A 111957-nucleotide genomic window follows, 5' to 3' on the forward strand; every position below is an offset into this window, starting at 1 on the left:
ACTCAGAGTGTCGCAGTCAACGGGGCGAGCGATTTCGAGTTTGCCGTGCGTATGAAAACGGACGGCGGTTTCGCGTGTCAAGCAACACTGGTGATGCTGCCTTCGAAAGAAACCAAACAACTCTACATTGGCGGTAGTACTCCCTGGGTCAGGAAAGAAGTGACTTTCAAAGCACCTGCGGGCACCACCGAAATGAAAGTTACGTTGCTCGCCAACGATGGAGTAAAAGACACATTCGGGTCCTATTTCGATTATGCATCGCTCGTATCCGTTTCAAGCTGAGTTGCCATGACAGGGGCTGATCAGCCTGACTGGCCAGCCCGAATTATGTACTTGCCAAGGCTGTGTGTATTTGTTGAAGACGGAGATTTCAATGAGCTCGATAACCACCCATCAGACCATGGCTGCGGCCTACCGCAAGGCCCTGAAAACCTGGCGCCCGGTGATCCTGTATTTCGGCAATAAAAACTGTTACGCCTGCGAAATGGCCGAGCCGGTTTTCCGTACGATCGCCGAGCAGTATAAGGATCATGCGCAGGTCTACATGCTGAGTACGAGCGAGTCCCCCAGGCATCCGGAAGTCACCGGCACCCCCACGGTGTTGTTCTACAAGGAGGGGAAATTGCTGAAGAAGCTCAAGGGGATTGGAACCCGGGAAACTCTGGAAGAGAATTTCAAAAAGCACATCGGCAAGCTCAGGCCTAAACAGGTTGCCCGCAAACCTCACCACGACTTGCCGTGGCTGCAGAAAACCCTCAGCACTTTATGCACGGCGCCTCGGGCGCGAGAACTGTTGAATGTGCGTTTGATGAGTACCCTGTAGGAGCGAGGCTTGCCCGCGAAGAACGATGACGCGTAACGCCTGAAAAACCGCGGTGCTTTCTTCGCGGGCAAGCCTCGCTCCTACAGGTTCTGCGAATGCTTGAGCGACGCCATTACCCGCTCGGCATTCGCACTGCACCCCATGCCCTCGGGTCGCGCCTGGATGCTCTCGATCACTTCCAGCAACTGCGCCTTGCTCTGGGCCAAGTGCAGTTGCATCGCTTCGATCTGTTCGACCTTGCGCCCGAGGCTCGCCACCAACTCGTCATGATTGACCTCACCCGTCGTGGCATCCGGTAGCAGCAGCTTCAGTTCTTCAAGGGTGAAACCGGCCTGCTGGGCGCACTGGATGATTTTCAGGGTTTGCAACACTTGCGGCGGATAACGCCGATAGCCATTGGCCTGCCGCTCGACCTGACGGATCAGGCCCTGGGCTTCATAAAAACGAATGCGCGAGGCGTTCAACCCGCTCTGCTGCGCCAATTCACCAATTTTCATCACGGCCTCATTTGCACGCTTGACATTAAAGTTAACTTTAAGCTTAGCCTCTACGCTTCACTGATGAGGAGTCAAGCATGTCGCCCTTCCAAGCGTTGAATTTGCCCAACGGCCAGACCATCGGCAATCGCATCGCCAAAGCCGCGATGGAAGAGAACCTCGCCGATACTGGGCAGGCACCTTCCGGCGAGTTGTTTCGGCTGTATCAAGCCTGGGCCGACGGCGAAGCCGGGTTGTTGCTGACCGGCAACGTGATGATCGACCGCCGCGCCATGACCGGCCCCGGTGGCGTGGTGCTGGAAGACGAGCGAGACCTGGAACGTTTTCGTCAGTGGGCAACCATCGGCCGGGCCGGTGGCGCGCAGTTCTGGGTGCAACTCAATCATCCCGGCCGCCAGACCATGGCCAACCTCGGCCAGCAAGCCTGGGCACCCTCGGCGGTGGCGCTGGATCTGGGCGGGTTTTCGAAGATGTTTGCCGAACCCAAACCCATGAGCGAGAACGACATCACAGAAGTCATTCAACGCTTCGCCACCAGCGCTGCCTTGGCGGAAAAGGCCGGTTTCACCGGGGTGCAGATTCACGCCGCGCACGGGTATCTGATCAGCCAGTTTCTCTCGCCATTGACCAATCGCCGCACCGACCGCTGGGGCGGCTCTCTGGAAAATCGCGCGCGCCTGCTGCTGGAAGTGCTCAGCGCGGTTCGCAAGTCCGTATCGCCGCAGTTTTGCGTGGCGGTGAAGCTCAATTCCGCGGACTTCCAGCGCGGCGGTTTCGACGCCGACGATGCCCGGCAAGTGATCCAGTGGCTCAATGACCAGCAAATCGATTTGCTGGAACTCTCCGGTGGCAGCTACGAAGCCCCGGCCATGCAAGGCGAGGCTCGCGACGGTCGGACCCTGGCACGAGAAGCGTACTTTCTGGAAATGGCCGGTGAACTGGCCAGTGTGGCGAGCATGCCGGTGATGGTGACCGGCGGAATACGGCGGTTGGCGATCGTCGAACACGTGCTCGGCAGTGGCATCGCCATGGCCGGCATCGGCACGGCCATGGCCATCGAACCGAACCTGGTCAAACGCTGGCGTGCAGGCCAGAACAGTCACCCGCAGTTGCCACCGATTCGCTGGAAACGCAAACCCTTGGCAGCGCTGGCGAATATGGCCGTGGTGAAGTTCCAGCTTCATCGATTGAGCCGCGGGCGCAAGCCTAGACCGCAAGTCTCGGCGATATGGGCATTGATCCTCGACCAGTTGTACATCGCTCGGCGTACCCGTCAGTACCGCCAGGCGATGGGTAAATAACCGAAGGTCAAACCTGTGGGAGCGAGCCTGCTCGCGATGAGGGCCTTACATTCAACATCTATGTTGACTGATCTACCGCTATCGCGAGCAGGCTCGCTCCCACAGGAAGCCCGCCAGGCTGTTATCGTCCGGCAAAGCGCAACCGCGACAACATCCGCAAATCGCCCTCGCGGTAATAGTCATCGGTCCAGCTATCATCCGGCGCCAATGGCCGGACCTGTTTGAGTTGTAGTTTTTTTGCGAAGTAGCGGAACCGGTAATGCTCGTAAAAGCGCAGCAGTTCCAGCCCGTAGCGATCGGCCAGGTCGGTGTCGCCACGGATGATCAGGAAGTTCTCATCATTGCCGTTACTGGCCGCCTCACTCAGGTTATGGCTGCCGCTGATGATCGTCGGTGCGTCGGTGGTGAAGTCGACGACGATGGCTTTGGTATGCACCAGCAGTCTGCCCTTCTGGCCTTTCATATTCTCCTTGAGCCAGCCTTCCAGGCCGGTATTGAGCAACGCGGTGGCGGCAAATTGAGCGGTGCGGTCAGCGTGGATACCGGTGATGCTGCTGACGGTGTTTTGCAGGCCGTAACGCAAAATATCGTCGTGGGGCTGGCCGAGCAATGCGTTGAGCACTTCGTCCGGCAAGGCGAACGCGGTGACAAACAGCAGGTCTTTTTTGGCGGCGTTGATGATGTCGACGAACTCACGCAAGTCGCCCTGGCCCGAGCGTGGTGAAAAACCGGCGAACAGCGGCTGGTCCGGTGCCATCGGATTGTGTTCCGTGAGCCATTCCCGTGTGGCGCCGACATCCGTCGGGTCGGCCCAGACCTGCTCGAAGGTTTGCAGATAACTGGCGCCGATCCGAGCGTCGTCCAGCACATGCACGACGTTGGCCTGACGGTAAACACCGTTGGGCGTGAAGTTGGTGCTGCCACAGAGCACCGCTTCGGGCTGATGCTGCCCCGCTGCGTCGAGCCGGCTGAGGACCATGAACTTGTTGTGGAAGATGTTGTGAGTGACTCGCCCGCGCTTGTTCGCCGCCGGGATTTTTTCCAGGCTGGCTTCGTTCATCGCCGTGGTGTCTTCGTCGGGTTGGGCGTGGTACAGGACCCGAACCTTTACACCGCGCTCGAAAGCGGCGTTCACCGCATCGACGATCACCTTCAGCTGATATTCATAGATCGCGATGTCCAGCGCCCACTGACCATCCTCGGCCCGCTCGATGAACCCCAGCAAGCGTGCGAGCAGACCATTTTCCAGCCATTGCCGTGGAGCGTCGGGCCATTCTTCGATGGGCAGTTTCTTGTTGGCGCTGAGCTGCGCATCGAGGTCGGCGAATTTGCGCTGGAAGGCCTGACTCGCGGCCACCGCCCGGTTGAAGATGACATTCTGGCCCGCTGGAAGGCCATTGTCGGTGGTGAGCGTCACTTCCAGAAACTCACCCAGCTGCGGCGCATCGGCGGTACCGTAGGCCAGGTGAATCCGATAATGGATCGTCACACCCGGATTGACCGCGTAATCGGCCCAGCGAAATTTCTGCAACGGCGCGGCATCGCTGGGGGTGGCGTGAAACTGGGGGAACGTATGAGTCTTGCCGGGGAAGGTCAGGCTGTTGAACAGAAACAGCCAGGGTTTGTTGCCTTGCTGTTTTTCGATGGCGAAACCCAGCAGGCCTTTGCGACGGGGTTCGGCCACGTCGATGGCCAGCAACACACCGTTGGTGCCAGCGTAGGCTTTGACGCGAAAATCGTCCTGATCGTTGCGGGCTAGAACGCGCATGGGTCACTCCTGTGATTGTCTTGCTTACAAAGCATAGGGCAGCGATACGGGGTAAACATGATTATCCGACACCCAAGTGATGCCATCGCGAGCAGGCTCGCTCCCACAGGGAAACGCATTCCAATGTGGGAGCGAGCCTGCTCGCGATGGGGTCAATACTGTCAGCACAAAACTCAACCTGAAATCAGCTCATCGATATGCCGATAATCAACCTGCAACTGCGCCGCCAACACCTTGGCCCGGCCAAGATGAATCGGCCCGCGCTCAATGTCGATCAGCAGCCCCGGGCAATTCAGCGCCGGCAACGTTGACCATTCCTTCACCCGCCCATCCGTCACCAACAGCAGCCGTTGCTGCTCTGCCGGAAAACGTTTTTGCCGAGCCGCCAGCCAGTGCCCTGCTTCACCCAGCGCCGCCAGCATCGGCGTACCGCCGCCGGCACCTAGCCCGTCGAGCCAGTCGCGCAAGCCCGCGGAGGCTTTCAACCCTTGCACTTGCCACTTCGGCACATGACCACTGGCGGTCAGCAACGCCAGCCGCGCGCGCTGCCGATAGGCATCGTCGAACAGTTGCGCCAGCAGGCCCTTGGCATCGCTCAACGCCTGATGACGCCGGGTCGAGGCCGAAGCATCGACGATCACCAGCCATAATTCATGAGGACTGCGGGTGCGCAGATGAAACAGCACATCATCGCGTTGACGCGGTCGGCCATTGAGCAACGTGCCGGGCCAATTGATTGACCCACTACGGGCCGCGTGACGCTTGCCCTGCCTGCCGCCACCCAGCCGTCCCGCGCGGGGTCTGGCATTCGCCCCCGCGTCCGATCGAGGGCGAATGCCTAGGGCTTTTTTGGCCAGCTCGGCACTTCACGTCGTGCGCCGACCGGCAGCGCCTGGGCGGGCATTTCGCCCCACTGGCCCTGACCTTCGCTCGGGTTGGGGTTCTGATTGGAGGGCTGTGCTGCGGGGGCTTGGTGCGACATCGGTGGCGAGTGTTCGCGACGACGATGGCGCAAGGCAAACTCGGCGACCGCGTCGATATCGTCCTCGCTGATCGCGTTCGCGCCCCGCCATGCCGCGTGAGCCCGGGCCGCGCGCAACCAGACCAGATCGGCTCGCAGGCCATCGACGCCAGCGGCAAAGCAGCGCTCGGTGATCTGCGCCAGTGCGGTATCGTCCAGAGGAATGCTCGCCAGTGCCGAGCGCGCCTTTTGGCAACGCTCGCGCAGTGCGTGTTGCTGGCTTTCCCATTCGGCGCAGAACCCTTGCGGGTCGCTGTCGAAATCCAGTCGACGACGGATGATCTGACCGCGCTCGGCGGGTGCGGTGTGGCCACTGAGGGCGACGTTCAGGCCAAAGCGGTCGAGCAATTGCGGACGCAGCTCGCCCTCTTCCGGGTTCATGGTGCCGATCAGCACAAACTTCGCCGAATGCCGATGGGAAATCCCGTCGCGCTCGATCAGGTTGGTGCCGCTGGCGGCCACGTCGAGCAGCAAGTCCACGAGGTGATCGGGCAGCAGATTGACTTCATCGACATACAACACACCGCCGTCGGCCTTGGCCAGTACGCCGGGGGAAAACTGTGCGCGCCCCTCGCTCAGGGCCGCGTCGAGATCGAGGGTGCCCACCAGCCGTTCTTCGGTGGCACCCAGGGGCAAGGTGACGAATTGACCGCTGGCCAACAGGTCCGCCAGGCCACGGGCCAGGGTGGATTTGGCCATGCCCCGTGGACCTTCGATCAGCACGCCACCGATTTTCGGATCGATGGCGGTCAGGTACAGCGCGAGCTTCAAATCATCGGCGCCGACCACGGCGGAGAGCGGGAAATGGGGGGTGTCGGTCATTATTAAATCTCGGTCATGGTCGGTGGCAGGCACACCTTGTACCTGTGGGAGCGTGGCTTGCCCGCGAAGGCGTCCGCTCAGTCGAAATCAATGTTGATTGTGAGGGCCTCTTCGCGGGCAAGCCACGCTCCCACAGGTTAGCGGTGCCACAGATTTACCCGTCTTCTTCTATGTCCAGCAACAAATTCTCCAGCGCCTCGCGGTACTCGCCCGGCTCTTTCCACATCCCCCGCTGCTGCGCCTCGAGCATGCGCTCGGTCATATCGCGCAAGGCATGGGGGTTATGTTCGCGGACAAACTCCCGGGTCGCCGGATCGAGCAAATAAGCGTCCGCCAGCAACGCATATTGGTGATCGTCGATCAACTGCGTGGTGGCATCGAAAGCAAACAGGTTATCGACTGTCGCCGCCAGTTCAAACGCGCCTTTGTAGCCATGACGCTTGACCCCGTCGATCCATTTCGGATTGGCCGCACGGGAACGGATCACCCGGTTCAGCTCTTCCTTCAACGTGCGGATTTTCGGCAAGTCCGGCTGACTGTGATCGCCGTGATAACTGGCCGCCGCTTCACCGCTGAGACTTTCGACAGCCGCCAGCATGCCACCCTGGAACTGGTAATAGTCGTTGGAATCGAGCAAGTCGTGCTCACGGTTGTCCTGGTTTTGCAGCACTGCCTGCACCTGACTCAGACGCTGGGCGAATTGTTCGCGGGCGGCGGTGCCTTCATCGGAGCCGCCGTAAGCGTAGCCGCCCCAGTTCAGGTAAACCTCGGCCAGGTCTTCGCGGCTTTGCCACAAGCGACCGTCGATGGCGCCCTGCACGCCTGCTCCGTAAGCACCCGGTTTGGCCCCGAAGATGCGCCAGCCGGCCTGCCGCCGCGCCGCTTCTTCATCCAGCCCGGATTCCAGCAGCGCTTGCCGCTCGGCGCGGACCTTGGCCGCCAACGGGTTGAGATCATCCGGTTCATCCAGCGCGGCGACCGCTTGCACGGCGGCGTCAAATAGCCGGATCAGGTTGGCAAAGGCATCACGGAAGAATCCGGAGACGCGCAAGGTCACATCCACCCGTGGACGGTCCAGCAAACTCAACGGCAGAATCTCGAAGTCGTCGACCCGTTGACTGCCAGTCGCCCACACCGGACGCACGCCCATCAGCGCCATGGCCTGGGCGATGTCATCGCCGCCGGTGCGCATGGTCGCGGTGCCCCAAACCGACAAGCCGAGCTGACGCAGGTGATCGCCGTGGTCTTGCAAGTGCCGCTCAAGAATCAGGTTCGCAGACTGGAAGCCGATGCGCCACGCGGTGGTGGTCGGCAGGTTGCGCACATCCACCGAATAGAAATTGCGCCCGGTGGGCAGCACGTCCAGACGGCCGCGACTCGGTGCGCCACTCGGCCCGGCCGGGACGAATCGACCGTTGAGGGCGTCCAGCAGGCCGCGCATTTCCGCCGGGCCGCAGGCGTCCAGACGTGGGGCAACGACTTCGCGCAGGCTGTCGATGATGGCGCTCACTTCCGACCAATCACCCTCCTGTGAGAGCGGGCCTTTGTGGTGAGGGGGTTCACCCCCGTTGGGTTGCGAAGCGGCCCCAAAAAATGGGACTGCTGCGCAGTCCAACGGGGGCAAGCCCCCTCGCCACAAGGTTTGAGGCGTGCTCAGTGCCTGCGAGATCAGTTGAGCGGCGAACAGCTCAAGACGTTCACGGGTATCGCCCGCCGTGCGCCAGACTTCATCGCTGATCGACAACAAGGCATCCGGTCGAGGACCGTCCCAAGCCTCGGCCAGCGCGCAATCCAGCGGATCAAACCCCAACACAAACGCCTTGGCCAGCGCCCGCAACAAACTCGATTGCGCCCCACGACCGTCGCCGCGCGGAATACGCAGCAAGGCCAATAAGGTGTCGATGCGCAACCGCCCGACCGGCGACTCGCCAAACACGTGCAAGCCATCGCGGATCTGCGACTCCTTCAAGTCGCACAGGTACGTGTCCAGACGCGGCAACCAGATCGCCGCATCGGCATCGCTGTCGAGCTTCTCGTCCAGTTGCAGTTCGCGGTCAATGTGCGTGTCGCGCACCAATTGCAGGATGTCGCGCTGCAGTTCCCGGGCGCGGCGCGGATCGAGCAATTGCGCTTCGTAATATTCGTCGGCCAGCAGCTCGAGATTGCGCAGCGGGCCGTAGGTTTCGGCGCGGGTCAGCGGCGGCATCAGGTGATCGATGATCACGGCTTGCGTACGGCGTTTGGCCTGGGCGCCCTCGCCCGGGTCGTTGACGATGAACGGATAGATGTTCGGCAGCGGCCCGAGCAATGCATCCGGCCAGCAGTTTTCCGACAGCCCGACGCCCTTGCCCGGCAGCCATTCGAGGTTGCCGTGCTTGCCGACATGGATCACGCCGTGAGCGCCGTAGGTGTTGCGCAACCAGAAGTGGAACGCCAGATAACCGTGAGGCGGCACCAGGTCGGGGTCGTGATAGACCGCGCTCGGGTCAACCTGATAACCCCGGGCCGGTTGAATGCCGACGAAGGTCAGGCCGAAGCGCAAACCGGCAATCATCATTCGCCCGCCACGGAACATCGGATCGCTTTCGGGCGAGCCCCAACGTTCCAGAACTGCTTGGCGATTGGCCTCGGGCAGCGCGTTGAACATCAGGTAGTAGTCGTCCAGCGCGAGGCTTTGATGGCAGGGACGCTGGTCGAGGGTGTCGAGGTCATTGCTGACGCCGCCGAGCAATTGCTGGATCAGCGCGGTGCCGCTGTTTGGCAATTCAGCCGGCAACGGATAACCTTCGGCGTGCAGGGCACGAAGGATGTTCAATGCCGCAGCCGGAGTATCGAGGCCAACGCCGTTGCCGATGCGCCCATCGCGCGTCGGGTAGTTAGCGAGGATCAGGGCGATGCGTTTTTCGCCATTGGGCACTCGCGCCAGATCGATCCAGCGCCGCGCCAATTCGGCGACAAAATCCATGCGCTCAGGTTGCGGCCGGTAGCAGACCACGTCGGACTGGCTGCGCTCGCTGCGCCAGGCCAGGTCCTTGAAACTGATCGGCCGACTGATGATTCGCCCGTCCAGCTCCGGCAGTGCGATGTGCATCGCCAGGTCGCGGGGGCCGAGGCCTTGTTCGCTGGCGCGCCAACCGGGTTCATTGTCCTGGGCGCAGATCGCCTGGATCACCGGAATATTGCGGCGAAACGGTCGCAGGTGCGGTGCTTCGGGGCTGGATTGGGCGAAACCGGTGGTGTTGAGAATCACCCCTGCCTCGACTTCATCCAGCAAGTCCTCGACCACCGTCAGGCAGCCGGGCTCTTTCAAACTGGCCAGCGCAATCGGCAATGGGTTCAACCCCGCCGCCTGCAAACGCTGGCAGAAAATATCGATGAAACCGGTGTTCGCCGCCTGCAAATGCGAGCGGTAAAACAGCACCGCCGCCACCGGCTGATCAGCTTGCCAGTCGGCTTGCCAATCGCTCAACTCAGCGGGGCTTTTGTGCGGGTGGTAGATCGCGGTGCGTGGCAGGGTTTGCGGCTCGGACCATGAGTAGTCGCGATCCAGCCAGCGATTGGCGAGGCAGCGAAACAGGTCGAGCGCGTTGGCCATGCCGCCCTGACGCAAGAAGTGCCAGAGCCGGTCGCGGTCTTGCGCGGTTACGGTGCTCAGGTCACTGAGCTCCGGGTCCGGGCGATCATCCCCCGGCACCAGAATCAGCTGCACGCCGCGCTCGGACAATTCCACCAGACGCTCAATGCCATAACGCCAATAGGCGATGCCGCCGTGCAGCGAGATCAGAATCACTTTGGCGTGGCGCAGCACTTCGTCGACGTAGAGATCGACCGAGGCGTGATTCTGCACTTGCATCGGGTTGGCCAGGCGCACGCTCGGGTAATCGTCGGGCAACTGCTGCGCCGCTTCGGCGAGCAACGCCAGGCTGGAATCGCCGCTGCACAGGATCACCAGCTCGGCGGGGGTTTGTCCAAGGTCGGCAATGTTGTCATCCGACACGAAACCGCCGGGCTGGGTCCTGAGCAGGTGCATGGTTTAAACGCTGAGCGCAGCGCGCAATTGCGCTTCGAGCGCAGCGGCGTCCAGATCCTGACCGATCAACACGAGACGCGTGGTGCGCGCTTCTTCAGCGCCCCACTGACGGTCGAAGTGCTTGTCGAAACGCGTGCCCACGCCCTGGATCAGCAGGCGCATCGGTTTGTTCGGCACCGCTGCAAAACCTTTCACCCGAAGGATGCCGTGCTGGACCACCAATTGAGTCAGCGCATCCATCAGCAGGCTTTCGTCGGCTTGTGGCAGCTCGATCGAGATGGAATCGAATGCGTCGTGGTCATGCTCATCGTGGTGGCCGTCTTCACCTTCGTGGTGATGATCGTGATGGCTGTGGCGGCTGTCGATGTGTTCTTCAGAACCGGCGCCGAGGCCGATCAGCACGTCCAGTGGCAGACGACCGCTGCTGGCTTCGATGACTTTCACCGCTGGCGGCAGTTCTTCAGCGACTTCCAGGCGCACACGGGCCAGGTCTTCAGCGCTGATCAGGTCAGCCTTGTTGAGGATCACCAGGTCGGCGCTGGCCAGTTGGTCGGCGAACAGCTCGTGCAGCGGCGATTCGTGGTCCAGGTTCGGGTCGAGTTTGCGCTGGGCATCGACCTGATCCGGGAACGCAGCGAAAGTGCCAGCAGCGACGGCCGGGCTGTCGACCACGGTGATCACCGCGTCAACCGTGCAGGCGCTACGGATTTCTGGCCATTGGAAGGCTTGAACCAACGGTTTTGGCAGGGCCAGGCCCGACGTTTCGATGAGGATGTGGTCGAGGTCGCCGCGACGAGCGACCAGTTCGCGCATCACCGGGAAGAATTCTTCCTGAACCGTGCAGCACAGGCAGCCGTTGGCCAGTTCGTAAACGCGGCCGTTGGCTTCTTCTTCGGTGCAACCGATCGAGCACTGCTTGAGGATCTCGCCGTCGATGCCCAGCTCGCCGAACTCGTTGACGATCACTGCGATGCGACGGCCCTGGGCGTTGTCGAGCATGTGGCGCAGCAAGGTGGTTTTGCCCGAGCCGAGGAAGCCGGTAACGATGGTGACAGGGAGTTTGGCCAGTGTTTTCATCGGATGCCCTTTGGCAAGGTGGCGGGCATACGGGACGACAATCGCTGCGGCAGGTGTGCGCGCGCAAGAGTTCCGCCACCGGATCACCCCGCCCGGTTGTAGTGAGAATCTGTGTCGAGGCAGGTCTCCTGGCTGACGGTGTGCCAATCGTTCGACTGGCGTTTGCTGCGCCTTCCCGCGAACCTGATGGACCAGGGTTTGCAGTGGCGTGGCAGCGAACATCACCGTTCACAGTTGCGGGGGCAGCCGCGGCATCGACCGCGTTCCCTTCTTAGCTTCGGCAGACGCCGAAGAACCTCGAAAGCGCAAGGCTACGCATCGTGTGGGGGCGGGTCAATGTCCGTGCAGAGATCTGTGGTGACTCACAGGACGCCTTCGCGGGCAAGCCTCGCTCCTACAGGAATAGTGTCGATGATGATCGTTCTCACGCTCTGCGTGGGAATGCCTCAACGGACGCTCCGCGTTCGGCTGTGAAAGGGACGCGGAGCGTCCCGGGCTGCATTCCCACGCAGAGCGTGGAACGATCAACTCAAACGAGAACCCATGCCAATTGACGCCCAACCCCCGCCCATGCTCTCCTACACGCCTTGTTACGGGTGCCCTTCACAGGGTGAAACGGGAAACCGGTGAATCATGTGCTTTACTCTAAAGCCATGTCAGTCCGGTGCTGCCCCCGCAACGGTAAGCGAGTGAAGCGTCAGATCCACTGTGCCCGTCATACGGCATGGGAAGGTGATGCTTGCAGGTTTCGGCGCAAGCCCTGCCCCTCGCGAGCCCGGAGACCGGCCCGCAACACAAAGTGACTCTTACGTTCACTGAATAACAAACCCGCGGTGGGCGGGCGCTGTTCGAAATCTCTGCGTGCCCCGGCGTGCGGAGGTTTTCATGCGCTCTATTCACCCGCTGACAGACCAGAGGGAAGCGCCATGTCGATCATCAGCAGCACCGGCAGCAACACCGATAAAAAGAGCACGATCAGCACCACCACAACCCTGAGCCAACGCCTGACCGCCGCTTTTTGTGCGTCGATCCTTGGCGCCAGCCTTGTGTATTTCGCCGGTTTCTCGCACATCGAAGCGGTGCACAACGCCGCGCACGATACTCGTCACAGTTCCGCCTTTCCGTGCCATTGAGACCTGCTGACATGATCAAGCGTATTGCGCAAACCGCAGGTTTCACCGGGCTGCTGGCCGCCCTGCTATTGACCCTGCTGCAAAGCTTCTGGGTTGCACCGCTGATTTTGCAGGCCGAGACCTACGAAAAATCCGAGCCGGCCGCTGTTGAAATCCACGAGCACGCCGCGGGTGCTGTCACCGCTCATACCCACGATGCCGAAGCCTGGGAGCCGGAAGACGGCTGGCAGCGCGTGCTGTCGACCACCGGCGGCAATCTGGTGGTGGCGGTCGGTTTCGCCCTGATGCTCGCGGGCCTCTACACCTTGCGCGCTCCACGCCGTACCTCTCAGGGCCTGCTCTGGGGTCTGGCCGGTTATGCGACGTTCGTGCTGGCGCCAACCCTCGGCCTGCCACCTGAGCTGCCAGGCACTGCCGCTGCGGATCTGGCGCAACGGCAGATCTGGTGGATTGGCACTGCCGCCTCCACCGCTGTCGGCATCGCGTTGATCGTGTTCAGCCGCCACTGGCTGATGAAGATCCTCGGCGTGGCGATTCTGGCCGTCCCGCACGTCATCGGCGCGCCACAACCGGAAGTGCACTCCATGCTGGCTCCAGAAGCCCTGGAAGCGCAGTTCAAAATCGCTTCGCAGCTGACCAACATGGCGTTCTGGCTGGCCCTGGGCCTGATCAGCGCCTGGTTGTTCCGCCGCAAAAGCGATGGCCAATACTGCGCATGACTGACGTCAGCGCAGCGCCGACCCTGGTGGTCGGCCTGGGCTGCCAGCGCGGCTGCCCCGTCAGCACGCTGCGGGCGCTGCTTGATCAGGCATTACAGGCCCATCAAATCGAGCTCCGTGAGATCAAGGCCCTGGCCAGTATCGACCTGAAGCGCGAAGAACCCGCCCTGATCGAACTGGCCGAACAGCTGGCATTGCCGTTGATGTATTTCAGCAGCGAACAATTGGCCGGTTATGAACCGCAACTCAGCCACCACTCGGACATCGCGTTCGAACGCACCGGTTGTTACGGCGTAGCGGAAAGTGCCGCGCTGGCACTGGCCGAACAATTGGCTCAGGCACCGGCAAAGTTGCTGATTCCACGACAAAAATACGCCCAGGCCACCCTCGCATTGGCCAGCGCCGCGTAAAATCCTCGATAATCCCCGCCTTCGATCATGAGCAATCTTCATCTGAAGCGTGCCCATACCCTTTTTCTGACAGGAAACGACGATGACCGTCTACTTCATTGGCGCAGGCCCCGGCGACCCGGAATTGATCACCGTCAAAGGCCAGCGGCTAATTCGTAGCTGCCCGGTCATCATCTATGCAGGCTCCCTGGTCCCCGCCGCCGTGCTGGAAGGCCACCGGGCCGAACAGGTGGTCAACAGCGCCGAACTGCACCTGGAACAGATCATCGAGCTGATGAAAACCGCCCATGCCAACGGCCAGGACGTGGCCCGGGTGCATTCCGGTGATCCGAGCCTGTATGGCGCGATTGGCGAGCAGATTCGTTACCTGCGTGAACTCGACATCCCTTTCGAAATCATTCCCGGCGTCACCGCCACCGCCGCCTGCGCGGCGCTTTTGGGTGCGGAACTGACCTTGCCGGACGTGTCACAGAGCGTGATTCTGACCCGCTACGCCGACAAGACCGCCATGCCAGCCGGTGAAGAGCTCGGTAGTCTGGCGCAGCATGGGGCGACCATGGCGATCCACCTCGGGGTCAATCATCTGGAGAAGATCCTCGCCCAATTGCTGCCGCACTACGGCGCCGACTGTCCGATCGCGGTGATCCACCGGGCGACCTGGCCGGATCAGGATTGGGTGGTGGGGACGCTGGCGGATATTGCCGGGAAGGTTCAAGCCAAGGGATTTCGCCGCACGGCGCTGATTCTGGTGGGTCGGGTGTTGGGTAGCGATCACTTCAGTGAATCGTCGTTGTATCGCGCGGGGCATGCGCATTTGTATCGCCCATAGGACGCCATCGCGGGCAAGCCCGCTCCCACAGGTTTTGAGTCGGCCACAGTATTGCGGTCAACACAAAATCTTGTGGGAGCGGGCTTGCCCGCGAAGGGGCCATTGAATTCGACCCACAAAAAACGGCGCTCACGGGGCGCCGTTTTTCATTTTGCAGCGAACACCTTAGTAGTAGGCGTTTTCTTTCTGCGTGTGGTCGGTCACGTCGCGAACGCCCTTGAGCTCGGGAATACGCTCGAGCAAGGTGCGCTCGATACCTTCGCGCAGGGTGACGTCTGCCTGGCCGCAGCCTTGGCAACCGCCGCCGAATTTCAGCACGGCAATGCCGTCTTCAACCACATCGATCAGGCTGACCTGACCGCCGTGGCTGGCCAGCCCCGGGTTGATCTCGGTTTGCAGGTAGTAGTTGATGCGCTCGTTGACCGGGCTGTCAGCGTTGACCATCGGTACTTTGGCGTTTGGCGCCTTGATGGTCAGTTGACCGCCCATGCGGTCGGTGGCGTAGTCGACTACCGCATCGTCCAGAAATGCTTCGCTGAACGAGTCGATGTAAGCGGTGAAGCTTTTGAGCCCCAGCGCCGTGTCTTCAGGTTTTTCTTCGCCCGGCTTGCAGTAGGCAATGCAGGTTTCGGCGTACTGGGTGCCAGGCTGGGTGATAAAGACGCGGATGCCGATACCCGGGGTGTTCTGCTTGGAAAGCAGATCAGCCAGGTAATCGTGGGCGGCGTCGGTAATGGTAATAGCGGTCATGGAAACTCCTCGCAGGCTTGGACGCAGTTTACGCCAATCATCGCGCCGGACAAAGTCCTAGTATTTTTGTCGGGAAAGTGTGCCTGTCGATGAACATCTGATCACCGTCGCCCCCTGTAGGAGCGAAGCTTGCTCGCGAAAGCGGTCTGACATTCAGCATAGATGTCGACTGTTGGACCGCTTTCGCGAGCAAGCTTCTCGCTCCTACAGGGGTTCAGCCAGGGTTCGGGGGTGCGTGTTCAGGCTCTCAATCAAAGATTCTCGTAGCGGTTCATGTCCAGCACACCCTCTTCCACCGGGTCGGTGTCGTGGATGTAGCGGCTCAGATCATGGAAATACTGCCAGAACTGCGGATGACTGCGACGAATGCCCCAGCGTTCGACGATTTTCTCGAAACTGGCGGCGTCCCTGGCGTTTTCCATCGCGTCGACGAACGCGGGCACTTGCCCGGCCGGGATGTTGAACATGAAGTTCGGGTAGCTGCTGAGTACACCCGGATAAATCGTCAACGTATCGAGCCCCGGCTGATAACGCAGCGATTCACCGAGCAGGAACGCCACGTTGCTGTGGGCCCGGTTGCGCAGCAGGCTATAAACCTCGCGTTTGCCGCTTTGAGTCTCGATGCGCAACATCGTGGCTTCCGGCAACTGTTCGATGACTTTCAAACCGGCGGCCGGGCGCGAAGTCAGGCGGCTCAAGGCTTGTTCGGCGTTCTGCAACGCCAGATCGATGTTCGGCCGCGAGCAATAAGCGCCATCGCAGCGGTTGATCGGGTCAGGCTTGGCATTGAGTTCGCCGTACCGGGCCAGCAACTGCAGGGCGAAATCGCGTTTCGGGTCCTTTTCGTCCAGTATCAGCGCCGTGGGTTTGTCGTTGTCGATGTCCTCGTAATCCAGCCACATCTTGAACTTGCCGCTGTTCTGATACCAATCGTCGAGGAAGCCGTCCCGCGAGTCGGCAGGCATCAAGCGCAGGAAGTTCTGCTCGGCACCATTGCGGATCAGGTCGAAGTACAGCCTGGTCTGGGCTTGATGGGACACGTTGCCAAATACATCGAAGTTGACTGCCAACTGGTAATACGTGCGCTCCAGCAACGGAAAATCGAACAGCCAAATGGTTTGCGGGACGTCACCGATCAGGCCTTTGTTCACCGAGGCGCTGTCGAAATGCCGGAAAATACTCAGCAAAGCGTTGTCATTGCCGGCCCACAGGGTCGACCAGCTCGGTGCCGGCAGGTCGGCGTAGCTGTCCCGGCGTAAGGCTTCGTATTCGTTGCGTTTGTCGCGGTAGTCGTGCCACAGGCTCAGGACACTGCCGACGTCATCGTTCTGCCCCGGCATCGCCAGCAACGGCGTGGCCTGGCCACGATAATTCGGGTCGGTAATGTAGAGGTCATGCTCCGGGGCCTGGAACAGCGCCCAGAAGTTGTCGCGAATCACGTCGGTGGCGACCTGGCCGCGGCAGACCGGGCCGCGAATAAAGGTGCGCACGAAATATTCGGCGTTATCGAGCATGAACTGGTAACGCGCCTGCGCCGGGATGGCCTCAAAGGTCGTGAACGGATTGGCCCGTCGTTCCGGCCCGTAGCCCGGCAGCGCGTTGACCTGCCAGTTGCCGCTGTAAAACAGGCTTTTGATCCGCGCCATCTTCGCCGCGCTCAGCGGATAGGTGATGTGGGTCTTGTGCACGATCACGCCTTGCACCGGCCACAAACGGTAGTAGACCTGAGTGCCCGGATCGTCATTCGGACGGCGGGTGTTGATCAAATCAATCGGCTGCCCCGTCGGCGTGCGCGAGCGTACCCACTGAAAGAAATGCCCCGGCTCGCCGTCCTTGAAATAGAGGTGCGCCAGGAACCAGTGCTCAAACAACCAGCGCCCCACCAGACTCTCCCGGGCACCCGGCGCGTTGAGCAGGTTTTCCCACTGCACCACCTGCAAGGCTTCCTTGGCGCTGGGCACCAGGCCCTGCTCATCGATTGGCGCACCGGAGGCCAGCCAGCGTTGCAACGTCTGGTATTGCTGATCGGTCAGGCCGGTGACCGCCAACGGCATGCCTTCTTTCGGGTGGGCGCTGGCATAGCCGCCGAACTCCGCCGGCATGGCGCACATGTTTTCCCGGTTCAGACCCAGGACGATGTCTTCCGGCAACTTGGCGTTGGGTTGCAACGGCGTTTTGTGGCCCAGTTCAAGCATCCGCGCCATCAGCGCCGCCTGGCTGCCTTGGGCGTCGAGCACCGAATAAAAGCCCTTTTGCTGCCAGGCACGCTTGCCCAAGGCGTCATAAAACAGCCGGGTCGGCGCTGCGGCTTGGCGGCGCTCGCCGTCATAGACTGGCACCTTCGTCGCGCCTCGGGCCGCCCCTTCGCCACTGCCCAGATTGAGCTGACAGGCGGAGTCGTAGCAGGCATGGCAGGCCACGCACTTTTCGGTGAAGATCGGTTGAATGTCCCGGGTGTAGGAAATATCCGGACCTTGTGCAGCGGCGCCCCCGCTTAAAAACAGCATCAATAGGCTGGTGACGACGCGATACGACATATCCCTGGTCCTGATCATGAGAAAACGCCGCGATTCTACCGGTCTGGCTTGCGCACCAACATGAACGATATTCATGCAAAACCCGTACATGCTCCAAAAGCGCACAGGTTTGTTATTATCCCGCCCCTTCGTCATGGCCTTACCGAGTAGTCCAAATGTCCGATCGCAGCGTTCGCCTTCAAGCTCTCAAGCACGCCCTCAAAGAGCGCATCCTGATTCTCGATGGCGGCATGGGTACGATGATCCAGAGCTACAAGCTCGAGGAGCAGGATTACCGTGGCAAACGCTTCGCCGACTGGCCGAGCGATGTCAAAGGCAACAACGACCTGTTGGTGCTGACGCGCCCGGACGTGATTGGCGGCATCGAGAAGGCCTATCTGGACGCCGGCGCCGACATTCTGGAAACCAACACTTTCAACGCCACCCGGATTTCCATGGCCGATTACGGCATGGAAGAACTCGCCTACGAATTGAACGTAGAAGGCGCTCGCCTGGCCCGCAAGATTGCCGATGCGAAAACTCTCGAGAACCCGGACAAGCCGCGTTTCGTCGCTGGCGTACTCGGCCCGACCAGCCGCACCTGCTCGCTGTCGCCCGACGTCAACAACCCTGGCTACCGCAACGTGACCTTCGATGAGCTGGTGGAGAACTACACCGAGGCCACCAAAGGCCTGATCGAAGGCGGCGCCGACCTGATCCTGATCGAAACCATCTTCGATACCCTCAACGCCAAAGCGGCGATCTTCGCCGTGCAAGGCGTGTTCGAAGAACTGGGCGTCGAGTTGCCGATCATGATCTCCGGCACCATCACCGATGCCTCCGGCCGCACACTGTCGGGCCAGACCACCGAAGCGTTCTGGAACTCCGTGGCCCACGCCAAGCCGATCTCCGTCGGCCTGAACTGCGCCCTCGGGGCCAGCGAGTTGCGTCCGTACCTGGAAGAATTGTCGAACAAGGCCAACACCCACGTTTCCGCGCACCCGAACGCCGGTCTGCCTAACGAATTCGGCGAGTACGACGAACTGCCGGCAGAAACCGCCAAGGTCATCGAAGAGTTCGCCCAAAGCGGCTTCCTGAACATCGTCGGCGGCTGCTGCGGCACCACGCCGGGCCACATCGAAGCCATCGCCAAAGCGGTAGCCGGTTATGCGCCGCGCGAGATTCCGGACATCCCCAAGGCCTGCCGCCTGTCGGGCCTGGAACCGTTCACCATCGATCGCAGCTCGCTGTTCGTCAACGTCGGCGAGCGCACCAACATCACCGGTTCCGCCAAGTTCGCCCGTCTGATCCGTGAAGACAACTACACCGAAGCCCTGGAAGTCGCCCTGCAGCAGGTCGAAGCCGGCGCCCAAGTGATCGACATCAACATGGACGAGGGGATGCTCGATTCGAAGAAGGCCATGGTGACCTTCCTCAATCTGATTGCCGGTGAACCGGACATCTCCCGCGTCCCGATCATGATCGACTCCTCCAAGTGGGAAGTGATCGAAGCCGGCCTCAAGTGCATCCAGGGCAAGGGCATCGTCAACTCGATCAGCATGAAGGAAGGCGTCGAACAGTTCATTCATCACGCCAAACTGTGCAAACGCTACGGCGCCGCAGTGGTGGTGATGGCCTTCGACGAAGCCGGCCAGGCCGACACCGAAGCGCGCAAGAAAGAAATCTGCAAACGCTCCTACGACATTCTGGTCAATGAAGTCGGCTTCCCGCCGGAAGACATCATCTTCGACCCGAACATCTTCGCCGTGGCCACCGGCATCGAAGAACACAACAACTACGCTGTGGACTTCATCAACGCCTGCGCCTACATCCGCGACGAACTGCCGTACGCCCTGACCTCCGGCGGCGTGTCGAACGTGTCGTTCTCGTTCCGTGGCAACAACCCGGTGCGCGAGGCGATTCACTCGGTGTTCCTGCTGTATGCGATCCGCAATGGCCTGACCATGGGCATCGTCAACGCCGGTCAACTGGAGATCTACGACCAGATCCCGACCGAACTGCGCGACGCCGTCGAAGACGTGATCCTCAACCGCACCCCGGAAGGCACCGACGCCCTCCTCGCCATCGCCGACAAGTACAAGGGCGATGGCAGCGTCAAGGAAGCCGAGACCGAAGAGTGGCGCAACTGGGACGTCAACAAGCGTCTGGAACATGCGCTGGTCAAGGGCATCACCACCCACATCGTGGAAGACACCGAAGAGTCGCGTCAGTCCTTTGCGCGCCCGATCGAAGTGATCGAAGGCCCACTGATGTCCGGCATGAACATCGTCGGCGACTTGTTCGGCGCCGGCAAAATGTTCCTGCCGCAGGTGGTGAAGTCCGCCCGCGTGATGAAGCAGGCCGTGGCCCACTTGATCCCGTTCATCGAGCTGGAAAAAGGCGACAAGCCGGAAGCCAAGGGCAAGATCCTGATGGCCACGGTCAAGGGTGACGTGCATGACATCGGCAAGAACATCGTCGGCGTGGTGCTGGGCTGCAACGGCTACGACATCGTCGATCTCGGCGTAATGGTGCCGGCGGAGAAAATCCTGCAAGTCGCCAAAGAACAGAAATGCGACATCATCGGCCTGTCCGGTTTGATCACGCCTTCACTGGACGAAATGGTTCACGTGGCCCGCGAGATGCAACGTCAGGACTTCCATCTGCCGTTGATGATCGGTGGCGCGACCACCTCGAAAGCGCACACGGCGGTGAAGATCGAACCCAAGTACAGCAACGATGCGGTGATCTACGTCACCGACGCCTCCCGCGCCGTGGGCGTGGCGACGCAACTGCTGTCCAAGGAATTGAAGGCCGGTTTCGTCGAGAAGACTCGCCTGGAATACATCGACGTTCGCGAGCGCACCGCCAACCGCAGCGCCCGTACCGAGCGCCTGAGCTACCCGGTAGCCATCGCCAAGAAGCCGCAGTTCGACTGGGGCAGCTACACACCGGTCAAACCGACGTTCACCGGCGCCAAGGTGCTGGACAACATCGACTTGAAGGTTCTGGCCGAGTACATCGACTGGACACCGTTCTTCATCTCCTGGGACCTGGCCGGCAAATTCCCGCGCATCCTGCAAGACGAAGTGGTCGGTGACGCCGCCACCGCACTGTACGCCGATGCCCAGGAAATGCTTGCCAAGCTGATCGACGAAAAACTTATCAGCGCCCGTGCGGTGTTCGGCTTCTGGCCGGCCAATCAGGTGCGCGACGATGACATCGAAGTCTACGGCGATGACGGCAAGCCATTGGCCAAGCTGCACCACTTGCGCCAGCAGATCATCAAGACCGACGGCAAACCGAACTTCTCCCTCGCCGACTTCGTCGCACCGAAGGACAGCGGCGTGACCGACTACGTGGGTGGTTTCATCACCACCGCCGGGATCGGCGCAGAAGAAGTGGCCAAGGCTTATCAGGAAGCAGGCGACGACTACAACTCGATCATGGTCAAGGCGTTGGCCGACCGTCTGGCCGAAGCCTGTGCCGAGTGGCTGCACCAACAGGTGCGTAAAGACTACTGGGGCTACGCCAAGGACGAGACGCTGGACAACGAGGCGCTGATCAAAGAGCAATACACCGGCATCCGCCCTGCTCCAGGCTACCCGGCGTGCCCGGATCACACCGAGAAAGCCACGCTGTTCAAGCTGCTGGACCCGGAAGCGGAAGAACTCAAGGCCGGCCGCAGCGGCGTGTTCCTCACCGAGCACTACGCCATGTTCCCGGCGGCAGCGGTCAGCGGCTGGTACTTCGCTCACCCACAGGCGCAGTACTTCGCCGTGGGCAAGATCGACAAGGATCAGGTGCAGAGCTACACCTCGCGCAAAGGCCAGGAATTGAGCGTGACCGAGCGTTGGTTGGCACCGAACCTGGGCTACGACGAGTAATCCCGGATCAGGCTTGCTGCGATGGCGTCCTTTGGGGCGCCTTCGCGAGCAAGCCCGCTCCCACAGGATTGGGGGTGGATCAGGATTTTGTGAACGACAAAAATCCCTGTGGGAGCGGGCTTGCCCGCGAAGAGGCCGTCATATTCAACATCGTTGGCCACTGGCACTCGTGCATTTGCAGGAGCAAGGCTTGCCCGCGATAGCGCTTTTGAGACCGCATCGCGGGCAAGCTCGCGCCTACAGGCAGCGGTCAGACGCTTGGGTTATTCGAGGCGTCGACCTCCTTGCGCGACAGTTCGATCATCCTGCTGTTGCGTGCCGCCGCCAGGTCAAAAAGCCTGCTCATCAATGCTGCGTCATCGGCGCTGTCACCCTCCTCCGACATTTCCGCCTCATCGAGCTTCCTGAACTCTTCCGGGTATTTTTCCTTGAGGTACGCCACCCAGTAATCACGCTGGATCAGGTCTTCAAAAAACCCGTCGGACTGTTCCGCATTGATGACCTCAACGCGAGCGTCAGCCAGTTGCCGCGGTGTGACACCCGAGGCGTACGTCATGTGCGTCGGCTGTCCCGGTAGCTCCAGGCCGTCGCTCCAGCCACTCGTCAGACCGATTCGATAACCCAGGCGCACTTCCGCTTCATCCCGACCGTTGCGCGCAACGGCTTTTGTCGCCAGTTCGTCTACCTTGTCCAGTCGGAAAAGTTGCCTGGACAATTTCAACAGTGCCTCACCCTTCACAGCCAGTCGCCCGGCGGGAACCTGGAGCAAGGCATTGTGCGTGAACACTTTGCTCTCCAGCCCACTGAAGGTGAGGATTCGACCATCGACACAGGTGCCATGGGTGTTGGAACTGGCGAACAGGACCTCTCTGAGTTCGGCGTTGCCGGCCGCCGCGTCCATGACTGTCCACACACGGCGTGTCAGGTCGGCATTCGCTACCCTGAACTCCTGCGTATCCTGCAATCGCGACAGTAAATGAAAGAACGCAGCGTTGTCCGGTTCGGCCGCGAGTTGATTCCAGACGAGCGTTTTGCCGGACAGGTCCTCGGGCGAAGCATTGGCCAGCCACGGCGCACTTTGGGCAAAATCCGGTGGTATCTCGGGCAGGCTTTCATCGGACTCGAAGCTTTCACTTTCACCATCACCATCACCGCTGGCTTCGGCAATCATGTCGTCAAGATCAGTAGGCGACAGCCCCAGCACCGTTTCGCGAGTACCTGCCTCGCGGTAATCGCGGAGTCGCTCAAGACTTTCAAGCGCCACATTGTAGTTTTCGCTCAGGTCCGTGCCGGAGATCAGTGCATCATGGCTGCCATCCAGAGCCTCGGCAGGGATCGTAGTGATGTCATTGCTGCTCAGGTTCAATGCGCTGAGATGGTTGGCGTCCAGCACGCCTTGCGGCCATTCGGTCAGGTTGTTGTGACGCAGATCGAGCGTCTCCAGTCGCTCAAACACGGCGACATCAAAGTCGTCCAGGGCGTTGTAACCCAGATCCAGCCATTGCAGGTGTTCCAGCCGGTTCAACGCGGCATACAAATGCCCGGTATCGCTGAAGCGGTTTGCGGAAAGCTCCAACCGCTCAAGGTTGCCCATGCTCTGGATGGGCTCAGGCAACGCTTGCAGACCATTGCCGTTGAGTTTCAGGGATTTCACTTGGGTAAAGGCCTTGAGAAAGCCATCCGACCCTTGTTGGGACAGCCTTACACCCGTCAGGTCCAGCGTGTCGACGTGGGAGAACACGGTCGGCAATTCGGGAAGATCGCCCAATTGCAGACCGTTGAGATTCAACGCCTCGCCCATCGTGCCTCCCGCGCCATTCAGCCCTTCGCGCCAGCACTCGAGGATTCGCATGGCAGCCACCCGGCGACTTTCCGCCGACACTCTCCATCCCGCGCCGCTAGACTCCCGCGTATACAACCAACCATTCAATTGGCGCGTCAGCGTTTCGAACGTCTGGTCCCATTCGTCAAGCCGATCGATGATGTGTACATCCGTTGCTCCGCTTGTGCGCATCTGCTCGATTGCTTGCAACGCTTCATCGTCGGCAAGTGCCGGATTCAATCGTTGCAGGCGTTTTGCCAACAGCTCGCTGCCTTCGCCTACAGGGATTGGCGGCACGGGCAGCAGATGCCGGGCGATGGAGAAACCGCTTTCGGTCGGAGGGAAAGTGGCCGACACCTCTTCCAGATCGAACCTTTCCAGCGAGCCGGCCGGCAGGCCTTTGGCAATCTCGATGCGCTGGCGGGCCGCTTTCAGCGCCGCCATGGCTTGCGGGGTCAAGGGTATGCCGGTCAGCTGACTCTTGAGCAGCACGTCATCCGCAAGCTCTGCCGGCAGCGAAGAAATATGGCTGCCACGCAAATCCAGCCAGGCCAACTGCAGCAGATCCTGCGTTCCCGTTGGCCATTGCCGCAGGTCCGTGCCCCGCAAGTTCAAGGTCTTCAGGCGAGACAGGCGACTGACGTCCAGCGCGTTCAGCGGGTTGTTGCTCAAGTCCAGGGATTCGACTGCGCGCAGGCCATCGACCGCGAGCTGCACCTCAGGACCGACGACGATCCGGTTGCCGGAGAGGTCCAGACGGGTCAACTTCACAAGATCGCCCGCTGCAATCGGCACTTCGCGCAATTCATTACCACTCAGATCGAGGGCTTGCAGCTCGGTAAACCCTCGAATAAAGCCGCGGAACTGTTCAGCAGGCGCCTGCACCCCTTTCAAATAAAGTCTTTGAACATGATCGAAGGCACCGGCAGGCAGTTGGGGAAACTCACTGAATTGGACTTTCGGCAAATCAAGCGCCGTGGCATCGCCAGTCGAGCCGTAGCGCTTGAATGCACCGTTGCGCCAGCACGTCCTGATGAAAGCCGCCGCCCATGACCTTCCTATCACTTCCTTCAGATCCATTTTCTGCTGCATCGCACGACTGGCCCAGTCGTTCAGTTGCCCATCCAGTACACGGAACTGTTCGCTCAAGGCGTCCACTGCTGCAAACCTTGCTTGATGCCCCTGCCATTGCTCGACAAAACTGTTGTACAAGCTCATGGACGGCTCGTTCATGCCGTCAGCCAGCCGATTCAGTTCCCCCCGGCAGTAATCCCTGACCATCTCCTCTCGATCAATGAGATGTTCGGGGTGATTGCTGACGTACTCATACGCCGGCTTGAAGTTTTCACGGACGAACTTCGACCAGTCCAGCGATAACCCGGACCAAAGATTTTCATGCCCTTCGAACACTCCGTCGGGCAATGTCCTGATCCCTGTGCTTCTGAGATTCAGGCGTACCAGGTGCGGTAGCTCAAGCACACCTGCAGGCCATTGATACAGCGAAGGTGCCAGCACCTCCAGGCTGCGCAGGTTGCGCATGCGGCTGACATCCAGTGCCAGCGGCGCGAAACCAGAGGAGTAAACGCTGAGATCTTCAAGCGTCGTCAGCGCACTCAATCGCGTCGGCATATCCACCGCGTAGGGCACCGCCGAAGACAGGCTCAGCCCCGTGAGGTCGGGCATCCCGCTCAACGCTTCGGGCACGTTGGTCAACGCATCGCTGGTTGAATTGATTCGCAGGCGTTTCAACTTGGGAAACGCGCCCAGCAATGCATCGACATTGGCGTCCGTCACACACTGCCCCCACAGCAGCAGCCCATCCACGTGTGAAAAATCTGCCGCCAGTGAAGGCAGCGGGTCGTCACACACCACTTCCAGTGAACGCAAAAGCGGCTGCTCCTCGGCCAGCGGTGCATTGCGCCAGGCCTGCTTGATGTTTCGCGCAGCAGCGGCCTTGCCTCCTAACAAAGTGCGCAACATCGACTCGGACGCTGGCTCGCTAACCCATTGGTCCAGCACGGTCTCAAGCTGCTGCCACTCACGCATGCGCGTCTGCAAATGGCTGAAAATCTGTGCGTCGCTCTTACCTTCTCGCAACTGCTTGAGGATGAATCCATTGGCCTGCTGATCGGTGAGCTGCGGATAGACATCCCGTACGCGAGTCACCAAAGACGGATTCAGCCCTTGCCCGCGTCCGCTGGCGTAGTAACCCACGGTGCGCTCCGTCACTCGTACGGGTGGCTTGAACGTCTTGTTCCTGCCCGAACGTGCCTCCAGCCGTTGCGCCAATTCGGCTCGATGTTCGATGGCCGAGTCGATCATTGCCCCCTGCAAATCAGCGCCTTGACTGACGTGTGGAACGCCCAGTGCCCGGCGCGATTCGTCGGGCAAGGCGTGCATGATCGAGGCAAAAAAGTTATCGCCCTGCGAGGGCACACTATTGAGTGCCTCGCCATGCTCGTCAAACGCCTGGTAGACCGGCCCCTTTTTGACCACATACTTGCGGCTCGCGGCGGTCTCGCTGCCGATGCCATCGATCAGCGGGCCGTTGATGTGGCCGTCGCGAATCTCCAGGCGCACCTCGCCGGACCAGCCCGGCAATTTTTCCAGTGCATGCAGTGCGAGCCATTTACTGTCGGCCGAGGCCATGCGCTCCAGGTGCAGACCGGCAAAGGCCTGACTGACACGCCCCTGCTGCGCATACCAACGGGCCTCCTCGAGTATTCTCAACGGAACTCGACGCGTTGTTTTCAGGCGCGTGAGTTCTTCCGCACTGGCATCCAGCAGCACCCGCTGTGCAGCGGTTTCGCCTAGTCCCGGACATGTTCGCTGCAGTAGGGTGATGACTGGCTCACTGCTGACCTGCTCGCTGGCCTCAGCCCGCCCGACATCAGCCGCGAACAGCCGCAAGGCGTCAGCCAGATCAGGCGGTGGAGGCAAATGATCCAGGTGCATTTTGCGCAAGGCATTGTCATTGACACCAACAACGTCGGCGATTTTGAGCAACTGCCCATCGGTCAACGCCTCGGTCACATGGCCCATGCGCCGCAGCAGCGTCAGACGATCCCACTCAAGCGGACGCTCCAGTGTATGGCGCCAGGCACCGTGGCCGTTGTGCTCGAGTATTGGCTGATAGGCATCTGCGTCGGCCGGATGTTTGATGCGCCATTTTTTCAGCGGCTCATCGTAGGTTGTTTCATAGACCTTGCCTGCCTGGCGGATATAGGTCTTGCCGTTTACCCGATGTTGTCCCGATGAGTCAGGGCTGGAGTTGCGACCCAGCGCAACGTCACTTTCATAGGCGCCCAGGTCTGGCCTCCATAGACGGGTCTGGCCATTGGGTCGCTTGATTTGCTCCAGGCTCTCGATCACAGGTTCAGGCTTCACCGCTGTCAGTTTGCCCAGCCCTTTGCCCACGCCCGCCATCACGCCGATCAGCGCCAGGTTTTCTGCCACATCGATCAGATGTGCCTTGGCTGCGTTGCGATCGCCCTCACTCCACTCGATCGCCCCCTCCAGGGATTCGTACAACAGTTGACCCGCCATCACCGTCATCATGACCTCGCCCAACACCGGTACGAACATTGACACCATGTTCAATGCCAGCATGCCGATTTCCAGCAGATGACTGAGTTTTTCCGCGCGCACTTTCGCATCGACATCCGCAGTGGGAACTGCATGGCTGCGCGCATCGGCAATGACCTTGTCGCAGTTTTGTTCGTAGAGATAGGTCCACAGATCAATGTTGTCAGCCCAGATGCCGGCAGACCCTTTGCGCAGAACAGCACCGGGGTTGAGATAAGGGTCGTCGACCGGTTCCCGATTGCCCTGCCGTTCGGGAGGCAGCTCTTTAATGCGCGCGACGGTAGAAAACGGCGGAATGAACTGCACGACTTTCCACCAGACGGAATGCAAGGGATCAGCAGGCGCGTCCGCGGCTTTACGAGTGAACTGGCTAAAGTAGTAAGGACGGTCAGCGTAGGCCACGAATTGGCTGAAAAAGCGTTGGTAGGTGGTCACGCCCCCTGCACTGGAAGCTGATGCATCCCGGGCCGTAAATTGGCGCGTGAACGCTTCACGCATTTGCGAAGGCGTGTAGCGCTTGAGCGGGTGGTGCGGATCATGAGGAATGTAAACAATGAATTCATCGGTGTAGCGATATTTCTCACAAATACTGAACACCACGCAGCCTGTCATTCTGTGTTTCATCAAACTCAGGTCGCGAAACCAGACTTGTTTGTTGCCCTGCCAGGGATGAACGTCCCCATCAATAACCGACAGGATCATTTCGTAGTCTTTGCGCTCGATGTCCTTTTTCAGCAAGGCCAGTTCGGCAGCAGCCCTCATCGCCTCTTTCTGGCTGGTAATGAATTGCTGGCGCAGTGTCGTTTCCGACTGCACATCCGTGGGCTGAAAAAATGCCTTCACGTAAGTCTGATACTTCGCTCCGATATCCAGACGACGACACAGTGTCAGGAATTGACTCACCGTCAATCCAACAGTAACTAGCTGGAATGTGCCGGGTGTCGATGTTTCTACCACGAAGCCGGATTTTTTATGAAAAGCCCCCTGCTCACACTCGGCAGCTTCAAAGTTATGCAACGCGGCCTGCAACAGCGAAAGCTTCATGACCTCGAAATTTGCAACTTCAATTTCGAGATCACTGATTTCCAGTGGTCGCCTGAGGCATACCAAGGTTCGGTTGACGTCTACGTCTGCACCGAACTGATCCTTCAGTGCCTTGATCAGCAACGGTTCGGCGAAGCTATCGATGTCCTGAAGTGTCGACATCGTCTTGTCCAACCGGGTCTGTGAGGTAAAACTGGCGTTGAAACGTTCTCTCAGTGCCTGCTGTTGCGTGAGGGATGCACGCTGATACCAATCTGGCAGACGCGTGCCGGTATTTTTCATCGCATGACGTCTTGCTGGCGTGGCATTAACCAGCCATTCGGGAGCCATCTGCTCAAGAAGCTCGCCATGAATACTGGTTCTCTCTGAAACCCGTGGCTTTAACGGCACGAGTGGGGTCTTCGTCGTGGAAGATGAAGATGGGGGCGTGGCGGGCATAGTGTCTCTCCTGATAAATGGAGCGACAGAACACCATTTCAGGAAAACGCATCTGCGGTAGATAGTTATCGCTATACCGACAAGTTGTTACGAATGACTTCGATCCGGGCGAGCCTGCCACGGCACGAATCGTCAAATTGGCTATGCTTTGGGGAGATACTTTGAGACGAGGGATTTATGGACGATCCAGTCGACAACAACAAACCGCCGACCTTCTGGCAGATGCTGCACAGCGTCATGGCGGCAGCGTTCGGGGTACAGAGCGGGAAGAACCGGGCCCGGGACTTCACTCACGGCAAGCCCAGTCATTTCGTGATTCTGGGGATTCTGTTCACGGCAGTGTTCGCGTTGACGCTGTTTGGCATCGTCAAACTGGTACTGCATCTGGCGGGGGTTTGAGCCTGATGCCAGTCAGTCAAGGACTTGAACACCGCAGCCCCTGTGGGAGCGAGCCTGCTCGCTCCCACAAGTTGTGCACCTTAACTGACTGGCATTAGGGATTGAGCCGCTTTTTGAACGATTCAATGCATCAGGGCTTGCAAGCTGAACGGGTAGCGATACGACGTCGGTCGCCCCTTGGCCGAGAGCTTTTGAAAGTCCACGCCGTAATCCTGAGTGGTACTCAAGGCCAGCAGTCGCCTGGCTTGCGCGCGATCGATCAGCTGCAACAACGGAATCTGCCGGTCACGCCCACCGTACTGGCTGACATCCACCCCCTGATCGTAGTCATGCAGTTGCACCAGGGCCCAACCCCCCAGAGTGAAGTGCCCGCCCAACAGCACACTCAACCGCCCTTCCAACAGCGCCTGTAACGCGGTCGGTGAATTGTTGACGGCGCTGAACAGCACGTCCTTGCCGGGTTGGCCGCCCGTTTCGGCGTAGGCCTGCATGGCGCCAAAGGCCATTTCATCGTTGGCCGACCAGACCAGCGACGTGTGCGGATAACGCTTGAACAATAACCTGGCCTGTTCATAGGCGCGCTCGCGGGTCCAGCCGCCATAGACCAACTGGCGCAACCGCACTTCAGGGTGTTCGGCCAATGCCCGCATCATGCCCTTCTCACGCTGTTGCGCGGCTGGGGTGAGCTTCAGGCCGGAAAAGGCCACAAGGTCAATGACTTCACCGGGTGCGATTGGGCGATGCTGGCGAATCAGCTCCTTGAGCATCAAGTAGCCGCCCTCCTCGTTATTGGGCACCAGACTGCCCAGCCAGTCGGGGTACTTGTCTGGTTGGGCGCCGAGCAGGCGCACCTGGTCCGGGGTCAGGCCATTGTTGACCAAAAACAGCTTCACACCGCTGCCTTGAGCCAGACGCAGGATTTCGGGCGCGACGGACAGTTCGTTGACGAACACCAGATAATCCGGTCGATTCGACCCTTGCAGGGCTTCGCGGGCCTGCTTGAGCGTGATTTCAGCGTTTCGCTCGGCATACTGGATGTGCAAATCCATGCCCAGGTCCTTGGCTGCGGCCTGCATGAACTGCGAGTAACTGACCCAGAACACCTCTTGGGTAGTCCCGGGATTGAGGAACAATACGGAAGCCGCCTGGGCACACGGTCCCAAGACCGTACCAAGCGCCAGCACAACACCACAGATGAACTTCAACATTAAACGTCCGAGCCCCCGAAAATCCGCTGCGCATTATAGCCAGCGAAGTTTCTGGAACGGCGCTTATTCCGGCTTTTGCCCGACAATCGTCGGCGCCGGGCCCGGACGGGGTCGTTTATTGATGGCTGACCCAGAACACCGCTGTGCCCACGACCAGGATAATCAGGAACAAAATCGCCCAGGCATCGACCGTGCTATCGCTTTTCCCTGCTTTGGTTGGGTTGCTCATTGCATCGCCTCTTGTCGGTTTTATCGGTGATTGCATAAAGACTCGAGCACAGTTAAGACGATGATTGCCCGCACCACAAATGTGGGTTTTGCACCTATGAGTTTCATTAGTCGTTTTGGTTCTTTGCATATACTCAAACATCACTTTTGCGCATAACTGCAAACTGGTATCTTGCGTCGGCTCCGTTGGGAGTGCGCGGCCGTGCGCGCAGAATTGCCGAGGCTGTATCGGAGACTTCAGCAAGCGAAAAACGCAACTGGATCCGACCGGCCCAAGCCTGAGAACAGGACTTATATGTACGTATACGACGAGTACGATCAGCGGATCATCGAGGACCGCGTCAAGCAGTTCCGTGATCAGACCCGACGCTATCTGGCAGGCGAGCTGAGCGAAGAAGAATTCCGCCCCCTGCGCCTGCAAAATGGCCTTTACATCCAGCGCTTCGCGCCGATGTTGCGTGTCGCGGTGCCTTACGGCCAGTTGACTTCGCGCCAGACGCGAATGATGGCCAAAATTGCCCGTGACTACGACAAGGGCTACGCCCACATCAGTACCCGGCAGAACGTGCAGTTCAACTGGCCGGCGCTGGAAGACATCCCGGACATCCTGGCTGAACTGGCGACCGTGCAGATGCATGCGATCCAGACCAGCGGCAACTGCCTGCGCAACGTCACCACCGACCAGTTCGCCGGTGTCGCGGCCGACGAGTTGATCGACCCGCGTCCATGGTGCGAAATCGTCCGCCAGTGGACCACCTTCCACCCGGAATTCGCCTACCTGCCGCGTAAATTCAAAATCGCCATCAACGGTTCGACGTCCGACCGTGCGGCCATTGAAGTCCATGACATCGGCCTTGAGCCGGTGCATAACGCCGCGGGCGAACTGGGTTTCCGTGTGCTGGTCGGTGGCGGCCTGGGCCGTACGCCGGTGGTGGGCGCATTCATCAACGAGTTCCTGCCATGGCAAGACCTGTTGAGCTACCTCGACGCCATTCTGCGGGTCTACAACCGCTACGGCCGTCGCGACAACAAGTACAAGGCGCGGATCAAGATTCTGGTCAAGGCCCTGACGCCTGAAGTGTTCGCGCAGAAAGTCGACGCGGAAATGGAACACCTTCGCGGTGGCCAGACCACGTTGACCGACGCCGAAGTGCATCGCGTGGCCAAACACTTCGTTGATCCGGACTACAAGTCCCTGGACAACCAGACGGCCGAACTGACCGAGCTCGACAAACAGCACCCAGGCTTCGCCCGCTGGCGCACCCGCAACACCCTGGCGCACAAGAAGCCGGGTTATGTGGCCGTGACCCTGTCCCTGAAGCCGACTGGCGTTGCGCCGGGCGACATCACCGACAAGCAGCTCGATGCCGTTGCCGACCTCGCCGATCGTTACAGCTTCGGCCAACTGCGCACCTCCCACGAACAGAACATCATTCTGGCCGATGTCGAGCAGAGCCAATTGTTTGCCCTGTGGGGCGAATTGCGCGAGCAAGGTTTCGCCACACCGAACATCGGTTTGCTGACCGACATCATCTGCTGCCCGGGCGGCGATTTCTGCTCCCTGGCCAACGCCAAGTCGATCCCGATCGCCGAGTCGATCCAGCGCCGCTTCGAAGACCTGGACTACCTGTTCGACATTGGCGAGCTGGACCTGAACATCTCTGGCTGCATGAATGCCTGTGGTCACCACCACGTCGGCCACATCGGCATTCTCGGGGTGGACAAGAAAGGCGAAGAGTTCTACCAGGTGTCCCTGGGTGGCAGCGCCAGTCGCGATGCGAGCCTGGGCAAGATCCTCGGCCCGTCTTTCGCACAGGAAGCCATGCCTGACGTGATCGAGAAGCTGATCGACGTGTACATCGAACAACGTACCGAAGACGAACGTTTCATCGACACCTATCAGCGTATCGGCATCGACCTCTTCAAGGAGCGCGTCTATGCAGCGAATAATTAAGAACAACGAAGTCGTCGACGAAACCTGGCACTTGCTGCCGAAAGATTTCAACATCGACGAGATCAGCAACTGCGACGACCTGATCGTCCCGTTGCAGCTGTGGCGCGAACACAGCCGTATGCTCAAGGCCCGCGATGGCGGCCTGGGTGTGTGGCTGGATGCCGATGAAGAAGCCGAAGAAATCGGTGACGACGTGGATAATTTCCAGGTCATTGCCTTGAACTTCCCGGCCTTCACCGATGGACGCAACTACTCCAACGCCCGCCTGCTGCGCGACCGTTACGGTTTCAAAGGCGAATTGCGGGCGATTGGCGATGTGCTGCGCGACCAGTTGTTCTACCTGCACCGCTGCGGTTTTGACGCGTTTGCGATTCGCGCCGATAAAGACCCGTACGAAGCCCTTGAAGGCCTCAAGGACTTCTCGGTGACCTATCAGGCTGCTACCGACGAACCGCTGCCGCTGTTCCGTCGCCGCTAAGTACGCGTACAACAAAAAGCCCTGAATCGGACATCCGTTTCAGGGCTTTTTTGTGTCCGGCGTAAACGATGGCCGGAAGATGTTTACCAGAAGCGTTGCTGGGTCAACCGGCTCCACCAGTTCAGCAACACGCGATCAACCGAACCGCTGGCCGCGATACCGATGCGCTCCTGCAGGCTTTTGCGTTCGGCGTAATGCAAGTGATAAAGCTCGGACTGCTTGGCTCGTTCGGCAAGGTATTCATCACTGGTCTTGAGTTCATCCACCAGTTGCTTGTCCAGGGCCGAGACGCCTAGCCAGATTTCACCCGTGGCCACTTCATCGATGGCCAGTTGCGGGCGATAGCGGGAAACGAAGTTCTTGAACAGCTGATGGGTGATGTCCAGGTCCTCCTGGAATTTCTCCCGGCCTTTCTCGGTGTTTTCGCCGAATACGGTCAGGGTGCGCTTGTACTCACCGGCCGTCAGTACTTCGAAGTCGATGTCGTGTTTTTTCAACAGGCGATTGACGTTGGGCAACTGCGCCACCACGCCGATCGAGCCGAGGATCGCGAACGGCGCACTGATAATCTTCTCGCCGATGCACGCCATCATGTAGCCGCCACTGGCCGCGACCTTGTCGATGCACACGGTCAACGGCACGCCGGCGTCACGAATTCGCGCCAGTTGCGAAGACGCCAGGCCATAGCTGTGGACCATGCCGCCGCCGCTTTCCAGGCGCAGCACCACTTCATCCTTTGGCGTGGCGAGGGTCAGCAGCGCGGTGATTTCGTGGCGCAGGCTCTCAGTGGCCGATGCCTTGATGTCACCGTTGAAATCCAGCACGAACACCCGTGCTTTGGCCTCGGGTTTCTTCTTTTGCTTTTTCTCGGTTTTAGCCTGGGACTTGCGCAGCGCCTTGAGCTGATCCTTGTCGAGCAAGGTTTGCTCCAGGCGTTCGCGCAGCCCTTTGTAGAAATCATTGAGTTTGCTGACTTGCAGTTGGCCGGCCGGCTTACGCCGACCTTTGCTGCGCAACGCCGCAAAACTGGCCAGGACCACCAGAATGGCGATCACCAGAGTCACGGTCTTGGCCAGGAAAATGGCGTACTCGAACAAAAGCTCCACAGGGACTCCTTCAATCAATGCGCGGATTGAACACGCGCGGGATACCTCCAGCATACCCATGCGCTGGCCCGGCGACCAGTCATGAAACCTTTGGCAACAGGCCTGTAACGGGCATTTCAAACAAGCGTATGTTTTTTCATTGACAGCTCACTGTCATCCTCATAACCTCGCCAAACCTTCAACGTACCGGGATGACGCGGACGTGGGCAGCATCTACTTGATTCGACATGGCCAGGCCTCCTTTGGTGCAGACGACTATGACGTCCTGTCGCCGACCGGTATTCGCCAAGCAGAACTCCTCGGCCAGCACCTGGCCGAACTCGGTGTCAGCTTCGATCGCTGCCTGTCGGGCGACCTGCGCCGCCAGCAACACACCGCCAACAGCGCGCTGGAACAGTTCGCCGCCGTCGGGATGCCGGTGCCGGTGCTGGAAATCGATTGCGCCTTCAACGAATTCGACGCCGACGCGGTGATCCGTGCCCTGCTGCCGGCCATGTTGGAGGACGAGCCACACGCGCTGGATATCCTGCGCAACGCCGCACAAAACCGTGCTGAATTCCAACGCATCTTTGCCTTGATCATCGAGCGCTGGCTCGCCGGTACCTACGACACACCGGGCCTGGAGAGCTGGCTGGGCTTTGTCGAACGCGTGCAGGCCGGTCTGCATCGATTGCTCGAACAAGCCGACAATACCCAGAAAATCGCCGTGTTCACCTCCGGCGGCACCATCACTGCCCTGCTCCACCTCATTACGCAAATGCCCGCAAAGCAGGCCTTTGAACTGAACTGGCAAATCGTCAACACCTCGCTCAACCTGCTCAAGTTTCGTGGTCGCGAGGTGGCCCTGGCTTCCTTCAACAGTCATGCACACCTGCAACTGCTGAAGGCCCCGGAACTCATCACGTTTCGCTGAGTCCGGATTATTGTGACCCTGGCTGTAATCACCCAGCTCTTATTACCCAAGAAAGGATCGAACCATGACCTCCGTAGCTGATGCCGTACAAGCAATGAAAGCCAAGTTCAACCCAGCCGCTGCTGCCGGTCTGGACCTGGTATTCGGTTTCCGCATCGACGACACCAAGCACTTCTCGCTGATCGTCAAAGACAGCACCTGCGAACTGCAAGAAGGCGAGAATCCGGACGCCCAGGTCACTCTGGTAATGGACGGCGAAACCCTGGAAGGCATCGTCGACGGTTCGACCGACGGCATGCAAGCGTTCATGGGTGGCAAACTGCGCGCTGAAGGCGACATGATGCTGGCCATGAAACTGTCCGAGCTGTTCCCGGCCTAAGCACGTCGCTCCCGTCTTTCGGGAGCACGTCTGGCTGCAAACGAATCCCGCCCCTCGTGGCGGGATTCGTCGTTTTCGCCCTCGGAAAACGGCTATCTGTGGATTTGCCGACTATATTCCTTCTGGCCGCATGCGTCAGACATCGGCTGTTTGCCCTCACTTCTTTTGGAAGAATTTTGTGGAGAGCACTGCCATGAGCCCACCTGACGACCGCGACGGATTCAACCGTCGCCGTGTACTGCAAGGCCTTTCGGCAGGCGCCGTCGGTGCCTGGGTCAGCCCACTATTCGCAGGGAGTAAAACCATGCCCGATGCCCCGGCCGATCTGATTCTTTACAACGGACGCCTGCACACCGTCGACCGCAAAAAACCTCAGGCCAGTGCCGTCGCGATCAAGGACGGACGCTTCGTAGTGGTCGGCAGCGATGCCCAGGCCATGGCGCTGCAAGGCCCCGGCAGCCAGATCATCGACCTGCATGGCCGCACGGTAATTCCCGGTCTCAATGACTCTCACCTGCACTTGATCCGTGGCGGTCTGAACTACAACCTTGAACTGCGCTGGGAAGGCGTGCCGTCCCTGGCCGACGCCTTGCGCATGCTCAAGGATCAGGCCGATCGCACGCCGACGCCGCAATGGGTGCGGGTGGTCGGTGGCTGGAACGAATTCCAGTTTGCCGAGAAGCGTCTGCCGACGATTGAAGAACTGAACAAGGCCGCGCCAGACACCCCGGTGTTCGTCCTGCACCTCTACGACCGCGCCCTGCTCAATCGCGCGGCGTTGAAAGTGGTCGGCTATACCCGCGACACGCCGAATCCGCCGGGTGGTGAAATCCAGCGTGATGCCAATGGCGACCCCACCGGCATGCTGATCGCCCGCCCCAACGCAATGATCCTCTACTCGACCCTGGCCAAGGGACCGAAGTTGCCACTGGAGTATCAAGTCAACTCGACCCGTCAGTTCATGCGCGAACTCAACCGGCTGGGCGTCACCAGCGCCATCGATGCCGGCGGCGGTTATCAGAATTACCCGGACGATTATCAAGTCATCCAGCAATTGGCCAAAGACCAACAGCTCACGGTGCGCATTGCCTACAACCTGTTCACCCAAAAACCCAAGGAAGAGCTGGCCGACTTCAAAAACTGGACCAGTACCTCTCAGTACGGCCAAGGCGACGACTTCCTGCGGCACAACGGTGCCGGGGAAATGCTGGTGTTCTCGGCAGCGGATTTCGAAGACTTCCTCGAACCTCGCCCCGACCTGCCGCAAACCATGGAGCAAGAGCTGGAACCGGTGGTCCGCCACCTCGTCGAGCAGCGCTGGCCCTTCCGCCTGCATGCCACCTACAACGAATCCATCAGCCGCATGCTTGACGTGTTCGAGAAGGTCAATCGGGATATTCCGTTCGATGGCTTGCCGTGGTTCTTCGATCACGCCGAAACCATCACCCCACAGAACATCGAACGGGTCAAAGCTCTTGGTGGCGGTATCGCCATCCAGGACCGCATGGCGTTCCAGGGCGAGTACTTTGTCGACCGTTACGGCGCGAAGGCGGCCGAAGCGACACCCCCGATCGCGCGCATGCTGGCCGAAGGTGTGCCGGTCGGCGCTGGCACCGATGCCACGCGCGTGTCCAGCTACAACCCCTGGACCTCGCTGTACTGGCTGGTCAGCGGCCGCACCGTCGGCGGGTTGGCGTTGTACCCGCAAGGCTTGAGCCGAGATACGGCGCTGGAACTGTTCACCCACGGCAGCGCCTGGTTTTCTTCCGAACAAGGCAAGAAAGGCCAGATCAAGGTCGGGCAACTGGCTGACCTGATCGCGCTGTCGGCGGATTACTTCCACATCGAAGACGAAGCCATCAAATGGATCGAGTCGGTGCTGACCATTGTCGACGGCAAGATCGTCTACGGCAGCGTCGAGTTCGAAAAGCTGGGGCCACCACCGATTCCGGTAGTGCCTGAATGGTCGCCGGTGGTGAATGTGCCGGGACACTGGAAACCACTGGCGCCGCTGACCGCGCAAGTACATCAATGCATGGGCGCTTGCGCGGTGCATGCCCACAGCCATGAACGGGCGCGGTTGTCGTCAGCGCCGGTCAGCGATTTTCAAGGGTTCTGGGGGGCGTTTGGCTGCTCGTGTTTTGCGTTTTGAACCACAATTATCCAAGTGCCACCGACCTAATGTGGGAGCGAGCCTGCTCGCGATGGGGGGTTAACATTCAACAGTGATGTTGGCTGTCAGTCCGCCATCGCGAGCAGGCTCGCTCCCACATTAAATCGCTATTCAACCTTCTGTCCCGAAACACCCACTGACACAAGATTGACCTCGATCAGTTGTTCCCCACCGCACAATCACTACTATCGCGCTTCCATCGAAGGCCACGGACGGCTCATTGGGAGCCTGCGGCCCGTTATTCTCAAGGAAGAGTCAATCATGCGGTCATTGAAAATCATTCTGCTGGCGTCAGCGTTCAACGGGCTGACCCAACGGGCCTGGCTGGATTTGCGTCAGGCCCGCCACTCACCCAGTGTGGTGCTGTTCACCGATGAAGAGGCGGTGTGCGAGCAGATCGAACACTCAGGCGCCGATCTGGTGATCTGCCCATTCCTCAAGGATCGGGTACCGCAACAGTTGTGGAGCAACCGCCAGCGTCCCGTGGTGATCATTCATCCAGGCATCGTCGGCGACCGTGGCGCGAGTGCGCTGGACTGGGCGATCACCCGCGAACTCAACCGCTGGGGCGTGACCGCGTTGCAAGCGGTGGAGGAAATGGATGCCGGGCCGGTCTGGGCCACCTGTGAGTTCAATTTGCCCCAGGGCCTGCGCAAATCCGAGTTGTACAACGGGCGCGTCAGCGATGCGGCGATCACTTGCATCCGCGAAGTCGTGGAAAAATTCATCGCCGGTTTCGTTCCGGTGCCCTTGGATTACAACCAACGCCATGTGATTGGCCGCTTGCAGCCGAACATGAAGCAAGCCGACCGATCCTTCAGCTGGCACGACAGCTCACACTTCATCAAACGCTGTATCGACGCCGCCGACGGCCAGCCCGGCGTATTGGCGAGCCTGGCCGGCGGTCAATATTACCTGTATGACGCTCACCTGGATTCGCGCAGCGGTACGCCGGGGGAAATTCTCGCGGTGCATGACGATGCGGTGCTGGTGGCGACCGGCGACACCAGCCTGTGGATCGGTTCACTGCGACACAAACCCCGGCCCGGTGAAGAAACCTTCAAACGCCCGGCCCGGCACGTGCTCGCCGAACAGCTGACGCAGATCCCGACCCTGGATTGGTCGATCGCCTCCCGGCCCTTCAACAACGAGTCCTATCAACCGATCCGCTACCGTGAGTCGGGGCATGTCGGTGAGCTGACCTTCGAGTTTTACAACGGCGCGATGAGCACCGAACAGTGCCAGCGACTGGTGGAGGCCCTGCGCTGGGCCAAGTCCCGGGACACCCAAGTGCTGCTGATCAAGGGTGGGCGCGGCAGTTTCTCCAACGGTGTGCACCTCAACGTGATCCAGGCCGCAGCGGTTCCGGGGCTGGAAGCCTGGGCCAATATTCAGGCGATCGATGACGTCTGTCAGGAATTGCTCAGCGCCCGGCAACTGGTGGTCAGCGGCCTGACCGGCAATGCCGGGGCCGGCGGCGTGATGCTGGCACTGGCGGCCGATATTGTCTTCGCCCGGTCCGACATCGTGCTCAATCCCCATTACAAAACCATGGGACTGTACGGCTCCGAGTACTGGACCTACAGCCTGCCCCGCGCCGTCGGCCGGGCAATGGCGGAAAAACTCACTGAAGACTGTCTGCCGGTCAGCGCCACTCAGGCCTTGCAGTTGGGTATGGTCCAGGAAATCGGTCCGCGCTGTCCCGACGAGTTTGGCCTGTGGTTGTTACAGCGGGCCAATGGTGCGTTGAGTGATCCGGCGTATCAGGCGGTGCGTGAGCGCAAAAGCCAGCTCGAGACTCAGCTGATGCAGCACTGTCGCAATGCCGAGCTGGAAGAGATGCAACTGGACATGGTGCAGAACCGCAAACAGTTTGCCGAGAAATGCCGAAATTTTGTGTTCAAGCGTAGGGTGTGTGGCACGCCGCAGCGGTTGGTGGCCAAATGGGCGGCTGTTCGGGATGTTGAATTGGCCGGGTGATCGGTAGCGCCTGCAAAAGATCGCAGCCTGCGGCAGCTCCTACAGGATTTGTGTTCGCCCGATATTTCACGGCGTGCGCGATTCCAATGTAGGAGCTGCCGAAGGCTGCGATCTTTTGATCTTGATTTCTATCCGCTGACGGCGCCTGCTCTTACAATGCCCGCACCTCCCGCATCGGCCTGCCCATGGACATCGACCTCGCCCGCACTTTTCTGGAAATCGTCCGCCACGGCAGCCTGGCCGCGGCGGCTGAAAAGCTGCACGTCACCCAGACCGCGATCACCGCCCGCGTGCAAAAACTCGAAAGTCAGCTGGGCAGCACGCTGTTCGTGCGCAACCGCGCCGGTGCGCGCCTGACGCCGAACGGTGAGGCCTTCGTGGTGTACGCCAATCAACTGGTGCAAACCTGGGAAGCGGCACGCCGGGACTTGCCGCTGCCCGAAGGCTACCGCGACGTGCTGCACATTGGCGGCGAGGTCAGTCTGTGCAACCCGTTGATGCTCAGCTGGGCCGGCGAACTGCGCGAGAAAATCCCCAGCCACGCCCTGCGCATGGAAATCCGCGACGGCGAAAACTTGCTGCGTCAACTGGAGCTGGGGGTGCTGGATGCCGCGCTGGTCTATCAGCCCGAGTACTGGCCACGCCTGCAAGTCGAGCAGGTGCTGGAAGAAAAACTCATCCTGGTACGCCTGGCCGGACAACCCGATCCTTACGTGTATATCGACTGGGGCCCGGACTTCCGTCGTCAACACGATGCCGCGTTGCCGGAAAAGGCCAAGGCAGCCTTGAGCTTCAACCTCGGCCCGCTGGCCTTGCAATACATCCTGGAGAACGGCGGCAGCGGCTATTTCCGCACCCGCGTGGTCCAGAGCTACCTGGAAAGCGGCGTGCTGGAGCCAGTGCCCAAAGCTCCGGAGTTCAGCTATCCGACTTACCTGGTTTACTCCCGGGACCGCGACTCGGCGACCTTGCAACGAGCCTTCGATTTGCTGCGCGAAGTGATCAAGACGGACGACGACTGGTCCCAGCGCTGGAACCCCTTGACCTGACGCCAGGCGCCTTGCACCTGAGCATGGCGTTTGTGCCCTCAAGGTTCAGCCAGCCTCTGCGGTGGGATCGGCTAATCTGCTGGTTATAACAATAACCACAGGTGCACTCAGTGAGGCAGACCACCGAAGCATTCCGCGCGCGCTACCGTGCCGACATTCATCCGCTCTACAACCCTTGGTTGCATGGCGTGTTTGTGCTGCTGTTCGGGTTGCTGGCCATCGGCGCGTTCTGGAACACCGTGCATCAGGTACACCCCCTGGAATGGCTGTCGGTGCCGCTGACCCTGTTGTTCTTCAACTTCGGCGTCTACGTCGTGCATCGGCATCTGGGGCACCATAAAAAGCGCTTGGCGCGAATGTTCTACGCCCGTCACGCCGGTGACCATCACAGCTTTTTCACCCCTGGCCACATGACCTACGACAGCGCCCGGGACTGGCGGGTGATTCTGTTTCCGGCCTGGCTGATTGTGTTGCATACCCTCGTCATCACCGCGCCTGCCTGGTGGCTGCTGGCACAGCTCAACGGCAACGTCGCGGGGTTGTTCGGCGGCTGCATGGTCCTCGGCTACCTGACTTATGAAGTGTTCCATGCCTGCGAACATCTACCGCCCGACAACCCGCTGACACGTCTGCCGTGGATTCGCCAGATGCGCCGCCTGCACGAACTGCATCACCGCCGTGAGCTGATGCAGGAGCGCAATTTCAATATCGTTTTTCCACTGATGGACTACCTGTTCGGCACCCTGCACTGGGAACCGGAACAAGCGCCTACGCACCTGACGAGAACGCCCACCCGCCTGCAGCACGTGATCGACATCGCTGGAAATCCGCTCGCCGTGCTCGCCTACGCCAGCACGGCGACACGTTGGCCGGAGTGGCATCCGTCCTCCCTCAAGGTCGATGGCCAGGGCGGCCCGTTGTATGCCGGGGCGCGGTTCGAGGAAGACATTCGGGCCGGCGGGCGTGAGGGGCATTTGCGCTGGGAGGTCGACGAATACCTGCCCGGTCGTCGCTGGAGCGCTCGGGCCCGGGGCGATCATGGACTGTCGCTGGTGGTGACTTACGAGTGCGAGGCTTTTGGCGACGGCACGCGGTTTGTCCGCACCCTGGAATATTGCTTCAGCGGTGTGGTGATGCGCATCGCCAATCGATTGTTGCTCAAGCGGCGCATCGAGCGTGAATCAGCGCAATCGATGTTGGCATTACGCCAAATGGCGCAAAAACATCTGGCCTCGACAGGAGTCACCGCGTGAGAGCCCTCAAGTTTCGGCATTTATTGTTGCTGTTGATCATTGTGATTGGCGGCTTCTTGTTGTTATTACCCACCAAAGTCCAGCCGATCGCCTGGACACCGTCACCGGCGCCCTCCCTCATCGATGGCATCTACACCGACAATCAGCGCCTCAAAGGCGTAGAACGTGTCGGTGCCGCTGACATCGACGGCCCGGAGGCGTTGCTGCTGGAGGAAGACGTCCTGATCACCGGTCTGCATGACGGCCGGTTGATTCGCACCAGCCTCGACGGCAAAACCACCAAGGTGCTGGCCGATACAGGCGGCAGACCATTGGGCCTGGCGCGGCACCCCAATGGTTTGCTGGTGATTGCCGACGGAGTCAAGGGTTTGCTGTCGCTCGATGCTCAGGGCCGGTTGATTGCATTGAGCACCACGGCCAACAACGTGCCCTTTGGTTTTACCGATGACGTGGTCATCGACAAGCCCGGGCATTACGCCTATTTCAGCGATGCTTCCAGCCGTTGGGGTTACGGCAAGGATGGCGAGGCGATCATCGAGCACGGCGGTGACGGCCGATTGCTGCGATATGACTTCCAGACCGGCAAAACGGTGGTCCTGCTGGAGAAACTGGAGTTCGCCAACGGCGTGACCCTGGGGCCTGACGATGCGTTTGTGTTGGTCAACGAAACCGGCGCCTATCGCATCAGCCGCTATTGGCTGACCGGACCGAAAGCCGGAACCCACGATCTGTTCATCGACAATTTGCCAGGGCTGCCGGACAACCTCGCATTCAATGGTCGCGACCGTTTCTGGGTGGCGCTGTATGCACCGCGCAATGCGCTGCTCGACGCCACGGCGCCCTACCCTCTGGTACGCAAAATGATCGTGCGCGCGCTGACGGTCCTGCCCAAACCGGTGGAGAAACGCGCCTTCGCCCTCGGCCTGGACCTCGACGGTAAAGTAATTGCCAATCTGCAAGACGCCAGCAGCGGCAACTACTCCCCCATCACCACCGTGCGCGAGTATGGGGACTGGTTGTATCTGGGATCGCTGAAAGCGCGGCACATGGCGCGGTTGCCGTTGAGCACGGCGTTGCAGCCGTAACGGTGATCAACCTGTGGGAGCGGGCTTGCTCGCGAAGGCGCACTGACATTCAACATTGATGTCGACTGGCATGGCCTCATTCGCGAGCAAGCCCGCTCCCACAGTTGATCGGGGTTGCCGCGAGATTTGCGATCAACACTCGTGAATCAACGCGGATCCATCTCACCATCGCGTACCGAATTGCCTGTCTCTTCGCGCACTCGCTCCGGGTCGATGCCAGTGACGTCATCCGGCTCCAGAGGCGTTATGTCCTCATTGTCCGGCAATTCATCAATGCCCGGTTCATCCTCGGGGTTGACGGTGGTGCGGCCCGGGCTCAAGGGCTCGGGATGTGTCGGGATCGGGTCGTAGCCGCCCTGTTGTTCACTGGGGTACTTTTGTTTATGGGGAAAGGCTGGATGGGGCATGAGGCACCTCGCATGGAGCCGTAACGTCGGGCTCTGATCGTTCGAGGTGCCGGTATTTATCCCCGTTCCAATTTTTCAGTCACCGGTCGTCGGTGGCTTGGTACAGAGTGTCAGGACGGCGTCTGGAGTCGTTCAACTATCTTGTTCTTGACCTGCACGCGCTTCTCTTTGAGCTTCTTCAATGCGTCATCGCTGGGCGCATCTGATTGTGCGGACTCGGCCTTCAACACCTCCGCGTCTGCCTGAGAATATTTGTTGATCAGTGAATCCAGTAACGGATCCTTGGTGCGTTTTTGCTGGATCTCTTCCTTTGAAAGTTTCAGATCCTGATACAGATCATGAGTCACCGGCATGGAACACCTCCGTTTGTTAATCGGTAGCAAACGCGATCGATTGCGCTCACCAGCTATCAGAATGGCCTTGCTTACCGTGTTCTGTCGACCGTCTATCAGACCAGCGGTGTCCGTTCGTCGTCCTGTCGCAAACGCGATAAAACCTTTACCCGAGCGCTCGCCTCCATTGAATAACGATCACCCGGATCGTCCATAAAAACCTGTGTGGAGAATGATCAATGGACGGCTTCAATCTGCGTCACCTCGCCCTGGTCGTTGCCTTGAGCACCAGCATGGGCACAGCTTTCGCCGCCGACTCCAACGACTTCGTCGATGACGCGGTCGCGGGCGGCATCGCGGAAGTCGAGACCAGCAAACTGGCCCTGGAAAAAAGCTCAGCGGCCGACATCAAGGCGTTCGCCAATATGATGATCACCGATCATTCCAAAGCCAATCAAGAACTGGCGGCACTGGCGAAAAAGCATGACATCGAAGTACCGGACACGACGACGATGGTTAAACAGGCCAAGGAAAAAATTCTCGATCTGCGCGATGAATCCTTCGACACAGCCTATGCCAACAATCAGGTGAAGGCTCACGAAGAGGCCATTGAACGGTTCAAGAAAGAAGCCAATACAGTGACGGACGACAAGACCAAAGGCGCCACCGACCTCAAGGCTTTCGCACAAAAAATGTTGCCGGCGCTGGAAAAACACCTGGATATGGCGAAAAAACTCCAGGCGGCTCATCCCGACAAATAACCCCCACAGGAACAAGGCTTGCCCGGTGATCGCTCATCGCGGGTAAGCCTTGATGCCGGTCGGTTAGCCCTGTAGGAGCGAGGCTTGCCCGCGAACAAGATCCCCGCGGTGTATCAGGTACCTCGCGTCATCGTTCTTCGCGGGCAAGCCTCGCTCCTACAGGGGCGATCGCATTACAGCCTACAGGTCTCAACCACCCAGCACGCTGCGGATCATGCTCAACAGCGCTGCAGGGCCATAGGGTTTGCTCAGCAGATAAGTGTCGGGGCTGAGTTGGTGATTGCGCGAAATAATGTCCCAGGTGTGGCCGGAGGTAAACAGCACCGCCACCGGAGGATTCTGCACCTTGGCCCAGGCGGCCAGGTCCGAGCTTTTGATCAGGCCGGGCATGACCACATCGGTGAAGATCAGGTCCACCGCCGCGCCATCGAGCAACATCTGCATGGCCAGGTCACCGTTGGCCGCGGTCAGCACCTGATAGCCCTCTTCATGCAACAAGTCGACCGCCGAGCCACGCACCGCTTCGTTGTCCTCGACCACCAGAATGGTTTCGTGCCCGCCACGGTGCTGCGGATCATGGCGCGTTGTTTCACCGGGCAACGAGCGCAAGCTACGCGGGAAATACAGCTGCACCCGAGTGCCCTGCCCGACGACGCTGGAAATCTCGATATGCCCGTCGCTCTGTTTGACGAAACCGAACACCATGCTCAAACCCAGGCCGGTGCCTTGGCCGTCGGCCTTGGTGGTGAAAAACGGTTCGAAGGCCTGTGCCAGCACTTGAGGCGGCATGCCGACACCCGTATCAGCCACCGCGACGCAAACATAGTCGCCGGCGACGATGCCCTTGCCTGCGCAAAATTTGCGGTCGAGGACAATGTTCTCGGCGCTCAGGGCAATGGTCCCCTCGCCGTTCATGGCGTCTCGAGCGTTGATCGCGAGGTTGAGAATGGCGTTTTCCAGTTGATTGCGGTCCACGTAGAGATGCCATGGATCGTCAGGCGCCGTCACCTTGATCTGGATAGTCTCCCCCAGCGCCCGCTGCAACAATTCTCCCAGGCCTTCGAAGATCTGCCGTGGATCGCAGACCGCCGGCGATAAAGGCTGACGACGGGCGAATGCGAGCAATTGCGACGACAATTTGGCACCGCGCTCGACCGCGGCAATCGACGCACTGACCCGGCGTTGCACGTTGGCGTTGTCCGGTTCATGACGCGCCAGCAAATGCAGGTTGCCAGCGATCACCTGCAACAGGTTGTTGAAGTCATGGGCCACGCCGCCGGTGAGACCGCCGATGGCTTCGAGTTTCTGTGACTGACGCAGCTGCTCTTCGGCCGCCAGCCGCGCTTCGACTTCGTTGGCGACTCGCTGCTCCAGGTTGCGGGTGAATTTGAGCAACGACTCTTCAGCGGTCTTGCGTTCGTGGATATCAATCAATACCCCGGGAAAGCGGAACGCCTCGCCTTGCTCATTGAACTCGCAACACCCGCTGGCCAGCACCCACAGGTAACTGCCATCGGGGCGCAGAACCCGGTATTCGGCGTTGTAGGGCACGCCGGTTTCCACCGACTGATTGATCCGTTCCTGAACCCAACTGCGGTCGTCGGGATGGATCTGCATTTCGGCGATGAGCGGTGGCAGGTTGGCCAGGTCCTGGTCAGGCGGATAGGAAAACGTGCGGGCAAAGCGTTCGTCGGCAGACAGCACATTAGCCTTGATGTCCCAGACGAACGAGCCGAGCAAAGCCCCGGCATTAAGAGCCAGGCGAACTCTTTCGTTGTCGGCGCGATAAGCGCTTTCGGCTTCCTGGCGGCGGCGCTCGGAAATCACATGATCAGTGGTGTCGACCACCATTGCCATGACCCCGGCCGGGTGCCCGTCATCATCGGCGACGGGGCTGTAGTAAAGATCCATCCAGACGTCTTCGGGTACGCCATCACGCAACAGCACCAGGGCTTTGTTGTGATAGGACAAGGTACCGCCCGCAAGGCAGGTATCCACCACATGCCGATTGAATTCGGCGACCTCTGGCCAGCCCAACTCCACCGGAGAACCCAGCAGGTAAGGATGGCGCCCACCGGCAAATCTCGAGTAGGCATCGTTATAGATCATGTAACCGGGCTGGCCCCACAGCATCACCATCGGCAGGGGTGAGGCGAGCAATAATTGCACCGCGCTGCACAGGCTCCCAGGCCAGGTATCGATGCTCCCGAGCTCCGTCAGGCTCCAGTCGAACGCGCGAATGCGTCCGGCCATTTCGCCGCTCCAGCCGGTACATCCGTGGCTATTGTCTAGAAACTGCATCGACTGGCCTATGTCCTGTGGATGACATGTTTTCAGGCAGTGCAACGGCGTGAGGAGACGGTGCGTGCCCGTTTGTTTCGAGCACCGCCGACGCCAATGGTTTCATTGAGGTATAGCTGAATGTCGCCGGTTCAGCGGAAATCCCGGCTGCGCACATGGATACCGTCGAGCAATGAACTCAGGTCGCTCAAGCGCCCGGCAATCAGATGCCGCACCTCGCCTACCTTTTCCCAGCGCCCATCGACCTTGAGCAATTGCGAGCCGACCAGTACCTGCCGTTGCCGTTCAGCCAGGTCGCGCCAGACCACCACGTTGACGTTGCCGAACTCGTCTTCAAGCGTCACGAAGGTCACGCCGCTGGCGGTGCCCGGGCGTTGCCGACCGGTCACCAACCCGGCGACGCTGACCGGTCGGCCGTGCTCGACATCCATAAGTTCTTTCGAGCTGCGGCAACGCCGGGCTTTCAATTCACCCCGCAGCAATGCCAGCGGATGCGGGCCGAGGGTGGTGCCGACACTGTTGTAATCGGCTTGCAGGTCCTCGCCCACGGTGGGTTTGGGCAGAGACACCGTCGGCTCTTCCTGGCTCGGCAAACCGGCAAACAAGCCGAGCTGCTTCTGCACCCCCGCCACTTCCCAGCGCGCCCGATGCCGGTCACCGGCCAGCCCGCGCAATGCACCGGCATCGGCCAGTTGCTCCTGGGCGCGGGCATCGAGTCGCGCCCGTTCGCCAAGGTCGCCGATGTCGGCAAACGCCCCTTTCGACCGTGCAATTTCAATGCGCCTGGCATCGTCCTCGCGAAAGCCCTTGATCATCCGCAACCCCATGCGAATGGCCGGCTGCGCGCCGGTGATCGGTTCCAGGCTGCAATCCCAGTCACTGGCCCGCACGTCCACCGGACGAATCTGCAAATCATGTCGGCGGGCGTCCTGAAGAATCTGGTCCGGGCTGTAGAAACCCATGGGCCAGCTGTTGATCAGCGCACAGGCGAAGGCCGCCGGTTCGTGGCATTTCAACCAGCAACTGGCATAGGTCAGCAAGGCGAAACTGGCGGCGTGGGATTCGGGAAAGCCGTAATTGCCGAAGCCTTTGATCTGCTCGAAGATCTGCGCGGCGAACTCCGCCGTGTAGCCGTTTTTCTTCATCCCGTCGGCCAGACGTTCCTTGTGCGGTTCCAGTCCGCCGTGACGTTTCCAGGCGGCCATGGAACGGCGCAATTGATCGGCCTCGCCGGGGCTGTAGTCGGCGGCGACAATCGCAATCTGCATCACCTGTTCCTGGAACAGCGGCACGCCCAACGTACGTTCCAGCACCGCTTCGAGTTCTTTCGACGGGTAGATCACCTCTTCTTCGCCCTTACGCCGGCGCAGATACGGATGCACCATCCCGCCCTGAATCGGCCCCGGACGAACGATCGCTACCTCGATCACCAGATCGTAGAAATTCTTGGGCTTGAGTCTCGGCAACATCGACATCTGTGCCCGGGATTCGATCTGGAACACCCCGATGGTGTCCGCATGGCCAATCATCTCGTAGGTTTGCGGATCTTCGGCCGGCACCGTCGCCAGACTCAGGTCGCGGCCACGGTGCCGACGCAGCAGGTCGAAACAACGACGAATCGCACTGAGCATGCCCAGCGCGAGGATATCGACCTTGAGCAACCCGACCGCGTCCAGATCGTCCTTGTCCCACTGGATGATGGTGCGCTCGGCCATGGCGGCGTTTTCCACCGGCACCAGGCTGTCCAGGGGCTGCTCGGAAATCACGAAACCGCCAGGGTGCTGGGACAGGTGCCGGGGGAAACCGATCAACTGCCCCGTCAGGCTCAGCACCCGGCGCAACACCGGGCTGTCGGGATCGAAACCACCTTCACGCAGGCGCTCGACGGGCGGCGCCTGATCACTCCAGTGACCGCAACAGTCGGCCAGGGCGTTGACCTGATCCGGCGGCAAACCCAGTGCCTTGGCCACGTCGCGGACTGCGCCGGCACCGTGGTAAGTGCTGACCACCGCCGTCAGCGCCGCACGGGTCCGGCCATAACGCTGGAACACGTACTGCAGGACTTCTTCACGCCGCTCGTGCTCGAAATCCACGTCGATGTCCGGCGGCTCGTTGCGCTCTTTGGAGAGAAAACGCTCGAACAGCAACGTGCTCCGCTCCGGATCGATCTCCGTGATGCCCAGCACGTAGCACACCGCCGAGTTGGCGGCAGAACCGCGCCCCTGACAGAGAATGTGTTGCTTGCGGGCGAAATTCACAATGTCGTGAACCGTCAGGAAATAACTTTCGTACCCCAACTCGGCAATCAGCTGCAGTTCCTTGTCGATCTGCGCCAACACCTCGGCTTTAGGGCCTTTTTCCCAGCGCCACCGAACCCCCTTCCCGGCCAACTCCCGCAGCCAGGACGTGGCCGTGTGACCTTCAGGCACCAGCTCCCGGGGATATTGATAACGCAACTGACCGAGGTCGAACGTGCAGCGCCGGGCGATGCTCAGCGTTTCGTCGAGCAGTGCCTGCGGATAGAGCTCGCGCAAGGCGTCGAGGCTGCGCAAATGCCGTTCGCCGTTAGGGTGCAGACGCAACCCGGCCTCGGCCACCGGCAAGTGATGACGGATCGCGGTCATGGTGTCCTGCAAGGCACGCCGACCGCGGGCGTGCATGTGCACATCGCCGCTGGCCACCGCCGGGATCCGCAGTTCCCGCGCCAGGGTCAGCAGCGCCGCCAGTCGCCGGGTGTCGTCCTGCCCGCGATGTAACTGAACGCTCAGCCACAGGCGCTCGGCAAAGGTCTGCTTCAGCCAGTGGCCCTGCTCAACGTCATCGACGGCGTCCGGCACCCACAACGCCAACAGCCCCGGCAACGGCTCGCCGAAATCCCCCCGCTGCACCTGATACTGGCCTTTCTGCGTACGGCGTCTGGCGCGGGTAATCAGTCGGCACAGGGTTTGGTAACCCTCGAGGCTTTCCACCAGCAGCACCAGTTTCGGGCCGTCTTCGATGCGTATTTCACTGCCGATGATCAGCGGCAGCTCCACGGCCTTGGCCGCCTGCCAGGCGCGGACGATACCCGCCAAGGTACATTCATCGGTAATCGCCAGCGCTTGATAGCCCTGCTTTTTCGCCCGTTGAAAAAGCTCAAGCGCACTGGAAGCACCGCGCTGGAAACTGAAGTTCGACAGGCAGTGCAGTTCGGCATAGTCGACACTCATGCGAACCAGCCTTGCAGCCACAACGGACCGTCTTCACCCACCGCCCGATAGGCCCAGCCCTGCTGGCCGGAACGGGTTTCGATCAGGTAATAATCGCGGCGCACGTCGTCGCCGTCCCACCAGCCCGACTCGATGCGTTCCGGCCCCATGAGGATGCGCGTCGAACCTTCGTGTACTGCCTGCGGCTCCGTCAGCAACCAGCCCGGACGTTGCACGGCAGGCAATACCTCACAGGTCTGACTGTTGACACTGGCCTGCCACGCGCATTCGGGCCGGTGATCGGCCTGGAACCGCAAGCCTTGCACCGCGTCATCCCCCAGCCGTGCGCGCAAGCGTTCACGCAGTTGCTCCCAGGGCAAGGACTGCTGCGGACGATCATCGAACAGTTCCTGGTACTGGGGCACAAAGGCCGGTAGCTCTTCGGCGCGCAGACGAAAACCGCGCACCGGCGCCTCGACCTGAACCTGCTCCAGCCTCCCCCGGGCCAGTTCGAACAGCATCGCCGGATCACGCTCGGCGCTGAGCAGGCCGACCTTGATCAGCGTGTCTGGCAACCCGGCGTGCTCCAGGTGCAGGTCAAAACGCTGCACACCGCTGTCCCGCCCGCAGAGGAACGCCGCCAGATCGCCGGTCAGCCTGCGCAACGGAAACAGCAACGCCTGATGAGACTGCACATCGAAATTGAGCTCGATGCGCACATCGAAACGGTCCGGCGGCAGGTAGAACGCCAGCGCCAGATGCCGTAAACCAAACAAGGCATCCAGATGCTTGAGCACCTGGGCTTCGAAACGCCGGGCCAGGCTATGTCGAGGGAGCGCCTGCACCTGACTCAAGGTGCGCAACCCCATGCGCGACAGTGCCGTGGCAACGCTTGGCTCCAGGGCGATCCGGTCAACGGGCAACTGCCCCAAGTGATGCTGCAAGGCTTCATTGTCCGGCACCACCAGACCGTCATAAACGTTGGCCAGCACCCGCGCCGCCACCGGGTTGGGCGCGGCGACAATCCGGTGACGAAACCCCAACTCGCCGAGTTCCGCCCGCAACCGCGCCTCGAATTGCGGCCAGGGCCCGAACAAACCCAGGCTGGATTCGATTTCAAACACCACGGCTCGCGGGTAATGCACGCTGACCTGGGAACTGAACCGATAGGCCCAGGCGGCCAGAAACTGCTGCCAGTGTTCGATCTCGGCGGCATCGTATTCGGCGGTGACAAACCCTTTGCTCAAGGCCTGAGCGGCGGTCATCGACTGGCCGGGACGCAAGCCCAGCGCCCGCGCCGAACCGTTGACCGCTTGCAGCACCCGACGCTGGGCCGGACCGGTCAGCAGCGCCAGCGGTTCGTCGGGGTCGGGGCGCTGACGCAGTACCGCGTCCAGCGCCAATTGCGGGAAGAGAATGCAAACCCAGCGCATGGCAACCTCAATGCCCGACGGCAAAGGCAATCGGCGCCGAACGGGCCAGCCCGCCCCGGCACTTGAGCACCCGCAATTGCGCAGGTTTGGCGTCGATGGCGATGCGCAGGGCCGCTGGCGACGGGTTGATGGCCTCACTGAGCGAGCGATAGGCGAACGCCAGGGTCTGACCGGTTTCCGCCGCCACCTGCAAACGTCGCAACGCTCGATCGTCGGCCTTGTGCGGCCAGCACAACACCGCCCCGCAACTGCCCGAACGCAGGCATTGTTCCGCCGCCCACAGCGCATCGCGCTCGCTGGCCTGGATGATCGACAGTTGCCGCAGATCGACCCCGGCGTTCTGCCAGGCCTGGGGATACGGCACGTAAGGCGGCGCCACCAGCACGATGCGCTCACCTGCCGCCGACAGCCGCGCCAGCGCTGGCCACACCAGTTGCAACTCACCCACGCCCTGCCCGGCCAACAGGATCTCAGTCAGTGCCGCTTCCGGCCAGCCGCCAGTGGGCAATGCCGCGTCCAGCGCCGCATGCCCCGTGGGTTGCGGGCTGACGGCCGGTGGCGCAGGCCGGCCCTTCCAGACCTGGCCGCCATTGAACAGCGTATCCAACGCAACGACGGCGCCCATCACCCTTGCCTCACCAGACCGCAGAACACGCCTTCGATGGCCAGATCCTGGTCGGCTCGAACAATGATCGGCTTGTAAGCCGGATTGCGCGGTAACAGGCGAACAGAATCGCCGACCCGCTCGAAACGCTTGATAGTGACTTCGCCGTCGAGCCGCGCCACGACGATCTGGCCGTTGAGCGCTTCGGGATTGCGCCGCACGCCCACCAGATCACCGTCGAGAATGCCGTCCTCGATCATCGAATCGCCCTGCACCCGCAGCATGTAATCCGGCACCCGCGAGAAGATCGACGGATCAAGCAGCAAACGGCTGTGGACCTCGGCATCGGCACCGATCGGCGCACCGGCCGCCACTCGACCGAGTACCGGAACATCCAGCAGCTCGGGCCGCGGCGGTTGATTCAGCAGCCGGATACCTCGCGCCTGATGCGCATTGACCTCGATAAAACCGGCCTCGGTCAGCGCCAGCACATGCTTGCGCGCCACGCTACGAGAGGCGAAACCAAAGGCCTCGCTGATCTCAGCGAGGCTCGGGGGCTGACCGTGCTCGGCGATTCGATCGCGGATGAAGGTCAGGATGGCGGTACGGCGGGGAGTTAAAGTCGTCATGGAGTACATTTGTACTCTTTTGAGTTTTTCCTGGCAAGGACTTGTAGGAGCGAGGCTTGCCCGCGAAGGCGGTGTGTCAGGTAAAGCGCCTTCGCGGGCAAGCCTCGCTCCTACAGGGGTGGGGTTAACCCGGACAGGTAGGGCCACGGGTAGATGCCGCGTTCGTGGCCGTCGCTGAAGATCAGTTGCAGGCCGTAGCCTTGGGCGTTGAGTTCGATCACGCGGATGCGCTCATCCACTTTCACCGTCAGACCTTGCAGTCGAAACGCCCGGCACTGCGAGCAGGGACATTGGCGGCGCAGTTCGGTGTGATCGAGTACCTGCTCGCGCCCATCCGGCCAGTTCAGGCGCAGCTGTTGTTTACCCTGGGAATTACCAATCGCCACCGGGTTCATTGCAGTTGACTCAAGGCGATGCGCACGGCTTTGCGCACTTCCGGGTCGCCATCGTCTTGCGCCGCCTGCAATGCGGCGATGGCGCCTTTATCGTTCAACTCTCCAAGGGCCAGGGCCGCTTCCTTGCGCAGGTTGCTGATGCGGTGGCCGAGGGTTTCGATCAACGCTTCGAGGGCCGGAACGTAACGCAAACGGCCAAGGCTGCGGGTGGCGCGCAGGCGGACTTGCCAGTAATCGTCGCTCAAGGCTTCGACCAAGGCAGAACCGGCGTCGGCGTGTCCTACCTTGCCCAATGTGGTGGCGGCTTCTTCGCGCACTTGCCAGGCCTGGTCCTGCAACGCCTGACGCAGCGCCGGCAGCACTTGCGCGTCAGACGCCAAGCCAAGGGCTCCGGTGGCGGCGCGGCGCACTTCGGTGTCCGGGTCGTGGCTGGCGAGTCGGGCCAGGGCCGGCAACGCATCGAGTTGTTTGAGCCAGCCGAGTACGCCGACGGCTTCACGCCGGACATTGGCGTCCCTATCGTCCAGCGCGGACAATGCCGCGCAAGCCGCCTGGGGAAAACGCAACTCGCGCAAGGCCCTGAAAGCCGCGACGCGCACGCTGATGTCGGCATGCCCGGTCCACGGCAAAATCACCCGCCCCGCTGCTTCGCTCTTGAGCAGGCTGAGGCTTTGCGCAGCGGCAGACTGCACCGCCAGCGATGAGTCAGTCAGCGCCTGGCACAGCGCTTCTACCACCGGTTCATCCTCCCACGCTTCCAGCAATCGAGCGGCTTCGGCGCGCACTTCTTCGGTCGGGTCTTGCGCCAGTCGATTGACCAGCCACAGCAAGCCATCCGGTTCTTCGAGGTCGGCCAGTTCGATCAGGGCGATGCGGCGCACGCCAGGGTCGTCATCGGTCAGGCGCGGCTGCAAGGCAAGGATGTCGTCGTTATCGGTTACATCGAATAGAGAGGTCATAGGGCAAATCGCGGCAGTGGGTTTTCAGGGGGAAGTCCGAGAGGGTTCAGGCGCGGTAACTGCCGACCGTCTTCGTGACGCAGCAACTCGAGGCAATGACGCTTCAAGCGGGAAAATTCATGGCTCGTCACCAGTTCGGTGGTGCGTGGCCGGGGGAAGTCGAGGCGCAGGTCTTCGATGATCCGCCCCGGACGCGAACTCATGACCAGCAAGCGATCGGCGAGGAACAGCGCTTCGTCGATGTCATGGGTGACGAACACCACGGTGGTGCGAATTCGCGTCCAGATGTCCAGCAGCAGTTCCTGCATGTTCAACCGGGTCAGCGCATCGAGAGCGCCGAAGGGTTCGTCCATCAGCAACAGGCGCGGACGATTGATCAGCACCCGGGCGATTTCCACCCGCTGCTGCATGCCGCCCGACAGCTGATTCGGCCAGCGCTCGGCAAAACCTTCGAGGCCCACCAGGGCGAGCATTTCGTCGGCCGCTGTATGGCGTTCGGCTTTGCCGATGCCGATGCCGCGCATTTTCAGGCCGAAAGCCACGTTGTCGCGCACGGTGCGCCAAGGGAACAGCGTGTGTTGCTGGAAGACCATGCCACGCTGCGGCGATGGCCCTGAGACCTGCGCACCGTCAACTTTCAGGGTGCCGGTTCGCGGCTGCAGGTGACCGGCCAGCGCACCGAGCAGGGTCGATTTGCCGCAACCGGACGGCCCGAGAATGCACACGAATTGCCCCGGTTCAATCTGGCAGTCGAGGCCTTGCACGGCTTCGAAGGCTTGCTTGTCCTCGCCGAGGACGATGGACAGTTGGCGGATGTCGATCCGCCCTTCAGGACTTTGCATCACGCTCATCAGGCTTTTCCTCGTGGTCGGTGCCAGGGCGTGAACAGCCCGCCCAAGCGTTTGATCAGCAGACTGCTGCCCATCCCGAGCACGCCGATCAGCAACATGCCGACCACGATGTCGGCGTAGTTCTGGATGGTGTAGGACTCCCAGGTGTAGTAGCCGATGCCGTACTGGCCAGAGATCATTTCTGCGGTCACCAGGCAGAACCACGAGGTGCCCATGCCGATGGCGAGGCCGGTGATGATGCTCGGCGCGGCGCCCGGCAGAATCACCTCCAGCAGAATCGCCCGACGCCCTGCCCCAAGGCTTTTCGCCGAGGCGATCAATCGCGGGTCGACGCCTTCGACGCCGTGCACGGTGTTGAGCAGAATCGGGAACAACGCGCCGGTGAAGGTGATGAAAACCATGGACAGTTCCGACGACGGGAACATCAGGATCGCCAGGGGAATCCAGGCCACGGCCGGGATCGGGCGCAGGACTTCCAGAGGCGGCAGCAATAAATCTTCGGCCCATTTCGAGCGACCGATGGTCAGGCCCAAAGCGATGCCGATGATCAGCGCCGCGAGGTAACCGGCGAAGACCCGGCCGAGGCTGCTGCTCAGGTGTTGGGCGAGCTTGCCGGAGTCGCCGAGGCCCAGGGCTGCTTCGATGACTGCCAGCGGGGTCGGAACATTGGCGAAGGTCACCAGGCCAAGGTTCCAGTGGTGACTGGCGGCGAGTTGCCAGAACAGCAGGCAGAGCAGCAATGAAGCGGCTCGGGGGAGCCAGCGTGACAATGATCGAGACATAATTCTTCCTTTCACCCGAGATCCTGTGGGAGCGAGCCTGCTCGCGATTGCGGTCAGGCATTCAGCATTTATGTTGACTGGTCCACCCCCATCGCGAGCAAGCTCGCTCCCACAGTTGATCGGTGGTGAACTCAGTATTTGCGTACGACTTCTCTCCCTGTGGGAGCGGGCTTGCTCGCGAAGGCGGTTCGACATTCAATATCGATGTCGACCGACCCACCGCTTTCGCGAGCAGGCTCGCTCCCACAGTTGACCGAGTTGTTTGGGAGTTAGCGGACGGCTACCGCCTGGGTGGTGGCGTCGGTGAAGTCGAAGACTTTGCCGCCCTGGGCCGTGGCGAATTGTTGGGCCTGGCCTTTGAGCAGGAACGCGCTGAGGTGCCCTTTTCCATCGCTGGCAAACCACGCCTGATCCGCCAGCAATTTGATCCCGCTGTCACTGGCCTGGGCATACACCGCGCGGATGTTTTTGCCTTCCTGCTTCAGGCTGGCTAACGCGGTAAATGCCGATTCCGCCGAGGCGTATTGGCGGACTTTCGGCTCACCACGCACCCAGATTTCCGCCACATGACTGAAGTCGGTAATGGCCTTGCCGTTCAGCGCATCCACCGCCTTCAGAGGTGTTTGTGCGTAGTTGGCCAGTTGCGCGGTGTAGTCCAGTTTCGAGGCCTTGAACGCGGCGCGGATGTATTGGTCGTCGATGAAGGTATTCAGATCGAGCCCACGATCAGCCTTCTTCAACAATTTGAGGGTATCGATGGCCGTGCCCACCGCCTGACGGTATTCCGGCTTCCAGCTCAGGTCCCGGGTTTGTACGCCCAGCGGGCCGTGGAACAAGTAGTTGACCTCGGCATCGACGCCGGTGACTTTGGCGATCAGCTCGCTGTATTTCTCCGGTTCCGCCGCCAGCAACTGATTGGCCTCAATGCTCGCACGCAGATAGGCGACGACGATTTCCGGGTATTTTTTCGCATAGCTCTGATCGACCAAGGCGCCGTGGAAGGTCGGCGTGTTGGCCTGGGAACCGTCATAAATCTTGCGAGCGAAACCGCGGCTGGTGAACAGTTCGGCAAACGGCACAAAGTCGGCGTGAGCTTCGATCTTGCCGGCCTGCAACGCGGAACCGGCGACTTCCGGCGCCTGGGCGATGATGTTCACATCCTTGAGTGGGTCCCAGCCTTGAGCCGCGACCGCGCGCAACAACATGCCATGGGCGGTGGACGCGAATGGCACGGAAATGGTCTTGCCTTTGAGTTCGGCCAACGACTGCACGCCCGAAGCGCTCGGCACCACGATGCCATTACCGCTGCCCTTGATACTGCCCGACAGCACGCTGATGAACAGGCTGTGCTTGCCCGCCGTTTCGAACGCCACACCGTTGAACGAACCGGGGAAATCAGCCATGGCACCGAAGTCGAGTTTGCCGGCGACCATCTCGTTGGTCAGTGGCGCGCCGCTGGTGAAGTTCTTCCACTGCACCTCGTATTGGGCGTCCTTGTAGGGGCCGTCGTGGGGCAGGTATTTGTCCAGCAGACCGAGCTCGCGAATCAACAGACCGCCGGCGGCGCAGTTGATGGTGGTGTCCTGGGTGCCGATGGCGATGCGGATGGTTTCGGCTGAAGCCGACAAGGTGAATGAAGCCAGTACCAGACCGGCAAATGCTGCACGCAACATAGGTGTATCCCCTCGAATCATTTATAGGATGTTCGTCTCCGCCACGATCAGGGCGTGGTGGGAAACGAGGGGTGTTTTGAAGCAAGCGTCCGGGGGTTACCGGATGGCTTTGTGGTTGTCTGGGCTGGCCTCATCGCGAGCAGGCTCGCTCCCACAGGTTTATCGGTGTATTCAGGACTTTCGGCTGGCTTCGATCCAATGTGGGAGCGAGCCTGCTCGCGATGGCGTCCTGACAGTCAACGCAGCAGATACGGGATCTCAACTTTCACTGCGCCCGTCGGGCAGTCCTTTTCACACGGCATGCAGTACCAGCACTCGTCGAACGCCATATAGGCCTTTTGCGTGGCCGGGTTGATCGCCAGCAGGTCCATCGGGCACACATCGACGCACACGGTGCAGCCTTTGTGGGCGATGCATTTGTCCTCGTCGACCGTGACGGGGGCGTTGGAGCGGAAGAAGATTTCCTGGGGTTGATAGGCCATTGGCGGTTTCTCTCTTGGGTGATGCTCAGGCAGCAAAGGCACCGACCCGCAGCCGGTCGTAGGCCTGCATTTCTTCGGCGTCCAGCGGGATGATGTAAGGCTCGACGGCTTTCTTGAAACTGGTCATCGCGCCGTCATCGCCCTTCTTCAAGTGGCAATGACAGAACCAGTCGCTGTCGTTGCGTTGCGGGTGGTCGACCCGATAGTGGTAAAGCCCCCAGCGACTTTCGGCGCGGAACAACGAAGCGCGGGCGGCCATTTCGGCGCAGTCGCGAATCATGCTGACTTCCATGGCGCGCATCAGTTCGTGGGCGTTGTGGGCCTTGATCTGATCCAGATCGCGCTGGATATCATTGAAGCGTTGCAGACCGATCTGCATCTTCCTGGTCACTTTCGGCGGTTGCAGGTAGTCGTTCACAAAACGCCGCAGCTTGTACTCGACCTGCGCCGGCGGCAGCCCGTGTTCGCGGTCCAACGGTGCGTAAACCCGAGCCTTTTCTGTTTCGATCTGATCCGCATCCAGCGCAGAAAACTCGCGCTCGGCGACAAAATCCGCCGCGTTGGTGCCGGCAAACCAGCCATAGGTGAACGCGCCGAGCATGTAGTTGTGCGGCACCGCCGCCATGTCACCCGCCGAGTACAAACCCTTCACCGACGTCTCGGCCTTCTCGTTGACCCACACGCCGGACGCCGAATGGCCACTGCAAAAACCGATTTCGGAGATATGCATCTCGACCATCTGCGTGCGGTAGTCGGTGCCGCGATTGGCGTGAAACTGACCGCGACTCGGGCGCTCGTTACTGTGCAAAATCTCTTCGATATTCTGGATGGTTTCTTCGGCCAGGTGATCGAGTTTGAGGAACACCGGGCCGTTGCCGCTTTCGAGTTCCTGGTGGAACTCCCACATCATCTGCCCGCTCCAGTAGTCGCACTCGATGAAGCGTTCGCCCTTGTTGTTGGCGGTGTAGCCGCCCAGCGGGCCGGTGACGTAGGCGCAGGCCGGGCCGTTGTAATCCTTGATCAGCGGGTTGATCTGAAAGCATTCAAGGTTCGCCAGCTCAGCCCCGGCGTGATAAGCCATGGCGTAACCGTCGCCGGCATTGGTGGGGTTTTCGTAGGTGCCCATCAGGTAACCCGAGGATGGCAAACCCAGACGCCCGGCGGCGCCGCAGCACAAGATCACTGCTTTGGCCTTGATCACATGGAAGTCGGCCGTGCGGCAATCGAAGCCCATCACACCGTTGACCGCGCCCTCCTCGTCCGTCAGCAAGCGGGTGCAGACCAGCCGATTGGTGATGCTCACCCTTGCCCGTTTCAACTGGCGGTACAGAACTTTCTTGATGTCGTGCCCTTCCGGCATCGGCAGCACGTAAGCGCCCATGTGGTGGACTTTCTTGACCGCGTAATCGCCGGTTTCGTCCTTCTCGAATTTCACGCCCCAGCTGTCCAGTTGCTCGATCGTTTCGAAGCTGTGGGTCGCGTAGGCATACACCGCGGCCTGATTGACGATGCCGTCGTTGGCAATGGTGATTTCCTTGGTGTATTGCTCCGGTGTCGAATGGCCGGGAATGATCGCGTTGTTCAACCCGTCCATGCCCATGCTGATCGCGCCGCTGCGTTTGACGTTGGCCTTGTCGATCAACAGCACGCGCAAATCGCGGTTGCGTTCCTTGGCCTTGATCGCCGCCATCGGCCCGGCAGTGCCACCGCCGATCACGACGATGTCGTATTCCTGTTCGAGCGTCTTTCTAATCATGGAACTGGAGCTGTGGGTCATGCCTGATCCCCTTTTTGCCGGTCGATCCGCAAGCGGTACTGGAACGCATCGCCGCGGTAGTAAAGGTGTTCGAAGTCCAGTGGCTGGCCATCGGCGCTATGGGTCAGACGCTCGATGCGCATGATCGGCGAGCCGGGTTCGACGTTCAGCGCCTGGGTCAGGTCGCTGTCGGCCAGCACTGCGTCGATGGCCAGATCGGCGTGCCCGAGGGCCAGGCCGCAGTCGTTTTCCAGGATCAGGAAAATGTCGCGCGTCACCAGGTCGGCCTTCTCCAGCCGCTCGCCGATGGCCTTGGGCAGATACGTAATTTCCAGCGAAATCGGCTCGCGATTGATCAGCCGCACGCGTTTGATCTGCGCCACGATCTCGCCTTCAGTCACCTGTAAACGTTCGGCGACAAGCTTGTCGGCGGCAATGTATTTGAAGCTGCGCAGGCGGTTGATCACCTCGTAGCCGCGACCGGTCATGGACTCGGCCAGACCTTGCAGGGTGCTGACGTTCTGGAAAGTTTTCGGCTTGGCCACGAACGTGCCCTTACCGTGAATCTTGAAGATCAGCCCTTCTTTTTGCAGATCGCCCAAGGCCTGGCGCACGGTGATGCGGCTGACTTTGAACAACGTGCCGAGCTCGCTTTCGGAGGGCATCTGGCTGTCTTGCGGGTATTCGCCGTCGAGAATCCGGGCGCGCAGCACATCGCGCAGTTGGGTGTGCAGCGGGATGCTGCTGAGGGAAAGAACGTTATCGGTCATGGAAGATCACTTGTTATAACGAGTTATGACGTGATCTTAGAGAGGCCGTGCGAGGGTTGAGAAATATTGTTTGGGCATAAGGTTAGATTCGCGCAAAACGCGAAGATCAAAAGATCGCAGCCTTCGGCAGCTCCTACAGGGGATTGCGTACATCCGTAGGAGCTGCCGAAGGCTGCGATCTTTTGATGTTTTCTTTCAGCCGCGCTTGAGGATCTGGTCCATCACCCAATCGGTTTTCAACGCCTGTTCGGCTATCGCCGGGTGCTGAGTCTCGCCACGGATGTGGGCGTTCATGCCCAGCACGTGGTGCCACTGGATGTGTTCGTGATGTTCGATGTGCAGGCTGAGGTGTTCATCGGCTTCAAGCTGTACCGGGTGCTCGTCGAACACCGAAAAGCTGATCCGGCCTTGGCTGCCGATCACCTCCACCCGGTCCTCGCGACGGTCCGCCACGAAGTTCCAGCAGCCCATGCCCAACGCCCCGGACGCAAACCGCCAACTGGCGCTGACGGCGTCTTCGGCGGCATAGAGGCCAGCCTGGTGCTCGGCGAAACCAGCGACCTCGACGATGTCACCCAACAGGTACTGGAACAGGTCGAAGCCATGGCTGGCGAGGTCGGCGAAGTAACCACCGCCGGCAATCGCCGGATCGGTGCGCCAGTTATCGGTGCCACCAAGGTCGCTGGGTGAAGGCGCCTTGGTCAGCGTCCAGGTCAGGTGTCGGACTTCGCCGATCCGCCCTTCCGCAAGCCATTGCCGCACCTGCTGGAAGCGCGGCAACGAGCGTCGGTAATAGGAAACGAAGAGGTGCAATCCGGCCTCGGCAAAGACCTTTTGCATCTCACGGCTTTGCCCGGCATTCAGCGACATCGGTTTTTCGACGCAGCAATGTTTGCCAGCGGCAGCCACTTGCAGGCTGTAGGCGTGATGGCTGTCGGGTGGCGTGGCGATGTACACCGCGTCCACCTCGGGGTCGTTGATCAGCGCGCCGGCGTCGGTGTAGACCCGGGCAATGCCGTGGCGCGCGGCGTAATCGTTCACCGCCTCCAGACGCCGCCCCATCACCGCCACCAACGCCGAGCCGGGCGCCTTGTAGAACGCCGGCCCGCTCTTGCGCTCGGCCACACTGCCGCAGCCAATCATGCCCCAGCGCACCACGGTCATAGACACTCCTTGAGGTTTAGCCGATGCGCAGTGCGCGCAGGTCGAGGCGACCGTCCTTGAGTGGTGGACACCAGTAGTAGCCGCCGGTGATCGGTCGGCTGATGCGATACAGACCGTCGGTGATGCCGTCTTCCAGACCGCTCATGCGCCGCAGTTGGGATTCGAACGCATCGAGGGAAAAACCGAAGGCCAGGAACATCAGGCCGGCACGATCGCCTTCGATCCACGGCATCGAGCGACGGACCACGAAGGCTTCGGGCGTGAAGCTTTCCTGAGCGGTGCGTTTGACGTGGGCAGAGATTGGCGCGTCGTCGAGTTCTTCGTTGTCGCTCAGGCGCCGGCCCATGATGTTGTCCTTCTCATGGGACGGCATCGCGTGGAAGCCTTTCAAGTCGTGCTGCCACTGCTGGATCGCGGCGAAGCTGCCACCGACCAGACCGTCCGCGCCTTCGCTCAACAACGCGGCGGCCACAGCGGCTTCGTCGTGAGGGTTTTCGGTGCCGTCTTCGTAACCGGTCAGGTCGTGGCCGGTCATGTGGCGGAAGGTTTCGTTCATCTGCACCAGACGCAGGGCCGGTGCCAGCGCGGCTTCGATCGCGTTGCTGCGATTGAGCAGTTCGCCACGGTCAACACCGTGCAGCCAGCACCAGAGCGCGTGTTGGGTCGACGGGTTGTCGACGCCGACACCGACCAGCGCAGGAAAGGCACGCAAGCCATCGATCTGCGCGTGCAGCGCCTTGACCAGGGATTCACCGAAACCGACCACCGCCGACTTTCCGTCCACCAGGCGCATCAGGTTATCCAGCGCAGCCGGCAGTGCCTCGGCGGATTCAAGGACGAAGAACATATGACGAGCTTGAGGCGGAACGGGGGTGGCGAGAATGCCCGGCTGGTAGTAACTCATATGAACTCCTTCAGAAAGAATGCGAAGTTTAACCGCAGGATCGTTACTTGTGTGTTTTCAGGGCAAAAGGTCGCAGCCCCATGCCCTGTAGCCCTGTAGCCCTGTAGCAGCTGCCGAGCCAAAAAAATCATAAGATGAGTCATGACAAGCGAGTCCGAGGTCTGCTAAAACGATTCATCAGTGCATCACCCAATCCAGACGGGGTAGCGATATGACCACAGCACAGATCCTTGGCAACCTGTTTCCCACCGCCGACAACGTCCCGGAAAAGTACCGACTCAACGGCCAGACCGAGCAGCGCGAATACCTGGTCGATGGCGAACTGAAAACCTGGTCCGGGCCCCTCGCTCAAGTCCGCAGCCCGGTGTACCTGAGCGGCGCGAATGGCGATGAACAAGTGATCCTCGGCAGCACGCCGCTGCTCGATGCCGACACCGCACTGACTGCTCTGGACGCTGCCGTCCGCGCCTATGATCGCGGCCAGGGCCTGTGGCCGACCATGCGCGTGGCCGAGCGTATCCAGCACGTCGAAACCTTCCTGAGTCGCATGCGCGAACAGCGCGAGGCGGTGGTCAAGTTGTTGATGTGGGAGATCGGCAAGAACCTCAAGGACTCGGAAAAAGAGTTCGACCGCACCTGCGACTACATCGTCGACACCATCAACGCCCTCAAGGAACTCGACCGCCGCTCCAGCCGCTTCGAACTGGAGCAGGACACCCTCGGCCAGATCCGCCGCGTTCCGCTGGGCGTGGCGTTGTGCATGGGGCCTTACAACTACCCGCTGAACGAAACCTTCACCACGCTGATTCCGGCGCTGATCATGGGCAACACCGTGGTGTTCAAACCGGCCAAGCTCGGCGTGCTGTTGATTCGCCCGCTGCTCGAAGCGTTCCGTGACAGCTTCCCGGCCGGGGTGATCAACGTCATTTACGGCAGCGGCCGCGAGACCGTCAGTGCGCTGATGGCCAGCGGCAAGATCGACATCTTTGCGTTTATCGGCACCAACAAGGCCGCCAGCGACCTGAAAAAACTCCACCCAAGGCCTCACCGCCTGCGCGCGGCGCTGGGCCTGGATGCGAAGAACCCCGGTATCGTTCTGCCTGAGGTCGATCTGGACAATGCTGTGAACGAAGCCGTCACCGGCTCCCTGTCGTTCAACGGTCAACGCTGCACCGCGCTGAAAATCCTCTTCGTCCACGAAGACGTGGTCGAGGCGTTCATCGAGAAATTCAACGCCAAACTCGCCAGCCTCAAACCCGGCATGCCGTGGGACAGCGGCGTGGCCCTGACGCCTTTGCCGGAATCAGGCAAGGTCGATTATCTGCACACCTTGGTGGCGGACGCGGTCAGCAAAGGTGCTGCCGTGGTCAACCCCAACGGCGGTGAATCCCGCGCATCGTTCTTCTACCCGGCCGTGTTGTACCCGGTGACACCGCAGATGCGCGTCTACCAGGAAGAACAGTTCGGCCCGGTCGTACCGATCGTGCCTTACCGTCATCTGGACACCGTGATCGATTACGTCCTGGAATCCGACTTCGGCCAGCAGCTGAGCATTTTCGGCACCAACCCGGTGGCGGTCGGCAGACTGGTGGACACCTTCGCCAACCAGGTCGGCCGGATCAACCTCAACGCCCAGTGCCAGCGCGGTCCGGACACCTATCCGTTCAACGGTCGCAAGAACTCCGCCGAAGGCACGTTGTCGGTACATGATGCGCTGCGAGTGTTTTCGATTCGGACCCTGGTGGCGACCAAGTTCCAGGAGAGCAGCAAAGAGCTTCTCAGCGAGATCATCAGCGGACGAAACTCGAGCTTCCTGACCACCGACTACATCTTCTGAGGACACCGAGCCTGAGCATCATTAGAGGCTTTCGACTGCCACCGCTGTTGCGCCGGATACTGCGTCCGTTGCTGGACCCGTACCGGCGCTACCGCCACGCCAAACTGATCCATGCGGTGCGGGTTTCGTTGGGGTTGCTGGCGACGATCCTGCTGACCACCGGCATCCACCTGCCCCACGGCGAATGGGCGTCGGTGACCATGCTGGTGGTGATCGGTGGCTTGCAACACCACGGCAATATCGGCAAAAAAGCCGCCGAGCGGGCCATCGGCACTTTGATCGGGGCCGGTGTCGGCTTGTTGCTGGTGGCGCAACAGGCCTGGCTCGGGATGCCGTGGCTGACCTATTTCGCGATGTCGGTGGTGTGCGGATTCTTCTCGTACCACGCCATCGGCAAGGGCGGTTACACGGCGCTGTTGTCGGCGATCACCGTATTTATCGTCGCAGGGCACGGTGACAACCCGGTCACCGATGGCCTGTGGCGCGGGGTGGATATTCTGATCGGCATCGCCTTGGCACTGGCCTTCTCCTTCGCCCTGCCGCTGTATGCGGTGTACTCCTGGCGCTACAACCTGGCCGATGCGTTGCGCGACTGCGCGGCAATCTACGGCCGCATCATCAAGGGTGAGTCCGTCACCGCTGACGAACACCTGAAGCTCATGAATCGCTTGAATGCAGTCATGGTTCAACTGCGCTCACTGATGCCCTCGGTGTCCAAGGAAGTGCGGGTTTCCATGACCGAACTCGATGCGATTCAGCGCAATCTGCGGATGTGCGTGAGCATCCTGGAAATCCTCGGCAATAGCCGACCGAATGCCGATGACTCCGAGGCAATGGCCCATCTGCAATCGGCATTGAAAGCCGAACACCGACAAATTCGGGTGCAACTGATCGGTATGGCTCGGGCATTGAAATCGGGCGCTTCGCAACGGCTCAGCCGGCCAGCCGAATCGCCCTCGGACTCAGCGCTCGATGCGCCGGTCTACAGCCCGCTGGATGGCTACCAGTTGCTGACCCGACAGCTGACCGCGAACATCGGCGAGATGCGCCAGCGCTTGGCGAAGACCGCACCGCGCTGGAACATCTGAGATGCTGATTATTGTGTAGCCACCCGCCGAAGCTTCAGGCCCCAACCCTGTTGCATCCCGGCGGCGGCCAACAGAATCGCGGCGACACCGATCCATTGCAACGGCTCCAGACGATGGCCGAAGGCGAACCAGTCAACGAAAATCGCCGCAATCGGGTAGATGAACGACAGCGCGCCGGTCAACGCTGTCGGCAGTTTTTGAATCGCGCCGTAGAGCAACACATACATCAAACCGGTGTGCACGATGCCCAGGGTCACCAGGCTGGCCCAGGCACTGGGCGTTTGCGGTATCGCCGAGAAATGCGCAAAGGGCGCGAGCAACAGCACGCCGGTGCAGACCTGGATCAACGCGATCAGATGCGGTGGCGTACCGGTCAAGCGCTTGATGATCAACGCGGCAATCGCGTACAGAAAGGCCGCCCCCAGCGCCAGAGCAATCCCCATCAGGTAATCGTTGCCGCCCTCGCCCTGCCCGCCATGTGCGCTGACAATCGCCAGCATTCCGAGAAACGAAATGCCCAGCCAGAACAGTTTTTGCAGGGTAATTTTCTCCCCCAGAAACAGCGCGGCCAGCCCCACCAACATGAACGGCTGGACGTTATAAACTGCCGTGCCAATGGCAATCGAGGCGCGGGAGTAAGACGCGAATAACAGCACCCAGTTGCCGACAATCGCCACACCGCTCAGCACCGCCAGCAGGAAGGTGGTGGACGTCAAAATGCCAGGGCGCAGAAAGCCAAATGCCGCGCAGATCAGCAATAAGGTGGCGGCACCGAACACGCAGCGCCAGAACACCACGTCCAGCACCGGTTGCCCGGACACCAGCACGAACCAACCAATCGTCCCGGAAATCAGCATGGCGGCGGTCATTTCGAATGAGCCGCGACGTAGTGTTTTGTCCATCATCAACCTCCTGTGTTTGAGCCCAAAGTATGCCAATCCACCGGGGGGCTTCTCCAGCGCAAAAAGCAGGCTAAACTCGGCTTCTGCCTTTTTTATCAAGGCTTATTCAGCCGATTGCCTAACAGGGGATTCGCCATGACCGATGACATCGACCAAGTGCTGATCAGCGCGCTGATGGAAGACTCACGCCGCTCGCTCAAGGCCCTGGCACAGATCAGCGGCCTGTCCTCGCCCAGTGTCGCCGAGCGCCTGCGCCGCCTCGAAGAACGTGGCGTGCTCAAGGGCTACACCGTCGAGATCGACCCCAAATGCTTCGGCTACCAACTCCAGGCCATCGTCCGCATCCGCCCGTTACCGGGCCAGCTGCAGGAAGTGGAGCGACAGATTCAGGCCATCCCCGAATTCACCGAATGCGACAAAGTCACCGGCGACGACTGCTTCATCGCCCGCCTGCATGTGCGCTCGATGGAACAACTGGACACCCTCCTCGATCGCCTCAACAGCCACGCCGAAACCAACACAGCCATCGTCAAGAAGACCCCGGTCAAACGCCGGCTGCCACCAATGGCGTGAGTGGTGTTTTGTTGAAACCAACGAACTGAGCCAATTCACAGACAATAAAAAACCCGCCGAAGCGGGTTTTTTACTCAAGGCTGGCGATCAATCATCGCGGCTCATGATGCCGAACAGTTGCAGCAAGCTGATGAACAGGTTGTAGATCGACACATACAGGCTGATGGTCGCCATGATGTAGTTGCGCTCGCCGCCGTGAATGATGGCGCTGGTCTGGAACAGAATGCACACCGACGAGAACAGAACGAAACCTGCGCTGATTGCCAGTTGCAAACCGCTGATCTGGAAGAAGAAGCTCGCCAGTGTCGCGCCCAGCAGCACAAAGAAACCGGCTGTGATGAAACCGCCGAGGAAGCTCATGTCCTTGCGGGTGATCAGCACATAAGCCGAAAGGCCGCCGAACACCAGCGCGGTCATCGCGAAGGCCGAACTGACCACTTCCGCGCCGCCCTGCATACCCAGGTAGCGGTTGAGGATCGGGCCGAGCAGGAAACCCATGAAACCGGTCAGCGCGAACGCAGAAACCAGGCCCCACGCCGAGTCACGGAGTTTGTTGGTGAGAAAGAAAAGGCCGTAGAAGCCGATCAGCACCACGAAGATATTCGGGTAGCCGACACGCATCTGCTGCGCGACAAACGCCATCACGCCGCTGAATGCGAGGGTGAGGGCGAGTAAGCCGTAAGTGTTGCGCAGGACGCGGCTAACCTCTAGCTGCTCAGCCTGCACGCTGTTATTAACTGCGTAATCCTGTTCGCGCATGGCGACACTCCTGTTGGGTTTGAAACGTTCAGTCGCAAAGATCATAACAGACGCTCTGTAACAAGCCATGCAGAGAGTTTGACAGTGTGTTTCATTCAGGTATTATGGCGCCCGCAACGCAAACGGAGGTGTGGCCGAGTGGTTTAAGGCAACGGTCTTGAAAACCGTCGACTGTAACAGGTCCATGAGTTCGAATCCCATCGCCTCCGCCATATTTGTACCGACAAAGCCCTGATTTTTCAGGGCTTTTTCGTTTCTGGGATTTGGCAACAGTCTCGCCGCTGGGCATGTGTTCCATTACTATTATGGAAGTGTTCCATAACTAAGCAGCTAACCCCCCCTCCTCCGGCATCCTGCCAATCGTTAAACATCCTTCACGTAACGCGATGCTACGCTGTCCTCAAACCGAGTATTGCGATGCCACATTCAGACCGACTCCCTTTCCTGCTGTCTAAGATCAACGAAAATCAACTCGCTCTTGAAGCCGTCATCCTGGAGCTTTCCAACCCATAGCTGCCAGTGGCGACAGGCAGCAACCGCCATTAATGGACGTTTGATCAGGGATCATTCCACTATCTTCGACTGTACTAGCCATCAGCTATTAATTTGCTATTATGACCTCGCTTCGTCTGCTTGCTGGTCGAGCCGCCACGCGGCGTTGAACCGAGTTTGCCAGACGGCAGCGTTATCTCTTCGGAGGGCGCTGTGCGGGTCGCGACCAAGATAGCCGTTCAGGTATCTGGGTCTCCCGAAGGTAGTGAGTGTTGCCTAACTGCTGCGTCAACAACCGTAACTCTGTCCTTCTATTGGGCACGCCAGACGGTTGGCAGCTTTATTTTCAGTGCGGCGCTCGACGTCAAATTGCGTGAGGCGCAGTTGACCGATAGGACGAAAAAGGTACGATTCTTCGCACCCCATGCGCTCAGGAGGCCAATATGTGTCCATGCAAAAACGTGCCAATGTGGCGCGTGCGGCAGTTAGGCTCTTCGTAGCTGCCCTCTGCTTCGTCTGCTTGCTGGTCGAGCCGCCACGCGGCGTTGAACCGAGTTTGCCAGACGGCAGCGTTATCTCTTCGGAGGGCGCTGTGCGGGTCGCGACCAAGATAGCCGTTCAGGTATCTGGGTCTCCCGAAGGTAGTTAGTCCCTGTAGCAGTTGGGTAAGAGAGAACTGGTGATGCCCAACAACACAAGGATCGTCTAGTGAGCAGACTGTATAAGGACATTTGTAGTCAACGAACCCTTTATGGCGCGTGGAGGAAGGTGCGCAGTAGCGCGTTCTTTTCGTCCTCCGACGAAATAAGACGAGACGCTGAAGAGTTCGAGAGTCGATTGCCTGATTCATTGATTGAAATTCAACGATCTCTATCAAAACGGACATTCGCGTTTCTTCAACAGACCGGAGTTGCTCAAAAGAAGCCGGGCGGAAAATCTCGTCCTTTGGTGCTATCCCCTATCCCCAATCGCGTGGTTCAACGTGCCTTGCTCGACGTTCTACAGCGTCGTGTGCGTTTTGTTAGAAAAGTGCTCGACACTTCAACGAGCTATGGGGGAATACCTGCGAAACGCGTTGCGATGGCCATCTCTGACGCTAGGGATGCTATGCGGAATGGTGCCCGATTCCATATTCGTTCGGACATACCGGCCTTTTTTACCAAGATAAATAAAGACCGTATCCAGGACCTATTACGCTCCCACATTAACTGCGACGCAACGCTCAAGCTCCTAGACCTAGCAATCACGACCGACCTCGCTAACATCGACGATTTGAGACGGCAGGGGCTCGACGAGATATTTCCGATAGGAATCGAAGGTGTAGCGCAAGGCTCACCTTTATCGCCGTTGTTAGCCAATATCTACCTAGCCGATTTCGACGTGGCCATGAACGCCAATGGCATCACCTGCCTTCGCTATATCGATGACTTTCTGCTTCTTGGAGAAAGTCTTAGCGATGTAGATCGAGCCTTCAACCGGGCTTTAAAGGAGCTAAGCAAAATTGGCTTGAGCGCATATGACCCGTGTGCAGACAAAGTAAAAGCATCTCGGGGATCCACAGACAAGGGCTTCGACTTCCTAGGCTGCAATGTATCTCCAGGGCTAGTCCAGCCTAGCGAAGCAACTCGTAAGCGCTTCAAAATGAAGCTGGGGGCCGAATTTGACACAGCCGCGCATGCCCTTCGATACAACGCAAAGTACAAAGACGGTAACGGTAAGTACTCGTATTCATCAGCCCTCTACCGAATCGACAAGATCATCTTAGGATGGGGAAAGGCATTTACGTTCTGCAATGGCTCTCAATCCATGAAGGCCCTAGACGATTTCGTCTCGCAACAGCTCATGCTTCTTGAAGCAACAAAAACAACAGTGCTAGGGAAGGCGGATGGCGCGACACGAAGGAGAGTGTTAGGGGTCCGGTTACTGAGCAGCACCCAGATTACAACTGATCAATAATATTTTGGGCGCAAAAGCTTTCACGCCGTCCCGCGTCAATATCTCCTTAACCGATGGATGGCGGCCATCAACGTCAGCTTTGGATTGTGGATTCAACCGGTCGAAAGTAGCCATAACCAGTTGCCCATACGCCAATAACTTATTGGGAACACCGTCGCTGCTATGCTTGAGTTTTCTCGAAAGGAATCGACACCATGCCAAGCGATTATTCACTGTCGGATGTACTGGAAAGGATGTTCGAAAACCAGCAGGCCCTAGAGGCGGCCATTATGGAGTTGACCCTGCTGATCGAGGCGCAAGGGGCACAGGAAGTGGGCGGAAATGTCCGTGGCGCTCTGTGGACCATAGGTGAAAACGCTGGCCATATCAGACAAGGCTTGGCTCGATTGAAGAAATTGGATATCGGTTAACCGATTGCACATCAAAGGCCTATCGGACCGTCTCGGGTAGGCCCTTTGATCGCCCCCGAGTTTCATGCTGGTGTTACACATTCGACCGACGACGACGCCACCCCGCCCGAGCCAATGACATGCGTGACCGACTCGACCTGCCACAGCCGATTAGCGCTGGTGCGATGGTTGCGCACATCGAGCCGCCCCTCGGCGACAATCTCAGGCGTCAGCGGCCGGGTGATGGACATGGTGGACTTGCCACGCCGCAGTTTCTTCAGTTGCGCCGCCGCCGCTTCCCGGGCGCTCTTCTGATCGGTATGGGTCTTGCGGATGATGTAGCGCGGGCCCGCTTGGCTCTCGGCGTCTTCGGTGGCCTCGCCGGCATTGTCCGGGGCATCGCCGTACACCGACACCGCGCCGGCGACTATGCCCGCGACTGCCGGCACCTTGCGCTGCTCGGCTTCGTTGAACCAATACGCGACCACCGAGTGATAGTCGTTGCGCTCTTGAATCGTGACCCGACCGCTGCTGTTCTCCGGGTCACTAATCACGACGGTCGGCAGCGCGGCGCCGGTGACGGTCTGGGCCACGCCCTTGGGCACCACCACCAGGCGACCGCCGACCGGCTTCGCCACGGCGCCCAGTTCACGCGCCAGGCGCGTCAGCAGGTTCATATCGGATTCGCCACGCTGGTCGATATGGCTGAAAACATGCTTAGCCAGGTCCGGCGCCACGGCCGCGATGTAACCATGCTCGGTGGCCATCTTGCCGACCAGGGCGCCCAGGGTAATCCCGTCGAACGTGGCATCACGTGGGGCCTTGATCCCGCCCAGCATTTTGGCCGCTTTGCCGTGGATCACCAAGGCCTGATCGTCTAACGGCTCTTCCAGTTCGTCGACTTGATAGGCGCCTTTGAACACTAGGGCGCCCGGCTCACCAATCCATACCTTCAGTTCCGCGCCCGTCGACGGTAGACGAATCAGGTTGTCGCGGTTATCCAGCTCAATCGCCACGGTGTCGCTGTCCTCGCCGGCGGAATCCTGCAAGGTCAGCTTGATAAAGCGCTTGCGCAGCATGGCGGTAATGTCGGCATCGTTGGCCGTGATTCGGTAGTCAGCTTTTTTCATGGTCGTCCTCAATCCCACAGCGACACTTGCCCAGGCGCTTGCGCCGGGGTCAGGTCTGGCAATTCGATCAACAGCCCTTCAGGCAGTACCGGTCCCCGCCGGCAAAGCCCCGGGTTGGCCTCTAAAACCGCTTCGGCAGTCCCCGGGCGAGCGCCGTAATGCACATGACAAATAGCGTCGAGCATGTCGCCCGGACGGGTGCGGTAAGTCCTCATGCTTCATCCTCCCCGTACTCGGAAATTGACAGCGATCCCTTGCGCACCAGGGGCGTACCGTCCTTGAGGAAAAATTCATCCGCCACGGTCAGGCCGTCGATCACCCACAGCCCCAGGTCGGCCCCCGACTGCTTTAACTGGCCTTCCACCTTGGCCGTTCCCCCCGACACCAGGCGCAAAGGCTCGCCCGCGTCGCCCATCATGCGCAGGCGGTCGAACAGCAACACGTCCGCGCGCGACTGCGGGTAAATGGTGATATCGAAGGTTTTGCTAGTGCTGTCGGGGCCGTGAAACTGCTTCCCGGGCTTGGCCCCGTAACGATCCTTTTTCGCCCAGCGCCAGGCCATCGAGGTCGATAGCCCCTGATATTCGGCCGTGGCCACGCTGAAGCGAAAGTCGCCCAGCGCCATCATTACTTCAGACATACCCCTCCCCGCGAAGACCGCCCGGGGGCGGTTTCGCTATTTCGCTATATCGCTTGTTAGCCTTGGCCATCCCCCAGGCGGCCGCGCTGCGACCGATTGGCCTGGCGGTCGCGGGCATCCAGCTCGGCGCGCACTTTCTTCGCGACTTGCTCTTCCGACATGCCCGGGGCCGCTTGCACGACGATGCCGCCGTATTGATTGACCTGCTGCGTTGAAGGCGGCCGACCGGCCGGCGATGCCACGCCCCCCACTGGCGCCGCCAAGGGCGCCCCCGGTGCGGCTACCGCCCCCGCGCCCGGGGCAGACGGCGGCAGTGCGGCGTTCACCGCGTCAGTCGCACCGGTGATTTTCTGCGTGATGGAGACTGCGCCGTCGCCGAGAAAGCTCCCGACCTTGTCCATGATGGACGTGACCGGGGCCAGAACCTTGTCCGTCAGCCATTGGGTCGACTCTGCAAACACGCTCTTGATGCGATCCCAAAGCGTACCGAAGAACGTAAACAGTGGTTCCCACGCCTCGGTTACCAGCGCCAGAGGGGAATCGGTCATCAGCGCCTTGATGAATTCACAGGCTGTCGAGAACAGCACACTGACGCGCTCCCACAGCCCACTAAAGAACGCCACCAGCGGCTCCCATACCAGGAAGATCGACCAGACAAAGGCGAAATTCATCAGCGCTTTGATGAACTCCCACGCCGCCGAGAACACCATTTTGACGCTGGTCCATAGGCCGCTGAAAAAGGCGGTCAGCGGCGCCCATGTCTGCATCAGCAAGGCCAGCGGCGAATAGGCCAACAGCGCCTTGATGACTTCACAGGCCGCCGAGAACACGACCTTGATGCGTTCCCACAGCCCGCCAAAGAAGCCTTTCAGCGGCTCCCAATAGCGCACCACCAGGGCCACCACCCCCACCAATGCCAGCATGCCGGCAATCACCAGGCCGATAGGGTTGGCCGACATGGCCACGTTTAACGCCCATTGCGCCGCCGTCATCACCGCCGCGCCTACGGCATAGGCACGACTTGCCGTGCCCAGCAGAAACACCCCCGTCGCGGCCGCAATCGATCGAACCCCCGTTACGAGTAACGCCGCTTGCGTGCGCAGGTTGGCCGCTGTGAAAAACATCAGCGAACGCCGGGCCAGCATCAGCCCATCAGAGAGGAACGCGAAGCCAAAGCGGGCGGCAATCGACGCCACCTTCAGGCCCACCAGCCCGACCAGGGCGAAGCCAATCACACGGGACAGAAACGGAAAGCGCTCGGCCAGGCTGCCGATCAGGCTGGCCAGCTGGCCCACGGCGTCGGCGGCAAACATCATCGCCGGGGCGAACACCGCGCCCAGCGTGACACTGGCGTTTTGAATGCGCTGGCTCATTAACTTGAACGACTCATTCGGGCCGCTGTTCATGATTTGAGCCATGCGCTCAGTGGTCGACATGCCTGTTTTCAGCGCTTCACCCATGCCGCTGATGTTCTTTTTCAGCGAGTCAATTTCGGGGTACAGCAGCTGGATCAGGGCGATAGCTTCGTCGGTGCCAAACGCCTTTTTCATCTCCTGGGTTTCCATCGCGTCCAGGGTGGCGCCGTACTTCTTGCGCAGCACTTCCAGAATCGCCGGCATCGACAACAGCTTGTCGTTGGTATCCATGAACGAGACGCCCAGTTTTTCACTTGCCCCAGCAGCTGCGCCGATAAACGAACGGTACTTCGTTGCCGCTTCAGAACCGGACATCGTGAGCTGAAGCTGGCCGAGAATGGCCAACTGCTCGGCAAATGGAATGTTCGCCGACGTGGCGGTCGCGCCCAAGTTGGTCAGCGCCGCCGACATCTGCTGCCCGTCCGACTTGAACACGTTGACCGTTTCGACCAGGCCCGCCGCGAAGTACTTACCGAACTCGATGTCGCGTTCTTCAGCGCTCATCTTGTCCCAGCCCGCCACCACCGCTTTACCGAACTCGTCGAACTGGCGGCGATACACGCCGTAGCCGGTCGACATTAGCGAGGTCATTTCAGCGGTGGTCGACTTGGTCGACTTGGCCACCAGCGCGGCAATTTTGGTGAAGTCGCCGATAGCCTCGGCGCCCAGGGTGTCAATCGCCGACTTGATTTCGACCGCGCCGTCGATGAACTCCTTTTGCGTGGTGCCCGACCACATGTTCGAAAACTCTTTGGCCTTGGCGGTAATCGAATCAATGCCCGCCTCATCCAGCCCCAGGGCTAAACCGTCATTGCGCGCGGTGACCACTTCACCATACGCATCGACCAGCTGTTTCGCGCCGGCAATCGCCACACCGACCCCGATGGCATCACCCGTCGCCGACATTTTCATGTCGCTGTTGCGCTGTTTGATTTCACCCAGGCGCTTTTGCTTTTCGGCGACCAAGGCCAAGGCTTTCTGTTCCTTGGCCAATTGCTCGTTGTAACGGCGTGTCTGCACCTCGATACGCCGCGTGGCCTCGGAAAGCCTCCCCGTGTTCACACCCGTAGCTGCAAGCTGCTGGCCGGTGCGCTGAAGCTCCAGGCGCTCGGACTGCTGTTGTGCCTGCAAGCGTTTGACCTGTTCAGCCGCCCGGGTAAATTCATCCGTCATCTTGCGGGTCGGGTTGGCCGTGGCATTCAGCTGCTGCCCCAGGGCCTGCGCTTTGGATTGAGCCAGGGTCAGGGCTTGCGCCGTCTGGCCGGTGCGCGCCTCAAGCGCTTTGAAGTGCTCGATGTCCTTAGAGGTATTGCCCAGGCGCGACAGCTCGGACTGGGTCGCCTTGATTTTTTCGCCCATCCGCGACGTGGTATCGGTCACCTTCAGAATGGGCCCGGTGATTTTGTCCACCAGCCCCATGATCAGGTTTAGCCGCATAGAGTTCGACATAGCCCACCCCAAAAAAAGGCCGGGCGGCCCCTCTCAGGACTGCCCGGCCCGACCCTGCTCGTACCGAGCAAGCGCGATTTTGTGCCAACGCATCAGCTCTTCAAGCCGCATGCGCTCCGTCGTCAGCGCATCCCAGCCGGTGAAGACCAGGAAAATGTCGGCTTCCGCCTCCATTACTTCGTGCGGTACGGCGGTCAATCCGTGAAAAAAGCGACCACCTCCGTCTGTACATTCAACAGGTCTTTGGGGGCCAGCAGGTCGAACTCGTTGGCGGTGATATTGGCGATACGCGGCACAAGGACACGGTGCGCGTTCACGCCCATGCGGATCACGTCGAACATATCCAGGCCGCGCAGTTCGCCGGCGCCTGGCTCGCGGAAGGTGACTTCAGTGATTTCAGTTTCGCCGCGCTTGATTGGACGGGTCAGGGTTACAGGCTTGCTCATGGGAATTCCTCGAAAATGGGGCAAAAAAAACGCCGGCCCTTACTGGGCCAGCGCTGCGCGAATTTCTTTGTTGCGGTCCACACCGTTGACGCGGAATTCATTGTTGAGCTTGTCGATGTAAATCAGCTCTTTGCCGTCCACCTCAAAGTGGAACAGCTCGACCGCGATGGCGAATTTCATGGTCGCCTCTTTTTCCGGCGCCCATTCGTTGAACTCGGCGGATTTCCAGAAGCCTTGCATCCGCACAATCACCGTCTTGATGATGCCGCCCACGTCGACCGCACCGCGCAGCGTGAACACCTCTTCACGGCTGTCACGCGCGCCCAGAAGGCCGGTAATGCGTTCGGAGTAGTCAGAGATAGTTACATCGCACTCCAGCTTTTCCAGGCGGCCCAGGTCGCGCTCGATGTCACCCGCGACGCCGGCCAGGGTCTGGTCCATCGTCTTGGTGACAACCTTGGGCAAGGTGGCGGTATTACAACGGCCGGCAAATGATTCGTCCTTGAAGAACGAATTCACGTCGACCAAAACACTAGGCAGCTTGGCGCCCATAGATCACCCCCCTTATTCGAAAATGGCTTCGTTGTAGCTGTTGCTGATGTGCTGACGGAACGTCATGCGCTCGGCCACGTCGTAGAAGCCCAGGTCGTAATCCCAATACACCTGGGCGGTGCCGATGGCGGCTTGATTCAACTCCTTGTCGACCCAGCATTCGCCGCCGCTGATCACGTCGCGCGACTTCAAACGGCGGATCAGTTTGTTGACCCGGTTTTTAACGCCATCGACGTAACCTTGTGTGACGTTGCGGTCGAGCAATTCCTGGTGCGCGTACAGGATCGAATCGCCGACGATGTAGCGAATCCGCTGGTGCGGCATCATCACGGAATTGGCCAGGCGGTTGCCGTACAGATACCAGCCGCCTTGCTGATTGACGATCACCGCCACGTTTTTACTGTTGTACAAGTTGGCCTTGCTGGTGGTGCTGCCAATGGCATGGTCGATCACTTCGGACGTGCCGAGAATGCCGAAGATTTTCCGGCTCGACGCACTGTTCCAATAGCCCTCTTCGTTGTCGACGCGAACGATGTGCCCGGCCACGGTCGGCGACGCCTTGCGGGTCACTACCTGGCCGGTGACCTCGTCCAGCACCTTGACACCGCAGTTCACGAACAGCGCTTCTTGGTACAACGCCGCTTCACCGATAACGACGGAATAGCCCTTCTCGCTGCCGTCGATGATCGGAATCGCATTGAGCTTCTTGGCGACCACTTCCATTGCCGCACCCACGCCTGTCAAGTGGCTGAACTCCGGGGCGATGATCAGCCGCGGGCGCACGCCGACCAGGGATTCGGCGGCCAACAACGCCTTGAGGCCGGTGTATTTGCCGGTTTCGTTGTCGATAGTGCCGACCACGCCGGCGATTTGGGTTTCAGGGGTTTCCGTCGCGTCGACGCGCACCACCACGACCACCGCGCCGGACTGGCGGTAGATGTCGTTGAGCGCATCACGCAGGGTGCCCGTCGTGCCGGCCTTGGCGATCAGCTTGTCGCTGTTGCACAGCACCGGCGTATTGAGTGGGAACACCAGCGGGTCGGCATCGTCAGCGGTGGCCACCAGGCCGATGGTCGATGCCGCCAGGACTTCGATAGGGCGGTCGAGGTTTTCGAGGAAAAATTGCTCGACCCCGTGCAGGTAATCAGCTGCCATTTCAATCTCCAGCAGAAAGCGAAAGCCCCCAGACCGGGGACTTTCAGGCGAAAAAAAACCGCTTTCGCGGCGTGGGGTTGTCTCAGCGGGCAGCGCTGGCCTAGATGGCGTCCAGCTCGGCGATCACCAGTTCTCCGGCGGCGACCACCGCTTCGACGGTGGCCAACTCTGTCAGCGAGCCCTTGCCGCCGATGCGGGCTGCCTCAATGCGGGCCGCGACCGCCAGCCAGGAATCCCGGGCTTCAATCACCCGGTTTGCCTGCGCCTGCGGGGTAATCTGCAACGCCTCGGCTTCAGCCTTGAGCAACACATAGTCGCTGGCATCCACTGGCGAGCCGGCCGCGATATAGCGTTCAGCTTCATTCGCCTTGAGCAAATACATGGAATCCTGGCCTTCGATCCGCGTGGCATTGCGGGCGCGGGCCCGGGCCACGGCCGCATCAATCCCTTTCTGAATCTCTTCTGCCGCAGCCCTCACCAGCACTAACACCGGGATCTCTACCGCCAGCGCATCGTCGACGGTAAACGCCGAATAAAACTGACCTTCATATGTGAAATTAAGCCGCATTATTAATCACCGAGTTAAAGAAGATTGACGTTAGTAACGACACTTCGGGTCGCGCCATTGGAGTCAAAAACAATGCCGGTAATATAGTCACCCGACCACTTTGCGCCCGCCGGCAAGGTATTCGATTGCGCCGCAAAAATAATTGGACTACCGGCCGTCTCGATTAATGGCGTGTTCTTAACCACCGGACCCACGCGGCTGATCTTGTTCAAGTACAGCGAGACAATACCGGTTTGCCCGTTGATGGTATGGCGAGTCAGGGCGGTATCGCCCAGCTCAATCTCACAGCCGGTCACATGAACCATGCCCATTGGACGGTCATAGCGACGGAAGAAACCCGTGTAGACGTTGTTCGTCGTTGACTCGGGCTTGGAATAATTGGCCGTGCGAATGCGGATGCTCCCCAAAACAACGGTGGAACTGTCCAGCATAAAGCCGGTGGTCGAGTTGTCCTGATTCCCCGCGCCATCCGCCCCGTTAGCCGGAACGCAAAGATTGCGCAAGGTGGGCATCACCAGTTCACCCTCAGCGACGGTAATCGTAATGTTCTTGGACACCACGAAAATCAAGCTTTCGATCACATGTTCATGACCAAACAATCGGATGTAGCCACCACCCCCATAAGGAATGGAGTTCACGGCCTTCGCCACCGTTTTAAACGGTTTGAGTTTTTCGCCGGTACCGGCGGCGTCATCGCCGGTAATTGCGCTCACGTAGTAAGTCTTGCTCATCGCCGGAATCGCACTGACAGCAGCGGCCACGGCGTCTTTAATGCTTTTCTCTTTGTCCTGAAACATTGTTACAAGGCGAGTAGCCTCAGCCAGCAGTGCCGACATGCCCATAATAAATCCCCGGTTTATTTCTGTTTAAGTTGCGAAACTTCGTTTTTAAGCACACGGATCGACTCACTCATTTCCGCGATTGAGTCTTTTTGCGCGATGTGCCCACGCATCAAATTCACCATGCCGGTCGTGCAGTCGCCCGCCAAGGCATCGACGGCCGCTGCCGCCCAGCCCCCTTCGTGGTACATCGGATAGACCGGGTAACGCAGGACCAAGCCGCCGGCGCCCTCGACCTTGGGCAGCACCGCGTAGATACCCGAGGCGCGCACCAGTCGAGGCGTTCCGGTGCTATCCAACACCCAGCGCGGACTCGCCCCGGTGTCCGCCGGATCGGGGTCTAACACCGTGTCAGAGAACATCTCGGCCGGTGTGAGGTAGTGCCGAGAACTATCACTGCGCCCGGTCCAGGCGGTTTGTGCAGTGGCACCGTCGCCGACCGTGGCGGCAATCGTGGCGATACCGTAGGGGTTCCAACCCTCCAACGGCGTGCGCAAAATCAGCTCCAACGGAATCGCGTAGCTGTTGCGGTAGGTTTGGCCATCCGCCGCAAACGACGCCACTTCAGGGCGCGTATTGGACGCCACGAACAGCGTCGGGTCGTTGTAACTACGCAAGCCCTTGGTGCGGCCACTGGCATTGCGTTCGTGCCCATACCGGCGGTTGTAGTAAGCCGCGTTCAGCAGCTCGGGGCTGTCCCACTTGGTCAGTTTGGTGACCACACCGCTGTCCGTGTACTGCTCAACCAAGTTCGCCCCGGCGCCGTCCAGCCCCGGAACCTTGGCCATCATTTCGTCCAGCAGGTCGATGGTCGGGCTTTCGTTGTACGCGCCCCAGGTCGGATCGGCCGACAGCTCACGGTTGATACGAAACCGCTGCCGACGGGTTGACGCCACCTGCGGCCCTGTCAGGTTCGCGTGCCAACGCTGCAACGGCAAATCGAGCGGGGTAACGAGTTTTTCCACGGGGTAATCCCCGACGCTACCCACGTCCGCGACCGAAATGCGATAACGCCAGGCCACGTACTGTGGCCGCCCGGTCTTGGAAACTTGCCGCACTGATCCGGGGATAAACGACCCGTTTTCATTGCGACCGCTGTAGCCGGTGGCCCCCATCAACAAGGTGCGCGACAACAGGTCGCGATAGCCGTTGATTTCCTCCAGATGGCGGAAGCTTTCAAAGGTGTCGTTCACCTCATCGGTCAACAGCTCCGGCCAGATTTCCAGTACCGAAAGGTTCCAGCGAAAATGTGGCCGGTAATCGCGAATCGACGTGTCACGCCCAGCAAAGGCCCGGAAGTATTCGCGCATTTCTGCGACCTTCGCCGGAACGTCAGCCGCCGCATTCACCGACACGGGGGCCGCTGGTGGGGGAATGTCCACCATCGCTAGGTACTTACCCGGCGCAGCGCTGCGCAAGCGGTAGTCGTTGTGGCGCGTCCTGACCATGTGGCCGTTGATGAAGGCCGCGATTTCACCCAACCCGGGGGTCGCCAGCAAGTTCGGGTGGTTGTGCAGGTTGATAGCCGAATAAGCGCCGTCGAACGTGCGGTTGAACGATTCGGTACCGGCGGAGCCATATTGGCGACTACCCAACACCCCCGACTGGCCGAAGGTGCGGAAAATCTCCGCCAGGTATTCCGACTGGCTCGACTCCGACACCCAGTCGGTTTCGATGAAATTGGCCAGCGGGTACTTATGGGTTTTGCCTGCCTCATGCTCGGCCGACAAGACGCTGGCCAACTCGGCATCAACAAAATCTTTCACCCAGGCGCGGGTCGCCTGAATGACCGACCCGTCGAGCATCAGCGTCACGTTGTCGGCATTGGACGTGGTGAAAATCGTGCGGATGCTGACTTCGCGGCCGGCGCCGTTGTTGATCAACGGCTTGTATGACTCCGGGTATTTACCGATGGCATACAACACGCCGGTGTCGGTCCAAACGCCAACCTCGCGCACCCACCAACCGCCAACCGTTTCAGGAATGACGGCCTCGACCACCAGCCAGGCGGTATTGACCTTGTCCTGATACAGATTGTTTAGGTTGCCCTCCCACACCTTCCGCTTCAGCGCAACTTGCGTGTCCACGGGGTTATAGGACGCACCGTTACCGTCACCGACGCTCATTTTTACCAGCTTGATCGGCTTGCCGTTGGCCTTGCATTCGGCTTCATATTGAAAGCCGGCCTTGGTCAGAATTGTGTAGAACTCTTGCGCTGCCATCACATCTCCAGCGGGTAGATAGTTGTCAGTTCCACCCCGTCCGCACCGACTGATTGAATCGTCGCGGCTTGCTGTTCCAGCTCGGTCATTTGCAGGGGGTAGATCGTGGTTTGCTCGCCAGAATCGCCACCTGCAGAATCCACGGCAGGGTTAGCGCGCTGCTCGAGCAACGTCGGTTGAAGCGGGTAAAGCGTGGTGGAATCACCGGCGGTCAAGGTGCCGACGGCTGCATGCACCGTGCATTGCTGCTCGAAAGCCGTGACCTGTAACGGATAGAGCGTGGTGTTTTCCGTCATCGTCGCCACACCCGCCGCCGCACGTTTGGTATGCGTTTGCTCTAACTGCGTTACCTGTAACGGGTAAATCGTGGTCACTTCGCCCGCGACAGAGGCCGCGACGGCCCGGGACTGGCTTCGCCCGTCCAGCGTGATATGCACGGTGGCCAAGTGAATCGACTTGCGCTTGTTCTGCTCCAGCGCGGCCATGATCCGCGCGTCCAGCTCAGGCGTTATCGGAACGCTGTCGGTGGCCAGATCAAGCCGGAAGGTGCCACGCGGCAACGGTGGCACCGCGTCAAACCATTCCGTGACCTTCGGCGCCAGGTCGAACTCAGAGAGCGCTTGCTCGACCGCTCGCAGCGTCCCTTTAATCCGGTGCAGGTCCAAGGAACTGGCCACCACCGCCCGCTGCCTTGGCTCGGGCCAGCTCGCCCGCCAATGATCGACGGACAAGTTCCAGGCCAGCCACGGCAACACCTCGACCGGACAGGTCCAGGGATTCCACAGGGTTTCCGTGCGCACCGGAATGGCATCGATGCGCGCCGTGCCGGCGTCAATCTTGCGTTCTAGCTCAGCCAGTTGTGGCGGTAGGATGTTCATCGGTCATCCTCCCGGCCGTAGCACCAGGTCATAGCAATAGGGCGCCTGCGACTTGCTGCAGCGAATGTCTTGCCAGCCATTCAATACAACCTCAGTCACGCCCTCGACCGTCAGCGCCGCGTCTACCGCGGAGCGCACGACCTGGCCACCCAGCTTGTGCATCTGCGCTACATACGCCTTGGCGCGCTTCGCAGCAATTTCAAGCGCCATTGCCGGGTCCAGTTCGGACGACACCGACACCGTCGCATTCAGGGCATAGCGCACAATCTCCGCCGAGCGCACCCGCACACGGTCACCAAAGGGCCGAAACGGCTTCAGATAGGTGTCGACCGCCTGCAACAGCCCGGGGCCGGCCAAGCCGTCGCCCGTGCGCCCCAAGACAAACAGGTCAATCTCACAGGGTTGTGGGCTGTCGACTGAAACGTCTTTGACCTCCTGGCTGGCATTGCGCGCATGAAAGCGATAGGCGCCCTCGGGGCCTGCCACCGACAGCCCTTCGGGGGATTCCTGCAAGCGCGCCCGATAGTCGTCGTCCAACTCCCCAGCGCGGCGCAGGATCGGGCTGCCGTCCGGGTTGCGATAATAGGTGACGCCGATGTGGTCGAGCTGGCTGCCGTAGGCATGCGCCAATGTCAGTCCCTTGGCCTGCTCGTTCATTTCCTGGCGGATCAGCATTTCCCGATAAGCGCAGGCCAGCACAACCCGATAGGCCGGGTCGGCCGGGCTGTTGTTCTCCACTCCGGCCGAGGCGGCGATTTCAGCGACAATGACTTCATAGTCGACCGGTTTAACGACGGTCAAAGGCGGCAGCAAAGCCGGGATTACGCCTGTCATTTGAGCAAGATCCTTTCCAATTCCACCGCGCTGGCTTTTCCCTGCTCGTACAGCAGGCCATTTAGAAACAGCTCGATATGGTTGCTGGCCACCACCTCCACCCGCATCGTCAACAGCCTGAAATCGTCCAAGCCATTGGCCTTGTTGTTGATCGCTTCAGCGAGCCGGACAAAGGCGTCCATGTGGAATTGCGAATCGACGTTACAGTCGAGTAGTTCAAACAACCGGGAGCCGAAGTCGCGACGTCCGACCAGGCTGCCGATCGGCGTCGCTATGACATCGCTCAGGCGTTGCCACAGGTAGGGAATACCGCCAATCAGGCGCCCCGTGACCCTGTCCATACCTTGTTTCATGCTGTTCTCACTGTTGCGGATCAGGGGCCGGGCTATTGCCGTGTTTATGGCCGTTGTATAGCGTCCGGTCGGCGCTCATGTTGCGCACGGCATCACCGACTTCGGCATCGCCTTTGATGTCGCCCGTTACGTGTAACGTGCCGTCGATTTCGGTGTCGCCGGTAATCTTGACGCCACCCGGGGCGACCACTTCGGCGCGACCGCCGGCGGGCAGGTCGAGGCGATGCAAGTGCGCCTTACGGTCGTAGGACACCGACCCGCCATCGCCGTACTGGACCAAGAACAGGTCGGGGTCGCTCGACGGCGCGACAAAGTCTTTGTGATAGCTGCCGGGCAGGATCTCGCCCAGGGCCAGGTCGCCCTCACTGATCACCGTGACCCCTTCACCCTCTTCAGGGCACCACCAGACAATCGCCTTTCCGGTTCGGATCGGCTTCCAGGGCAGCCAGCCGGTCGTCATGCCGGGCCCGTACTGGACCCGCGCGACGGCCTTGATAGGGTCGACCTCGGCAATCTTGCCGCGCACCACCATTTGGGCAACGCGACGTTCCAGCTCTTCCAGGCGCTGCAAAACGTCCATCACACCTCCGGCTGATCGTTGCCTACGTGGTCTTGCCCTATGAACACCTCAAGCGCCGGACCATCTACGGGCAGTTCCCAGGCTTCGCCCACATGGGCCGTTTGCTTCCAGCTCACCAGCCAGCTCTCGAAACCCTTTTCGCCCGGGGTGAACAACCCGGGAAACGCCTCTAAATCGCCGGCGCGTTCCACGTAATCCAGCCCCCATCGGGCGCCATCGATCAGGCGCAGCAGGTGGGCCGCGAAGTTGCGCACCTCTAGCTGCACGTTTTCGGTCTGGGCGCTCAAGACACAGTGCGCGGTCCATACCAGCTCCATCGGCGTCCGGCCGCCCGTGGCGCGACCACTGGGGCGAATCTCGGCCAGCTCCAGCAGCACCGCCGGCGTCTTGATCGACTGGCTGTTCGGGTCCACGGGGTTGTACATGTCCACGGTCGTCAACCGCGCACCGAACCGCTCGCGTATGGCCGCGATAATCCGGTTATGCAATTCGGTCAAATCGACTTGGGATTCGTCAGGTTTTCCGCTCATGATTCACCGCGTAATTGATTTCTTGTTCGATCAGCTGGGCAAACCGCGCCAGGGCGCGCCGCTCGTAACGGCGGAACACTTCGCCGGACATGTCGGCCAGTTCGATGCCGACACGCACCACCGGGAAACGTCCCCGGTTGCTGCTGTCATTGCTGCCACCAAGATCAAGAAAGCGAGCACTGCCCCCGCCGTTCTGCCGACTCATAGCCGGCAGTTGCAGACCCAGCGCCTGGGCACGGCTTTTGCGAATCCAGACCCGCGAAACCCCGTCGTAAACGCTGCGATAGAACGCCCCGTCGAAGCGACGACCCGCGACCGTTGTGCCCTTCTTGCCCTGTCGGGGTCGACCCGCGTTCTCCGCCGGCAAAGGCAAGGTGCCGAACCAGAGAATCGTCACTTGTTCGGCGCCAGAGCCGGCCGTGGTCGTGTTCCAGCGCGCTTTTAAGCTTTTCTGCGGCACCCGCAGGGCCTGGCTGATTTCGCGCGCCATACGCGTAGACAGCCAGCGCATGGTTTTACGGCGGGCTCGCTCGCCGGCCTTCGTCACCTGCTCGGGGGTGGCCTGAATCTGCGCGGTGACGCGGGTGATTTCTTGCGCGAAGTTCAGTTGAAAGTTAACGCCACTGGCTGCCATGGCTTCCGCCCTCCCCTACGGCGGGTTCGTCCAGGCTGTCGGCCAGCCAGAGAGTCAGCCAGCCCGCACCGTCGGCATAGGGCGCGGGGCAAAAGTAAACCTTGTCCTTGATGGTCAGCCGCCACGCTTTGCTGATCCCGGCCAAGCGTTGATCGCCGGTGGTGAACACCGGTTGCCGGCGCTTGAACTTCAAGCCGCCAGAGTCGCTGGAGCCTTCTTTTCGATGCTCGAAATCGACCTCGGCATTGTCGAAAATGCCCTCGACATCGAAGCGCTCGCCCGCGTCCGTCAGCACCTGCGCCGTGGCGTCCTTACAAATCAGCATCGTTCGTTCAACAATGTTAAATCGGCTCACGACTCCCCCTTTTCGCATGCGAAAGCCGACCCTTGTGGGCAGGCTTTCGGCTGCGAAAAGCCCCGCACTGGGCGGGGCTCTCGGTACAGCCTGGCGACGTTTAGATCACGTTTTGCAGAAGCAAACCGCACTCTTTGGCAATCACCAGTTCCTTGACCTGCTCACCGACACGCAGGCGGTAACCGCCCTTCAGGCCGACGCTTTCGTCGTACCAGGTCCCGGCGAAGCGGTCGTCATACTGGGCGGTAGCGCCCCAGGTCAGGGTCCCGGCCGGAATCTCGACATTGGCCGCTTGGTAGGTGAACGCGCAGTGACCGGCCCACACCCGTTTGACCTCGGCCGGCTTGCCCTTCTTGGCAATGTTCACGCGGCTTTCGCCGATGAACACGTTTTCAATTTCCAGCAGCTCCATCAGTTGGGCGATGCTCACCACGCCTTTGTCGCCGCTGTTGCCGTGGGCCGCCGCGACCATGCTGCGGTTGACCCGCAACTGGGTCCATTCGGCGCGGCCGATGGTCAACGTGTTCGGACGCATCAGCGGGCCGTCGAGCTGGGCCAGCAAGAATGGCAACAGGTCGGCGTCGCGGTTGCTGAACTTTTCCCCGGCCGCCAACGGCTTTCCGTAGGCATGGTTATCCGGGTTGAAGGTGGCTCGGGCAACGCGGACTTCGCGGTCCAACAAAATCAGGTCGGTCAGCGCTTCCGAGGCGTGGTCGAGCGGGTCATAGTTGCTGTTGGCTGCCTTGTCGATGTCGCTTTGCGGGACCACGTCGTCCAGACCGAAATCGGCAGTCGAGGCGTCTTTTTCCTCGGCCGCGAACTCGACTTCCAGGGCGGCACCCTTACGGCTGATTTCAGTGTCGATATGGGTCAGGCGCTCGGCCTTGTCATATTCGAACCACTTGAACTGTTCGCCACCAACAGACTTACGCGGCATCACCTGATCAGCGATCAGCTTGTCATTGCGGTAGGCAATGACGATCCCGGTACGGACCGGGTCAATAGGAAACGGGGCTGGCATGCTTGAATTACTCCAGGGTCAAATTAAGCGGCCGGCACAAAGCCGCGCTCGATGAACACGCGGCCGATGGTGCCGGCGTCGCCGGTTTCGTCGGCGCGAGCGATGTAGGCTTCGCCGGGTTTCGCCTTCATTGCACGACCGGCGATGTCGGCGGTCAGCAAGTCACCAAACCCAACAGCGTCGCCATACTCCAGCTCGGTTGGACCGCTTCGGATCACGTCGCAGACGGTGCCTGCCACCGCGCCGAGGCTGCCGGTGACGCCCATCAACGGCGCTTCGCTCGGCCCCACGGCTTGCTTGAACTCGCCTTCGACATCGTCATAGGCGGCAATGCGGTACGGCTCGGCGTCCGTACCGGCGCGACGGCTTTCAATGTATTGACGCATCAGGCTTTACCCCCTTGGATCATTCGCACAGCGGCGGACACAGAAATTTTGTTGCCCTTGGCGGCTTCAGCCGCAACCAGGGCGGTGGCTTCAGCAGCCAGTGCTTTCGGGTCGGTGGTGGTCTTGCCGGTTTGCGACTCGGCGCCGCCCTTGACCTTGTTGGCCTCGGTATTGGCCGCGTCGTGCAAGTAGTCGGCACCGCCTTTTTTCTCGGCGGCGATAATCTGCGCGGCGGCTTCCGGGCCGCTGGTGGTGCCGTCCAAGGCCAGGGCCTGAATCAGCTTTTCATGCCCGGGCAAGCTGTTGGCAAACACCGCCGTGACGCGTGCGGTTTCGGCCGTCCTGCCGGCGATTTCCCCTTCGGCTTTGCCCGCCGTGTGACCCGTCACGCGGGCCGCTTCGACGGCGGTGGCCATGTCGGCCGCGCCGGTGGCGGCAATGGCGGCGAAAGCGTCCGGGTGCTGGGCCTTCAGGGCGTCAGCAACGGCGGCCGCCGTCGCCCCTTCTGCGATAGTCAGAGGCATGTGGTTTGCTCCTACGTTGGTCTTGGCGGCGGTTGACGCCTTGAGTGGTTGAATCGGGCGCGACGACTGCCGGCCGCTTAGCTCGGCGATCAAGCCTTCCAAGCTGCCGAGGCGGTGCGCCATGCCCTGTTTTACTGCCTTGGCACCGATGAAGGTGCCGCCCCGGCCAAAGTCGGCCAGGACTTTGTCGCGGCCGACACCCATGTTTCGGGTCACCGCGTCGATGAACACTGTTTCGAGGTCGTCGACGATGGTCTGCACGGCCGCCTGGCCGTCCTCGCTGGTCGGGTCAAGGCGCTTGTTCGGCGCATTGCTCGACACGACTTCGATGCGTTGTTCGCCCTCGACCGGCGGCAGGATGCGAAACCCCGCCACCGTGCCCACCGAACCCAGTTCGGCAGTCGCGTCGATCACCACTTCGGCACAGGCCGAAGCCATCCAGTACGCCGCCGAACAGGCTTGTCCGCCGACATAGGCGACGATCTTTTTCCGGCCACGGGCCTGATAGATCATTTCGGCCATTTCATTCAGGCCGTTGACCTGGCCACCGGGCGAGTCGAACCACAGCACCACGGCGCGGGCCTTGGGGTCTTCAATCGAAGCCGACAGCGATTTGGCCAGCGCCTCGGTCGACGTGCCGCCGCAGATGTCGTGCATCCAACTGGCATAGCGCGACACCACCCCGCGAACCTTGATCAGTGCCACCCCGTCGCGCAGCTCGACGGCAGGGGCCGACTTCATTCCCTCCCCGTCTTGCGTGGCCAGTGCATCCAGACTGCCGGCCTTCAACTCTCGGCGGGCGATGGCTTCCATGTCGGCCAGCATCGTCGGCGGCAGCGCCCAGGCTTGTGAAGCCAGAAACTGCAAGGCCATCAGCTTTTTCATGCGTCCTCCCCTGGCAGCAAAAGGCCCCGTTGGCGGTTGCCTTCGGGGCCTTGTTCGACGTTGTCATCATTGGGCGGCGCACTCGGCGCCTCCGGTTTGTACTTGCGGCGCTCCTCAATCACGCGCCGGTTGTTGATTTGCTCCCAGCCTTGGCCCAGCAAGTGACGGCTTTCCCGTTCGTGCGTGCTGATGCCGATCTTTAGCCGCTTCTCAGCCGCATTGACCGCCTTCAGTTCGTCCAGCTCGCCCAGATTGGGCCCGTGCCACAGCGCTTGGCAGTAGGCTCGGCGGACCAACGGGTCCTGAAAGAACCCCGGCAAGCGCAAACGCCCCCGCGCCACCGCTTCCGCAATCACGGTTTCGTAATACGGCTGGCACACGTCGACGACGAAATTCGCGCGGTCGACCATGATGTAATGGGCGAACTGCAACAGCGCCGCCCGACTGGCCGAGTAACTGGCGGTAAAGTGCTTGATCAACACTTCAAACGGCACACCAATGGCGCCGCCGATCATGCGCCAGAGCGCCGTCACGAAGGGGTCAAAGGCCGCATTCGGTCGCCCCGGGTTGGCCGTTTCAATGCTCTCGCCTTCGTCCAGCTCATACACCAGGCCATCACCCAGGCGCAGGTCGCGGGCTTCGTCGCTGTCGTCGTCATCGTCATCCGCTGCGCCTGTCCTGCCCCCTCCCGGCCCATAAGCATCCCCACCACCATCGCGGTCGGACTTGATGAACACGGTGAATTTCGAGCTAATCACCGACGCCATCAGTTCGGCATCGATGTAGCGCCCGGCCTGCTTAATCACCTCGATCACCGGCGCCAAATCGGGAATGCCCCGCGTTTGACTGGCCCGCATGTTGTGGTTGGAGTGAATCAGCACGTTGCGTCGGCTCTGCTCACCGAACAGCGGCACCCGCTGCCAGGACGCTTTCGAGCGCAAAAAGCGCTTGGCCGGGTTGGTTTGCAGCACATGCACCGCCACGGCGGCGCCGTGTTCGTCCAGCTCGAAACCGCCCGACAGGGTTTCGCTGTCGGGTTTGTTGTTCGGGTTGCACACGCGGTCGGACTCGACCGACTGAAAGTGCGTCGCGTACGGTGACCCTTCACGCTCGAAATGTGGCAGCAACAGAAACGCGTCACCATTCACCCGGGCGCTATGGAACAGCTCGGCTTGCTTTTGAAAGAAGGTCTTGCGCCGCGCGGCGTCTGCCTCCAGACAATCGGCCGCCAGGTTGAACTCACGCAACATTTGCGCCTGTAACGTCTCCGCCTGCTGGGAACTCAGCCCCAGGAACTCGGCGTCGATACTTGGTTCAGGCCGTAGCCCGGTGCCGATCACATAGACCGTCTTGGTTTTCATGGCGCCGTGGGCAATCGGGTTATTGCGCTCCAAGTCGCGCGACCGCGACCGCAGGGTCGCCAGTTCGGGGTTAACGTCGCCGTCGGCGTCTTTTTTCGAGGTAAACCACGATTTCAGCGCCGGGCGACTTTTCGACGCCCCGGCGAATGAATCCAGGGCGTCGAGACTCATCCGGTCCCGCGCGCGCTCCAATCCCGCCGAGGCAGAAAAGAAACCGACCACGCGGTCGAAGACGTTTCGACTCATATCGGAATCCCTTGTCGAGCCACCGGCCCGCCGCGCAGGCTGCGCCGCAGGCGATCGCGTTGTGCATACAGGGTTTTAAGGTCCGCCATCTGCACCTTTCGCGTCCCGGCGGCCGTCGTCACCTCGACGTTTTGACCACCCTGCAGCACATCAAGAATGGCCTTGTCGATGGCGGCGATTTCCGCCCGAACTGCCCCACGGTTTCGGCTCATAGCTGGCACTCACTCACGGCCCCCCGGCGGCGTTTTTTCCGCTTCGGCGCCGGCGCTGCCGGTTCCGGTGGGGGTTTTGGTTTCTGTTTTACCGGCGTGCCGTCAGGCAACGCAGGCATGTCCGTTAGGTCAGGCGCGGTTTCATCCGGCTGGTCTAGCATTTCGTCCCCCAGGCGCGGCAGGCGGTGTACCTGCTCAAGATGGGCCGCTGTTGCCGCCAATACCTCGGCGTCGAAGTAGTGGTTGTCGGTGCGCAGCTTGTGCCAGAACACGCGCCCCGCCTGGGTCACCAGGCGCGCCTCGGCGACTACCTGTTGGCAGTAATCGTCGGTCGCGTCTTGTGCGATGTACCAGGCGCCGGCATGTTCAACCGGCCATTCGATACGAGCATGCACCCAGCTTTTGAAGTGGTCGGTGTGGATGTGCATCAGCTTCAGCGGTTGGCGTTCGTGGCCCTTCTGGTCCACGTCAGCGAACTTGTACGGCTTGTCCTGTTGCTGGCGGCCCTTGGTCGGCACCGCGCGGCCGTAGTAGCGCCGGCAGAACTGATAGACCATATGCACCGGTGCGGCCTTACCGCCGGGCTTATAGCCCGAATCGACCAGCATCCGCGCAATCGGCCGGCCGTCGTAGGTCGTTTCCAGCAGCGTGGCCAGGTCCTGCCACACCTGTTCCTGTTCGGTGTCGCCCCATATCTCGCCGTGCTCAATCAGCCACGACGAAAAGTTGTAGCCGAAGCCGCGCACCACATAGACCAGGCGATCGCCTTGCACGTCGACACCGGCCAAGATCAGTTGCACCCCGCGCGGCACCTCGCCAAAAGCATAGGGCCGGCGTAGCGCGGCAACCGACTGCCAGGCCGGCGCCTCGCCCTTGACCATGAACAGCTCGCCGAATGCGGTGTTAATCGCGGCCTGCATCCGCCCGGGCTCGCCCGACAACATGGCCACCACGAACTTGCGCGCGCGCTGGCCAAAGGTCTGCCAGGGCGAGCACAACCCGGACACCCAAAACGACGCCGAAGTGTCTGCCTCCAGCGGCGCCAGGTAGGTACCGAATTCGACCGTTACCGTCACGCCGCCCTGCTCGATCTGCGCCCCCGCCACGTTGAAGCCGACCAGGCGCTGGTCCGGGGCGACAAACACACCACGGTCATTCATCCATTCTTTCGACTCTTCGGCGATCATGTCCGCGCAATGCGGGCAGAACAGCCGGGCATTGTCCAGAGCCTGCTTAGGCGTGGCCCCGTCGGGGATGTACAAGGTCGAAAAACGCGGGATGAAGTACCGGCCACAGCGCTCATTCGGACACGGCCAAGCCCATTCGTGCCGGGTGCCTTCCTGCCACAGCTTCCACACCGGCGAATGGACATCGTCCGACGGCCGCCAGCGCTCCAGGCCATCGTCGTCGGTTTCAGTTTCCACGCTGCCAACGGTCGGTGTCGAAACAACCGTCACATTGCCGTCGATGAAGTTGGAAATACGCGCTTCGGCCAGACTGATCGGGTCGCCCTCGCCGCCGACGTTATTGCCCATACGGTCGCGTTCATCGACGAACACGTCGCGCGATGGATGCGACGCCAGCTCAGTCGCCGAGCCCGCCCAGCCGAAGCCGATGCGCTGACCGTTGATGAACTTTTCATTGATCGTGTCTTGCTTGCCCTTGGCCAGCGCCTCAAACAGCGACGGCACCGACTTCAGCAATTTGGAAAAACGATCCTTGCTCACCGACTCGACGTTCTTGCGAGTCGGGCCGATGTACAGCACCGGACCCGGATCGTCGTCCATCCGCCAGCCAACCGCGTTTAACAGCACGCCGTCAGTCTTCGACATCTGCGCGCCCATCACGCCGGTCACCATCTTGAACAGCGGGTCGCGGATGGCTTCGGTGATGCCCTTGACCCAAGGTGCGCGATCACTGTTCCACGGCCCCGGCTCAGGACTGCCCGGCGGCAGAACACGCTTCTGATTGGCCCACAGCCAGGCCGCGCGCAGCGGCGCCGGCCGAAACACCTTGGCCCCCCGCTTAAGAATCCTCTTCAGACGGTGCGGCATGGATGTCTAGCGCCTCCAGCATGTCGGCCGCGACCGACATGGCCCGGGTCAGTTCGTCGTCGAATATCTGCAAGCCCGCCGCTTCATTACGCGCGGTGAATACTTTGGGAATCACCTTGCGGCCCACCGGGCGCAGGATCATCGCCATCTGTGTCAGTGCGCTGGCCAGGGTCTGCTCGACCAGGTCGATGTCGATCAAGGTCTTTTTCTTTTCGCCCAGCTCCAACGCACGCAACTCGGCTTCGGCTTCCCGCGTCTTGCGGTCGGCGCGCAGCTTCATCAGTTCTTCTTGTTCCTTGCTGGTGGTTTGACCGTCAAGCGTGCTGCCGTCGCCCAGTTGCCTTGCCACCTCCCGCGCAATTTCCCAAGTGGTGGCCTTGGCCATGTCGATGCGCAAGGGGTCGCCCTTCTTGCCACTTCCCTCATGCGGCAACCCCTCGCCAAGCCAGCGCGTAACCGTCCGTTCGGACATGCCCCGGGCATCGGCGTATTCGCGTTTATTCAGAATCAGCGGCATAGGTCGACCAATGCGAAGTGGTGGCCGAGCGCTTGGCCTATTTGTCCACCTTGCCCTTCTCGTTCGGCGCACACGTTGCCAGTAAATTCAAGGGCTGCACGTGACCACCTGTTCAAAAATTGAACGATAAAGGTGGACAAAGGGCGCGCTTTTCCGAAAACCAAAAAATTCGCGAGCCGCGCGGGCCTGACGACCGTAGGTTCAAATTTTGGAGCCAGAGGGACCCAGATCCATCGGCACACCATCATGATGCGTGGTCGGTGCCTGTTGCTGCATGCACGCCAGCACCTGCGCGGCGCAGGTCTTCAACGCGTCTTCAGTCACCAACACAGCATCCTTCCATTGCTCATTGACCAGCACCGCCGGGCGTGCCGGCAGGCGACAGGCCACCAGCGGGCAGGGTTGCGCCTGGCTTGTATTGGGTTGGGTCGGTGGTTTCTGGACGGGCGAACTGCACCCCGTAAGCAGCAGGTACAGCAGCGGCCAGGTAATCGGCGATAGCTTGGTCATTCTCTTTCAGCTCCTGTAGCGCGTTACGCGTAACGTCACCGTCCCTTGCGATGGTCTGCGCCAATGATCGGAACAAGCGGTCAGCGGTCTGCGCTTGCTTCAGTTGGGTACGCTGGTCATCGATCACTCCCGCCTGTTCGGCGGTGCGCTGCTGCTCGATTGCCAGCTGTTCACTGACATTGCTGCTGGCCTGTTCGGCCAACGCGCGGGCCGAATCGACGGCCTCGATGCGCCAGAGCGCCAAGGCCGCAACCAGCAACGCGATACCCCAGGGAATCAGCCTCATGGCATCACCACTTGATACGGGCCGACCGCCACAGCGGCAGCCAGCAGGAACACGGCCACATCCACCAGCGCACCGGTCACAGGTCCCATGCACATAAGGTTTCCTCCAGGGAGCGGCGATGAATGATGCCGTCGCACTTGTTGCTCTTCAGCGCGCAATCCTTACCGGCCACGTATCGCCACCGTTTGAGTTGATCGCACGCTTGCACGTACTGCCCTTGACGCAGCAGGTTGGCCGCTGTCGAGCCGCAGAACTTCGGCCCGCCGACGTTGTAGGCAAACAAGCCCCACCCTGCTTTCATCGATTCGGGCATGGGATCGGGGGTGGTGACGCACCGCGCAACGTCCCTCAGCCCGATGTCGATGGCCTCTCGGTTGCGGCGCGTGCAGCCCTCGACTGTTTCAACGTCGCCCAGCTTCACACCCTTGGTCACTCCTCCGCAGATGGTAGGAACGCCACCAATGTCTAGATAGGCATGCAGAGGGTTGCCCTCGACGATGGGGACCGCCACGTCCATCAGCTGGTAGGCCGAACCACCGGCAGCCAACACCGCCAGAAGCGCGGCCGGCAGCTTTATTTTCGCCATGCCGTCACCGCTGACGTAACCGAGCTAACCAGCGTGGTGCGCCAGGACGGGAACGCCTTATCGAGCAACAGCAACAGGGTATAGAGCAGAGTCATCCAGCCAATCAGGTGGCTAATTTGAAAGCCGAAAAGCGTGGTGCTGCTGAAATACGCCACCGGCGGCGCGGCTTTCGCGACCGTCACCGCAAGGCCAGATTCTGTGTTCACTTTTCTGTCCCCATAAAAAAGCCCCCGGCTGTTGAGAGCCGAGGGCTTGAAGGTTGCTCACGCTCCAACTTTGGGAGAGTGAAATAAAAGAAGCCCCGCACAGTGGCGAGGCTTAGGAGTGGTGCAGAAAGCAAAAAGCCCGACACGATGGTCGGGCTTTAAGTCGTCGAATCTCATAACGCGTAAGATCGACATGATGGGGGCAATTTACGATCATTCCGCCATCATAGTCAAGCAGCGTCGATGAATATTTCTTCCCGATCGAAGATCTCAGTGGCATGCACCACTGCGGCCTCCTCTAAGCGCTCCAGGCACTTGGCAATGCCGGTCTTCCAGCGACGACGAGTCGACTCCGGCTTGCCCTCCATGTCCCAGGTATTCATGTCATAGAACTCGGCAGGCAACACGATCATGTCGGTGGAGCGCTTGCCGGTTTGAACACCACACAGTTTCGGAATGGCCCAAGCGGTAACTGCTTTGTAGATAAACAACTGAGGGGCTGGAGACACTATCCGGCTGATCAAGCGACCGATGGAGTCGACCTTATTGGCCTTATGGGTCGAGTACTTTGCAATCAGCACATCCCACTGGGCCGGTGCCAGTTCGCGGTGCAACAACGCATGCAGGCAGCAGTCATAGTCGAACTTGTCACGGACCGAAATTGTGCTGCCCGTACCACCCTGGCGCAGATCAGCATCAATCAGTTTTTGCCAGCTCTGCTTGGTGCTGTTATCGATGTTGTCGGCGGCTAGTACGCGGACCAGCGTGCCCATCACGTCTTTATAAATGCCCATGGCGTTCCCTCAATCCCCTGTGTAGTTCGATCCGCCGGCACCGCGGCGGTTGTTTCGTTCGTATTGCTGCGCCGGGCCGCTCAATGCCCGACGGTGCCCCAATAGCTGCTGATCGGCCTGCTGCAACTTGAAGCTCAGTTGTGTGACCAGATCCTGCAACGGCAGCGCTTCACCGGTACCGGCGGCAACCCATCCGGAAGCATTGCACTGGTCGCAGTCGATCTGGTGGAACAGGCCGCTGATGACTGCTTTCCCATGACATGCCGGGCACTGGGTCAGGTCAATCAGCTGCTTCCGAAAGGCGGGGCCATGGACCTTTTTCATCGTTTTTAATCCTCGCCTATGGTTGATTCTTGAATGGCCTCACATGCCTTATGTTCTGTGGCTTCCAGCGCTTTACCGGAATCTCCGAATCTAACGCCGGTCAACATATGAATCTGGTCAAAGCCCTTCGTATCTAGGTGCGCGTGCCACTGCTCCAGCGCATCGCGCTTACGGCTCATGACGTCCGACTGGATGTACACCTTCACGTTGTGGCCCATGGCGTGGTTGATCAGCAGCTCGCCGATCAGGTGGTCGATGCCAATGTCTGCCCAACCGGTGCGGGCGACTTTGCGCAAGTCATGACTGGTCCACTCGCCCTGCCCCAATCGCCCGAATACGGCACTCGCCTGCCCTTCACTGAGCGCTTTACCGTTGCGCGACGGAAACAGGAACTGACCGTCATATCCTTTGGCTCGCTGGGTCTCGCGATAACTGATCAGCACCTTGCGCACCTGTTCGGTCAGCGGCAGGTGATGTTCGACGCCAGTCTTGGTGTGCTCGGCCGGAATGAACCACTCGCGCTCAGCCAGGCTGATGTGCGACCACCGCGCCTGTCGCGTTTCACCTATGCGCGTGCCGTGGCACAGCATCATCAGCGCGAGCAGCCCATCCGACGGGTTGTTCGCCATGGCACCGAGCAAACGTGTCATGAGGTCTTGAAGCTGGGTGCTGCGCAACCGGGAAGGCTTGATACCCACCTTCGCCTTGGAGAAGTCACTGAACTTGACGGACGCCAAGGGGTTGGACGAAATAAGGCCCAACTTGAATGCCTGTCGGAAGGCTAGGGCCAGCAACTGAAACACCAGGCGCACGTAGTCAATGGAAATGCGTTCCTGCAATGGCCACATCAGTTGGCTGTCGAGGGTGGCCTTGTCGATGCCAGTCAACGGCAGGTCGCCCAGGCGCGGCATCAGGTGGCACTTAATGGCCGAGGCACCGGTTTTTTTGCGTTTCTCGGACAGGTTGCGGTCGCGGGCCATTCGATCGGCATACCAAGCCAACAACTCACCGGTAGTGACCCAAGTTGAAAGCGTTGAGCCCTCGTCGGCAGCAACCCGAAGGCGCACCGCCGGCAACGCGGCCACAACCTGCTTGGTACTCAGATCTGGAAACCCGCCAATCCGGTGCCAGGTGCGCTTGCTGAGCAAGTACCAGGAACCGTGCGCTCGATTCTTCGCGAAACGAAAGTGCAACGCCGGGTGACTCGCATCTCGCAGATCGCGGATGTGCAGCTTCTTGGCACTGCGTTCAATTTCGGCATCCGAAAGTTTCACGGTCAGGGTTTTCACTTGGGCGGTCATTACGGGTTACCTGCGGGCGCCAAAAGATCGACGACTTGAAAGGTGTTCGGCCACATCGATGCGCCATAACGCTCGGCCATCGCCTGATCAACAAACAGCGCCAGTGCGTGATCGGGAGTACTCCCCAGATCCCACTTGTAAGAGCAGCAGAACACGGCGAAGCGGTAGTTCTCCGGGTCAGGAACCGCCAGCAGGCGATCAGGCATTGGGGTGGCCCTCGATGTTTGTTTTTTCTCGAATACCGAACCGAGACAGCAACTGAGCGCGGGCGGTCTGGCCGTCGACTGGAATGGATTGGCGAGCCATGGTTGCCAGTAGCCGCGCATCACCATATTCCTGGGCCAGCTGTACTTCGGGCTTCTGCGAGTCGTGCCCGATGCCGACGGCGATATCCTCAAGCGGCTTGCCCTGGACCAGCATTCGGATGGTGATGTCGTACGCCCGATCGAAGACCTTGCTAGCCTTCTCCGACACCAGGCTGTTCAGGTTGTGCATCTCGCACTGGAGCGCCGCATGACGCACCGCGGGGTGCGACCACACTCGGGAAGAGGCACGGCTCGGGTCCAAATTGACCAGCGCTTCACGGAAAGCCTTATCGTGCGAAGGAACGCCCAACATCTCAGGCGTTGGCTGGCACCACTTCACGAACTTACCAACGCTCGGCGCGAAATCGCCGCCGTACTGACGGCAGTTCTGAAGTCCGTACCGGATCTGCTCAAGGGTATTGATTCCGGCGACGATGAATGCCTTGATCCAGCTGCGCTTTGCAGCTCGCAAGGCATCATCGTCGGGCCAGGCTTGTCTCCAGGCCGGAAAAATCGCCTGTAGCTCTTTGAACAGTGCGTTAACGACGTCGGTGGTGCCGGGCGGCAGTTGCTTCGGTTGAGCCAGCGCAACGGGTGGCAGATTTCCCATCTTGCTGAGCAGTTGAGTAGCACTACGCGGCGCTTTCATCTCCATCACAAATCCCCCAGATCATCAGCCCAGCTGGAGTCATCGAAGTCAGGCGGCGCAGATTGGCCTCCGGCACGCTTCACCTGCTCACGCTTGATCCACTTGACCAGTCGAAAGCACCAGCCAGACGGGCTGTCGACGGTCACAGGCTTGGCAACGAAGAAGCCCTTGAAATCAGCGAACAACTCATCAGTCACCGACTCAGCCGGCAGCCCGGCGATTGCGAGTTGATCAGCCAATCCCTTCTCGCTCGGTACCCAGGTGGCGAACATGGCGAAGCGTTGGCGTTCATCCAGCGCATCGATGGCGGCTTGGTCCTGCTCGGCGATCACATCGGAATTCCCACGCTGCGGCTGCTGTTCGGTTCCTTGATGGTTAATTGACGTATTGGGTGCAGCCGCTGCACCCCGTTCTGTTCCAGGCTGCACCCCGTTCTGTTGTGAGTTGCACCCCGTTGTGTCATTTGCACCCCGGTTTGTACGGGGTGCAGGAATTGCACCCCGCGAGAGTTGAAGGTCGTAAACGACTGGGCGACGGTCATGACGATCAATGTGCACGGCGGCAATGGCTTGATTGCCCTTCTGGATCAGCCCGCATTTCTCTAAATCATCCAACTTGTAGCGGACCGTACGCTCTGAAAGGCCAGTGTCTTGGGACAAAGTCGAAGCCGAAGGGAATGCACCAGCGCCGTTGGAGCCGGCATAGTTGGCCAGGCACAGCAGCACATGACGAGCGCTTGAGTCTTTCAGGGATTCGGTGGGCAAAGAGAGCGCCCAGGACATTGCTTGGACACTCACAGCGTAATTCCTTGAAGTTGTTCAGCCTGCGTGACGATGCCGAATCGAATCACCATCACTGTTATATCGCACACGACATGGTGATGATGTTTGCCGGTGACTTCGGCGCTCTTCCGGCTCAACATAGTGACCGTATTGCTTGGAGCAACGATCGTGTTCATAATGGCCCCACAGAGTTTTACAAGTTGTTGAAAAGCCGGGTTGCAGCCCGGCTTTTTTGTGTCTGCGATTCAGGCGGCCTTGAGCGACTCGCGGAGAACCTGAAGTGCGTCGATCGCCTCAAGGATCGCTTTCTCGCCTTGGGCTTTTTCGTGCTGACTGATGTGGTTGTCCTCGGCAGCATCAAAAATTAGCCGGCCAACATCCCCGCACTCTGCCGAAAGCTGCCCAAGTGCAACCATCAATGGCTTGACCGCAGGCTTTTCCCGCGTAATTAAGTCGAACCCGAACTGATCGGCCAGAGCAGTCAATGGGCGCATGTCACCGGTGTGCAGCAGAACGCCGAACAAATGTTCGATAGTCAGGTGATGCGCGGCGTTGTCCGGATTGGAGCGCTGAAGCAGGCTCACATGCGACATGCACATTTTCCCTGCCAGCTTCTCTGCCCCGCTTTCCTTGATGGTGGTGTGGCAAGCCCTCAAGAAATCTTCCATTCGTAAAACCTCAAATTTGTTTCTGTGGCGCCCTGCCAGTGCGTGGGCGAAAATCTGTTCAATGGATGGTTTACCGTGTTGCTATGCAGTGGACTGGGACCGCTTTGTTCGCATGCACAGCTCACGCGCAGTAACTTTTCCACCGGTTAACTCTTCAGCCTTGAATGCCTTTTCGGCGCCCATCGGGTGAATCCCGGCCACCCAGTACGAAACTGCGGCCTGGGAAACGTCGAGCGCCAAAGCTGTTTTTGTTTGCCCGCCGAAGAAGTCGACGAGCCTTTCGATAGGGGTCATATGAGAGCCCTCCTGATAAGCATGCTTATATCCTAAGTAGAAGGACACTTATTTGCAAGCCGATAAGGGAACTTATAAATTCCAGCGGATGAGCACACTCGCCGAAAGAATCAAATCCGCACGAAATCACGCCAGGCTGACGCAGAAGGCCCTCGCCCTAAAGGTGGGGGTCGAGCAGCCGGTGATTTCGCAGCTGGAGACAGGAAAGAACCTTCAAAGCGCACACCTGCCAAAAATTGCACATGTGTGTGGGGTGAACGCTATTTGGCTCTCCGAGAACATTGGGCCTATGACTGGGTCGAGCGCTGTCGACTCAAACGTAAGCAACGCTCGTCAACCCGTTGAGTCCTACCGCTACCCGGTTATCAGCTGGGTCGCCGCCGGCGCTTGGGCTGAAGCTATTGAGCCCTACCCTGCCGGATTCTCTGATCGGTACGAGTTTTCCGAATACGACTCGAAGGGCGCTGCTTTCTGGCTTGAGGTCAAAGGAGACTCGATGACTTCGCCCGTCGGGCAAAGCGTCACCGAAGGTACTCTGATCCTCGTGGACACCGAAGCCGAGGCAGTACCTGGCAAGCTGGTGATCGCCAAGCTGCCTGCTAGCAATGAGGCCACGTTCAAGAAGCTCGTCAATGATGGCGGGAGACTTTTCTTAAAGCCGTTGAACCCTGGGTACCCGATTGAACCGTTTGACGAGCATTGCCGAATCGTGGGCGTCGTCGTACGGGCGCTGCAGAAGTTCTGACAATGCCAAAGAAGCGGCCGGCAGCCCCCACTACAGAAACCGCTGCAGACATTGAAAGATCTATCCAAGCCTTGAATAAAATGGCTGAACGCCTTTGGGGAGATGGTCGAGAAACCGAGGCGAAAGCCCTCCTTGATGCCTTGGATTCTCTAAACCGGGCGCTGGACCGGATCAGGATTGGCGAAAGTCGCAGGGTTGTTACTCTTCATTGAAGAAAGCCATGAACTCATTGAAAGGCCTAAAGCGGCCTGAGGCATAGATGACACTCACCAAACCCAACCAAGACCTGAAGCGCGACCTCCAGGGCGTCGCTTCTGATTTGAAGTGGTCAGCGGTAGAGCTGATGCGGATTGCAGAACGTGCCAGCCTGGCCGGGAATGAGCCTGACGCCCAAGCCATCATGCGCATGATCACGATTTTTCATAACAATGAGGATCGGCTGACTGCTTACGCTGATGAGGTAAAGGCGGGAGGGATTGTGCGAGAGAAGACTGAATAGAACGGAGGGGGCGAGAGTTTTAGCGGGCGCTGGCTGATACGAAACCAACTATCCTTCTAATAGAAACATAATCCATCACTGATGGGCGCAGGAGAACTAAAAGTATGCACAGGACTGCAACCTTCTACGATCTTAAAATTTCAGCACTAGGAATTTCCCGCGCGAAAGACAATTTAGCACTATTCGACGCCGACCCAAAAACGTTAACTGAAATACACTCTCACATTGAAACCCTATTCAATAACGGAGACAAAATAGTTAAGCGTGGCAGAAATGATAAGTCCGCTAAAATTTATCTTTCAGACATGAAAATAAAAGATGACAAGTTGATCTTGCTTATCAATCGCAGCGACCCAGGTGCTCCAGATTCAGTATCTAGCGACCCAGACAACAAAAGCCGTGTAGTTCACGAAAAGCCTCCGGGGCACGGAGGCGATTATTCTGCTCACGTTGTATTTAATCTAAACCCAGCAAAAGGTGACAACTACTACATTTGCACTATCGAAACAGTATATGGGTCAGGATTACATGCCAGCAGTATCAGTGACTACATCAAGCACTTGGTCAGAGCATGTAAAAAGCAGTTTCCCGACCAATATATGATTCCAAACATCAATGGAGCGAAGACGGCAAGAGGCAAGCCTCTTATGGTACACCTGCTTCATGAAATTGAATTTCAAGGACACCCATCGCCTGAGTTTGAGGCGGACCTAGAAGGTGGCACACTATCATCTATGCAGCTCTTAAATTTCTCTAAGGAAGGAGCTGTTTGGGACGACAAGGGCGGCATAACTGAAAGAGTCAGGGTAGTAGAACTGCGACCTCAACAAGACATGCTGGGATCGATCGCAGCCTCCCTTCGGCAAGTAAGAAACAAAATTATCGTCAACAAAGAAGAATACAAACATATTCGCCTTAGGTTTAGAAATGAAGAAGGAGCACCCAAAGATGCCATTATTTCCGCCGACACAGGAAAGCTTGTTGACAATCACAAATATGTAAAAAGACATGTAATTACGGCACCACTCGTCAACACAAATAGCTTTGAAACTATAAATCCGTTTATACTCAAGGAAGTTCTTGGACTCATGGAGTAACAAATATGCTTATAGGTCAATTGCTCCGACCATTTGGATATCTGACAATTAAGCATCCCTACAAATGGATTGTAGACTGGCTCTACCCAGCCATACTCGCCGGCCTCTCCTTTGCCGCGATACTTTTGGCTTATCCAGCAGCAAAAGTTATTGAGCCGAACGGGCTTGTATCAATGACCCTGTCCTTCGTTCAGTCGTTGCCAGGATTTTACATAGCGGCACTTGCAGCTATCGCAACGTTCGGCAGGGCTGATATTGATGATGTTCTTCCAGAGCCCATCCCCAAAGTTATTGTCACTTTACGAGGACAGGAAAATACGATTGATTTGACCCGGCGGCGTTTTTTAGCAATGCTTTTCGCTTTTTTAACTGGGGAAAGCATCCTCATTGTCTTAATTTCAATTGGCCTACTAAGTTTCGGTGGGGAAATATATAAAATATCATATGACGCTGCAAAAATTGGTCACTTCATATTCTCCGCCATCCTGCTGGCGTATTTGATTGCATTGTATCAAATGATTTTAGCCACTTTTTGGGGTCTGTATTATCTTGGGTATAAGCTGCAAGAATAAACGCATTGCCCGGACCAGCGCCGGGCTTTTTCATTCTGGTGTTCACGCTTTTTTCACACCCGAGCACGTAGCGTTGTCTCTGCTCCTTGCACGACCTTAAGCCCGCTAATCCCCATCGCGGGCTTTTCTTTGCCTGCGATTTACTGCAGCACGCCAACCTCTCTCCTAGGCTACTTCCTTTTCGATGGAGGAAACTCCATGCCAGACGATCCCACCTCCGCCCTGCTCTACTGCATCAACCAGAACGTCATGGCTCTTGGGTCTGCTATCGAAGAGATCGACATCTGGATCGATCAGCGTGGCAATGCGGAAACGTCAGGCCGAATCGACGAGCATTTGCAAGGCAACGCTGACGCTATTGCTGAGTTGATGGCTGATCTGATCGCTAGATGGAGCCGGAAGATGAGGCTTATCCAGAAGACTGATTCGTACCCGATCATTGAAGCCCAGCCCAACGCTGAGCTTTTCGTATCCACCCCCCCCGGCTAATCTGTCTCGAACGCCCAGAGGATCGATTCATGGTTTCTGACAAGCTTACCTTATCGCTGCTTTCTCGAATGGCTGATGTCCAACTGGCACTGGCCACAGGCATGAAGGGGATTACCCCTACGACTCAGGCATATCCTGAGCAAGCGTTGCTGCGTATTTCTCACGCCCTTGAGATTGTCGAGGCTGCGGTAGTCGATATCGAGCAGATCCGTGCCGCAAGCAATTCAGGCGCTTATACCAGACTACACTGAGCCGATCGGGCACTATCACCCCTTCCCCAGCCCCTCGAGAGCGGACTTTTTGTTGTCTGCAGGCCTAATACCCCTGTTGGAGGAATGAACCATGGCCCACCCAAAACTGTTTCCAGCTGTGCTGGCCAGCCTTCAATTGAATCAAATGATGATCGGCGAGGCATTTGAGGAAATCGCAGCTTGGCTAGAAAAGGAAGGCGCGACTGAGACAGCGCAGAAACTTAGGGTTCGTGTTGGCGATCTGAGATTCAACGCGGAAACCATGGACAAAGCGATTATTGAGCTGCTCAAGACTGACGAGAGTGTGCACTGAAAGTCACAGAGCCCTACCTACGCCGGACTTTCTCATTCCCCTCCTCCGCTGCTACGCTTTCAGCTCCCTCGAATGGAGTCGAAGCCATGCCTACCCCCGAATACTCTCTCCCGGATGTCCTTGAGCGCATGCATGAAAATCAAAACGCCCTGGAGGCTGCCATTATGGAGCTGACGCTGCTGGTTGAAAGCCAGGGTGCGATCGAGATCGGCGGTAATGTCCGCGGAGCGCTAGATACGATTCGTGAGAATGCTGGGCATATCAATCAGGGCTTGGCCAGACTGAAGGCTCAAAGACCGGACTGATCGAGGCGACTTCCTCCAGATATACGCAACAGAGTACGAGCCCGCCAAGCGCGGGCTTTTTTATGCCCGAGAAAATCCCCCTCCCCCCCGCACCAGATAGAACATGCCTCTTGCCAAAATATGGCAGGAACAATACTGTACGTACATACAGTTGTTAGCAAGGAGCTCCCTATGTCAAAAATTGCGTCACCCGTATCACAAACCAGAAACTCATATGAATTGGTTGGCCGGCGCATCCAACGCCTGATAGCTGCGCCCGGTGTTCAAAAGGTCCAGGCCATAACTGTCGCCAGACTCGAAGCAGAACCCGCTGAAGCATGGCAGCAAGTCCTTCAGGAGATCGAAGAGACCAGTGGTGTAAGCATGGAGCGCCTTGAGAGCGGCGCGGTAAGGATCAGATGGCGAGAGTACTGCGAAGCCTGAAATGAGCCCGCCTTCGAGCGGGCTTTTTATCGTCTCCGCAAAAATGTATAAGCATGCTTATTGACGAATAAAATAAGCTTGCTTATATTAGGTCCAAGCCAAGACATCACCGGCCCAGCAGCGAAAGCCGCGCCGCTCTTTAACAGTCAGCGCAACAAATAACAGATCGCATTGCCTCTACCGGCGACCGGCGAGCAGACAGGCCCGAAAGCCTGCCAACAACAGGAAGAACCTGTATGGCTGCCCGATGGCGAAATGCCAGAACCGAGTGAATGACCCGGCAAGCAATGCGCCCCGCCTCTCCGGCGGAAATAGGAAGTACAGCATCACTGCTGCACCTTGACGACAAGGTGCACGGGAAATAACCCCTACCCCCAGAGGAATCGCCATGAATCCAACTATCAGACAGAGCCAAGCCATTCTCCAGGGATTGCGCCTCCGGACATCACTCGCAACCAGCACCATGTATCAAATGATCGGCCGCGACGAGCCCGTCCGCGCACCGCGCTACAACGTCTTGCCTCGAGGTAACAACACTTTCATGGTAATCGATCGCTCCACTGGTATGCCAAAGGGTGAACGGTTCGGCCACGTCAATGCCTGCCAATTCGCCCGGCAACTCGAAGACAACGCGGACTTCTTCGCCTCAACTCTGTCAGCAGCAAAGCAATTCGCTGGCTGGATGTTGCGCTGGTCCTTAGTACTTACGGCGATCCTCTTTGCATTTGCCTACTACGGAGCTGGTCATTGAGGCACCTCAACAACCAGGTGCGCCAGCGCCGAAGACTAGCATGGCTGGATCTACCGGCCCACGGAATTGAAGGGGCAGACCATGGCCAAGAGCAACGCGGAAGTTCAGAAGGACAAGCGCGCCAAAGAGCGTGCACTGCTGGATCGGATCGGCGCCAAGAAGCGCACGCTGATTGTGTCGAAGGCGCTTGCTGATGCATTTCAGGTGCTTGGCGAGCGCCATGACTTCGAGGAATGGCAGGAGACTGTCTCAACACTGCTAATCAATCTGGCCTATGCTTCCGCTGAAGAGTCAGCCCGCTTTGCCACTATGTCGCGACATGAATATCTTATTCCCGAAAAAGTGTCGCGGAAATTGGAGCTGGCCCATCAGCGCGAATCGCTAAAGCTAATCAACGATTAAAATGCTATTCCCATTCACTTCACGTATTGCTCAAATACTTTCGTGATTATAAAGCATACAAAGCCTGTGAATATGAAAATGTTTCTCGCTCGATAGTAAAGGTAGGTTCGTTTTTGACACTTATCTAACGCGACTTTATTACCTAGATAATTGGCCTCGTCTCTTTTTTCGATGGCGTCGAGCATGCCGTGATTCTTCGAATGCACTAATATTGCCCACTCTGTACGCTTGAAGGCAGCCAAACCTGAACAGCCAAACAAAATTAGCGAATAGAGGTACATGGTCTCAACGTTTAATCCCACTTTACCGAAAGGAATGGTTTGAACCAGGAAGCCGCTGACAGCGACAATAATTGCAAGAACTAGGTGATCAAATTTTTCACTGCTTTCTCTGAACGCAGCATGGGCAATCAAACTTCTTTCTGTCTCGCTCAATTCACCACTCCCTTGATCCGGCACCGTGCCGAATATACGCAATACCCCATCACAACCTAAATTGCCACTGTCGCATCCGATCACTGGAAGGCGGCGCCTGCAATGGAGTCCCCTTAGCTTACGGCAGCGATGGGTCGGGCTCATATGGCCCCATCACCTTGCTGATGTTCGGCCACACCATGTACGCCTTCCAGTTCTCGTTGTCGCGTGAGCAATACACCAAAAACTCGCTCGCACTGCTGCGATTCACCCGATACCGGTAAATTCCACAGCCCTTCACTTTTGCCTGAACCAATGCACCGGTGATGCTGTTGTTGAAGTCATACACCCACGGTGCCGGGTACATCTCCTTCAGTGCTTCGGCTGAGGCAGCCAATGGCAGCAATATGCCAAGGGTTAGCAGCAATCGCTTCAATCTCATACTCCTTTCCGGCTCCATGCCGGGCCGAACACAAATACCCCACTTCAACGAATCACGCCAGCCGCAGACGTTATACGGTGGCAAAATCGAGTCGCAAGTTATAGCAAAGCGGACGGACTTCTATTTCGCACCATGCTGTATGTACCAAATGCTGGACGAACCTTATATATATCAACAACACCTTTCTGAACGCCGAGAGCTTTTTCGATCTCGTTCAGTTTAATTTTTGACTGGCATCCCACTACAACTTCCCTCAATACCAAATTCCCGCCGAACGGCAGAAAGTACAAACCGTTTTCTTCAACACCATTACTCAGAGATGCCAGCATTCTAAACTCCTCCTCATATGACCAATGATGATATTTAGAGCCGTACAAAACAGCCATAACAAGCCTCTCGGAAAAGCCATTAACTTTTATTAATTCACCCAAATCAATCCTCTGATCGATATATCTTATGGCAGCAGCTCGATCCAAAGCGACATCGAATCCTAAACATATACCTTTATGTTTATCTGAGTAGTGCGCCCACTGTACTGGACTGGACAAAGATCGACTGAAAGATAGAAAACCGACCTTCTTCGAAAAATCCTCTTTGAACTTTTTAAGCCCTCTTCGAAGGGTTCTATCTTTGACATCAAAGCTATGCATTTCAAATGGATCATTCAACTCCATTACCCTAGCAATTTTCAATCTTTCTCGTTGAATATTTTGAATCCCATACTCAGCGGTTGTGAAATGATATAGGCGGCGCGATTTATCCATTTAAAGACTCCCTATTCGTAAAATTAATATACGCATTCTTGCGAGGATCATCCATGTCCGCAAAACAGAAGAACCCCCTGTTCATTCATGGCCAGCCAAGCATGGGCCTACCCTCCAGAAAGAATTGGTGGTGGATCTGTTCGCTGGCGGTGGTGGTGGTGCGAGCACCGGTATTGCCAGGGCCTACCGAGAGCCGGACGTTGCGGTGAACCACAACCCGATCGCCCTGGCCGTAAACCGCGTCAACCATCCCGAGACTACCCATTCCGTTGCCGACGTGTTCGAGGTTAATCCGGTCCACGCCACAGGCGTGGCAGCCGGCGGGCATCCTCTAGCAATGCACAAACTTTTTATTTTCGATGCGCAAACTTTTTGGCCGTTTTTTGGAGCACTGCTACTCACTGTTAACTTGAGGAATGCCCCTCAGACAGTAGGGATTAGACTATGCCACCCGGCCTCATTGTTTTGATCGTAATGATGATTGTCATCAGCCTCTTCGGGGGCTGTAGCGCCTAGCGTCACTGAGCGGGCAGCTCAATCTAGACTGCCCGCCTGACCAGCCCTCAGCCTTTTTTCGCACTTTCCACAATCAGTTGATGCTTTGTAGTCTCGACATGTGTAATCGCAGGCACCTGGCCCGGCCGAGAGTGGATCATTAAGTATTGCTGCGTACGCTCGGTGTCAAAGACCTGACTCGCTGCCTCCATCTCGTCAATCAACTGTCGATTGACTGAGTAGTAGCCACAGTTCGGACATTTAAACTCATCAAAACTGCCAACTGGATAAGCTTTCTCGGCGCTATCACCACATACGACGCACACAGTGATGCTCATACGCACCTCCTTTCAAATGATCTATCAACTGTAGCTGATCCCGCCTCTATCAACCCTTCCACGGCCCGGGCATGCCCCGGCATAGGACGCTCCATGCCCACAGAAAACAAAACGACTGAGCCGCTACCAAGCTTGGCGACCGGCGCAAAGTTCGACTCTTCGACTTGGGCCGACTTCGTCCAGCGCTTCTCGGCCCAGCTTCAGGACGAAGACGACGAAACGCTCTACTGCACAACCATCCTTCCGGGTACTGACGATGTGTCTGACGAGAAGTTTGTCCAGGCACTGAACATCATCAGGCCGCCCAGCCGATCAGTTATGCACATGACCACAACCCATGCCGACGGAAGTAAGACGCTGACCGCAATCATCTGACCTCTCCCCACCTTCTGCCGCCACGCGGCATGGAGCATAAACATGGAAACCGAAATTCTCTCGGACGAAGAGCTGGCGGATCTCACCGGCTACAAGGCCCGAGCCTACCAGCGTCGCTGGCTGACGGATCGCCAATGGGTGTTCGTCGAAAGCCGAGGCAAGCGCCCCCTGGTGGGCCGAATGTACGCCCGCATGAAGCTGGGCATGATTTCGCCCACCATCATGGACCCCAATCCGCCGCCGGCCGCGCCGGCATGGACGCCTGATTTCTCTCGAGTGAACTGATATGCGCCCCCGCAAGACCGAACACCACCACCTTCCCCCACGGATGTATCAGCGGTCCCGCAAGCGCAAAAATGGCAGCGTGTGGACGGCGTATTACTACCGTGACCTGTTGGGCAAGGACATACCACTAGGCAAGGACCTGGATAAAGCCAGGATCAAATGGGCCGAACTCGAAGCCAAAGAAAAACCGCTCGACCTGCGCACCATGAAAGGAATCTTCGACCGCTACATCCGCGACATCGTGCCGAAGAAAGCGCCGCGCACTCAGAAGGACAATCTTTCGGAGATCAAGCAACTGCGGCCGATGTTCGACAGCGCTCCCATTGACTCGATCACACCGTCGACAATCGCCGGGTACCGGGATGCTCGTTCGGCAAAGGTGCGTGCAAATCGCGAGATCGCCACTCTCTCCCACGTTTTCAATATCGCCCGAGAGTGGGGGCTAACGACCAAAGAAAACCCCTGCCAGGGCGTGCGCAAAAACAAGGAAACGCCGAGGGACTATTACGCGAATGATGTGGTTTGGGATGCGGTTTACAAGAAGGCAGCTCAAGAGCTGAAAGACGCTATGGACCTGGCTTATCTGACCGGGCAGCGGCCAGCAGACGTTCTGGTCATGCGGAAGGATGATGCAGAGGGCGGATATTTGGGGGTGCAACAAAACAAGACGCACAAAAAGCTGCGTATTCAGATGACGATTGGCGGCGAAGCAAACAGTCTGGGCCGACTTATTGCGGAGATATCCGAGCGCAATGCTCAACACGTCTCGAACTATCTGATTGTCAGCCGGCACGGCAAGCGAATGACCGCAACAATGCTGAGAAAGCGCTGGGACGTCGCGAGGGAGAAAGCAAGATTGGAAGCGATCAAAGCTGGAGATGAACTGCTGGCCGGTCGGATCGGGGACTTTCAGTTCCGGGATATCAGGCCAAAGGCAGCTTCAGAAATTACTGATGTCGGTGAAGCGAGCCTGCTGTTGGGACACACCAAAGGAGACATCACCGAGCGGGTTTATCGCCGCGTCGGCGCCATCGCCAGGCCGTCAAAATAACCTAAAACCGCGTTCCATAACTCAAAGTCGAGCCCTTGTAGAATGCGGTCTGTAGCGATACCGAAAATTGAAAGTAATGGAACGTATAATCTCTACACACCGCGAATTTAGCGGCTTTGAATAGCGGTCTTGAAAACCGTCGACTGTAACAGGTCCATGAGTTCGAATCCCATCGCCTCCGCCATCTTTATACGACAAAGCCCTGATTTTTCAGGGCTTTGTCGTTTCTGGGGTTTGGTGAAGCTCTCGCTGCTCGGCGAGTGCTCCATAACTATTCGGGAAGCGTTCCAGAACTAACCCGCTTTCCTCCCTATCCGGCGTCCTGCCGACCGAACACAATCACACCTCCCCGCACTACCACGGATGAGCTTGCGTCGCGAAGGGGCCGTCCACGCCAGAGGCTCCACGCCGGGCTGTAACGCCAAGGCGGTATGGCCCACGTCATCGGCAGTCATTGACCGACTGGCAGCCTAAATACTGTAAAGATTGTTGAACGCGACTTTTGCCCGGGGCATTCTTCGCGACGCAAATTTACATGGACGGTAACATTTGATGCGCTCTTCACCTATGGACGTGCCCATCCCCTGCGCCTGCACGCTCGATACCTCGCATCATCCCAGCGGCCTGAAAACCTCATTACGCCTTTATGGGCTAGTTCGCATCGTCGGTTTCGGCGACATACCTGCGAGCACGCCGGTTGAAATTCTTTGCGCGGCGTCCGGCGAAGGCAAGGCGATTCGGGGCTTCGTTTCAAGGCTGGACGCTGAGTTGGTTGCCAGGTCAATGCCTGACTCAGGCTATCGTGTCGTACCACTGGCACAATTCGACCCCACTGGATTTATCCAGCAACACCAGGGTTGGCTGACCGTCCACATCACCTACCAGGGTTGGCTGACCGTCCACATCACCTCTGGTTTTTCCTCGCTGCGCGACACGTTACGACTTGCAGATGGTGACTTGCCAAGCTTGGGCTGGTTTATTTATGCCCAGACAGGCCCCTGGAGTCCGGGGCGCTTTATCCATTGGGGCGAAGAAGTCGCCGAGATATTGCTCAGTGCCTACCGCAGCGTTGGTATGCCCAATTACAACGCCTGGCTCAACCAGCTTGATGACTATTCCACGCAGGCCATGGACAACTGCGTCGAAATCGCCTGGCAGACGTTGCTGGCCTGCCGTCCCATACGCGAAAACCACCGAGCACTGTTCAACCCTATGGATGAGTGCTGGCGCTTTTCCGACTCACCAATCGACCACTATTACCCCATTTGAAACCTTGAAAAGGAACTTCCCATGAGTGGCAAACCTGCTGCCCGAGTGACAGACCCCACCAATTGCCCGCTTCCGGGGCATGGCACGAATCCGATTGCCAGCGGCTCCCCTAATGTGAACTTCGATGGCCTTGCCGCCGCTCGTATGACCGATAAATCCGCATGCGGGAGCCCGATCACCGGTGCCGTCAGTGCTACGGTGCTCATCAATGGGCTGAATGCCGCTACTCAAGGCAGTACCGGTGGCCACGGCAACGTGGTTATGGGTGGATCAGGCACAGTCATTATTGGCGACACCTTCGTACCAGCCCCCTTCAGCGGCCTGCTGCCGATGCCAGTGCACTTCAGCGACAAGTTCAGACTAGTTGACCAAGACTCGGGCGAGCCTCTACCCAATCTTGATTACGCCATCCAGCGCGCTGACGGCAGCATGGAACACGGTGTAAGTGATTCGATGGGGTATACGCATCTAGTGAGTTCGCACCTGCCCGAAACAATCAAACTGTTTCTGGAGGACTGAGGCATGGCAGCAGATGCTCTTCATACAACCGACTGCACACAATCTTCCCCAGACCAAAGAACAAGTTTCATTATTTCTGTGTTCCCAAAGGGGCAGACAGAGAGCGTCAAAATCTATATTGGTGACTTTCATCATGGCTGAAGTGGTTAGCAAGAATGGCAGAAAAATGTCTCCCGTAGCCACCAGAGCGGTGACGCCCGTCAAAGACGCCACTCCAAAAACTGTATCGCTGGACGCCAGGAAACAGATAAGGCGGGCCGAGAATGAGGAGTATTTGAAGGATAAGAACGTGAAGGCATTTTTGGTTGCCATTGCCGAATCCGAAGGCGGTAGCTACCACGCGAAATATGGTTATGGCTGGGCACCGGGTTTTCAATCCGGGAAATGGACTTTCACTGATGAGTCCACCCATCCGGGGGCCGGTTACGGCGGAAAAACTACGGCATCGGGCATGTATCAAATTACCATTGCCACTTGGCGCGAGTATGCCGGAAAGATGGGACTCACCGACTTTACGCCTAATACGCAAGACCTTATCGCGGTCGACATTCTGCGCACCCTCGGTGTGATCGATAAGATCAAGGCCGGCGACATCCCGGGAGCAATGCCGAAAGCGGCAACGAGGTGGGCGGCACTTCCCGAAGGGCCTGGTAAGAAAAATCATTATCCGCCGCAACCGTATGCCGAGTATCCAAAGTTTTTGGAGAGCTACAAATCGGCTGGAGGGACTGTCAAATGAAACTTTCAATCCTCGCGCTCGTCGCACTTTATTGCATTGGCACCAGCGCAGCGTTTGCGGATGGCTCGCAGGCGACAAGCGACAGGCGCGGGCCGGCAGGCATCGCCGTCGGTGAGCCCCTGGTCACGGCCAGGGCCAAACTCGTCAAACAAGGATGGAAGCCGACGCGGATGCATACCACCGATGGCTATGAATATAGTGGCGTGGAGCGGGAGCTGGCTGCACGCAAGTTCTTCGAGGTCGATGTCTGCTCTTTTGATAGCTCGCGTTGCATCTTGTTCTACTCAAAGAACAGCGCTTGCCTGCGCGTCGACACCATTGGGGAGCAATTCAATGACATGACGGTTACGCGATGGGCCGATGAGTGTCCTGACGCGCCTCCAAAACCAAGTAAGCGCAGCGCGGGATAGCAACCGACCATTTTGAATGGGGCGACATTTGCCAGTACCTGGCCCCGCGCCGAAAATTGCAGTCATTCAACCTCAGTGTGATCCCCCCTCACAGACGCTTGGCACGCAGCCAGGGTAATCATTCCCCGGTCGCCTTCATCGGTGATGGCGATAATTCTTTGAGGATGCGCTGGGTCAAGTTGGGCTCGTACGGTTGCATGATCCACGCCGCCGGCGCCGGTGGCTTCCTGTCCAACAACGTCCAGCAGCTTGCGTTGAAGGCGAACGATGATCTGGTGGCGCTGATCAAGGTTCAGATTTCGGAACACAAGAAGGCCAAGGAAGAGAAAGCCGAAGCCCAACGCCTTCGGATTCGGATTCGGAACGAGGAGCTGCAGCGGATCGAAAACAAAGCGAAGGCGAAAGCACTTGTCGCGACCGTTGCTGAGCCTGCTCCCGTTGTGACCCCTGCACCG

At 59.4% G+C, this 111957-nt stretch carries 117 protein-coding genes, 1 tRNA gene and 2 riboswitches (2 of these 120 only partly in view); of the genes, 46 read left to right on the forward strand and 72 right to left on the reverse strand.

Features of this window, described 5'->3' with window-relative positions:
• A protein-coding gene (locus AB7M22_RS14225; RefSeq protein WP_454186778.1) for a hypothetical protein crosses the window boundary here: on the forward strand, positions 1–282 show its 3' portion. It extends 144 nt beyond the left edge of the window; the window shows 282 of its 426 coding nt (coding positions 145–426); the start codon falls outside the window, past its left edge; the stop codon is at positions 280–282.
• Positions 283–373: 91 nt separating this feature from the next.
• Positions 374–823, forward strand: a complete 450-nt coding sequence (locus AB7M22_RS14230) for a thioredoxin family protein (protein ID WP_008011040.1) — start codon at positions 374–376, stop codon at positions 821–823.
• 80 nt (positions 824–903) lie between these two features.
• On the opposite strand, the gene AB7M22_RS14235 is transcribed toward AB7M22_RS14230, so the two are convergent.
• Positions 904–1320 carry a MerR family transcriptional regulator gene (locus AB7M22_RS14235; protein WP_454186779.1) on the reverse strand — a complete coding sequence of 139 codons (417 nt, stop codon included), beginning with the start codon at positions 1318–1320 and terminating at the stop codon, positions 904–906.
• A 77-nt stretch (positions 1321–1397) separates the two neighbouring features.
• Here AB7M22_RS14235 and AB7M22_RS14240 point away from each other — a divergent pair, with 77 nt between their 5' ends.
• Positions 1398–2621, forward strand: a complete 1224-nt coding sequence (locus AB7M22_RS14240; protein ID WP_454186780.1) for an NADH:flavin oxidoreductase/NADH oxidase family protein — start codon at positions 1398–1400, stop codon at positions 2619–2621.
• 121 nt (positions 2622–2742) lie between these two features.
• Here AB7M22_RS14240 and AB7M22_RS14245 read toward each other — a convergent pair whose 3' ends face one another.
• The 5 genes from AB7M22_RS14245 to cobW form a co-directional block, all read right to left on the reverse strand.
• Positions 2743–4389 (reverse strand): phospholipase D-like domain-containing protein, encoded by a 1647-nt coding sequence (locus AB7M22_RS14245; protein WP_454186781.1) that lies wholly within the window; start codon positions 4387–4389, stop codon positions 2743–2745.
• A 173-nt stretch (positions 4390–4562) separates the two neighbouring features.
• Positions 4563–5108 (reverse strand): vWA domain-containing protein, encoded by a 546-nt coding sequence (locus tag AB7M22_RS14250; RefSeq protein ID WP_454186782.1) that lies wholly within the window; start codon positions 5106–5108, stop codon positions 4563–4565.
• A 119-nt stretch (positions 5109–5227) separates the two neighbouring features.
• Positions 5228–6232 carry an ATP-binding protein gene (locus tag AB7M22_RS14255; RefSeq protein ID WP_454186783.1) on the reverse strand — a complete coding sequence of 335 codons (1005 nt, stop codon included), beginning with the start codon at positions 6230–6232 and terminating at the stop codon, positions 5228–5230.
• A gap of 154 nt (positions 6233–6386) precedes the next feature.
• On the reverse strand, positions 6387–10262 hold the full coding sequence (cobN, locus tag AB7M22_RS14260; RefSeq protein WP_454186784.1) for a cobaltochelatase subunit CobN: 3876 nt from the start codon (positions 10260–10262) through the stop codon (positions 6387–6389).
• 3 nt (positions 10263–10265) lie between these two features.
• A complete protein-coding gene (gene cobW / locus AB7M22_RS14265) occupies positions 10266–11339 on the reverse strand; it encodes a cobalamin biosynthesis protein CobW (protein ID WP_038982949.1) in 1074 nt (357 codons plus the stop codon).
• Between the two features lie 101 nt (positions 11340–11440).
• A riboswitch (cobalamin riboswitch) is annotated at positions 11441–11654 on the reverse strand.
• 262 nt (positions 11655–11916) lie between these two features.
• A riboswitch (cobalamin riboswitch) is annotated at positions 11917–12144 on the forward strand.
• Positions 12145–12265: 121 nt separating this feature from the next.
• Here cobW and AB7M22_RS14270 point away from each other — a divergent pair.
• From AB7M22_RS14270 to cobM, 4 genes are all read left to right on the forward strand, one after another.
• Positions 12266–12472 carry a CbtB domain-containing protein gene (locus AB7M22_RS14270; RefSeq protein ID WP_038982947.1) on the forward strand — a complete coding sequence of 69 codons (207 nt, stop codon included), beginning with the start codon at positions 12266–12268 and terminating at the stop codon, positions 12470–12472.
• Positions 12473–12483: 11 nt separating this feature from the next.
• Positions 12484–13191: a CbtA family protein gene (locus AB7M22_RS14275; protein ID WP_454186785.1), complete on the forward strand. Its 708-nt coding sequence runs from the start codon at positions 12484–12486 to the stop codon at positions 13189–13191.
• A complete protein-coding gene (locus AB7M22_RS14280) occupies positions 13188–13601 on the forward strand; it encodes a cobalamin biosynthesis protein (protein WP_007898224.1) in 414 nt (137 codons plus the stop codon). Before AB7M22_RS14275 ends, AB7M22_RS14280 begins: the two co-directional genes overlap by 4 nt.
• 82 nt (positions 13602–13683) lie before the next feature.
• Positions 13684–14430: a precorrin-4 C(11)-methyltransferase gene (gene cobM / locus AB7M22_RS14285; protein ID WP_454186786.1), complete on the forward strand. Its 747-nt coding sequence runs from the start codon at positions 13684–13686 to the stop codon at positions 14428–14430.
• Positions 14431–14595: 165 nt separating this feature from the next.
• Here cobM and nfuA read toward each other — a convergent pair whose 3' ends face one another.
• Positions 14596–15180: a Fe-S biogenesis protein NfuA gene (gene nfuA / locus AB7M22_RS14290; RefSeq protein WP_007898222.1), complete on the reverse strand. Its 585-nt coding sequence runs from the start codon at positions 15178–15180 to the stop codon at positions 14596–14598.
• 251 nt (positions 15181–15431) lie between these two features.
• On the reverse strand, positions 15432–17717 hold the full coding sequence (locus tag AB7M22_RS14295) for a fatty acid cis/trans isomerase (RefSeq protein ID WP_454186787.1): 2286 nt from the start codon (positions 17715–17717) through the stop codon (positions 15432–15434).
• Between the two features lie 155 nt (positions 17718–17872).
• Between AB7M22_RS14295 and metH the strand changes: the two genes are divergently transcribed.
• Complete coding sequence (gene metH, locus AB7M22_RS14300) at positions 17873–21583, forward strand: methionine synthase (protein ID WP_454186788.1); 3711 nt, start codon at positions 17873–17875, stop codon at positions 21581–21583.
• Positions 21584–21833: 250 nt separating this feature from the next.
• Here metH and AB7M22_RS14305 read toward each other — a convergent pair whose 3' ends face one another.
• Entirely contained in the window at positions 21834–28472 is a 6639-nt protein-coding gene (locus tag AB7M22_RS14305) for an NEL-type E3 ubiquitin ligase domain-containing protein (protein WP_454186789.1), read from the reverse strand.
• Between the two features lie 177 nt (positions 28473–28649).
• Here AB7M22_RS14305 and AB7M22_RS14310 point away from each other — a divergent pair, with 177 nt between their 5' ends.
• Complete coding sequence (locus AB7M22_RS14310) at positions 28650–28871, forward strand: DUF2970 domain-containing protein (RefSeq protein ID WP_223485208.1); 222 nt, start codon at positions 28650–28652, stop codon at positions 28869–28871.
• 122 nt (positions 28872–28993) lie between these two features.
• On the opposite strand, the gene AB7M22_RS14315 is transcribed toward AB7M22_RS14310, so the two are convergent.
• Positions 28994–30079: an ABC transporter substrate-binding protein gene (locus AB7M22_RS14315; protein ID WP_454186790.1), complete on the reverse strand. Its 1086-nt coding sequence runs from the start codon at positions 30077–30079 to the stop codon at positions 28994–28996.
• Between the two features lie 523 nt (positions 30080–30602).
• Between AB7M22_RS14315 and AB7M22_RS14320 the strand changes: the two genes are divergently transcribed.
• Both AB7M22_RS14320 and AB7M22_RS14325 read left to right on the forward strand, forming a co-directional pair.
• Positions 30603–32261 carry a nitrite/sulfite reductase gene (locus tag AB7M22_RS14320; RefSeq protein ID WP_454186791.1) on the forward strand — a complete coding sequence of 553 codons (1659 nt, stop codon included), beginning with the start codon at positions 30603–30605 and terminating at the stop codon, positions 32259–32261.
• Positions 32245–32739, forward strand: a complete 495-nt coding sequence (locus AB7M22_RS14325) for a DUF934 domain-containing protein (RefSeq protein ID WP_401171260.1) — start codon at positions 32245–32247, stop codon at positions 32737–32739. Before AB7M22_RS14320 ends, AB7M22_RS14325 begins: the two co-directional genes overlap by 17 nt.
• A gap of 83 nt (positions 32740–32822) precedes the next feature.
• On the opposite strand, the gene sohB is transcribed toward AB7M22_RS14325, so the two are convergent.
• Positions 32823–33845, reverse strand: coding sequence for a protease SohB (gene sohB / locus AB7M22_RS14330; RefSeq protein WP_454186792.1), 1023 nt, complete (start codon positions 33843–33845; stop codon positions 32823–32825).
• A 202-nt stretch (positions 33846–34047) separates the two neighbouring features.
• On the opposite strand from sohB, the gene AB7M22_RS14335 reads away from it, so the two are divergent.
• From AB7M22_RS14335 to AB7M22_RS14365, 7 genes are all read left to right on the forward strand, one after another.
• The gene (locus AB7M22_RS14335; RefSeq protein ID WP_454186793.1) at positions 34048–34758 is read left to right on the forward strand and encodes a histidine phosphatase family protein; all 711 of its coding nucleotides are present in this window, start codon (positions 34048–34050) and stop codon (positions 34756–34758) included.
• Between the two features lie 64 nt (positions 34759–34822).
• Positions 34823–35137 (forward strand): SCP2 sterol-binding domain-containing protein, encoded by a 315-nt coding sequence (locus tag AB7M22_RS14340; protein WP_007898209.1) that lies wholly within the window; start codon positions 34823–34825, stop codon positions 35135–35137.
• A gap of 304 nt (positions 35138–35441) precedes the next feature.
• On the forward strand, positions 35442–37289 hold the full coding sequence (locus tag AB7M22_RS14345) for an amidohydrolase (RefSeq protein WP_454188812.1): 1848 nt from the start codon (positions 35442–35444) through the stop codon (positions 37287–37289).
• Positions 37290–37571: 282 nt separating this feature from the next.
• Entirely contained in the window at positions 37572–39290 is a 1719-nt protein-coding gene (locus tag AB7M22_RS14350) for a hydrogenase maturation protein (protein WP_454186794.1), read from the forward strand.
• Between the two features lie 185 nt (positions 39291–39475).
• Positions 39476–40339 carry a LysR family transcriptional regulator gene (locus AB7M22_RS14355; RefSeq protein ID WP_007898206.1) on the forward strand — a complete coding sequence of 288 codons (864 nt, stop codon included), beginning with the start codon at positions 39476–39478 and terminating at the stop codon, positions 40337–40339.
• 110 nt (positions 40340–40449) lie between these two features.
• Positions 40450–41592, forward strand: a complete 1143-nt coding sequence (locus AB7M22_RS14360; protein ID WP_454186795.1) for a sterol desaturase/SRPBCC family protein — start codon at positions 40450–40452, stop codon at positions 41590–41592.
• Positions 41589–42677: an SMP-30/gluconolactonase/LRE family protein gene (locus AB7M22_RS14365; protein WP_454186796.1), complete on the forward strand. Its 1089-nt coding sequence runs from the start codon at positions 41589–41591 to the stop codon at positions 42675–42677. Before AB7M22_RS14360 ends, AB7M22_RS14365 begins: the two co-directional genes overlap by 4 nt.
• A gap of 146 nt (positions 42678–42823) precedes the next feature.
• Here AB7M22_RS14365 and AB7M22_RS14370 read toward each other — a convergent pair whose 3' ends face one another.
• Both AB7M22_RS14370 and AB7M22_RS14375 read right to left on the reverse strand, forming a co-directional pair.
• Entirely contained in the window at positions 42824–43084 is a 261-nt protein-coding gene (locus tag AB7M22_RS14370; RefSeq protein ID WP_454186797.1) for a hypothetical protein, read from the reverse strand.
• Between the two features lie 110 nt (positions 43085–43194).
• The gene (locus tag AB7M22_RS14375) at positions 43195–43437 is read right to left on the reverse strand and encodes a hypothetical protein (protein WP_454186798.1); all 243 of its coding nucleotides are present in this window, start codon (positions 43435–43437) and stop codon (positions 43195–43197) included.
• A 218-nt stretch (positions 43438–43655) separates the two neighbouring features.
• Here AB7M22_RS14375 and AB7M22_RS14380 point away from each other — a divergent pair, with 218 nt between their 5' ends.
• The gene (locus tag AB7M22_RS14380) at positions 43656–44177 is read left to right on the forward strand and encodes a DUF4142 domain-containing protein (RefSeq protein ID WP_454186799.1); all 522 of its coding nucleotides are present in this window, start codon (positions 43656–43658) and stop codon (positions 44175–44177) included.
• Between the two features lie 189 nt (positions 44178–44366).
• Here the strand turns inward: AB7M22_RS14380 and AB7M22_RS14385 are convergent, their stop codons facing one another.
• From AB7M22_RS14385 to AB7M22_RS14455, 15 genes are all read right to left on the reverse strand, one after another.
• Positions 44367–46478, reverse strand: coding sequence for an ATP-binding protein (locus AB7M22_RS14385; RefSeq protein WP_454186800.1), 2112 nt, complete (start codon positions 46476–46478; stop codon positions 44367–44369).
• A gap of 131 nt (positions 46479–46609) precedes the next feature.
• A complete protein-coding gene (locus AB7M22_RS14390) occupies positions 46610–49687 on the reverse strand; it encodes an error-prone DNA polymerase (protein WP_454186801.1) in 3078 nt (1025 codons plus the stop codon).
• A complete protein-coding gene (locus tag AB7M22_RS14395) occupies positions 49684–51099 on the reverse strand; it encodes a Y-family DNA polymerase (RefSeq protein WP_454186802.1) in 1416 nt (471 codons plus the stop codon). Before AB7M22_RS14395 ends, AB7M22_RS14390 begins: the two co-directional genes overlap by 4 nt.
• 7 nt (positions 51100–51106) lie before the next feature.
• Positions 51107–51724 (reverse strand): translesion DNA synthesis-associated protein ImuA, encoded by a 618-nt coding sequence (imuA, locus tag AB7M22_RS14400; protein WP_008006531.1) that lies wholly within the window; start codon positions 51722–51724, stop codon positions 51107–51109.
• Complete coding sequence (gene lexA / locus AB7M22_RS14405) at positions 51724–52341, reverse strand: transcriptional repressor LexA (RefSeq protein ID WP_008066968.1); 618 nt, start codon at positions 52339–52341, stop codon at positions 51724–51726. The genes imuA and lexA overlap by 1 nt, the downstream gene beginning before the upstream one ends.
• Before the next feature lie 101 nt (positions 52342–52442).
• Complete coding sequence (locus tag AB7M22_RS14410; protein WP_454186803.1) at positions 52443–52727, reverse strand: DUF971 domain-containing protein; 285 nt, start codon at positions 52725–52727, stop codon at positions 52443–52445.
• Positions 52724–53686 (reverse strand): HEAT repeat domain-containing protein, encoded by a 963-nt coding sequence (locus tag AB7M22_RS14415; RefSeq protein WP_454186804.1) that lies wholly within the window; start codon positions 53684–53686, stop codon positions 52724–52726. The genes AB7M22_RS14410 and AB7M22_RS14415 overlap by 4 nt, the downstream gene beginning before the upstream one ends.
• Positions 53683–54537 carry an ABC transporter ATP-binding protein gene (locus AB7M22_RS14420; RefSeq protein WP_454186805.1) on the reverse strand — a complete coding sequence of 285 codons (855 nt, stop codon included), beginning with the start codon at positions 54535–54537 and terminating at the stop codon, positions 53683–53685. The genes AB7M22_RS14415 and AB7M22_RS14420 overlap by 4 nt, the downstream gene beginning before the upstream one ends.
• The gene (locus tag AB7M22_RS14425; RefSeq protein WP_454186806.1) at positions 54537–55319 is read right to left on the reverse strand and encodes an ABC transporter permease; all 783 of its coding nucleotides are present in this window, start codon (positions 55317–55319) and stop codon (positions 54537–54539) included. The genes AB7M22_RS14420 and AB7M22_RS14425 overlap by 1 nt, the downstream gene beginning before the upstream one ends.
• Before the next feature lie 269 nt (positions 55320–55588).
• Positions 55589–56992, reverse strand: coding sequence for an ABC transporter substrate-binding protein (locus AB7M22_RS14430; RefSeq protein WP_454186807.1), 1404 nt, complete (start codon positions 56990–56992; stop codon positions 55589–55591).
• Between the two features lie 236 nt (positions 56993–57228).
• Positions 57229–57474, reverse strand: coding sequence for a 4Fe-4S dicluster domain-containing protein (locus AB7M22_RS14435; protein ID WP_003180418.1), 246 nt, complete (start codon positions 57472–57474; stop codon positions 57229–57231).
• A gap of 25 nt (positions 57475–57499) precedes the next feature.
• Positions 57500–59230: a fumarate reductase/succinate dehydrogenase flavoprotein subunit gene (locus AB7M22_RS14440; RefSeq protein WP_454188813.1), complete on the reverse strand. Its 1731-nt coding sequence runs from the start codon at positions 59228–59230 to the stop codon at positions 57500–57502.
• Between the two features lie 17 nt (positions 59231–59247).
• On the reverse strand, positions 59248–60000 hold the full coding sequence (locus AB7M22_RS14445; protein ID WP_454186808.1) for a GntR family transcriptional regulator: 753 nt from the start codon (positions 59998–60000) through the stop codon (positions 59248–59250).
• 195 nt (positions 60001–60195) lie between these two features.
• The gene (locus AB7M22_RS14450) at positions 60196–61164 is read right to left on the reverse strand and encodes a Gfo/Idh/MocA family protein (protein WP_454186809.1); all 969 of its coding nucleotides are present in this window, start codon (positions 61162–61164) and stop codon (positions 60196–60198) included.
• A 16-nt stretch (positions 61165–61180) separates the two neighbouring features.
• Entirely contained in the window at positions 61181–62068 is an 888-nt protein-coding gene (locus tag AB7M22_RS14455) for a Dyp-type peroxidase (RefSeq protein ID WP_454186810.1), read from the reverse strand.
• 211 nt (positions 62069–62279) lie between these two features.
• Between AB7M22_RS14455 and AB7M22_RS14460 the strand changes: the two genes are divergently transcribed.
• Both AB7M22_RS14460 and AB7M22_RS14465 read left to right on the forward strand, forming a co-directional pair.
• The gene (locus tag AB7M22_RS14460) at positions 62280–63905 is read left to right on the forward strand and encodes an NADP-dependent glyceraldehyde-3-phosphate dehydrogenase (RefSeq protein ID WP_454186811.1); all 1626 of its coding nucleotides are present in this window, start codon (positions 62280–62282) and stop codon (positions 63903–63905) included.
• A gap of 44 nt (positions 63906–63949) precedes the next feature.
• Positions 63950–64993: an FUSC family protein gene (locus tag AB7M22_RS14465; RefSeq protein WP_454188814.1), complete on the forward strand. Its 1044-nt coding sequence runs from the start codon at positions 63950–63952 to the stop codon at positions 64991–64993.
• Between the two features lie 8 nt (positions 64994–65001).
• On the opposite strand, the gene AB7M22_RS14470 is transcribed toward AB7M22_RS14465, so the two are convergent.
• On the reverse strand, positions 65002–65895 hold the full coding sequence (locus AB7M22_RS14470; RefSeq protein ID WP_454186812.1) for a DMT family transporter: 894 nt from the start codon (positions 65893–65895) through the stop codon (positions 65002–65004).
• A 135-nt stretch (positions 65896–66030) separates the two neighbouring features.
• On the opposite strand from AB7M22_RS14470, the gene AB7M22_RS14475 reads away from it, so the two are divergent.
• On the forward strand, positions 66031–66468 hold the full coding sequence (locus AB7M22_RS14475) for an Lrp/AsnC family transcriptional regulator (RefSeq protein ID WP_008006559.1): 438 nt from the start codon (positions 66031–66033) through the stop codon (positions 66466–66468).
• An 87-nt stretch (positions 66469–66555) separates the two neighbouring features.
• On the opposite strand, the gene AB7M22_RS14480 is transcribed toward AB7M22_RS14475, so the two are convergent.
• A complete protein-coding gene (locus tag AB7M22_RS14480; protein WP_034147218.1) occupies positions 66556–67227 on the reverse strand; it encodes a Bax inhibitor-1/YccA family protein in 672 nt (223 codons plus the stop codon).
• A 124-nt stretch (positions 67228–67351) separates the two neighbouring features.
• Here AB7M22_RS14480 and AB7M22_RS14485 point away from each other — a divergent pair.
• From AB7M22_RS14485 to AB7M22_RS14495, 3 genes are all read left to right on the forward strand, one after another.
• Positions 67352–67439, forward strand: a tRNA-Ser gene (locus AB7M22_RS14485).
• Positions 67440–68427: 988 nt separating this feature from the next.
• Positions 68428–69675, forward strand: coding sequence for a reverse transcriptase domain-containing protein (locus tag AB7M22_RS14490; protein WP_454186813.1), 1248 nt, complete (start codon positions 68428–68430; stop codon positions 69673–69675).
• 194 nt (positions 69676–69869) lie between these two features.
• Positions 69870–70085 (forward strand): hypothetical protein, encoded by a 216-nt coding sequence (locus tag AB7M22_RS14495; protein ID WP_454186814.1) that lies wholly within the window; start codon positions 69870–69872, stop codon positions 70083–70085.
• A 62-nt stretch (positions 70086–70147) separates the two neighbouring features.
• On the opposite strand, the gene AB7M22_RS14500 is transcribed toward AB7M22_RS14495, so the two are convergent.
• From AB7M22_RS14500 to AB7M22_RS14685, 38 genes are all read right to left on the reverse strand, one after another.
• A complete protein-coding gene (locus tag AB7M22_RS14500; protein WP_454186815.1) occupies positions 70148–71194 on the reverse strand; it encodes a contractile injection system protein, VgrG/Pvc8 family in 1047 nt (348 codons plus the stop codon).
• Positions 71195–71202: 8 nt separating this feature from the next.
• Complete coding sequence (locus AB7M22_RS14505) at positions 71203–71409, reverse strand: tail protein X (RefSeq protein ID WP_454186816.1); 207 nt, start codon at positions 71407–71409, stop codon at positions 71203–71205.
• A complete protein-coding gene (locus AB7M22_RS14510; RefSeq protein WP_454186817.1) occupies positions 71406–71834 on the reverse strand; it encodes a phage tail protein in 429 nt (142 codons plus the stop codon). Before AB7M22_RS14510 ends, AB7M22_RS14505 begins: the two co-directional genes overlap by 4 nt.
• A 56-nt stretch (positions 71835–71890) precedes the next feature.
• Positions 71891–74698, reverse strand: coding sequence for a phage tail tape measure protein (locus tag AB7M22_RS14515; RefSeq protein ID WP_454186818.1), 2808 nt, complete (start codon positions 74696–74698; stop codon positions 71891–71893).
• A 33-nt stretch (positions 74699–74731) separates the two neighbouring features.
• Positions 74732–74872 carry a GpE family phage tail protein gene (locus AB7M22_RS14520; RefSeq protein ID WP_081729416.1) on the reverse strand — a complete coding sequence of 47 codons (141 nt, stop codon included), beginning with the start codon at positions 74870–74872 and terminating at the stop codon, positions 74732–74734.
• A 20-nt stretch (positions 74873–74892) separates the two neighbouring features.
• Positions 74893–75144 carry a phage tail assembly protein gene (locus tag AB7M22_RS14525; protein ID WP_095052217.1) on the reverse strand — a complete coding sequence of 84 codons (252 nt, stop codon included), beginning with the start codon at positions 75142–75144 and terminating at the stop codon, positions 74893–74895.
• Between the two features lie 39 nt (positions 75145–75183).
• Positions 75184–75696 carry a phage major tail tube protein gene (locus AB7M22_RS14530; RefSeq protein ID WP_030132168.1) on the reverse strand — a complete coding sequence of 171 codons (513 nt, stop codon included), beginning with the start codon at positions 75694–75696 and terminating at the stop codon, positions 75184–75186.
• A 12-nt stretch (positions 75697–75708) separates the two neighbouring features.
• Positions 75709–76851: a phage tail sheath C-terminal domain-containing protein gene (locus AB7M22_RS14535; RefSeq protein ID WP_454186819.1), complete on the reverse strand. Its 1143-nt coding sequence runs from the start codon at positions 76849–76851 to the stop codon at positions 75709–75711.
• 100 nt (positions 76852–76951) lie between these two features.
• Entirely contained in the window at positions 76952–77419 is a 468-nt protein-coding gene (locus AB7M22_RS14540) for a hypothetical protein (RefSeq protein ID WP_429581222.1), read from the reverse strand.
• Between the two features lie 14 nt (positions 77420–77433).
• Entirely contained in the window at positions 77434–78255 is an 822-nt protein-coding gene (locus AB7M22_RS14545; RefSeq protein WP_454186820.1) for a hypothetical protein, read from the reverse strand.
• Between the two features lie 20 nt (positions 78256–78275).
• Positions 78276–80480, reverse strand: a complete 2205-nt coding sequence (locus AB7M22_RS14550) for a phage tail protein (protein WP_454186821.1) — start codon at positions 80478–80480, stop codon at positions 78276–78278.
• Positions 80480–81358, reverse strand: a complete 879-nt coding sequence (locus AB7M22_RS14555; protein ID WP_454186822.1) for a phage tail protein I — start codon at positions 81356–81358, stop codon at positions 80480–80482. The genes AB7M22_RS14550 and AB7M22_RS14555 overlap by 1 nt, the downstream gene beginning before the upstream one ends.
• A gap of 3 nt (positions 81359–81361) precedes the next feature.
• Positions 81362–82192, reverse strand: a complete 831-nt coding sequence (locus AB7M22_RS14560; RefSeq protein WP_454186823.1) for a baseplate assembly protein — start codon at positions 82190–82192, stop codon at positions 81362–81364.
• A complete protein-coding gene (locus AB7M22_RS14565; protein ID WP_454186824.1) occupies positions 82189–82545 on the reverse strand; it encodes a hypothetical protein in 357 nt (118 codons plus the stop codon). The genes AB7M22_RS14560 and AB7M22_RS14565 overlap by 4 nt, the downstream gene beginning before the upstream one ends.
• Positions 82546–82552: 7 nt before the next feature.
• Positions 82553–83125, reverse strand: coding sequence for a phage baseplate assembly protein V (locus tag AB7M22_RS14570; protein ID WP_454186825.1), 573 nt, complete (start codon positions 83123–83125; stop codon positions 82553–82555).
• A complete protein-coding gene (locus tag AB7M22_RS14575; protein ID WP_454186826.1) occupies positions 83125–83655 on the reverse strand; it encodes a hypothetical protein in 531 nt (176 codons plus the stop codon). Before AB7M22_RS14575 ends, AB7M22_RS14570 begins: the two co-directional genes overlap by 1 nt.
• Positions 83639–84289: a hypothetical protein gene (locus tag AB7M22_RS14580; protein WP_454186827.1), complete on the reverse strand. Its 651-nt coding sequence runs from the start codon at positions 84287–84289 to the stop codon at positions 83639–83641. The genes AB7M22_RS14575 and AB7M22_RS14580 overlap by 17 nt, the downstream gene beginning before the upstream one ends.
• On the reverse strand, positions 84270–84614 hold the full coding sequence (locus tag AB7M22_RS14585) for a hypothetical protein (protein ID WP_095052206.1): 345 nt from the start codon (positions 84612–84614) through the stop codon (positions 84270–84272). The genes AB7M22_RS14580 and AB7M22_RS14585 overlap by 20 nt, the downstream gene beginning before the upstream one ends.
• 130 nt (positions 84615–84744) lie before the next feature.
• Positions 84745–85665: a hypothetical protein gene (locus AB7M22_RS14590; protein WP_030132157.1), complete on the reverse strand. Its 921-nt coding sequence runs from the start codon at positions 85663–85665 to the stop codon at positions 84745–84747.
• Positions 85666–85688: 23 nt separating this feature from the next.
• On the reverse strand, positions 85689–86051 hold the full coding sequence (locus tag AB7M22_RS14595; protein ID WP_454186828.1) for a hypothetical protein: 363 nt from the start codon (positions 86049–86051) through the stop codon (positions 85689–85691).
• Positions 86051–87460, reverse strand: a complete 1410-nt coding sequence (locus AB7M22_RS14600; RefSeq protein WP_454186829.1) for a S49 family peptidase — start codon at positions 87458–87460, stop codon at positions 86051–86053. Before AB7M22_RS14600 ends, AB7M22_RS14595 begins: the two co-directional genes overlap by 1 nt.
• Positions 87457–89067 carry a phage portal protein gene (locus tag AB7M22_RS14605; RefSeq protein ID WP_454186830.1) on the reverse strand — a complete coding sequence of 537 codons (1611 nt, stop codon included), beginning with the start codon at positions 89065–89067 and terminating at the stop codon, positions 87457–87459. The genes AB7M22_RS14600 and AB7M22_RS14605 overlap by 4 nt, the downstream gene beginning before the upstream one ends.
• On the reverse strand, positions 89064–89279 hold the full coding sequence (locus AB7M22_RS14610; RefSeq protein ID WP_030132153.1) for a hypothetical protein: 216 nt from the start codon (positions 89277–89279) through the stop codon (positions 89064–89066). Before AB7M22_RS14610 ends, AB7M22_RS14605 begins: the two co-directional genes overlap by 4 nt.
• The gene (locus AB7M22_RS14615) at positions 89276–91291 is read right to left on the reverse strand and encodes a terminase gpA endonuclease subunit (RefSeq protein WP_454186831.1); all 2016 of its coding nucleotides are present in this window, start codon (positions 91289–91291) and stop codon (positions 89276–89278) included. The genes AB7M22_RS14610 and AB7M22_RS14615 overlap by 4 nt, the downstream gene beginning before the upstream one ends.
• A 13-nt stretch (positions 91292–91304) precedes the next feature.
• A complete protein-coding gene (locus AB7M22_RS14620; RefSeq protein WP_454186832.1) occupies positions 91305–91850 on the reverse strand; it encodes a hypothetical protein in 546 nt (181 codons plus the stop codon).
• A 201-nt stretch (positions 91851–92051) separates the two neighbouring features.
• Positions 92052–92174 (reverse strand): hypothetical protein, encoded by a 123-nt coding sequence (locus AB7M22_RS14625; protein WP_454186833.1) that lies wholly within the window; start codon positions 92172–92174, stop codon positions 92052–92054.
• A 22-nt stretch (positions 92175–92196) separates the two neighbouring features.
• Positions 92197–92646 carry a hypothetical protein gene (locus tag AB7M22_RS14630; RefSeq protein ID WP_454186834.1) on the reverse strand — a complete coding sequence of 150 codons (450 nt, stop codon included), beginning with the start codon at positions 92644–92646 and terminating at the stop codon, positions 92197–92199.
• Between the two features lie 76 nt (positions 92647–92722).
• On the reverse strand, positions 92723–93232 hold the full coding sequence (locus AB7M22_RS14635) for a lysozyme (protein WP_454186835.1): 510 nt from the start codon (positions 93230–93232) through the stop codon (positions 92723–92725).
• Positions 93220–93438, reverse strand: a complete 219-nt coding sequence (locus AB7M22_RS14640; RefSeq protein ID WP_143519183.1) for a hypothetical protein — start codon at positions 93436–93438, stop codon at positions 93220–93222. Before AB7M22_RS14640 ends, AB7M22_RS14635 begins: the two co-directional genes overlap by 13 nt.
• Before the next feature lie 230 nt (positions 93439–93668).
• Entirely contained in the window at positions 93669–94232 is a 564-nt protein-coding gene (locus AB7M22_RS14645) for a hypothetical protein (RefSeq protein WP_454186836.1), read from the reverse strand.
• Between the two features lie 9 nt (positions 94233–94241).
• Positions 94242–94556 carry a hypothetical protein gene (locus AB7M22_RS14650; RefSeq protein ID WP_454186837.1) on the reverse strand — a complete coding sequence of 105 codons (315 nt, stop codon included), beginning with the start codon at positions 94554–94556 and terminating at the stop codon, positions 94242–94244.
• Between the two features lie 5 nt (positions 94557–94561).
• Positions 94562–95857 (reverse strand): tyrosine-type recombinase/integrase, encoded by a 1296-nt coding sequence (locus AB7M22_RS14655; protein ID WP_454186838.1) that lies wholly within the window; start codon positions 95855–95857, stop codon positions 94562–94564.
• On the reverse strand, positions 95857–96063 hold the full coding sequence (locus AB7M22_RS14660) for a hypothetical protein (RefSeq protein WP_454186839.1): 207 nt from the start codon (positions 96061–96063) through the stop codon (positions 95857–95859). Before AB7M22_RS14660 ends, AB7M22_RS14655 begins: the two co-directional genes overlap by 1 nt.
• A complete protein-coding gene (locus tag AB7M22_RS14665) occupies positions 96056–96817 on the reverse strand; it encodes a replication protein P (protein WP_454186840.1) in 762 nt (253 codons plus the stop codon). Before AB7M22_RS14665 ends, AB7M22_RS14660 begins: the two co-directional genes overlap by 8 nt.
• Positions 96817–97593 carry a helix-turn-helix domain-containing protein gene (locus AB7M22_RS14670; protein ID WP_454188815.1) on the reverse strand — a complete coding sequence of 259 codons (777 nt, stop codon included), beginning with the start codon at positions 97591–97593 and terminating at the stop codon, positions 96817–96819. Before AB7M22_RS14670 ends, AB7M22_RS14665 begins: the two co-directional genes overlap by 1 nt.
• 11 nt (positions 97594–97604) lie before the next feature.
• Complete coding sequence (locus tag AB7M22_RS14675; protein WP_454186841.1) at positions 97605–97769, reverse strand: hypothetical protein; 165 nt, start codon at positions 97767–97769, stop codon at positions 97605–97607.
• Between the two features lie 69 nt (positions 97770–97838).
• A complete protein-coding gene (locus AB7M22_RS14680; RefSeq protein ID WP_454186842.1) occupies positions 97839–98261 on the reverse strand; it encodes a phage regulatory CII family protein in 423 nt (140 codons plus the stop codon).
• Positions 98262–98342: 81 nt separating this feature from the next.
• On the reverse strand, positions 98343–98555 hold the full coding sequence (locus AB7M22_RS14685; RefSeq protein WP_454186843.1) for a Cro/CI family transcriptional regulator: 213 nt from the start codon (positions 98553–98555) through the stop codon (positions 98343–98345).
• Between the two features lie 88 nt (positions 98556–98643).
• Here AB7M22_RS14685 and AB7M22_RS14690 point away from each other — a divergent pair, with 88 nt between their 5' ends.
• The 12 genes from AB7M22_RS14690 (at position 98644) to AB7M22_RS14745 (ending at position 104402) form a co-directional block, all read left to right on the forward strand.
• Positions 98644–99300, forward strand: coding sequence for a LexA family protein (locus AB7M22_RS14690; protein WP_454188816.1), 657 nt, complete (start codon positions 98644–98646; stop codon positions 99298–99300).
• Positions 99301–99302: 2 nt separating this feature from the next.
• Positions 99303–99512: a hypothetical protein gene (locus AB7M22_RS14695; RefSeq protein ID WP_454186844.1), complete on the forward strand. Its 210-nt coding sequence runs from the start codon at positions 99303–99305 to the stop codon at positions 99510–99512.
• Positions 99513–99559: 47 nt separating this feature from the next.
• Positions 99560–99799, forward strand: coding sequence for a hypothetical protein (locus tag AB7M22_RS14700; RefSeq protein WP_454186845.1), 240 nt, complete (start codon positions 99560–99562; stop codon positions 99797–99799).
• Between the two features lie 104 nt (positions 99800–99903).
• Positions 99904–100896: a hypothetical protein gene (locus AB7M22_RS14705; RefSeq protein ID WP_454186846.1), complete on the forward strand. Its 993-nt coding sequence runs from the start codon at positions 99904–99906 to the stop codon at positions 100894–100896.
• A gap of 5 nt (positions 100897–100901) precedes the next feature.
• Positions 100902–101468, forward strand: a complete 567-nt coding sequence (locus AB7M22_RS14710) for a hypothetical protein (protein WP_454186847.1) — start codon at positions 100902–100904, stop codon at positions 101466–101468.
• A 198-nt stretch (positions 101469–101666) separates the two neighbouring features.
• Positions 101667–101957 carry a hypothetical protein gene (locus AB7M22_RS14715; RefSeq protein ID WP_454186848.1) on the forward strand — a complete coding sequence of 97 codons (291 nt, stop codon included), beginning with the start codon at positions 101667–101669 and terminating at the stop codon, positions 101955–101957.
• Between the two features lie 29 nt (positions 101958–101986).
• A complete protein-coding gene (locus tag AB7M22_RS14720; RefSeq protein ID WP_454186849.1) occupies positions 101987–102208 on the forward strand; it encodes a hypothetical protein in 222 nt (73 codons plus the stop codon).
• Positions 102209–102299: 91 nt separating this feature from the next.
• Positions 102300–102521, forward strand: coding sequence for a hypothetical protein (locus tag AB7M22_RS14725; RefSeq protein ID WP_454186850.1), 222 nt, complete (start codon positions 102300–102302; stop codon positions 102519–102521).
• An 86-nt stretch (positions 102522–102607) separates the two neighbouring features.
• Complete coding sequence (locus tag AB7M22_RS14730; RefSeq protein ID WP_454186851.1) at positions 102608–102826, forward strand: hypothetical protein; 219 nt, start codon at positions 102608–102610, stop codon at positions 102824–102826.
• Between the two features lie 171 nt (positions 102827–102997).
• Positions 102998–103249, forward strand: a complete 252-nt coding sequence (locus tag AB7M22_RS14735; RefSeq protein WP_454186852.1) for a DUF1654 domain-containing protein — start codon at positions 102998–103000, stop codon at positions 103247–103249.
• A 388-nt stretch (positions 103250–103637) separates the two neighbouring features.
• Entirely contained in the window at positions 103638–104000 is a 363-nt protein-coding gene (locus AB7M22_RS14740; protein WP_454186853.1) for a hypothetical protein, read from the forward strand.
• Between the two features lie 81 nt (positions 104001–104081).
• Positions 104082–104402: a hypothetical protein gene (locus AB7M22_RS14745; protein WP_454186854.1), complete on the forward strand. Its 321-nt coding sequence runs from the start codon at positions 104082–104084 to the stop codon at positions 104400–104402.
• 14 nt (positions 104403–104416) lie between these two features.
• Here AB7M22_RS14745 and AB7M22_RS14750 read toward each other — a convergent pair whose 3' ends face one another.
• The 3 genes from AB7M22_RS14750 to AB7M22_RS14760 all read right to left on the reverse strand — a co-directional run bounded on the left by AB7M22_RS14750 (position 104417) and on the right by AB7M22_RS14760 (position 106021).
• The gene (locus AB7M22_RS14750) at positions 104417–104980 is read right to left on the reverse strand and encodes a hypothetical protein (RefSeq protein ID WP_454186855.1); all 564 of its coding nucleotides are present in this window, start codon (positions 104978–104980) and stop codon (positions 104417–104419) included.
• Positions 104955–105251: a hypothetical protein gene (locus AB7M22_RS14755; RefSeq protein WP_454186856.1), complete on the reverse strand. Its 297-nt coding sequence runs from the start codon at positions 105249–105251 to the stop codon at positions 104955–104957. Before AB7M22_RS14755 ends, AB7M22_RS14750 begins: the two co-directional genes overlap by 26 nt.
• A gap of 104 nt (positions 105252–105355) precedes the next feature.
• Positions 105356–106021: a DUF2971 domain-containing protein gene (locus AB7M22_RS14760; RefSeq protein WP_454186857.1), complete on the reverse strand. Its 666-nt coding sequence runs from the start codon at positions 106019–106021 to the stop codon at positions 105356–105358.
• A 130-nt stretch (positions 106022–106151) separates the two neighbouring features.
• Here AB7M22_RS14760 and AB7M22_RS14765 point away from each other — a divergent pair, with 130 nt between their 5' ends.
• Positions 106152–106490, forward strand: coding sequence for a hypothetical protein (locus AB7M22_RS14765; RefSeq protein ID WP_454186858.1), 339 nt, complete (start codon positions 106152–106154; stop codon positions 106488–106490).
• Positions 106491–106584: 94 nt separating this feature from the next.
• On the opposite strand, the gene AB7M22_RS14770 is transcribed toward AB7M22_RS14765, so the two are convergent.
• Positions 106585–106854 carry a hypothetical protein gene (locus AB7M22_RS14770; protein ID WP_454186859.1) on the reverse strand — a complete coding sequence of 90 codons (270 nt, stop codon included), beginning with the start codon at positions 106852–106854 and terminating at the stop codon, positions 106585–106587.
• Between the two features lie 93 nt (positions 106855–106947).
• Here AB7M22_RS14770 and AB7M22_RS14775 point away from each other — a divergent pair, with 93 nt between their 5' ends.
• The 8 genes from AB7M22_RS14775 to AB7M22_RS14810 form a co-directional block, all read left to right on the forward strand.
• Positions 106948–107229, forward strand: coding sequence for a hypothetical protein (locus tag AB7M22_RS14775; protein ID WP_454186860.1), 282 nt, complete (start codon positions 106948–106950; stop codon positions 107227–107229).
• A gap of 42 nt (positions 107230–107271) precedes the next feature.
• Entirely contained in the window at positions 107272–107514 is a 243-nt protein-coding gene (locus AB7M22_RS14780; RefSeq protein ID WP_454186861.1) for a DUF4224 domain-containing protein, read from the forward strand.
• Between the two features lies 1 nt (position 107515).
• The gene (locus AB7M22_RS14785) at positions 107516–108565 is read left to right on the forward strand and encodes a tyrosine-type recombinase/integrase (protein ID WP_454186862.1); all 1050 of its coding nucleotides are present in this window, start codon (positions 107516–107518) and stop codon (positions 108563–108565) included.
• Between the two features lie 567 nt (positions 108566–109132).
• Entirely contained in the window at positions 109133–109834 is a 702-nt protein-coding gene (locus AB7M22_RS14790; protein WP_454186863.1) for a hypothetical protein, read from the forward strand.
• Between the two features lie 21 nt (positions 109835–109855).
• Positions 109856–110353 carry a PAAR domain-containing protein gene (locus tag AB7M22_RS14795; RefSeq protein ID WP_454186864.1) on the forward strand — a complete coding sequence of 166 codons (498 nt, stop codon included), beginning with the start codon at positions 109856–109858 and terminating at the stop codon, positions 110351–110353.
• 133 nt (positions 110354–110486) lie between these two features.
• Positions 110487–111092: a hypothetical protein gene (locus AB7M22_RS14800; protein WP_454186865.1), complete on the forward strand. Its 606-nt coding sequence runs from the start codon at positions 110487–110489 to the stop codon at positions 111090–111092.
• Positions 111089–111502 carry a hypothetical protein gene (locus tag AB7M22_RS14805; RefSeq protein WP_454186866.1) on the forward strand — a complete coding sequence of 138 codons (414 nt, stop codon included), beginning with the start codon at positions 111089–111091 and terminating at the stop codon, positions 111500–111502. The genes AB7M22_RS14800 and AB7M22_RS14805 overlap by 4 nt, the downstream gene beginning before the upstream one ends.
• 197 nt (positions 111503–111699) lie before the next feature.
• On the forward strand, positions 111700–111957 hold the 5' portion of the coding sequence (locus AB7M22_RS14810) for a hypothetical protein (protein ID WP_454188883.1). The gene runs 237 nt beyond the window's last position; 258 of the gene's 495 nt are visible here — the first part of the coding sequence; its start codon is at positions 111700–111702; the stop codon falls past the right edge of the window.

Source organism: Pseudomonas sp. ADAK2 TE3594 (genome assembly GCF_053628675.1).

What these genes read in the sequence shown, in the direction of transcription:
- AB7M22_RS14230 (WP_008011040.1), top strand. Translation starts at nt 374, where the DNA reads ATGAGCTCGATAACCACCCATCAGACCATGGCTGCGGCCTACCGCAAG.
- AB7M22_RS14235 (WP_454186779.1), bottom strand. Translation starts at nt 1,320, where the DNA reads ATGAAAATTGGTGAATTGGCGCAGCAGAGCGGGTTGAACGCCTCGCGC.
- AB7M22_RS14240 (WP_454186780.1), top strand. Translation starts at nt 1,398, where the DNA reads ATGTCGCCCTTCCAAGCGTTGAATTTGCCCAACGGCCAGACCATCGGC.
- AB7M22_RS14245 (WP_454186781.1), bottom strand. Translation starts at nt 4,389, where the DNA reads ATGCGCGTTCTAGCCCGCAACGATCAGGACGATTTTCGCGTCAAAGCC.
- AB7M22_RS14255 (WP_454186783.1), bottom strand. Translation starts at nt 6,232, where the DNA reads ATGACCGACACCCCCCATTTCCCGCTCTCCGCCGTGGTCGGCGCCGAT.
- cobN (WP_454186784.1), bottom strand. Translation starts at nt 10,262, where the DNA reads ATGCACCTGCTCAGGACCCAGCCCGGCGGTTTCGTGTCGGATGACAAC.
- cobW (WP_038982949.1), bottom strand. Translation starts at nt 11,339, where the DNA reads ATGAAAACACTGGCCAAACTCCCTGTCACCATCGTTACCGGCTTCCTC.
- AB7M22_RS14270 (WP_038982947.1), top strand. Translation starts at nt 12,266, where the DNA reads ATGTCGATCATCAGCAGCACCGGCAGCAACACCGATAAAAAGAGCACG.
- AB7M22_RS14275 (WP_454186785.1), top strand. Translation starts at nt 12,484, where the DNA reads ATGATCAAGCGTATTGCGCAAACCGCAGGTTTCACCGGGCTGCTGGCC.
- AB7M22_RS14280 (WP_007898224.1), top strand. Translation starts at nt 13,188, where the DNA reads ATGACTGACGTCAGCGCAGCGCCGACCCTGGTGGTCGGCCTGGGCTGC.
- cobM (WP_454186786.1), top strand. Translation starts at nt 13,684, where the DNA reads ATGACCGTCTACTTCATTGGCGCAGGCCCCGGCGACCCGGAATTGATC.
- nfuA (WP_007898222.1), bottom strand. Translation starts at nt 15,180, where the DNA reads ATGACCGCTATTACCATTACCGACGCCGCCCACGATTACCTGGCTGAT.
- AB7M22_RS14295 (WP_454186787.1), bottom strand. Translation starts at nt 17,717, where the DNA reads ATGTCGTATCGCGTCGTCACCAGCCTATTGATGCTGTTTTTAAGCGGG.
- metH (WP_454186788.1), top strand. Translation starts at nt 17,873, where the DNA reads ATGTCCGATCGCAGCGTTCGCCTTCAAGCTCTCAAGCACGCCCTCAAA.
- AB7M22_RS14305 (WP_454186789.1), bottom strand. Translation starts at nt 28,472, where the DNA reads ATGCCCGCCACGCCCCCATCTTCATCTTCCACGACGAAGACCCCACTC.
- AB7M22_RS14310 (WP_223485208.1), top strand. Translation starts at nt 28,650, where the DNA reads ATGGACGATCCAGTCGACAACAACAAACCGCCGACCTTCTGGCAGATG.
- AB7M22_RS14315 (WP_454186790.1), bottom strand. Translation starts at nt 30,079, where the DNA reads ATGTTGAAGTTCATCTGTGGTGTTGTGCTGGCGCTTGGTACGGTCTTG.
- AB7M22_RS14320 (WP_454186791.1), top strand. Translation starts at nt 30,603, where the DNA reads ATGTACGTATACGACGAGTACGATCAGCGGATCATCGAGGACCGCGTC.
- AB7M22_RS14325 (WP_401171260.1), top strand. Translation starts at nt 32,245, where the DNA reads ATGCAGCGAATAATTAAGAACAACGAAGTCGTCGACGAAACCTGGCAC.
- AB7M22_RS14340 (WP_007898209.1), top strand. Translation starts at nt 34,823, where the DNA reads ATGACCTCCGTAGCTGATGCCGTACAAGCAATGAAAGCCAAGTTCAAC.
- AB7M22_RS14345 (WP_454188812.1), top strand. Translation starts at nt 35,442, where the DNA reads ATGCCCGATGCCCCGGCCGATCTGATTCTTTACAACGGACGCCTGCAC.
- AB7M22_RS14350 (WP_454186794.1), top strand. Translation starts at nt 37,572, where the DNA reads ATGCGGTCATTGAAAATCATTCTGCTGGCGTCAGCGTTCAACGGGCTG.
- AB7M22_RS14355 (WP_007898206.1), top strand. Translation starts at nt 39,476, where the DNA reads ATGGACATCGACCTCGCCCGCACTTTTCTGGAAATCGTCCGCCACGGC.
- AB7M22_RS14370 (WP_454186797.1), bottom strand. Translation starts at nt 43,084, where the DNA reads ATGCCCCATCCAGCCTTTCCCCATAAACAAAAGTACCCCAGTGAACAA.
- AB7M22_RS14375 (WP_454186798.1), bottom strand. Translation starts at nt 43,437, where the DNA reads ATGCCGGTGACTCATGATCTGTATCAGGATCTGAAACTTTCAAAGGAA.
- AB7M22_RS14380 (WP_454186799.1), top strand. Translation starts at nt 43,656, where the DNA reads ATGGACGGCTTCAATCTGCGTCACCTCGCCCTGGTCGTTGCCTTGAGC.
- AB7M22_RS14385 (WP_454186800.1), bottom strand. Translation starts at nt 46,478, where the DNA reads ATGCAGTTTCTAGACAATAGCCACGGATGTACCGGCTGGAGCGGCGAA.
- AB7M22_RS14390 (WP_454186801.1), bottom strand. Translation starts at nt 49,687, where the DNA reads ATGAGTGTCGACTATGCCGAACTGCACTGCCTGTCGAACTTCAGTTTC.
- AB7M22_RS14395 (WP_454186802.1), bottom strand. Translation starts at nt 51,099, where the DNA reads ATGCGCTGGGTTTGCATTCTCTTCCCGCAATTGGCGCTGGACGCGGTA.
- imuA (WP_008006531.1), bottom strand. Translation starts at nt 51,724, where the DNA reads ATGGGCGCCGTCGTTGCGTTGGATACGCTGTTCAATGGCGGCCAGGTC.
- lexA (WP_008066968.1), bottom strand. Translation starts at nt 52,341, where the DNA reads ATGTACTCCATGACGACTTTAACTCCCCGCCGTACCGCCATCCTGACC.
- AB7M22_RS14410 (WP_454186803.1), bottom strand. Translation starts at nt 52,727, where the DNA reads ATGAACCCGGTGGCGATTGGTAATTCCCAGGGTAAACAACAGCTGCGC.
- AB7M22_RS14415 (WP_454186804.1), bottom strand. Translation starts at nt 53,686, where the DNA reads ATGACCTCTCTATTCGATGTAACCGATAACGACGACATCCTTGCCTTG.
- AB7M22_RS14420 (WP_454186805.1), bottom strand. Translation starts at nt 54,537, where the DNA reads ATGAGCGTGATGCAAAGTCCTGAAGGGCGGATCGACATCCGCCAACTG.
- AB7M22_RS14425 (WP_454186806.1), bottom strand. Translation starts at nt 55,319, where the DNA reads ATGTCTCGATCATTGTCACGCTGGCTCCCCCGAGCCGCTTCATTGCTG.
- AB7M22_RS14430 (WP_454186807.1), bottom strand. Translation starts at nt 56,992, where the DNA reads ATGTTGCGTGCAGCATTTGCCGGTCTGGTACTGGCTTCATTCACCTTG.
- AB7M22_RS14435 (WP_003180418.1), bottom strand. Translation starts at nt 57,474, where the DNA reads ATGGCCTATCAACCCCAGGAAATCTTCTTCCGCTCCAACGCCCCCGTC.
- AB7M22_RS14440 (WP_454188813.1), bottom strand. Translation starts at nt 59,230, where the DNA reads ATGATTAGAAAGACGCTCGAACAGGAATACGACATCGTCGTGATCGGC.
- AB7M22_RS14445 (WP_454186808.1), bottom strand. Translation starts at nt 60,000, where the DNA reads ATGACCGATAACGTTCTTTCCCTCAGCAGCATCCCGCTGCACACCCAA.
- AB7M22_RS14450 (WP_454186809.1), bottom strand. Translation starts at nt 61,164, where the DNA reads ATGACCGTGGTGCGCTGGGGCATGATTGGCTGCGGCAGTGTGGCCGAG.
- AB7M22_RS14455 (WP_454186810.1), bottom strand. Translation starts at nt 62,068, where the DNA reads ATGAGTTACTACCAGCCGGGCATTCTCGCCACCCCCGTTCCGCCTCAA.
- AB7M22_RS14460 (WP_454186811.1), top strand. Translation starts at nt 62,280, where the DNA reads ATGACCACAGCACAGATCCTTGGCAACCTGTTTCCCACCGCCGACAAC.
- AB7M22_RS14470 (WP_454186812.1), bottom strand. Translation starts at nt 65,895, where the DNA reads ATGGACAAAACACTACGTCGCGGCTCATTCGAAATGACCGCCGCCATG.
- AB7M22_RS14475 (WP_008006559.1), top strand. Translation starts at nt 66,031, where the DNA reads ATGACCGATGACATCGACCAAGTGCTGATCAGCGCGCTGATGGAAGAC.
- AB7M22_RS14480 (WP_034147218.1), bottom strand. Translation starts at nt 67,227, where the DNA reads ATGCGCGAACAGGATTACGCAGTTAATAACAGCGTGCAGGCTGAGCAG.
- AB7M22_RS14495 (WP_454186814.1), top strand. Translation starts at nt 69,870, where the DNA reads ATGCCAAGCGATTATTCACTGTCGGATGTACTGGAAAGGATGTTCGAA.
- AB7M22_RS14500 (WP_454186815.1), bottom strand. Translation starts at nt 71,194, where the DNA reads ATGAAAAAAGCTGACTACCGAATCACGGCCAACGATGCCGACATTACC.
- AB7M22_RS14505 (WP_454186816.1), bottom strand. Translation starts at nt 71,409, where the DNA reads ATGAGGACTTACCGCACCCGTCCGGGCGACATGCTCGACGCTATTTGT.
- AB7M22_RS14510 (WP_454186817.1), bottom strand. Translation starts at nt 71,834, where the DNA reads ATGTCTGAAGTAATGATGGCGCTGGGCGACTTTCGCTTCAGCGTGGCC.
- AB7M22_RS14515 (WP_454186818.1), bottom strand. Translation starts at nt 74,698, where the DNA reads ATGTCGAACTCTATGCGGCTAAACCTGATCATGGGGCTGGTGGACAAA.
- AB7M22_RS14520 (WP_081729416.1), bottom strand. Translation starts at nt 74,872, where the DNA reads ATGGAGGCGGAAGCCGACATTTTCCTGGTCTTCACCGGCTGGGATGCG.
- AB7M22_RS14525 (WP_095052217.1), bottom strand. Translation starts at nt 75,144, where the DNA reads ATGAGCAAGCCTGTAACCCTGACCCGTCCAATCAAGCGCGGCGAAACT.
- AB7M22_RS14530 (WP_030132168.1), bottom strand. Translation starts at nt 75,696, where the DNA reads ATGGGCGCCAAGCTGCCTAGTGTTTTGGTCGACGTGAATTCGTTCTTC.
- AB7M22_RS14535 (WP_454186819.1), bottom strand. Translation starts at nt 76,851, where the DNA reads ATGGCAGCTGATTACCTGCACGGGGTCGAGCAATTTTTCCTCGAAAAC.
- AB7M22_RS14540 (WP_429581222.1), bottom strand. Translation starts at nt 77,419, where the DNA reads ATGCGGCTTAATTTCACATATGAAGGTCAGTTTTATTCGGCGTTTACC.
- AB7M22_RS14545 (WP_454186820.1), bottom strand. Translation starts at nt 78,255, where the DNA reads ATGTCGGCACTGCTGGCTGAGGCTACTCGCCTTGTAACAATGTTTCAG.
- AB7M22_RS14550 (WP_454186821.1), bottom strand. Translation starts at nt 80,480, where the DNA reads ATGGCAGCGCAAGAGTTCTACACAATTCTGACCAAGGCCGGCTTTCAA.
- AB7M22_RS14555 (WP_454186822.1), bottom strand. Translation starts at nt 81,358, where the DNA reads ATGAACATCCTACCGCCACAACTGGCTGAGCTAGAACGCAAGATTGAC.
- AB7M22_RS14560 (WP_454186823.1), bottom strand. Translation starts at nt 82,192, where the DNA reads ATGACAGGCGTAATCCCGGCTTTGCTGCCGCCTTTGACCGTCGTTAAA.
- AB7M22_RS14565 (WP_454186824.1), bottom strand. Translation starts at nt 82,545, where the DNA reads ATGAAACAAGGTATGGACAGGGTCACGGGGCGCCTGATTGGCGGTATT.
- AB7M22_RS14570 (WP_454186825.1), bottom strand. Translation starts at nt 83,125, where the DNA reads ATGGACGTTTTGCAGCGCCTGGAAGAGCTGGAACGTCGCGTTGCCCAA.
- AB7M22_RS14575 (WP_454186826.1), bottom strand. Translation starts at nt 83,655, where the DNA reads ATGAGCGGAAAACCTGACGAATCCCAAGTCGATTTGACCGAATTGCAT.
- AB7M22_RS14580 (WP_454186827.1), bottom strand. Translation starts at nt 84,289, where the DNA reads ATGGCAGCCAGTGGCGTTAACTTTCAACTGAACTTCGCGCAAGAAATC.
- AB7M22_RS14585 (WP_095052206.1), bottom strand. Translation starts at nt 84,614, where the DNA reads ATGCTGATTTGTAAGGACGCCACGGCGCAGGTGCTGACGGACGCGGGC.
- AB7M22_RS14590 (WP_030132157.1), bottom strand. Translation starts at nt 85,665, where the DNA reads ATGCCAGCCCCGTTTCCTATTGACCCGGTCCGTACCGGGATCGTCATT.
- AB7M22_RS14595 (WP_454186828.1), bottom strand. Translation starts at nt 86,051, where the DNA reads ATGCGTCAATACATTGAAAGCCGTCGCGCCGGTACGGACGCCGAGCCG.
- AB7M22_RS14600 (WP_454186829.1), bottom strand. Translation starts at nt 87,460, where the DNA reads ATGAAAAAGCTGATGGCCTTGCAGTTTCTGGCTTCACAAGCCTGGGCG.
- AB7M22_RS14605 (WP_454186830.1), bottom strand. Translation starts at nt 89,067, where the DNA reads ATGAGTCGAAACGTCTTCGACCGCGTGGTCGGTTTCTTTTCTGCCTCG.
- AB7M22_RS14610 (WP_030132153.1), bottom strand. Translation starts at nt 89,279, where the DNA reads ATGAGCCGAAACCGTGGGGCAGTTCGGGCGGAAATCGCCGCCATCGAC.
- AB7M22_RS14620 (WP_454186832.1), bottom strand. Translation starts at nt 91,850, where the DNA reads ATGCCGCTGATTCTGAATAAACGCGAATACGCCGATGCCCGGGGCATG.
- AB7M22_RS14630 (WP_454186834.1), bottom strand. Translation starts at nt 92,646, where the DNA reads ATGAGGCTGATTCCCTGGGGTATCGCGTTGCTGGTTGCGGCCTTGGCG.
- AB7M22_RS14635 (WP_454186835.1), bottom strand. Translation starts at nt 93,232, where the DNA reads ATGGCGAAAATAAAGCTGCCGGCCGCGCTTCTGGCGGTGTTGGCTGCC.
- AB7M22_RS14645 (WP_454186836.1), bottom strand. Translation starts at nt 94,232, where the DNA reads ATGGGCATTTATAAAGACGTGATGGGCACGCTGGTCCGCGTACTAGCC.
- AB7M22_RS14650 (WP_454186837.1), bottom strand. Translation starts at nt 94,556, where the DNA reads ATGAAAAAGGTCCATGGCCCCGCCTTTCGGAAGCAGCTGATTGACCTG.
- AB7M22_RS14655 (WP_454186838.1), bottom strand. Translation starts at nt 95,857, where the DNA reads ATGACCGCCCAAGTGAAAACCCTGACCGTGAAACTTTCGGATGCCGAA.
- AB7M22_RS14660 (WP_454186839.1), bottom strand. Translation starts at nt 96,063, where the DNA reads ATGCCTGATCGCCTGCTGGCGGTTCCTGACCCGGAGAACTACCGCTTC.
- AB7M22_RS14665 (WP_454186840.1), bottom strand. Translation starts at nt 96,817, where the DNA reads ATGGAGATGAAAGCGCCGCGTAGTGCTACTCAACTGCTCAGCAAGATG.
- AB7M22_RS14670 (WP_454188815.1), bottom strand. Translation starts at nt 97,593, where the DNA reads ATGTCCTGGGCGCTCTCTTTGCCCACCGAATCCCTGAAAGACTCAAGC.
- AB7M22_RS14675 (WP_454186841.1), bottom strand. Translation starts at nt 97,769, where the DNA reads ATGAACACGATCGTTGCTCCAAGCAATACGGTCACTATGTTGAGCCGG.
- AB7M22_RS14680 (WP_454186842.1), bottom strand. Translation starts at nt 98,261, where the DNA reads ATGGAAGATTTCTTGAGGGCTTGCCACACCACCATCAAGGAAAGCGGG.
- AB7M22_RS14685 (WP_454186843.1), bottom strand. Translation starts at nt 98,555, where the DNA reads ATGACCCCTATCGAAAGGCTCGTCGACTTCTTCGGCGGGCAAACAAAA.
- AB7M22_RS14690 (WP_454188816.1), top strand. Translation starts at nt 98,644, where the DNA reads ATGAGCACACTCGCCGAAAGAATCAAATCCGCACGAAATCACGCCAGG.
- AB7M22_RS14695 (WP_454186844.1), top strand. Translation starts at nt 99,303, where the DNA reads ATGCCAAAGAAGCGGCCGGCAGCCCCCACTACAGAAACCGCTGCAGAC.
- AB7M22_RS14700 (WP_454186845.1), top strand. Translation starts at nt 99,560, where the DNA reads ATGACACTCACCAAACCCAACCAAGACCTGAAGCGCGACCTCCAGGGC.
- AB7M22_RS14705 (WP_454186846.1), top strand. Translation starts at nt 99,904, where the DNA reads ATGCACAGGACTGCAACCTTCTACGATCTTAAAATTTCAGCACTAGGA.
- AB7M22_RS14710 (WP_454186847.1), top strand. Translation starts at nt 100,902, where the DNA reads ATGCTTATAGGTCAATTGCTCCGACCATTTGGATATCTGACAATTAAG.
- AB7M22_RS14715 (WP_454186848.1), top strand. Translation starts at nt 101,667, where the DNA reads ATGCCAGACGATCCCACCTCCGCCCTGCTCTACTGCATCAACCAGAAC.
- AB7M22_RS14720 (WP_454186849.1), top strand. Translation starts at nt 101,987, where the DNA reads ATGGTTTCTGACAAGCTTACCTTATCGCTGCTTTCTCGAATGGCTGAT.
- AB7M22_RS14725 (WP_454186850.1), top strand. Translation starts at nt 102,300, where the DNA reads ATGGCCCACCCAAAACTGTTTCCAGCTGTGCTGGCCAGCCTTCAATTG.
- AB7M22_RS14730 (WP_454186851.1), top strand. Translation starts at nt 102,608, where the DNA reads ATGCCTACCCCCGAATACTCTCTCCCGGATGTCCTTGAGCGCATGCAT.
- AB7M22_RS14735 (WP_454186852.1), top strand. Translation starts at nt 102,998, where the DNA reads ATGTCAAAAATTGCGTCACCCGTATCACAAACCAGAAACTCATATGAA.
- AB7M22_RS14740 (WP_454186853.1), top strand. Translation starts at nt 103,638, where the DNA reads ATGAATCCAACTATCAGACAGAGCCAAGCCATTCTCCAGGGATTGCGC.
- AB7M22_RS14745 (WP_454186854.1), top strand. Translation starts at nt 104,082, where the DNA reads ATGGCCAAGAGCAACGCGGAAGTTCAGAAGGACAAGCGCGCCAAAGAG.
- AB7M22_RS14750 (WP_454186855.1), bottom strand. Translation starts at nt 104,980, where the DNA reads ATGAGCCCGACCCATCGCTGCCGTAAGCTAAGGGGACTCCATTGCAGG.
- AB7M22_RS14760 (WP_454186857.1), bottom strand. Translation starts at nt 106,021, where the DNA reads ATGGATAAATCGCGCCGCCTATATCATTTCACAACCGCTGAGTATGGG.
- AB7M22_RS14770 (WP_454186859.1), bottom strand. Translation starts at nt 106,854, where the DNA reads ATGAGCATCACTGTGTGCGTCGTATGTGGTGATAGCGCCGAGAAAGCT.
- AB7M22_RS14775 (WP_454186860.1), top strand. Translation starts at nt 106,948, where the DNA reads ATGCCCACAGAAAACAAAACGACTGAGCCGCTACCAAGCTTGGCGACC.
- AB7M22_RS14780 (WP_454186861.1), top strand. Translation starts at nt 107,272, where the DNA reads ATGGAAACCGAAATTCTCTCGGACGAAGAGCTGGCGGATCTCACCGGC.
- AB7M22_RS14785 (WP_454186862.1), top strand. Translation starts at nt 107,516, where the DNA reads ATGCGCCCCCGCAAGACCGAACACCACCACCTTCCCCCACGGATGTAT.
- AB7M22_RS14790 (WP_454186863.1), top strand. Translation starts at nt 109,133, where the DNA reads ATGGACGTGCCCATCCCCTGCGCCTGCACGCTCGATACCTCGCATCAT.
- AB7M22_RS14795 (WP_454186864.1), top strand. Translation starts at nt 109,856, where the DNA reads ATGAGTGGCAAACCTGCTGCCCGAGTGACAGACCCCACCAATTGCCCG.
- AB7M22_RS14800 (WP_454186865.1), top strand. Translation starts at nt 110,487, where the DNA reads ATGGCTGAAGTGGTTAGCAAGAATGGCAGAAAAATGTCTCCCGTAGCC.
- AB7M22_RS14805 (WP_454186866.1), top strand. Translation starts at nt 111,089, where the DNA reads ATGAAACTTTCAATCCTCGCGCTCGTCGCACTTTATTGCATTGGCACC.